110 protein-coding genes (2 of these 110 only partly in view) are annotated in these 111,748 nt (G+C 73.1%); 69 read left to right on the forward strand and 41 right to left on the reverse strand.

Features of this window, described 5'->3' with window-relative positions:
- The 10 genes in view from ACQEVB_RS13745 to ACQEVB_RS13790 are tightly spaced (at most 16 nt apart) and all read left to right on the forward strand, a layout consistent with a single transcriptional unit that may run on beyond the window.
- Nucleotides 1-213, forward strand: partial view of an amidohydrolase family protein gene (locus ACQEVB_RS13745; RefSeq protein WP_432970017.1) — the 3' end only. 555 nt of this gene lie to the left of the window's left edge; 213 of the gene's 768 nt are visible here — the last part of the coding sequence; the start codon falls outside the window, past its left edge; its stop codon occupies nt 211-213.
- Nucleotides 206-997, forward strand: coding sequence for a creatininase family protein (locus ACQEVB_RS13750; protein WP_432970020.1), 792 nt, complete (start codon nt 206-208; stop codon nt 995-997). Before ACQEVB_RS13745 ends, ACQEVB_RS13750 begins: the two co-directional genes overlap by 8 nt.
- Nucleotides 979-2,514 (forward strand): aldehyde dehydrogenase family protein, encoded by a 1,536-nt coding sequence (locus tag ACQEVB_RS13755; RefSeq protein WP_432970023.1) that lies wholly within the window; start codon nt 979-981, stop codon nt 2,512-2,514. Before ACQEVB_RS13750 ends, ACQEVB_RS13755 begins: the two co-directional genes overlap by 19 nt.
- A complete protein-coding gene (gene solA, locus ACQEVB_RS13760) occupies nt 2,511-4,874 on the forward strand; it encodes an N-methyl-L-tryptophan oxidase (RefSeq protein WP_432970026.1) in 2,364 nt (787 codons plus the stop codon). The genes ACQEVB_RS13755 and solA overlap by 4 nt, the downstream gene beginning before the upstream one ends.
- On the forward strand, nt 4,874-5,521 hold the full coding sequence (locus tag ACQEVB_RS13765) for a cyclase family protein (protein WP_432970029.1): 648 nt from the start codon (nt 4,874-4,876) through the stop codon (nt 5,519-5,521). The genes solA and ACQEVB_RS13765 overlap by 1 nt, the downstream gene beginning before the upstream one ends.
- Complete coding sequence (locus tag ACQEVB_RS13770) at nt 5,518-7,008, forward strand: gamma-glutamyltransferase (protein ID WP_432970032.1); 1,491 nt, start codon at nt 5,518-5,520, stop codon at nt 7,006-7,008. The genes ACQEVB_RS13765 and ACQEVB_RS13770 overlap by 4 nt, the downstream gene beginning before the upstream one ends.
- A complete protein-coding gene (locus tag ACQEVB_RS13775; RefSeq protein ID WP_432970035.1) occupies nt 7,005-8,924 on the forward strand; it encodes a primary-amine oxidase in 1,920 nt (639 codons plus the stop codon). Before ACQEVB_RS13770 ends, ACQEVB_RS13775 begins: the two co-directional genes overlap by 4 nt.
- Nucleotides 8,915-9,616, forward strand: coding sequence for a GntR family transcriptional regulator (locus tag ACQEVB_RS13780; protein ID WP_432970038.1), 702 nt, complete (start codon nt 8,915-8,917; stop codon nt 9,614-9,616). Before ACQEVB_RS13775 ends, ACQEVB_RS13780 begins: the two co-directional genes overlap by 10 nt.
- A gap of 16 nt (nt 9,617-9,632) precedes the next feature.
- Nucleotides 9,633-10,958: a Rieske 2Fe-2S domain-containing protein gene (locus ACQEVB_RS13785; protein ID WP_432970041.1), complete on the forward strand. Its 1,326-nt coding sequence runs from the start codon at nt 9,633-9,635 to the stop codon at nt 10,956-10,958.
- Entirely contained in the window at nt 10,955-12,409 is a 1,455-nt protein-coding gene (locus ACQEVB_RS13790; protein ID WP_432970044.1) for a glutamine synthetase family protein, read from the forward strand. Before ACQEVB_RS13785 ends, ACQEVB_RS13790 begins: the two co-directional genes overlap by 4 nt.
- Nucleotides 12,410-12,528: 119 nt before the next feature.
- On the opposite strand, the gene ACQEVB_RS13795 is transcribed toward ACQEVB_RS13790, so the two are convergent.
- Nucleotides 12,529-13,551 carry a zinc-dependent alcohol dehydrogenase family protein gene (locus ACQEVB_RS13795; protein ID WP_432970047.1) on the reverse strand — a complete coding sequence of 341 codons (1,023 nt, stop codon included), beginning with the start codon at nt 13,549-13,551 and terminating at the stop codon, nt 12,529-12,531.
- A gap of 116 nt (nt 13,552-13,667) precedes the next feature.
- Here ACQEVB_RS13795 and ACQEVB_RS13800 point away from each other — a divergent pair, with 116 nt between their 5' ends.
- From ACQEVB_RS13800 to ACQEVB_RS13835, 8 genes are all read left to right on the forward strand, one after another.
- On the forward strand, nt 13,668-14,486 hold the full coding sequence (locus ACQEVB_RS13800) for a helix-turn-helix transcriptional regulator (RefSeq protein ID WP_432970050.1): 819 nt from the start codon (nt 13,668-13,670) through the stop codon (nt 14,484-14,486).
- Between the two features lie 173 nt (nt 14,487-14,659).
- Complete coding sequence (locus tag ACQEVB_RS13805) at nt 14,660-16,144, forward strand: wax ester/triacylglycerol synthase family O-acyltransferase (protein ID WP_432970053.1); 1,485 nt, start codon at nt 14,660-14,662, stop codon at nt 16,142-16,144.
- A gap of 185 nt (nt 16,145-16,329) precedes the next feature.
- Complete coding sequence (locus ACQEVB_RS13810; RefSeq protein WP_432970056.1) at nt 16,330-17,871, forward strand: glycosyltransferase family 2 protein; 1,542 nt, start codon at nt 16,330-16,332, stop codon at nt 17,869-17,871.
- Nucleotides 17,868-18,980, forward strand: coding sequence for a glycoside hydrolase family 113 (locus tag ACQEVB_RS13815; protein ID WP_432970059.1), 1,113 nt, complete (start codon nt 17,868-17,870; stop codon nt 18,978-18,980). The genes ACQEVB_RS13810 and ACQEVB_RS13815 overlap by 4 nt, the downstream gene beginning before the upstream one ends.
- Complete coding sequence (locus ACQEVB_RS13820) at nt 18,977-20,938, forward strand: acyltransferase family protein (RefSeq protein ID WP_432970062.1); 1,962 nt, start codon at nt 18,977-18,979, stop codon at nt 20,936-20,938. Before ACQEVB_RS13815 ends, ACQEVB_RS13820 begins: the two co-directional genes overlap by 4 nt.
- Nucleotides 20,928-23,282, forward strand: a complete 2,355-nt coding sequence (locus ACQEVB_RS13825; RefSeq protein ID WP_432970065.1) for a protein kinase domain-containing protein — start codon at nt 20,928-20,930, stop codon at nt 23,280-23,282. Before ACQEVB_RS13820 ends, ACQEVB_RS13825 begins: the two co-directional genes overlap by 11 nt.
- Nucleotides 23,279-24,856, forward strand: a complete 1,578-nt coding sequence (locus ACQEVB_RS13830; protein ID WP_432970068.1) for a glycosyltransferase family 39 protein — start codon at nt 23,279-23,281, stop codon at nt 24,854-24,856. Before ACQEVB_RS13825 ends, ACQEVB_RS13830 begins: the two co-directional genes overlap by 4 nt.
- Complete coding sequence (locus ACQEVB_RS13835; protein ID WP_432970071.1) at nt 24,853-26,886, forward strand: PQQ-binding-like beta-propeller repeat protein; 2,034 nt, start codon at nt 24,853-24,855, stop codon at nt 26,884-26,886. The genes ACQEVB_RS13830 and ACQEVB_RS13835 overlap by 4 nt, the downstream gene beginning before the upstream one ends.
- 122 nt (nt 26,887-27,008) lie before the next feature.
- On the opposite strand, the gene ACQEVB_RS13840 is transcribed toward ACQEVB_RS13835, so the two are convergent.
- Nucleotides 27,009-27,512, reverse strand: coding sequence for a MarR family winged helix-turn-helix transcriptional regulator (locus ACQEVB_RS13840; protein WP_432970074.1), 504 nt, complete (start codon nt 27,510-27,512; stop codon nt 27,009-27,011).
- 98 nt (nt 27,513-27,610) lie between these two features.
- Between ACQEVB_RS13840 and ACQEVB_RS13845 the strand changes: the two genes are divergently transcribed.
- The 3 genes from ACQEVB_RS13845 to ACQEVB_RS13855 all read left to right on the forward strand — a co-directional run bounded on the left by ACQEVB_RS13845 (nt 27,611) and on the right by ACQEVB_RS13855 (nt 29,574).
- The gene (locus ACQEVB_RS13845) at nt 27,611-28,198 is read left to right on the forward strand and encodes an NADPH-dependent F420 reductase (RefSeq protein ID WP_432970077.1); all 588 of its coding nucleotides are present in this window, start codon (nt 27,611-27,613) and stop codon (nt 28,196-28,198) included.
- Nucleotides 28,199-28,205: 7 nt separating this feature from the next.
- The gene (locus ACQEVB_RS13850) at nt 28,206-29,027 is read left to right on the forward strand and encodes an SDR family NAD(P)-dependent oxidoreductase (protein WP_432970080.1); all 822 of its coding nucleotides are present in this window, start codon (nt 28,206-28,208) and stop codon (nt 29,025-29,027) included.
- Between the two features lie 355 nt (nt 29,028-29,382).
- Entirely contained in the window at nt 29,383-29,574 is a 192-nt protein-coding gene (locus tag ACQEVB_RS13855; protein WP_432970083.1) for a hypothetical protein, read from the forward strand.
- A gap of 119 nt (nt 29,575-29,693) precedes the next feature.
- On the opposite strand, the gene ACQEVB_RS13860 is transcribed toward ACQEVB_RS13855, so the two are convergent.
- Both ACQEVB_RS13860 and ACQEVB_RS13865 read right to left on the reverse strand, forming a co-directional pair.
- Entirely contained in the window at nt 29,694-29,951 is a 258-nt protein-coding gene (locus tag ACQEVB_RS13860) for a dsRBD fold-containing protein (protein WP_432970086.1), read from the reverse strand.
- A gap of 161 nt (nt 29,952-30,112) precedes the next feature.
- Nucleotides 30,113-30,982: an NmrA/HSCARG family protein gene (locus ACQEVB_RS13865; protein WP_432970089.1), complete on the reverse strand. Its 870-nt coding sequence runs from the start codon at nt 30,980-30,982 to the stop codon at nt 30,113-30,115.
- Between the two features lie 92 nt (nt 30,983-31,074).
- Here ACQEVB_RS13865 and ACQEVB_RS13870 point away from each other — a divergent pair, with 92 nt between their 5' ends.
- The 13 genes from ACQEVB_RS13870 to ACQEVB_RS13930 all read left to right on the forward strand — a co-directional run bounded on the left by ACQEVB_RS13870 (nt 31,075) and on the right by ACQEVB_RS13930 (nt 46,563).
- The gene (locus ACQEVB_RS13870) at nt 31,075-31,860 is read left to right on the forward strand and encodes an AraC family transcriptional regulator (protein ID WP_432970092.1); all 786 of its coding nucleotides are present in this window, start codon (nt 31,075-31,077) and stop codon (nt 31,858-31,860) included.
- A gap of 76 nt (nt 31,861-31,936) precedes the next feature.
- Entirely contained in the window at nt 31,937-33,523 is a 1,587-nt protein-coding gene (locus ACQEVB_RS13875; protein ID WP_432970095.1) for an AMP-binding protein, read from the forward strand.
- Between the two features lie 40 nt (nt 33,524-33,563).
- Nucleotides 33,564-34,451: an amidohydrolase family protein gene (locus ACQEVB_RS13880; RefSeq protein WP_432970098.1), complete on the forward strand. Its 888-nt coding sequence runs from the start codon at nt 33,564-33,566 to the stop codon at nt 34,449-34,451.
- On the forward strand, nt 34,451-35,287 hold the full coding sequence (locus tag ACQEVB_RS13885; RefSeq protein ID WP_432970101.1) for an SDR family oxidoreductase: 837 nt from the start codon (nt 34,451-34,453) through the stop codon (nt 35,285-35,287). Before ACQEVB_RS13880 ends, ACQEVB_RS13885 begins: the two co-directional genes overlap by 1 nt.
- Before the next feature lie 11 nt (nt 35,288-35,298).
- Nucleotides 35,299-37,134 carry an LLM class F420-dependent oxidoreductase gene (locus tag ACQEVB_RS13890; protein ID WP_432970108.1) on the forward strand — a complete coding sequence of 612 codons (1,836 nt, stop codon included), beginning with the start codon at nt 35,299-35,301 and terminating at the stop codon, nt 37,132-37,134.
- Nucleotides 37,135-37,377: 243 nt separating this feature from the next.
- Nucleotides 37,378-38,304: an SDR family oxidoreductase gene (locus ACQEVB_RS13895; protein WP_432970111.1), complete on the forward strand. Its 927-nt coding sequence runs from the start codon at nt 37,378-37,380 to the stop codon at nt 38,302-38,304.
- A gap of 47 nt (nt 38,305-38,351) precedes the next feature.
- Nucleotides 38,352-39,293 (forward strand): MBL fold metallo-hydrolase, encoded by a 942-nt coding sequence (locus ACQEVB_RS13900; protein ID WP_432970114.1) that lies wholly within the window; start codon nt 38,352-38,354, stop codon nt 39,291-39,293.
- Between the two features lie 8 nt (nt 39,294-39,301).
- Nucleotides 39,302-40,207 (forward strand): SMP-30/gluconolactonase/LRE family protein, encoded by a 906-nt coding sequence (locus ACQEVB_RS13905; RefSeq protein ID WP_432970117.1) that lies wholly within the window; start codon nt 39,302-39,304, stop codon nt 40,205-40,207.
- Complete coding sequence (locus ACQEVB_RS13910; protein ID WP_432970120.1) at nt 40,197-41,612, forward strand: amidohydrolase family protein; 1,416 nt, start codon at nt 40,197-40,199, stop codon at nt 41,610-41,612. Before ACQEVB_RS13905 ends, ACQEVB_RS13910 begins: the two co-directional genes overlap by 11 nt.
- Before the next feature lie 22 nt (nt 41,613-41,634).
- Nucleotides 41,635-43,017, forward strand: a complete 1,383-nt coding sequence (locus tag ACQEVB_RS13915) for an MFS transporter (protein ID WP_432970123.1) — start codon at nt 41,635-41,637, stop codon at nt 43,015-43,017.
- Nucleotides 43,014-43,973: a fumarylacetoacetate hydrolase family protein gene (locus tag ACQEVB_RS13920; RefSeq protein WP_432970126.1), complete on the forward strand. Its 960-nt coding sequence runs from the start codon at nt 43,014-43,016 to the stop codon at nt 43,971-43,973. The genes ACQEVB_RS13915 and ACQEVB_RS13920 overlap by 4 nt, the downstream gene beginning before the upstream one ends.
- Nucleotides 43,957-45,492, forward strand: a complete 1,536-nt coding sequence (locus ACQEVB_RS13925) for an AMP-binding protein (protein ID WP_432970129.1) — start codon at nt 43,957-43,959, stop codon at nt 45,490-45,492. The genes ACQEVB_RS13920 and ACQEVB_RS13925 overlap by 17 nt, the downstream gene beginning before the upstream one ends.
- A 102-nt stretch (nt 45,493-45,594) precedes the next feature.
- Nucleotides 45,595-46,563 carry a LysR family transcriptional regulator gene (locus ACQEVB_RS13930; protein WP_432970132.1) on the forward strand — a complete coding sequence of 323 codons (969 nt, stop codon included), beginning with the start codon at nt 45,595-45,597 and terminating at the stop codon, nt 46,561-46,563.
- Between the two features lie 68 nt (nt 46,564-46,631).
- On the opposite strand, the gene ACQEVB_RS13935 is transcribed toward ACQEVB_RS13930, so the two are convergent.
- On the reverse strand, nt 46,632-47,219 hold the full coding sequence (locus ACQEVB_RS13935; RefSeq protein WP_432970135.1) for a TetR/AcrR family transcriptional regulator: 588 nt from the start codon (nt 47,217-47,219) through the stop codon (nt 46,632-46,634).
- Between the two features lie 76 nt (nt 47,220-47,295).
- Here ACQEVB_RS13935 and ACQEVB_RS13940 point away from each other — a divergent pair, with 76 nt between their 5' ends.
- Nucleotides 47,296-47,916: a class I SAM-dependent methyltransferase gene (locus ACQEVB_RS13940; RefSeq protein WP_432970138.1), complete on the forward strand. Its 621-nt coding sequence runs from the start codon at nt 47,296-47,298 to the stop codon at nt 47,914-47,916.
- Nucleotides 47,913-48,536 (forward strand): DUF2218 domain-containing protein, encoded by a 624-nt coding sequence (locus tag ACQEVB_RS13945; RefSeq protein ID WP_432970141.1) that lies wholly within the window; start codon nt 47,913-47,915, stop codon nt 48,534-48,536. Before ACQEVB_RS13940 ends, ACQEVB_RS13945 begins: the two co-directional genes overlap by 4 nt.
- Nucleotides 48,537-48,705: 169 nt before the next feature.
- Here the strand turns inward: ACQEVB_RS13945 and ACQEVB_RS13950 are convergent, their stop codons facing one another.
- Nucleotides 48,706-49,188 (reverse strand): hypothetical protein, encoded by a 483-nt coding sequence (locus ACQEVB_RS13950; RefSeq protein WP_432970144.1) that lies wholly within the window; start codon nt 49,186-49,188, stop codon nt 48,706-48,708.
- An 88-nt stretch (nt 49,189-49,276) separates the two neighbouring features.
- Between ACQEVB_RS13950 and ACQEVB_RS13955 the strand changes: the two genes are divergently transcribed.
- The 12 genes from ACQEVB_RS13955 to ACQEVB_RS14010 all read left to right on the forward strand — a co-directional run bounded on the left by ACQEVB_RS13955 (nt 49,277) and on the right by ACQEVB_RS14010 (nt 60,567).
- Entirely contained in the window at nt 49,277-50,893 is a 1,617-nt protein-coding gene (locus ACQEVB_RS13955; RefSeq protein ID WP_432970147.1) for a glutamate synthase-related protein, read from the forward strand.
- Nucleotides 50,890-51,591 (forward strand): GNAT family N-acetyltransferase, encoded by a 702-nt coding sequence (locus ACQEVB_RS13960; protein ID WP_432970150.1) that lies wholly within the window; start codon nt 50,890-50,892, stop codon nt 51,589-51,591. The genes ACQEVB_RS13955 and ACQEVB_RS13960 overlap by 4 nt, the downstream gene beginning before the upstream one ends.
- On the forward strand, nt 51,588-53,510 hold the full coding sequence (locus tag ACQEVB_RS13965; protein WP_432970153.1) for a thiamine pyrophosphate-binding protein: 1,923 nt from the start codon (nt 51,588-51,590) through the stop codon (nt 53,508-53,510). The genes ACQEVB_RS13960 and ACQEVB_RS13965 overlap by 4 nt, the downstream gene beginning before the upstream one ends.
- Before the next feature lies 1 nt (nt 53,511).
- On the forward strand, nt 53,512-54,687 hold the full coding sequence (locus ACQEVB_RS13970; RefSeq protein WP_432970156.1) for a cation:proton antiporter: 1,176 nt from the start codon (nt 53,512-53,514) through the stop codon (nt 54,685-54,687).
- A 19-nt stretch (nt 54,688-54,706) separates the two neighbouring features.
- Nucleotides 54,707-55,306 carry an RNA polymerase sigma factor gene (locus ACQEVB_RS13975; RefSeq protein WP_432970159.1) on the forward strand — a complete coding sequence of 200 codons (600 nt, stop codon included), beginning with the start codon at nt 54,707-54,709 and terminating at the stop codon, nt 55,304-55,306.
- Entirely contained in the window at nt 55,303-55,557 is a 255-nt protein-coding gene (locus tag ACQEVB_RS13980) for an anti-sigma factor family protein (protein ID WP_432970162.1), read from the forward strand. The genes ACQEVB_RS13975 and ACQEVB_RS13980 overlap by 4 nt, the downstream gene beginning before the upstream one ends.
- A gap of 218 nt (nt 55,558-55,775) precedes the next feature.
- On the forward strand, nt 55,776-56,804 hold the full coding sequence (locus tag ACQEVB_RS13985) for an NAD-dependent epimerase/dehydratase family protein (RefSeq protein WP_432970165.1): 1,029 nt from the start codon (nt 55,776-55,778) through the stop codon (nt 56,802-56,804).
- Between the two features lie 80 nt (nt 56,805-56,884).
- Nucleotides 56,885-57,541 carry a glycosyltransferase family 2 protein gene (locus ACQEVB_RS13990; RefSeq protein WP_432970168.1) on the forward strand — a complete coding sequence of 219 codons (657 nt, stop codon included), beginning with the start codon at nt 56,885-56,887 and terminating at the stop codon, nt 57,539-57,541.
- Nucleotides 57,538-58,215 carry a TIGR04282 family arsenosugar biosynthesis glycosyltransferase gene (locus ACQEVB_RS13995; protein ID WP_432970171.1) on the forward strand — a complete coding sequence of 226 codons (678 nt, stop codon included), beginning with the start codon at nt 57,538-57,540 and terminating at the stop codon, nt 58,213-58,215. Before ACQEVB_RS13990 ends, ACQEVB_RS13995 begins: the two co-directional genes overlap by 4 nt.
- The gene (locus tag ACQEVB_RS14000) at nt 58,212-58,835 is read left to right on the forward strand and encodes a methyltransferase domain-containing protein (RefSeq protein WP_432970174.1); all 624 of its coding nucleotides are present in this window, start codon (nt 58,212-58,214) and stop codon (nt 58,833-58,835) included. Before ACQEVB_RS13995 ends, ACQEVB_RS14000 begins: the two co-directional genes overlap by 4 nt.
- Before the next feature lie 125 nt (nt 58,836-58,960).
- Nucleotides 58,961-60,145 carry a molybdopterin-dependent oxidoreductase gene (locus ACQEVB_RS14005; protein ID WP_432970177.1) on the forward strand — a complete coding sequence of 395 codons (1,185 nt, stop codon included), beginning with the start codon at nt 58,961-58,963 and terminating at the stop codon, nt 60,143-60,145.
- The gene (locus ACQEVB_RS14010) at nt 60,145-60,567 is read left to right on the forward strand and encodes a hypothetical protein (RefSeq protein ID WP_432970180.1); all 423 of its coding nucleotides are present in this window, start codon (nt 60,145-60,147) and stop codon (nt 60,565-60,567) included. Before ACQEVB_RS14005 ends, ACQEVB_RS14010 begins: the two co-directional genes overlap by 1 nt.
- Here the strand turns inward: ACQEVB_RS14010 and ACQEVB_RS14015 are convergent.
- Nucleotides 60,539-61,840, reverse strand: coding sequence for a hypothetical protein (locus ACQEVB_RS14015; protein ID WP_432970183.1), 1,302 nt, complete (start codon nt 61,838-61,840; stop codon nt 60,539-60,541). The genes ACQEVB_RS14010 and ACQEVB_RS14015 overlap by 29 nt on opposite strands.
- Nucleotides 61,841-62,052: 212 nt before the next feature.
- Here ACQEVB_RS14015 and ACQEVB_RS14020 point away from each other — a divergent pair, with 212 nt between their 5' ends.
- Nucleotides 62,053-62,235, forward strand: coding sequence for a DUF1737 domain-containing protein (locus tag ACQEVB_RS14020; protein WP_432970186.1), 183 nt, complete (start codon nt 62,053-62,055; stop codon nt 62,233-62,235).
- 36 nt (nt 62,236-62,271) lie between these two features.
- On the opposite strand, the gene ACQEVB_RS14025 is transcribed toward ACQEVB_RS14020, so the two are convergent.
- Complete coding sequence (locus ACQEVB_RS14025; RefSeq protein WP_432980349.1) at nt 62,272-62,688, reverse strand: tautomerase family protein; 417 nt, start codon at nt 62,686-62,688, stop codon at nt 62,272-62,274.
- A gap of 154 nt (nt 62,689-62,842) precedes the next feature.
- On the opposite strand from ACQEVB_RS14025, the gene ACQEVB_RS14030 reads away from it, so the two are divergent.
- Nucleotides 62,843-63,811: a LysR family transcriptional regulator gene (locus ACQEVB_RS14030; RefSeq protein WP_432970189.1), complete on the forward strand. Its 969-nt coding sequence runs from the start codon at nt 62,843-62,845 to the stop codon at nt 63,809-63,811.
- 38 nt (nt 63,812-63,849) lie between these two features.
- Here ACQEVB_RS14030 and ACQEVB_RS14035 read toward each other — a convergent pair whose 3' ends face one another.
- The gene (locus tag ACQEVB_RS14035; protein ID WP_432970192.1) at nt 63,850-64,308 is read right to left on the reverse strand and encodes a winged helix-turn-helix transcriptional regulator; all 459 of its coding nucleotides are present in this window, start codon (nt 64,306-64,308) and stop codon (nt 63,850-63,852) included.
- A 132-nt stretch (nt 64,309-64,440) separates the two neighbouring features.
- On the opposite strand from ACQEVB_RS14035, the gene ACQEVB_RS14040 reads away from it, so the two are divergent.
- Entirely contained in the window at nt 64,441-65,313 is an 873-nt protein-coding gene (locus tag ACQEVB_RS14040) for an aldo/keto reductase family oxidoreductase (RefSeq protein WP_432980352.1), read from the forward strand.
- A gap of 218 nt (nt 65,314-65,531) precedes the next feature.
- On the opposite strand, the gene ACQEVB_RS14045 is transcribed toward ACQEVB_RS14040, so the two are convergent.
- The 5 genes from ACQEVB_RS14045 to ACQEVB_RS14065 form a co-directional block, all read right to left on the reverse strand.
- Nucleotides 65,532-65,891: an alpha/beta fold hydrolase gene (locus ACQEVB_RS14045; RefSeq protein WP_432970195.1), complete on the reverse strand. Its 360-nt coding sequence runs from the start codon at nt 65,889-65,891 to the stop codon at nt 65,532-65,534.
- Nucleotides 65,892-66,013: 122 nt separating this feature from the next.
- Nucleotides 66,014-66,907 carry an RNA polymerase sigma-70 factor gene (locus tag ACQEVB_RS14050; protein ID WP_432970198.1) on the reverse strand — a complete coding sequence of 298 codons (894 nt, stop codon included), beginning with the start codon at nt 66,905-66,907 and terminating at the stop codon, nt 66,014-66,016.
- Nucleotides 66,908-66,916: 9 nt separating this feature from the next.
- Nucleotides 66,917-68,104 carry an NAD(P)/FAD-dependent oxidoreductase gene (locus tag ACQEVB_RS14055; RefSeq protein ID WP_432970201.1) on the reverse strand — a complete coding sequence of 396 codons (1,188 nt, stop codon included), beginning with the start codon at nt 68,102-68,104 and terminating at the stop codon, nt 66,917-66,919.
- Nucleotides 68,105-68,176: 72 nt separating this feature from the next.
- Nucleotides 68,177-68,731, reverse strand: coding sequence for an SRPBCC family protein (locus ACQEVB_RS14060; protein ID WP_432970204.1), 555 nt, complete (start codon nt 68,729-68,731; stop codon nt 68,177-68,179).
- Nucleotides 68,732-69,181: 450 nt separating this feature from the next.
- Nucleotides 69,182-69,352, reverse strand: coding sequence for a hypothetical protein (locus tag ACQEVB_RS14065; RefSeq protein ID WP_432970207.1), 171 nt, complete (start codon nt 69,350-69,352; stop codon nt 69,182-69,184).
- Between the two features lie 124 nt (nt 69,353-69,476).
- Here ACQEVB_RS14065 and ACQEVB_RS14070 point away from each other — a divergent pair, with 124 nt between their 5' ends.
- Nucleotides 69,477-69,926 (forward strand): SRPBCC family protein, encoded by a 450-nt coding sequence (locus ACQEVB_RS14070; RefSeq protein ID WP_432970210.1) that lies wholly within the window; start codon nt 69,477-69,479, stop codon nt 69,924-69,926.
- A 30-nt stretch (nt 69,927-69,956) separates the two neighbouring features.
- On the opposite strand, the gene ACQEVB_RS14075 is transcribed toward ACQEVB_RS14070, so the two are convergent.
- Nucleotides 69,957-70,601, reverse strand: a complete 645-nt coding sequence (locus tag ACQEVB_RS14075) for a TetR family transcriptional regulator (RefSeq protein ID WP_432970213.1) — start codon at nt 70,599-70,601, stop codon at nt 69,957-69,959.
- Nucleotides 70,602-70,751: 150 nt separating this feature from the next.
- Nucleotides 70,752-71,384 (reverse strand): TetR/AcrR family transcriptional regulator, encoded by a 633-nt coding sequence (locus tag ACQEVB_RS14080; RefSeq protein WP_432970216.1) that lies wholly within the window; start codon nt 71,382-71,384, stop codon nt 70,752-70,754.
- A 52-nt stretch (nt 71,385-71,436) separates the two neighbouring features.
- Between ACQEVB_RS14080 and ACQEVB_RS14085 the strand changes: the two genes are divergently transcribed.
- Entirely contained in the window at nt 71,437-72,969 is a 1,533-nt protein-coding gene (locus ACQEVB_RS14085; protein ID WP_432970219.1) for an FAD-dependent monooxygenase, read from the forward strand.
- Between the two features lie 127 nt (nt 72,970-73,096).
- Here the strand turns inward: ACQEVB_RS14085 and ACQEVB_RS14090 are convergent, their stop codons facing one another.
- Nucleotides 73,097-74,284 carry an aminotransferase class I/II-fold pyridoxal phosphate-dependent enzyme gene (locus ACQEVB_RS14090; RefSeq protein WP_432970222.1) on the reverse strand — a complete coding sequence of 396 codons (1,188 nt, stop codon included), beginning with the start codon at nt 74,282-74,284 and terminating at the stop codon, nt 73,097-73,099.
- The gene (locus tag ACQEVB_RS14095) at nt 74,281-75,492 is read right to left on the reverse strand and encodes a M20 family metallopeptidase (protein ID WP_432970225.1); all 1,212 of its coding nucleotides are present in this window, start codon (nt 75,490-75,492) and stop codon (nt 74,281-74,283) included. The genes ACQEVB_RS14090 and ACQEVB_RS14095 overlap by 4 nt, the downstream gene beginning before the upstream one ends.
- 177 nt (nt 75,493-75,669) lie before the next feature.
- Between ACQEVB_RS14095 and ACQEVB_RS14100 the strand changes: the two genes are divergently transcribed.
- A complete protein-coding gene (locus ACQEVB_RS14100) occupies nt 75,670-76,245 on the forward strand; it encodes a helix-turn-helix domain-containing protein (RefSeq protein WP_432970228.1) in 576 nt (191 codons plus the stop codon).
- Nucleotides 76,246-76,277: 32 nt separating this feature from the next.
- Here ACQEVB_RS14100 and ACQEVB_RS14105 read toward each other — a convergent pair whose 3' ends face one another.
- The 4 genes from ACQEVB_RS14105 to ACQEVB_RS14120 form a co-directional block, all read right to left on the reverse strand.
- The gene (locus ACQEVB_RS14105) at nt 76,278-76,907 is read right to left on the reverse strand and encodes a TIGR03086 family metal-binding protein (protein WP_432970231.1); all 630 of its coding nucleotides are present in this window, start codon (nt 76,905-76,907) and stop codon (nt 76,278-76,280) included.
- Nucleotides 76,908-77,046: 139 nt separating this feature from the next.
- Complete coding sequence (locus ACQEVB_RS14110) at nt 77,047-79,305, reverse strand: sensor histidine kinase (RefSeq protein WP_432970234.1); 2,259 nt, start codon at nt 79,303-79,305, stop codon at nt 77,047-77,049.
- 23 nt (nt 79,306-79,328) lie between these two features.
- Entirely contained in the window at nt 79,329-80,009 is a 681-nt protein-coding gene (locus ACQEVB_RS14115) for a polysaccharide deacetylase family protein (RefSeq protein ID WP_432970237.1), read from the reverse strand.
- Between the two features lie 299 nt (nt 80,010-80,308).
- A complete protein-coding gene (locus ACQEVB_RS14120; RefSeq protein ID WP_432970240.1) occupies nt 80,309-80,893 on the reverse strand; it encodes an isochorismatase family protein in 585 nt (194 codons plus the stop codon).
- A gap of 237 nt (nt 80,894-81,130) precedes the next feature.
- On the opposite strand from ACQEVB_RS14120, the gene ACQEVB_RS14125 reads away from it, so the two are divergent.
- A complete protein-coding gene (locus tag ACQEVB_RS14125; RefSeq protein ID WP_432970243.1) occupies nt 81,131-81,850 on the forward strand; it encodes an alpha/beta fold hydrolase in 720 nt (239 codons plus the stop codon).
- Between the two features lie 70 nt (nt 81,851-81,920).
- On the opposite strand, the gene ACQEVB_RS14130 is transcribed toward ACQEVB_RS14125, so the two are convergent.
- From ACQEVB_RS14130 to ACQEVB_RS14175, 10 genes are all read right to left on the reverse strand, one after another.
- A complete protein-coding gene (locus ACQEVB_RS14130) occupies nt 81,921-85,010 on the reverse strand; it encodes a BTAD domain-containing putative transcriptional regulator (RefSeq protein ID WP_432970246.1) in 3,090 nt (1,029 codons plus the stop codon).
- A gap of 86 nt (nt 85,011-85,096) precedes the next feature.
- Complete coding sequence (locus ACQEVB_RS14135) at nt 85,097-86,299, reverse strand: MFS transporter (RefSeq protein ID WP_432970249.1); 1,203 nt, start codon at nt 86,297-86,299, stop codon at nt 85,097-85,099.
- Between the two features lie 8 nt (nt 86,300-86,307).
- On the reverse strand, nt 86,308-87,063 hold the full coding sequence (locus ACQEVB_RS14140; RefSeq protein ID WP_432980355.1) for an SDR family NAD(P)-dependent oxidoreductase: 756 nt from the start codon (nt 87,061-87,063) through the stop codon (nt 86,308-86,310).
- A gap of 2 nt (nt 87,064-87,065) precedes the next feature.
- Entirely contained in the window at nt 87,066-87,989 is a 924-nt protein-coding gene (locus ACQEVB_RS14145; protein ID WP_432970252.1) for a fumarylacetoacetate hydrolase family protein, read from the reverse strand.
- Nucleotides 87,986-88,459, reverse strand: coding sequence for a nuclear transport factor 2 family protein (locus ACQEVB_RS14150; RefSeq protein WP_432970255.1), 474 nt, complete (start codon nt 88,457-88,459; stop codon nt 87,986-87,988). The genes ACQEVB_RS14145 and ACQEVB_RS14150 overlap by 4 nt, the downstream gene beginning before the upstream one ends.
- Nucleotides 88,459-89,397, reverse strand: a complete 939-nt coding sequence (locus ACQEVB_RS14155) for a VOC family protein (RefSeq protein WP_432970258.1) — start codon at nt 89,395-89,397, stop codon at nt 88,459-88,461. The genes ACQEVB_RS14150 and ACQEVB_RS14155 overlap by 1 nt, the downstream gene beginning before the upstream one ends.
- Nucleotides 89,382-90,398, reverse strand: coding sequence for an amidohydrolase family protein (locus tag ACQEVB_RS14160; protein ID WP_432970261.1), 1,017 nt, complete (start codon nt 90,396-90,398; stop codon nt 89,382-89,384). Before ACQEVB_RS14160 ends, ACQEVB_RS14155 begins: the two co-directional genes overlap by 16 nt.
- Nucleotides 90,395-91,519 carry an FAD-dependent monooxygenase gene (locus ACQEVB_RS14165; RefSeq protein WP_432970264.1) on the reverse strand — a complete coding sequence of 375 codons (1,125 nt, stop codon included), beginning with the start codon at nt 91,517-91,519 and terminating at the stop codon, nt 90,395-90,397. Before ACQEVB_RS14165 ends, ACQEVB_RS14160 begins: the two co-directional genes overlap by 4 nt.
- 9 nt (nt 91,520-91,528) lie before the next feature.
- Entirely contained in the window at nt 91,529-92,500 is a 972-nt protein-coding gene (locus ACQEVB_RS14170) for a cyclase family protein (protein ID WP_432970267.1), read from the reverse strand.
- Nucleotides 92,497-93,432, reverse strand: coding sequence for a fumarylacetoacetate hydrolase family protein (locus ACQEVB_RS14175; RefSeq protein ID WP_432970270.1), 936 nt, complete (start codon nt 93,430-93,432; stop codon nt 92,497-92,499). Before ACQEVB_RS14175 ends, ACQEVB_RS14170 begins: the two co-directional genes overlap by 4 nt.
- Before the next feature lie 78 nt (nt 93,433-93,510).
- Between ACQEVB_RS14175 and ACQEVB_RS14180 the strand changes: the two genes are divergently transcribed.
- On the forward strand, nt 93,511-94,431 hold the full coding sequence (locus ACQEVB_RS14180) for a LysR family transcriptional regulator (RefSeq protein ID WP_432970273.1): 921 nt from the start codon (nt 93,511-93,513) through the stop codon (nt 94,429-94,431).
- Nucleotides 94,432-94,474: 43 nt separating this feature from the next.
- Here ACQEVB_RS14180 and ACQEVB_RS14185 read toward each other — a convergent pair whose 3' ends face one another.
- Nucleotides 94,475-95,074 carry a TetR/AcrR family transcriptional regulator gene (locus ACQEVB_RS14185; protein ID WP_432970276.1) on the reverse strand — a complete coding sequence of 200 codons (600 nt, stop codon included), beginning with the start codon at nt 95,072-95,074 and terminating at the stop codon, nt 94,475-94,477.
- Nucleotides 95,075-95,175: 101 nt separating this feature from the next.
- On the opposite strand from ACQEVB_RS14185, the gene ACQEVB_RS14190 reads away from it, so the two are divergent.
- Together ACQEVB_RS14190 and ACQEVB_RS14195 are read left to right on the forward strand one after the other, a co-directional pair.
- On the forward strand, nt 95,176-96,339 hold the full coding sequence (locus tag ACQEVB_RS14190; protein WP_432970279.1) for an epoxide hydrolase family protein: 1,164 nt from the start codon (nt 95,176-95,178) through the stop codon (nt 96,337-96,339).
- A 93-nt stretch (nt 96,340-96,432) separates the two neighbouring features.
- On the forward strand, nt 96,433-97,320 hold the full coding sequence (locus ACQEVB_RS14195; RefSeq protein ID WP_432970282.1) for a hypothetical protein: 888 nt from the start codon (nt 96,433-96,435) through the stop codon (nt 97,318-97,320).
- Nucleotides 97,321-97,341: 21 nt separating this feature from the next.
- Here the strand turns inward: ACQEVB_RS14195 and ACQEVB_RS14200 are convergent, their stop codons facing one another.
- From ACQEVB_RS14200 to ACQEVB_RS14210, 3 genes are read right to left on the reverse strand one after another with little or no spacing between them, the layout of a single operon-like run.
- Entirely contained in the window at nt 97,342-97,773 is a 432-nt protein-coding gene (locus ACQEVB_RS14200) for an SRPBCC family protein (RefSeq protein ID WP_432970285.1), read from the reverse strand.
- Nucleotides 97,773-98,129, reverse strand: a complete 357-nt coding sequence (locus ACQEVB_RS14205; RefSeq protein ID WP_432970288.1) for a VOC family protein — start codon at nt 98,127-98,129, stop codon at nt 97,773-97,775. The genes ACQEVB_RS14200 and ACQEVB_RS14205 overlap by 1 nt, the downstream gene beginning before the upstream one ends.
- Nucleotides 98,126-98,956, reverse strand: a complete 831-nt coding sequence (locus tag ACQEVB_RS14210; protein ID WP_432970291.1) for a MerR family transcriptional regulator — start codon at nt 98,954-98,956, stop codon at nt 98,126-98,128. Before ACQEVB_RS14210 ends, ACQEVB_RS14205 begins: the two co-directional genes overlap by 4 nt.
- 129 nt (nt 98,957-99,085) lie before the next feature.
- Between ACQEVB_RS14210 and ACQEVB_RS14215 the strand changes: the two genes are divergently transcribed.
- Nucleotides 99,086-99,331 carry a hypothetical protein gene (locus tag ACQEVB_RS14215; protein ID WP_432970294.1) on the forward strand — a complete coding sequence of 82 codons (246 nt, stop codon included), beginning with the start codon at nt 99,086-99,088 and terminating at the stop codon, nt 99,329-99,331.
- Nucleotides 99,332-99,374: 43 nt separating this feature from the next.
- On the opposite strand, the gene ACQEVB_RS14220 is transcribed toward ACQEVB_RS14215, so the two are convergent.
- Nucleotides 99,375-100,361 carry a DUF5937 family protein gene (locus ACQEVB_RS14220; protein WP_432970297.1) on the reverse strand — a complete coding sequence of 329 codons (987 nt, stop codon included), beginning with the start codon at nt 100,359-100,361 and terminating at the stop codon, nt 99,375-99,377.
- 83 nt (nt 100,362-100,444) lie between these two features.
- Between ACQEVB_RS14220 and ACQEVB_RS14225 the strand changes: the two genes are divergently transcribed.
- From ACQEVB_RS14225 to ACQEVB_RS14240, 4 genes are all read left to right on the forward strand, one after another.
- A complete protein-coding gene (locus ACQEVB_RS14225; RefSeq protein WP_432970300.1) occupies nt 100,445-101,029 on the forward strand; it encodes a dihydrofolate reductase family protein in 585 nt (194 codons plus the stop codon).
- Between the two features lie 126 nt (nt 101,030-101,155).
- Nucleotides 101,156-101,500, forward strand: coding sequence for a hypothetical protein (locus ACQEVB_RS14230; RefSeq protein ID WP_432970303.1), 345 nt, complete (start codon nt 101,156-101,158; stop codon nt 101,498-101,500).
- A gap of 2 nt (nt 101,501-101,502) precedes the next feature.
- Nucleotides 101,503-102,549, forward strand: coding sequence for a tyrosinase family protein (locus ACQEVB_RS14235; RefSeq protein WP_432970305.1), 1,047 nt, complete (start codon nt 101,503-101,505; stop codon nt 102,547-102,549).
- A 162-nt stretch (nt 102,550-102,711) separates the two neighbouring features.
- Nucleotides 102,712-103,173 carry a hypothetical protein gene (locus ACQEVB_RS14240; protein WP_432970308.1) on the forward strand — a complete coding sequence of 154 codons (462 nt, stop codon included), beginning with the start codon at nt 102,712-102,714 and terminating at the stop codon, nt 103,171-103,173.
- Between the two features lie 32 nt (nt 103,174-103,205).
- Here ACQEVB_RS14240 and ACQEVB_RS14245 read toward each other — a convergent pair whose 3' ends face one another.
- Nucleotides 103,206-104,081 (reverse strand): LysR substrate-binding domain-containing protein, encoded by an 876-nt coding sequence (locus ACQEVB_RS14245; RefSeq protein WP_432970311.1) that lies wholly within the window; start codon nt 104,079-104,081, stop codon nt 103,206-103,208.
- Nucleotides 104,082-104,155: 74 nt separating this feature from the next.
- Here ACQEVB_RS14245 and ACQEVB_RS14250 point away from each other — a divergent pair, with 74 nt between their 5' ends.
- Nucleotides 104,156-104,614 carry a carboxymuconolactone decarboxylase family protein gene (locus tag ACQEVB_RS14250; RefSeq protein ID WP_432970314.1) on the forward strand — a complete coding sequence of 153 codons (459 nt, stop codon included), beginning with the start codon at nt 104,156-104,158 and terminating at the stop codon, nt 104,612-104,614.
- A 46-nt stretch (nt 104,615-104,660) separates the two neighbouring features.
- Here the strand turns inward: ACQEVB_RS14250 and ACQEVB_RS14255 are convergent, their stop codons facing one another.
- Complete coding sequence (locus tag ACQEVB_RS14255; protein WP_432970317.1) at nt 104,661-105,710, reverse strand: cation diffusion facilitator family transporter; 1,050 nt, start codon at nt 105,708-105,710, stop codon at nt 104,661-104,663.
- A 358-nt stretch (nt 105,711-106,068) separates the two neighbouring features.
- On the opposite strand from ACQEVB_RS14255, the gene ACQEVB_RS14260 reads away from it, so the two are divergent.
- From ACQEVB_RS14260 to ACQEVB_RS14280, 5 genes are all read left to right on the forward strand, one after another.
- Nucleotides 106,069-107,382, forward strand: a complete 1,314-nt coding sequence (locus ACQEVB_RS14260; RefSeq protein WP_432970320.1) for a diguanylate cyclase — start codon at nt 106,069-106,071, stop codon at nt 107,380-107,382.
- Between the two features lie 123 nt (nt 107,383-107,505).
- The gene (locus ACQEVB_RS14265) at nt 107,506-107,712 is read left to right on the forward strand and encodes a hypothetical protein (RefSeq protein ID WP_432970323.1); all 207 of its coding nucleotides are present in this window, start codon (nt 107,506-107,508) and stop codon (nt 107,710-107,712) included.
- Nucleotides 107,713-107,819: 107 nt separating this feature from the next.
- Nucleotides 107,820-108,176, forward strand: a complete 357-nt coding sequence (locus tag ACQEVB_RS14270; RefSeq protein ID WP_432970326.1) for a YciI family protein — start codon at nt 107,820-107,822, stop codon at nt 108,174-108,176.
- Between the two features lie 15 nt (nt 108,177-108,191).
- The gene (locus ACQEVB_RS14275; RefSeq protein WP_432970329.1) at nt 108,192-109,463 is read left to right on the forward strand and encodes an RNA polymerase sigma factor; all 1,272 of its coding nucleotides are present in this window, start codon (nt 108,192-108,194) and stop codon (nt 109,461-109,463) included.
- A gap of 56 nt (nt 109,464-109,519) precedes the next feature.
- Entirely contained in the window at nt 109,520-110,068 is a 549-nt protein-coding gene (locus ACQEVB_RS14280) for an FAD-binding protein (RefSeq protein ID WP_432970332.1), read from the forward strand.
- Nucleotides 110,069-110,119: 51 nt separating this feature from the next.
- Here the strand turns inward: ACQEVB_RS14280 and ACQEVB_RS14285 are convergent, their stop codons facing one another.
- Complete coding sequence (locus ACQEVB_RS14285; protein ID WP_432970335.1) at nt 110,120-111,661, reverse strand: FAD-dependent oxidoreductase; 1,542 nt, start codon at nt 111,659-111,661, stop codon at nt 110,120-110,122.
- Nucleotides 111,658-111,748, reverse strand: partial view of an alpha/beta fold hydrolase gene (locus ACQEVB_RS14290; protein WP_432970338.1) — the end only. Its footprint extends 806 nt past the window's final position; 91 of the gene's 897 nt are visible here — the last part of the coding sequence; the start codon falls outside the window, past its right edge; the stop codon is at nt 111,658-111,660. The genes ACQEVB_RS14285 and ACQEVB_RS14290 overlap by 4 nt, the downstream gene beginning before the upstream one ends.

Genomic DNA, 111,748 nt, shown 5'->3' on the forward strand with positions numbered 1-111,748 from the left:
CTCTACCTCGACACGTCGGCGACGCTGCTGGCCGACGTCCGGCGGGCCTACCGCAGGCTCGGCCCCGACAAGATCCTCATGGGCACGGAGTGGCCGGGCCACGACTTCGACCTGGAACGGATGAAGATCGGCAAGGCCATCCTCGACGACGCCGACCGGGCGCTCGTCGAGGGCGGGAACATGGCGCGGCTGCTGGGACTGGCCGATGCGTGATCCCGTGGTCGACCCGGCGCTGACCGCGGAGCTGGGCGGCAGCGGCACGCCGGTCCGCTGGGAGCAGCTGACCTCGCCGGAGTCCGTGGAGGTGGTCCGCCGGATGCCCGCGGCGATCGTCCCGGTGGGCGCGATCGAGCAGCACGGGCCGCACATGGCGATGAGCGTCGACGCCGACATCGCGACCTACGTCGCCCGCGGCGTCTCGGCGCTCACCGGGGTGCCGGTCGTGCCGACCCTGGCCTACGGCGTCTCGGGCTCGCACGGCGAGCTGCCGGGCACGATCACGGTGGCCCCGGAGACGATGATCGCGGTCCTCACCGACGTGCTGGAGTCGCTGTACCGGGCAGGGGTGCGCCAGTTCGTGCTGCTCAACAGCCACACCTGGAACGCCGGGCCGATGGAGGTCGCGGCCGACAAGCTGCGCATCGCCCACGACGACGTGCGGGTGCGGTGCCTGTTCTACGTGACGATGTACCCGGGCCCCGAGGTCGACGGCCGGGTCACCTACGGCCGCGGCCTGATGCACGCCAACTACTTCGAGACCTCGATGATGCTGCACATCCGGCCCGAGGCGGTGCACATGGAGCGGGCGGTGTCGGTGACCGACGTCGACACGTTCTGGGACTACCGCACCGACCAGGTCAGCGCCAGCGGGGTGTGGGGCCGCGACGTCGACCAGGCCGAGGCCGCGCACGGCGCCGCGGAGGCGGCCCGGTGCGTGGAGACCACCGCCCGGGCCGTCGCCGCCGCGGTGCGGGAGCCATGGCCGACACCGCGGTGATCACGTCGGTGATCACGGCTGCGAGCACGAACCAGTACGAGGGGGAGCCCATGACCACCGGCGTCGCACCCGGTGTGACCCGGCCGCGCATCGCGGCCGAGGAGCCGATGCTGATCGGCGACAGCTGGACCTGCGGCAGCGGGGGGCGCATCGCGGTGCTGGACCCGGCCACCGAGGAGCTGCTCACCACCGTCGGGCTGGCGGGCCCCGCCGAGGTCGACGCCGCCGTCGCCGCGGCGATGGCCGCGCACCGGGACGGCCGCTGGCGTGGACGCACTCCCGAGTGGCGCCGCGACGTGCTGGCCCGGCTCGCCGACCTCGCCGAGTCCCGCGCCGAAGAGCTCGCCGTGCTGGAGACCCTCGACAACGGCAAACCCATCGAGCGCGCCCGCGGCGACGTGGCTCTGGGGATCGCGGCGATCCGGCACTGCGCGGGCGCCCCCGCGCGGCTCACCGGCGCGGTGCAGCCCGCTGGCACCGACCGGCACGTCTACACCAGCCGGGAGCCCGTCGGGCCGGCCGCGCTGGTGCTGCCGTGGAACTTCCCGTTCATGATCGCGGCCTGGAAGGTGTCGGCGGCGCTCGCCGCCGGCTGCCCGGTCGTGGTGAAGCCCGCCGAGCAGACCCCGCTGACCGCGCTGCGGCTGGCCGCGCTGTGCCTGGACGCCGGCGTGCCGGCCGGCGTGGTCGACGTGCTCACCGGCGGCGGCAGCACCGGGGCCGCGCTCGTGGCGCACCCGGGAATCGCGAAGGTGTCGTTCACCGGGTCCACCGAGGTCGGCCGCTCGGTCATGGCCGCCGCGGCCGGTCGGGTCACCCCGGTCACCCTGGAGCTGGGCGGCAAGTCGCCGAACATCGTCTTCGCCGACGCGGACCTCGACCGGGTGCTCACCACGTTGCCGCGCACGGTGTTCGCCCACTCCGGGCAGATGTGCACGGCAGGCAGCCGGTTGCTGGTGCACCGCTCCGTCCGGGACGAGGTGCTGGAGCGGCTCGTCCCGCTCGTCGACGCGCTTCCGGTCGGCAACGGGCTGACCGGCGGGATCACCGTCGGTCCGCTCGTCTCGGCGGTGCAGCGCGACCGGGTGGCGTCCTACCTGGACCTCGGCAGGGCCGAGGGTGCCACCGTGCTCGCCGGAGGAGGGGTCCGTGGCGGGCCGGGCTTCTTCGTCGAGCCGACCGTGCTCACCGGTCTCGGCGCGGACGCCCGGTGCGTGCGCGAGGAGATCTTCGGCCCGGTCCTGACGGTCCTGGAGTTCGACACCGACGACGAGGCCGTCGCGCTCGCCAACGACTCCGAGTACGGGCTGGCCGCCGGCATCTGGACCAGCGACCTCGCCCGCGCGCACCGGACCGCCGCCGCACTGGAGGCCGGCACGGTGTGGGTCAACACCTACAACGAGTTCCACCCGGCGGTGCCGTTCGGCGGGGTCAAGCAGTCCGGCATCGGCCGGGACCTCGGTGACGCCGCCGTCGAGAGCTTCACCGAGCTCAAGAGCGTCACGGTCGCCCTGTGACCGGGAGATCCCAGCAGGGCCGGATCGACGTGGCGGCCGAGCGCGCCGCCACCCCCGGCTGTGCGACGGGCCACCACTTCAACGCCGCAGGCGCCGCACTGCCCACCGCTGCCTCGCGGGACGCGATCGTCGCGCACCTGCACGCCGAGGCGCAGCTGGGCGGGTACGAGGCGGCGCGGGACGCGCAGCCCCGGCTCGACGGCGTGTACCGGCTCGCGGCCGCGGCGATCGGCGCGGAACCCGGCGAGATCGCCCTGCTGGAGAGCGCCACCGCCGGCTGGCAGCGAGCGGTCGCGGCGCTGCGGCTCGGCCCCGGCGACCGGGTGCTCGCCGCCCGGTCCAGCTACGTCAGCAGCGCCCTGCAGCTGCTGAGCATGGAGCGCGCGGGCGGCCCCGCGGTCGAGGTGCTGCCCAGCACGGGCACCGGCGAGGTCGACCTCGACCACCTGGAGCGCGCCCTGCGCGCCGGCCCGGCCGGGCTGGTGACCGCCGCGCACGTGCCGACGTCGTCGGGCCTGGTGGAGCCCGTCGCGCAGATCGGCGCGCTGTGCCGGGCGCACGGGGTGCCGTTCCTGCTCGATGCCACCCAGTCGCTCGGTCAGCTCGACGTCGACGTGCGGCACATCGGCTGCGACCTCATGGTCGCCACCGGCCGCAAGTTCCTGCGCGGCCCGCGCGGCACCGGGCTGCTGTACGTGTCGACGCCGCTGGCCGGGCACCTGGAACCCGTCGCCCCCGACGTCAGGGGCGCGGTGTGGACCGGCGAGCGGGACTGGACGATCGCGCCGGGTGCGCGCCGGTTCGAGCTGTGGGAGGCCGCGCACGCGCTGCGGCTCGGGCTGGGCGTCGCCTTCGCCGAGCTCGACGCCCTGGGCGCGCCCTCGGTCGCAGCGCACCTCGCCGAGCAGGGGACACTGCTGCGGGAACGGCTCGCCGCGCTGCCGGGCGTCACGATCACGGACCCGAGCGCTTCGGGGGGTGCGATCGTGACGTTCGTCGTCGACGGGCTCGCCGCCGACGACGCGCGGGCCGAGCTCACCCGGCGCAACGTGCACCTGGTGTCGGTGCCGGCCGGGCACGGCCGCTGGGACCTCGCCGCGCGCGAGCTGCCATCGGTGCTGCGGGCGTCGGTGCACGTCTACAACGACGAGGCCGACATCGACGCGCTCGTCGCTGCCGTGGACGAGGTGACCCGCGGCGTCGCGCCACGTCGGTCCGTGAGCCGGGCGCCCGTCGAGCCCGTCGACGCCGTGGTGCTCGGCCTGGGTGTGCACGGCAGCGCGGCGGCGCACGAGCTGGCCCGCCGCGGCCTGCGGGTCGTGGCTTTCGACCGGTTCCGCGCCGGGCACGTCCGCGGCTCGTCGCACGGGGCGAGCCGGATGATCCGCCGCGCCTATCCCGACCCGGTGTGGGACGACCTCGTCGAGCAGGCCTACGCGGGCTGGGACCGGCTCGAACGCGACTCGGGGGTGCCGCTGGTGCGCACCGTCGGCGGCGTCTTCGCCCGTTACGGTGGCGGCCCGGTCGGCTTGCGCGGTCCTGGTTGCCGGGAGATCGACGCAGCAGAGGCGGCCCGGCTCGCCCCGGCGCTGCGACTGCCCGACGCGGCCACCGCGGTGTACGACCCGGCGGCCGGGGTCATCGACGCCGAGGCCGCCCTGCGGGTGCAGCGCGCGCTCGCCGAGGCCGCGGGCGCGGACCTGCGCGCCGGCGAGCCGGTGCTGGGCTGGACGGACGACGGCGGGTCGGTCACCGTGCGGACCCCGCGCGGCGACCTGCGCGCGCGCACCCTCGTGGTGTGCGCCGGGCCGTGGACCGCGGCACTGCTGCCCGAGCTGGCGCCGCGGCTGGACGTGCAGCGGATCGTCAACGCCTACTTCCCGGCCGCCGGCTTCGCCCCGCCGCGGCTGGGCGCGTTCTCCGTCGAGCTGCCGGCCGGGCTGCTCTACGGCATCCCGGCACTCGACGGGCGCGGGGTCAAGATCGGGCTCGACGCCGGGCCTCCGGAGGACCCGGACGCGCCGGCGGGACCGGCCACCGCCGCCGAGCTCGAACTGCTGCGCGAGCTCGCCGCGCAGGTGCTGCCCGGGGTGGGCGCGGTCGGCGAGCACCTGACCTGCCGTTACACGATGACCCCTGACCGGCGGTTCCTCGTCGGACCCGTCCCGGGCCGGCCGGGGGTCCTGGTCGCGAGCGCCTGCTCCGGACACGGGTTCAAGTTCGCGCCGGCGATCGGCGCCGCGCTGGCTGATCTCGCGTGCGGCACACGGCGCCCCGACCTGCGGTTCGTCGATCCGGCGCGGCTGTCGCCCCCACCCGTCACGACCGGCGCACGGCGCGCCGCCGAAGGAGCAGCCTGATGGACGTCTCGACCGCGCTCGACATCTCGGTGCCGATCCATCCCGGGATGCTGCACTGGGGTCGTCGCCCGGAGATCGAGGTCGTCGAGTCCCGCGCCGACGGGCTGGTCTCCAACGTCAGCCGCTGGCGGATCGGCGCGCACACCGGGACCCACATCGACGCGCCAGGGCACTTCGTCGACGGCGGGAAGACCGTCGACCAGGTGGACCTCGCGGCACTGATCGGGCCGGCCAGGGTGCTCGACCTGACCGGCGTGACGAGCGCGATCACCGCCGGCGACCTGGAACGGGCCGGGCTCTCCGACGAGGGCCGGGTGCTGCTGAAGACCCGGAATTCCGCGACCGTGCTGCGCTCGCCGTGGAAGTCGGCTGCGTGGGTCGGGCTCGCCCCCGACGGCGCGCAGCTGCTGATCGAGGCGGGCGTGCGGTGCGTCGGCATCGACTACCTGACCATCGAGGACACCGACCACACCACGAAGTGGGAGACCCACCAGCTGCTCTGCGGCGCCGACGTGCTGATCCTGGAGGTCGCCGACCTGCTGCACGCCGATCCCGGCGTCTACTCGATGGTCTCGCTGCCGATCCCGTTGCAGGGGGCGGAGGCTGCGCCGTCGCGGACGCTGCTGTTCCCGACGAGCGCCGGATGAGCGCGGCGATCGCCGTCGCTGCACCGCACCCTGCCGCGGTGGCAGCGGCGCGGCGCGCGGTGGTGGCCGGTGGCAACGCGGTGGACGCCGCGCTCGCGGCGGCCGCTGTGCTCACCGTCGTCTACCCGCACCAGTGCGCGCTCGGTGGCGACCTGGTGGCGCTCACCCGCCGGCCCGACGGCACGACGACCGCGGTCCTCGGCGTGGGTGCCGCGGCGATCCGCACCGACGTGGCCGCCGGGATCCACGCGCAGGGCGCGGGCAGCGTGACCGTGCCCGGTGTCGTGTCGGGCTGGGTCGCGCTGGCCGCGGAATCGCGGCTCGGTCTCGCGCCCGCCCTGCACGCCGCCGCCGAGGTCGCCGACGGCGGCGCGACCGTGTCGCCAGGTCTGGCCCGCGCGGTCGCCGAACGGTCCGCCGCCGTGGCGGCCGATCCCGGGCTGCGGGCCCTGCTCACCGACCGCGACGGACCACGGCGGGTGCGTGCTCCGCTGCGCCAGCCCGCGTTGGCGGCAACCCTGCGCACCCTCGCCGCCGACCCCGACGCGTTCTACCGCGGCCCGGTCGCCGACGCGCTGGTCGCCTTCCTCACCGGGCAGGGAAGCGCGCTCCGGGCCGACGACCTCGCCGGGCACACCGCGGAGGTCACTCAACCGCTCGACGCGCAGATCGGCGACACCCGCTGGCAGGTGGCACCACCGCCGAGCCAGGGCGTGGTGCTGCTCGCGGTGCTCCACGGCCTCGCCGGTGTCAGCGCCGAGCGCGGGGCCGACCCGTTCGTCCTGCTCGACGTCGTCCGCCGCGCCTGCGACGCCCGCGACGCGTTGCTGGCCGACCCGCGCGGCGGCCCCGTCGACGTCGAGGCCCTGCTCGCGGCGCAGGTCCGCGGGATACCCGCTCCGGCCAGCCGCGCGGCCGGGGACACCGTCGCCGTCACCGCGGTGGACGACACGGGTCGGGCGGTGTCGCTGGTGCAGAGCGTCTACCAGTCGTTCGGGGCCGGGCTGCTCGACCCGGCGACCGGCATCGTGCTGCACAACCGGGCCTCCGCGTTCGCGGCCGACCCCGCACATCCGGCCGCGCTCGCGCCTGGTCGGCGACCGCCGCACACGCTGTGTCCGGTGCTCGGCGAGCGGGCCGGGACGCTGCTCGCCGCCGGCTGCCAGGGCGGACGCGCCCAAGCCCAGATCCTCGCCCAGGTTCTGCCCGCGCTGCTCACCGCGACCGATCCGGCCCCGGTGCTCGACCGGCCGCGCTGGGTCGTCGGCGCGCGCGACGTGGGGCAGCCGGTGCCGACGCTCGTCGCCGAACCGGGGGCGTGGCCAGCAGACCGCGACCCCGGGCTGCCGGTGCACCGCACTCCCGACCGCACCGACCTCGCCGGGCACGTCCAGGTCGCGAGGACCACCCCGGCCGGCCTCGACGCCGCATCCGATCCCCGAGCCGACGGCGTCGCGGCGGTCCTTTCCCCGATGGAGCGCTCATGAGTGTCCTTGCCCCGCAGCCCACCGGGACCGCACCGGTGCACCCGACGGACCCGCTGACCGTCGCCGAGCTGGCCGCCGTGGTCGCGGTCGTCCGGGCCTCCGGCGTCGGGCCGAACACCCGGTTCTGGGGTGCCACGATCGACGAGGAGCACGCCCGCACGGCCGCGGCGGGCGACCCGCGGCGCGTCGAGGTGGTGTGGCTCGACCCGGACGCCGGGTCGGCAGGTCGGGACCTGATCGAGCTGTCCGCCACCGGAGGTGCGCTGATCGGGCGGACCCCGCTCGGCGTCCGCAACCCGGGGATGACCTCGGAGGAGGCGCGCACCGCCGCGGCCGCGTGCCGCGCCGACCCGGCCTTCCGCGCGGCGCTGGCCCGGCGCGGGATCACCGACCTGTCCCTCGTCATGATCGACCCGGAGTCCATCGGCGGGTTCGAGCCGCCGCAGTACGCCGGGCGGCGGCTCACCTGGGGCAGCGTGTGGCTCAAGACCTCGCCCGACGACAACGGCTACGCCCGCCCCGTCCAGGGCGTGGTGCCGATCATCGACATGGTCACGATGACGGTGCTGGAGGTCGAGGAGCACGGCGTCGTCGAGGTCGAGACGGAGTCGGGGGACTACACGGGAGCCGGGCTCACGCCCCGGGCGGACCTGCGCCCGCTCGACATCGTGCAGCCGGAAGGACCCAGCTTCACCGTGGCCGGGCACGAGATCCGGTGGCAGAACTGGACGGTACGGATCGGCTTCACCCACCGCGAGGGACTGGTGCTGCACGACCTCACCTACGCCGGCCGACCGGTCGTGCGGCGCGCGTCGCTCAACGAGATGTACGTGCCCTACTTCGACACCAGCGCCACCCAATACCGCAAGAACTTCTTCGACTGGGGCGAGTACGGCGGCGGACCGCTGACCAACTCGCTCGAGCTCGGCTGCGACTGCCTCGGCGTGATCCACTACTTCGACGTGGCCGTGCTCGGCGGCGACGGCGTTCCCCGGCTGCTGCCGAACGCGATCTGCCTGCACGAGGAGGACAACGGGATCGCCTGGAAGCACCACGACGGGCGCCGCGGCACCACCCAGGTGCGTCGCGCCCGGCGGCTGGTGATCTCCACGTTCGTGACCGTCGCGAACTACGACTACGGCTTCTACTGGTCGCTCCATCAGGACGGATCGCTCGACCTGGAGATCAAGATGACCGGGATCCTCTCCGCCACCGGCATCGCGGAGGGCACCGATCCGGCCTACGGTCGACGGGTGTCGCCGCGGGTGTCGGTGCCCAACCACCAGCACCACTTCGCGGTGCGCCTCGACATGGCCGTCGACGGGCCGCGCAACCGGCTCGTCGAGGTCTCGGCCGAGCCGGAGACCGACCCGGCACTCGACCCGTACGGCAACGCGGTGCGCACCGTGCTGACCCCGATCCGCAGCGAGGCCGATGCCGCACGCAGCGCAGACCCGTCCCGGGCGGTGCACTGGCGGGTGCAGAGCGCGGACCGGCGCAACCGCAACGGGGAGCCCACCGCGTACCGGCTGCTGATCGACGGCACCGCCCGGTTGCCCGTGCGCCCCGACAGCGTGTGTGCTCGCCGTGCGCCCTTCGTCGGCCGCCGGCTGTGGGCGACCGCCCACGATCCGGCGCGGCGGTTCGTCGCAGGGGAGTACCCCAACCAGGCCGAACCGGGCGCCGACGGCGTCCACGTGTGGCAACGCGAGGACCGCCCGCTCGACGGCGCCGAGCTGGTGCTCTGGGCGACGGTCGGGGCGCACCACTTCCCGCGCCCGGAGGACTGGCCCGTGATGCCGGTGGCGCGAACCGGGCTGCGCCTCGAGCCCGACGGGTTCTTCGACCGCAACCCCGCGCTGGACCTGCCGGCGCCCGGTCGCCCCAGTACCGAGGACGATGCACCGTGTCACTGATTCCCGACGGCGGGTCCCTCCCACCCGGCGACAACGCGCTCGTCGACGACATCGCGGCCCGGATCCGGGCGCGGATCATGAGCGGCGAGTTCGCCGTCGGCACGCCGCTGCGCCAGGCTGCGCTGGCCGCGGAGTTCGGGGTGAGTCGCACCCCGATCCGGGAGGCCCTGCGCCAGCTGCAGAACAGCGGGCTCATCGAGGTGGCGCCGAACCGGGGAGCGACGATCCGGGTGCCGTCGCCGTGGGAGGTCCGGGAGGCCTACGAGGTCCGGGCCGAGCTGGAGGGCATGGCCGCGCGGCGGGCGACCGCCCGGATCAGCCGTGCCCAGCTCGCGGTGCTGCGGACCCAGAACGACGTGCTGCGCGCGGCCCTGCGCGAAACGGGCGGGGTCACCACGCCGGCCAACGACGTGTTCCACACCACGATCTGCGAGGCGGCGGAGAACGGCTGGCTCACCTCGATGGTCGCGCGGATCAACGAGAGCTTCCCGCGCAGCTTCTCCGCGCAGGCCCTCGCCGGGCACGAGCGGCACCGGGAGGCCAACGTGCGCGAGCACGACGAGATCATCGCCGCGCTCGAGGCCGGCGACGCCGAACGGGCGCGCGCGGCGATGCAGGCCCACATCATCAGCTCGGGGGAGTACCTCGCGACCTGGTACGAACGCCGCTCCGCGACCGTGTACCGCGGCTGAAGAGGAGGATCTGCAGATGCTCTCCCGTGAGGACAACGAGCTGATCACCCGGACCGGGCGCGGCACCGGCTGCGGCGGGTTGCTGCGCGCCTACTGGCAGCCCGTCGCGCTGGTGTCGGAGATGCCGCAGCTGCGCCCGGTGAAGGCCGTGCGGCTGATGGGTGAGGACCTGGTGCTGTTCCGCCGCGACGACGGCGGCTGGGCGCTGGTCGGCCGCTTCTGCGCGCACCGGGGCGTCGACCTCAGCTTCGGCCGGCTGGAGGACGGCGGTCTGCGCTGCCTGTACCACGGCTGGCTCTACGGTCCCGACGGCCGCTGTCGCGAGCAGCCGGCGGAGCCGCCGTCGAGCCGGTTCCACGAGAAGGTCTCGATCCCCGGCTACCCGTGCATCGAGCGCAACGGGATCATCTTCGCCTACCTGGGCGGCGGGGAGCCGCCGCCGCTGCCCGGCTGGGACTGCTTCACCGCCCCGCAGGAGTACACGTTCGCGTTCAAGGGGCTGTGGGAGTGCAACTGGCTCCAGGGCGTCGAGGGCGGGATCGACCCGAGCCACGTGTCGTACCTGCACCGGTTCCTGGAGGCGGATCCCCGCGACACGTACGGGCAGCAGTTCCGCGAGGAGGTCGAGGGCACCGGCCGGAGCGTGTCGGACATCGTCGGCGCCGACGTCCGCCCCGACATCGACGTGGAGCCCGACGAGCACGGCCTTCGGGTCTTCGCGATCCGCAGGCTGAACGCGGAGCTGCGGCACGTGCGGGTCACCAACCTGCTGTTCCCCAACGCGTTCGTGGTGCCCTTCGGCAACGACCGCGCGTTCTGCCAGTGGCACGTGCCCGTCGACGACGAGAACCACTACTGGTACATGATCTTCTACGACTTCGCCGAGCCGACCGACACCGAGACGCTGCTGGCCCAGCGGCTCGCGGGGGTGTCGCTGCCGGACTACCGACCGCTGCGCAACCGCGACAACGACTGGGGCTTCGACCCCGCCGAGCAGATGTCGCAGACGTTCACGGGGATGGGCCTCGACATCAACGTCCACGACCAGTGGGCCGTGGAGAGCATGGGCCGGATCCAGGACCGCACGGTCGAGCGGTTGGGGGTCTCCGACCGCGCCGTCACCGCGAACCGGCGGCTGCTGCTGCGCTCCATCGCCGCGCACGCCGCCGGCCGTCCGCTGCCCGGCCGCCCCAGCGACCCTGCCGAGGCGGCCGCGCTGCGCGGTCCGTTGACCGTGGACACCACCGCGCCCGACGTCGGCTGGGAACAGCACTGGCGCGACCGCGAGGCGGCGCGCCGGGCGCGATCGCCATGGGCGAGCGTCGTGGCCGGCCAGCCGTGACCCCCGGTCGGCTCGACGGGTTCGTCCAGCGAGAAGGCTGCTGGGGCGAGCCCGAGCACGCGGCGGCCGCGCAGCTGCGCAGGGTGGTCGACGAGGCCGGGATCGAGCTGTTCCGGGTGTGCTTCGCCGACCAGCACGGCGTCCTGCGCGGCAAGACCCTCACGCGCGACGCGTTCGCCGCCGCGCTGCGGGACGGCGTGACCGTTCCGTCGTCGTTGCTGCTCAAGGACACGTCAGGGCGGTCGGCGTACCCGGTGTTCAGCGCGGGCGGGGGGATCGACGTGCCCGGCCTGGAGGGCGCGGGGGACGTGGTGCTGGTGCCGGACCCGCACACGTTCCGGCCGCTGCCGTGGGCGCCGCGCACCGCCTGGATCCTCTGCGATCTGTCCTTCCCCGCCGGCGGCCGGGTGCCGCTCTCGACCCGCGAGATCTGCCGGCAGGCGTTGGGCAGGCTCGCGGAACGGGGGTACGACCTGGTGGTCGGCGTCGAGCTGGAGTTCCACCTGTTCCGAACGGGCGACGACCCGGAGCCCGGCCAGTCGGCGCCGGGCCGCCCGGGCCGCCAGCCGGACCTGTCGCCGACGACCCGGGGAGCGCAGCTGCTCCACGTCGAGAGCCTCGACGTGCTCGACGACGTCGTGCAGCTCCTGCACGACGGGCTCACCGCGCTGGACCTGCCGTTGCGGTCGATCGAGCTGGAGTTCGGCCCGAACCAGCTGGAGGTGACCCTCGCGCCGCGGCCGGCGCTCACCGCTGCCGACGACGTGGTGCTGTGCCGCAGCGCGATCCGCCAGCTGTGCGCCCGCCACGGCTACCTCGCGACCTTCATGAGCCGGCCGCTCGGGGCGCTGAGCGCGTCGGCGGGCTGGCACCTGCACCAGTCGCTGGCCGACCGCGGCGGCGGCAACGCGATGACGCCCGACACACCTGGGGCCGCGTTGTCCGAGGTCGGCATGGCCTACCTCGGCGGGCTGCTGCAGCACGCCGGTGCCGCGACCGTGCTGACCACCCCGACCGTCAACGGGTACAAGCGCTACCAGCCGCAGTCCCTCGCGCCGGACCGGATCGTGTGGGGGATCGACAACAAGGGGGCGATGGTCCGCGCGGTGGGTGGTCCCGGCGACCCCGCCACCCGGCTGGAGAACCGCTGCGGCGAACCAGCGGCCAACCCGTACCTGTACGTGGCCTCGCAGGCCGTCGCCGGGCTGGCCGGCATCGACGGCGCGCTCGACCCCGGCCCGCCGACCGCCACCCCGTACACCGCCGACGCTCCACGGCTGCCGACCGACCTCGGCGAGGCGATCGAGGCGCTGCGCACCGATCGGGTCTTCGCCGAGGCGCTGGGGCCGAGGGTGATCGACTGGCTGGTACGGCTCAAGACCGCAGAGCTCGAGCGCTTCCGCGCCGAGGTGTCGGAGTGGGAACAGCGGGAGTACCTGACTCTCATCTGACGGCGTCTTGCCTGCGTCGGGTCTGCCCGGATGATCGGTTCTCCATCGGCGCGTGGCTCTTCATCGGGGCGTTCGTCGCGCACGGGGCGCTGAAGCTGCGCTACCGCGGTCATCCACGATCAGGCGGGTGTGATGACGATCTTTCCGAAGGCGCCGCGTTCCAGGTGGGCAAGCGCGGACGGGAGGTCGGAAAGGGTGTACTCGGCTGCGATCACGGGGCGAAGGACGAGGTGATCGGCCGCGCGGACCAGGTCCTCCAGGGATCGCCGGTGCCCGACCTGGAGTCCGTCGATGCGCAGCTTCTTGCGGGCCAGGTGGGCGACATGGCCGGAGATCTCGTAGCCCTGGAGGATGCCGATGAGGGAGATGTGGCCGCCGACTGCCGCCGCCTCGATCGAGCGGGAGAGGTGGTGGCCGCCGACGGTCTCCAGGATGTGGTCGGCGCCGCGGTCACGGGTGAGTGCGTAGACGCGCTCGACCCAGTCCTCGGTGAGCCGATTGATCCTGTGGGCGGCGCCCAGGTCCTTGGCGCGGGCGAGCTTGGCGTCGTCGCCGGAGACGACGATGACCTCGGCGCCGTGGGCCGCAGCGATCTGCAGGCCGAAGAGCGCTACCCCGCCGGTCCCGTGCACGAGCACGGTCTCACCGGCATGCACCCTGCCTTGCTCGACCAGGGCGGTCCAGGCCGACAGACCGGCCATGGGGAGCGTGCTCGCCTCGATGTCGCTGAGGCTCTCCGGCGCCCGTACCGCCCACTCCTGGTCGAGTGCCACGTACTCGGTCAGGACACCGGGGTAGTGTCCGCTGCCGAGGGCTTCCGGACCGCCCATCCGGGCATTGCCCGGGCCCGGGCCCTCGATCCAGCCAGGCAGGCAGGTGGAGATCACGCGGTCACCCGGCGCGAAGCGGTCCACCTGCGTTCCCACGCCGACGACCTCGCCGGCCATGTCGGATCCCGGCACGAACGGGCCGTCCTCGGGGAAGACCATGGTGAGCCCCTCGTCGATGGCGAGCCGGTCGCGGTAGTTGAGTGAGACGGCCGAGACCTTGACCAGGATCTCGCCGACGGCCGGCTCGGGGATCGGGGCGTCGCTGAGTTCGAGGTTGGCGCGGCCGGCCGTGGACATCGTCCATCGCTTCATGGTGTGACCCTCGCCCGTGCAGGCAGCGGCTTCCAGACCGTGGTGTGGGTGGTCGGCGGCTGTCTGGCACAGCCAGGGCCAGGCAGCGCGGCGACGGCGTGGGCACGATGGGACGCATGCAGACCAGCACCACGCTCGGCGAGTTCCTGCGGGTTCGGCGCGGCCGGCTCAAGCCGGAGGACCTGGGGATCGCCTCGTACGGAGCGCGTCGCGTCCCCGGGCTCCGCCGTGAGGAACTGGCTCAGCTCGCGGGAGTGAGCGTCACCTACTACACCCGGCTGGAACAAGGCCAGAGCCACCAGGCATCGGAGTCGGTCATCGAGGCGCTCGCCCGCGCGCTCGAGCTGAGCGACGACGAACGCGGCTACCTGCACAACATCGCCAGGCCCGCACCGCCGCATCCGCGGACGGCAGCGCCCGCGACGGTGCGCCACGGCACCCGGCAGCTCATCGGCTCCCTGAACGTTCCCGCCGTCCTCGTCGGGGTGCGCACCGAGGTGTTGGCGTGGAATCCGCTCGGGCACTGGCTCCTGGCCGGTCACCTCGACCGGGACGCGCCGGATCGGGCTGGCCAGCGCCCCAACCTCACCAGGATGCTGTTCCTCGATCCGCACCACCGCGATCTGTACCCGCGCTGGGAGAACTCGGCGTCCTGCGCTGTCGCGTCGCTGAGGCTGGCGGTCAGCCGGCACCGGGACGACACCGAACTGGCCGCTCTCGTCGGCGATCTGGCCGTGAACAGCGAAGAGTTCGCCACGCTGTGGGCCGCCCATCCGGTCGCCGAGCACGCCTCCGGGCTGCGTCACCTACGGCATCCCGAGATCGGCGAACTCACCGTCGAGCTGGAAACCCTGGTTCTGGCCGACGAGCCCGACCAGCGACTGCTCATCTACAGCGCTGCGGACGGAAGCCTGTCGCAGACCACGCTGACGTAGGCGGCGTCGGCATGGCGCGTCAGCCATCGGCCTTGCGCGAAGTGGGTCGTCACCGACGCCCGCCGGCGGCATCGAGGACCGCCGAGTCCCACCGCGCGTCACGTGGTTGGTAGGAACGGGTGAGGCGTCGCCGTTCTCGATCGTGATCATGTTCGCTGCCTAGCCTGTCGAAGGTGATTCCACCCCTGCCCGCACTCGGGGCGCTCGATGCGATGTTCCTGCACCTGGACACGCCCTCGACCCCGATGAACGTCGTGGCCGTGATGACCCTCGACGCCGCGCCGGGACCAGTGGACGTGCCGGAGCTGAACACCCGCCTCGCGGCCCACCTGCGCCGCGACCCCCGACTCCGGCGGCGGCTCCGGCAGCTGCCCGGTGGTGTCCTGGCGCCGTGGTGGGCCGACGACTACCGGTTCGAGCTCGGTCATCACCTGCGTCACGTCGCACTGCCCACCCCCGGATCCGTCGAGCAGCTCCACCGGCTGGTTGCCGACGTGCTCGCCGAGCCCCTCGATCGTTCCCGGCCGCTCTGGGAGCTCCATGTCGTCGAGGGCCTCGCCACGGGGCGGGCGGCGTTGATCGTCAAGGCCCACCACGCGATGGGTGACGGGCTCGGGCTGATGGCGATGGCCGCCGGCCTGTTCGATCCGGCATCGGCGGGGCCGGCATGGCGGCCCACGACACCGCCGACGACGGCGCAGACCGCGCTCGCTGCCGCCGGCTGGTACGCCGGCGCCTCGCGGAAGGCGGCCGAGCAGGTGCGGGGGCTGGCCGGCGCGGTGTGCGCCGCATGGCCGGAGAGCATCGGACGATCACCGGCCGCCTGGACCACGGCCGGGCTCAGGTTGCTGGAGGGCAGTTCGGTGCCGGCGTTGCACGCGACCACCGGTCCGCGACGGCGGTTCACCACCGTCGGCGCATCGCTGGCCGACCACCGGGCCGTCCGTCGCGCACTCGGTGGCACCGTCAACGACGTGGTCCTCGCCGCCGTCGCGGGGGCGCTGCGGCGCTGGCTCGCCGACCGTGGCGAGCACCCGGCCACCGTGCGGGCGCTGGTCCCGACCAGTGTCCGCGCCCGCAACCGCGACGCCCGGGAAGCGACACCCGACGCCGTGGCGGCCAACGCCATCTCCGCCCACCTCATCGACCTCCCGACCGGCACGACCGACCCGCTGCACCGGCTGACCCGGGTTCGGACCGCGACCAGCGCGGCCAAACGACGCGGCCCCGCTCCGGTACCACTGCTCGCCGCGCTCGCCGACCTCATGCCCGCAGCCGTGCAGGGTGCGGCGTCGCGGCTGGTGGGCCGCCACAGCGCGCGCTTGTACGACGTCCTGATCACCAACGTCCCCGGTCCGCCCCGCCCGCTGCGCTGCGGCGACGTCCGGGTGCGCGACCTCGTGCCCGCGGTGCCGCTCGGCCCGGGCCAGGTACTGGCCATCGGGGTGATGTCCTGCGACGGCACCCTGACCTACGGACTCACTGCCGACCACGACGCGGTCCCCGATCTCGACCGGCTCGCCGCCGCCCTCCGCGCGTCGATCACCGAACTGGTCGACCACAGCCCGCCCCCGCTGGCGTCCCTGCGCCCGGTCTCCGGTCCGTTCTCGGCCGAGCCCTCCGACGCTTCGCGGCCCACGGCGACCGCGGCACCCTGAACGAACGCTTCCGCCGGGCGCCCACAATTGATCGCTGAACACCCCCTGCGACCAGGGAGAACTGCGTCCTTGACGGGTAGCTGTCGAGGCAGTTGCCATCGGGCAAGAGAAACCTTACCTCGACGTAACGCGGCCCTCCCGCGCAGGAGGTAACGCCGGTCCGGCCCGTCGACGATCCTGGGATCATGTCGATCGGGAGCGGCGAGAGCCGGACGGTTCTGGTCGCCGTCCCGGCTCACGCTGCAGGCCCACGGTCGACCGGGGGCTTCGACCTGACCGTGCCGACGGCCCTGCCCGCCGACTCCACCGTCACCCTCGCGGTCCCGGCGCCCACCTTCCCGCCCAGCCCGGTCCGGCCCGGCACGACGTCGTTCGTCGTGACCTTCCTGGTCGCACTGGGGATCTCCGGCTGGGCCTTCCTGCAGCAGGGCGGCAACCCGGGCACGCTCGCCTGGATCACCACCGTCCTGTGGACGCTCCCGTGCAGTGCCTCGCTGCTGGGCGTCGCGGGGGCGCTGCGCACGGTCCGTCGGCTGCGCCGGGCTCGCCGCGAGCCACCCCCGCCGCCGGTCCGGGACGCGTTCCTGCTGGTCGTGGTCCCGACGATCGGCCGGTTCGCCACCCTGCCGGCGCTGGAGCGCGCGGTGCTGTCCTACCGGCGGTGCCTGCCGGTGCACTTCCCGCGGATGCGGGTCGACATCGTCGTCGAGCAGGGCTGCGAGGCGCTCGCCCGGATCGCGGCGCTCGCCGGGCCGCAGGTGCGCGTCGTGGTCGTGCCGCGGGCCTACCGCACCCCGGCCGGCACCCGGTTCAAGGCCAGGGCCAACCACTACGCGCACGAGCTGCGCATCCGTGAGGGCGAGGCCCGCGACGACGTCTGGGTCCTGCACATGGACGACGACACCGGGGTCGACGTGGACACGGGCGCGGCCATGGCGCGCTTCGTCCACGCCCAGCGCCACCGCGGCGCCGCGGCAGCGCACCTCGCGCAGGGCGTGCTGACCTACCCGCGCGAGCACGGCGCGCGCCGGCTGCTGTGGCTCGCCGACGCCGTCCGCCCCGCCTGCGACCTGTCGGTCTTCGCGCTCACCACCGGCACCGGCACGCCCCGCGCCGGCGTGCACGGCGAGCTGCTGCTGGTGCGGGCCTCGGTGGAGGCCGGGATCGGCTGGGACTTCGGGCCCCGCGCCATCGTCGAGGACGCCCAGTTCGCGCTGCTGTTCGCCGACCGCCACCCGGGCCGCAGCGACTGGTTCGCCGGCCGGTCGCTCGGCGCGGCGCCGGCGAGCGTCACGGACCTGGTCCGCCAGCGCGAGCGCTGGGCGTGGGGGCTGCTGGAGCTGTCGGTGAACCGCGCGGTGCCGCTGCGGCACCGGCTGCTGCTCCTGCACAACATGCTGATCTGGGCCTGCGGACCGCTGCAGCACGTGGCGGTCGTCCTCGCCGCGGGCGCCCTGCTGGGCGACCTCGACACGCTCCCGGTGACCGCGGTACTGCTGCCCGTCTGGGCGATGAACATCGCCTACCAGGTCTGGACGTACTGGGAGGGGCTCAAGCTCAACACCCGCGCCTCCGCCGACGGGCGCCGGCGCTGGTGGGAACGGATCGCCGTCGTCGCGCTGATGCCGCTGTTCTCGCTGTGGGAGGCAGCGGGCGTCCTCTGCGGCGTCATCCGGTTCGTGCGGCACGGCGAGACCACCTTCACCGTGATCGCGAAGCCGCTGTGAACGGGTCGAGCCTCGCCCGGTGGGCCACCGGGGTCGGCGCGGCGCTGGCCGTTGCCCTCGGCAGCTGGACGGCGCCGGCGATCGCCGCTCCCGCTGCCGGCCCGGTCCCGACCAGCGCCGGACCGTCCGTCGCCGATCCGTGGCGCCCCGGCCGGCCGGAGCTGGGCGTGCAGGTCTACTGGGTGAACAACCCCGCCGACAGCGACGAGGTCGTGCTCGCGAAGGCGCGCCGGCTATTCGCGCAGGTGATCGGCATGGAGGCCAACGCCGTCGGCGTCACGTTCCCGTTCTTCACCGAGTCGCTGACCGCCAGCGCCGTGCACGTCGACGGACGGACCCCGACGCCGGAGCGGGTCGGGCTGGTGCTCGCGCAGGCCAGGGCCATGGGGCTGCGCACGAGCCTGCGCCCGCTGCTGGACGAGGCGAACCTGCAGCAGCAGGACCCGCACTCGTGGCGCGGCAAGCTGCTGCCCCGCCACCGCGACGCCTGGTACGCCTCGTACGAGGAGCTGGTGACGCCGTACCTGCACGTCGCGGAGCGCGTCGGGGTCGACACGGTCGTGCTGGGCGCGGAGCTGAACTCGCTGCAGGACGACCCGCACTGGCCCGCGCTCGTCGGTCGCGCCCGGGACGTCTACCGGGGCGAGCTGGCCTACACGGCGAACTGGGACGCCTACGCGACCGCGCGCACCGGCGTCCCGGTCGACGTCATCGGGATCGACGCGTACCCCCAGCTGGACGTGACCGCCGGCGACGGCGAGGACCGGCTGACGGCGGCGTGGACGACGTGGCTCGACAGCGCCCGCATCGGGCGCGGCGCCGTCCTCACGGAGGTCGGGGCCGCCGCCGAGGCGCAGACCCTCGAGAACCCGGCCGTTCCGCACCGTGCGGGCGCGCCGCTCGACGAGGGCATCCAGCGTCGCTGGTTCACCGCAGCGTGCCGCGCCGCGCACGACCGCGGGCTCGGTGGGCTCTACTGGTGGAAGATCGGATTCGACGTCGACCCCGCCGCCGTCGACCCGGCCGCCGACCTGCACGACTCCTGGCTCGGCCGCGCGGCGCAGCCCGCGATGCGGGCGTGCTTCGCCGCGTGGGGACGGTCGACGTGACCGCCACCGCGCCCGGTCGTGCCGTGCCTGCGGCGATCACGGGGTTCGCCGGGCTGTCCGTGCTCCTCGTGGCGCTGCAGAGCAGCGGAGGCTTCGCCGTCGAGCTGCTCGGCCCCGACCTCGTGCTCGCCGTCGGTGGGTTCGTGGTGACCTACACCGTGCTCACCGCCGCCGGCAGCTCCGGCGCGCCGGTGACCGCGCGGGCCTGGTACCTCGACCAGATCGGCCGCCACGCACCGCTGCTGCTCCTCACGCTGCTGGGCGGGCTCCTCGCGATCGCGCTGCTGGGCCGCGCCCACCAGGTGGGGCAGGCCGCGATCGACGGGCTGGGCGGCGCCCTCGGCGTGCAGAACTGGGTCGAGATCGCGCGCGCGGGGGTGCTCCCGGCGCCGCGCGCCGGGTTGCTCGCGCCGCACGGGGACTTCTACACGAACCGGCTGGACCTCGTGGATCCGTTCGGGACGCTGTGGCTCATCTCCCTGCTGGTGCAGTTCACGCTGGCCTGGCCGCTGGTGCTGTGCGGGCTGCGGTGGCTGGTCGACGCGCGCGCCGGCCGCACGGCGCGCCTGGTCCCGTTCGTCCTCGCGCTGGCCCTGCTGGCCGCCGCGGCGGGCGTGCTCCGCGCACGGTCGGGCGCCGACCCCACCGAGCTCGCGTTCGGCAGCCACGTCCGTGCCGCCGAGTGGCTGTCGGGTGCCACCGCGGGGGTCGTCGCCGCGGGCCTGCCGCGCCGGGCCCCGGCCCGGACGGGCGCATGGCTGCTCGCCGCCCTCGGCGTCGCCGGGCTGGTCGCGTCCGCGGTGGCGGCCACGCTGTGGCGCGCGACGTGGCTTACCTCGGGCGGGCCCGCCGCCGCTGCGGCGGCCGCGGCGATCCTGCTGGTAGCGCTGCACCTGACCAGCACCATCGGCGGTACCGCGGGTGGCGTCGGCCGCGGGTTCCCGCTGGAGCTGGGCCGCTCGGCGTACCCGATCCTGCTGCTGCACGCCCCGCTGTTCTGGCTGGTCCAGCGAGCGGTCCCGGGTGCTCGGCCGTTCGCGCTGATCGCGGTCGGGGTCGCGCTGGCGTGGGTCCTCGGCCTGCTCGTGCAGGACGGCCTGCTGCGCCGCGTGCGTGACCGCGCCGCCCGGCGCGGGCCGGGCTTCGGCGCGGGCACGGCCCTGCTGGCGGCGACCGTGCTCGCCGGCGCCCCCGTCCTCTACACCCTCGACGAGCGCCCTCTCGGCTCCGGAACCGGGTTGGCCATCCTCGTGCTGGGCGGGTCCAGCGGCTCCGACACGGCCGCCGCGCTCGCGGGCTCCCGGTTCACGGTGGTCGACGCGACCCGACCGGGGTGCGGGCTGCTGCCGGAACCGCCGGCCCCCGACTCGCCGGCCCGGCCGACCGCACTGGCCCAGGCCCCGCAGCCCGCCCCGGCCTGCGCCGACCAGATCGATCTCTGGCGCACCGCGGTGCTGACCACGCGGCCCGCCGCGGTCGTGCTCGACCTGTCCGCCGACGCAGCGCCCCGCCGTGGCCCCGGCGTCCCGTCGAGCCCGTGCGACCCGCAGTTCCGCACCACGTACCGGTCCCTGGTGGCCGACGCGGTCGGCGTGCTGACGACGAGGGCGCCCCACCGCCCGATCCTCGTCACCACGCAGGACGGCACGGGTGTCGACGCACGGGGCGGATGCCTCGACGCGCTCCTGGTCGAAGCGGCGATGACGCACCCCGCGGTCGTCGCCTTCGACACCGACGGGCCCTTGTGCCCGGCCGGCTACTGCCGCACCGTGGGCGAGCCCGGCGCGCCACGGCTCGGCGACGGGGTGCACCTGAGCGCCGCGGGCATCGCTGCGCTCGGCCGGCCGCTCGAGGAGCGGCTGGCGGTCGAGCTGGCCAGGGCACGGACACCGGCGTCGACACCGGCGTCGGGAACGGGCTGCTCGCCCGGCGGGGAGGAGGTCCAGGATGGGTGCTGACCTGGAGGTGGGCCCGGCTGCGGGCCCGCCGGCTGACCCCGACACCGCGACCGGCACCTTGGGCGTGTTCGGGCACTACCGCCTCGACGAGGTGATCGGCCGCGGCGGGATGGGCGTGGTCTACCGGGCCTACGACACGCGCCGCAACCGCATCGTCGCGATCAAGCGGATGCCCCGGCACCTGGCGACGGACGAGGAGTTCCGCACCCGCTTCAAGCGCGAGTCCGCCCTGGCGGCGAAGCTGCGGGAGCCGCACGTCGTCCCGATCCACGACTACGGCGAGATCGACGGCCAGCTCTACATCGACATGCGGCTCGTCGAGGGGATCGACCTCGGCACGGTGCTCAAGCGGGCGCCGCTGGCGCTGCCCCGCGCCGTCGACATCGTCTCCCAGATCGCCGACGCCCTCGACGCAGCCCACGAGGACGGCCTCGTCCACCGCGACGTGAAGCCACCCAACGTGCTGCTCGTCGGCAAGCCCGCGCAGGTCGTCGACCGCGGGTTCGCCTACCTCGCCGACTTCGGCATCGCGGCCAACCTCGGCGGCTCCACCCTCAGCCGCCCCGGGCTCGCGCTCGGTACCGCCTCGTACATGGCCCCTGAGCGCATGGTCGGCGACCCGTGGGACCACCGCGTCGATGTCTACTCGCTGGCCTGCCTGCTGTTCGAGGCCGTCGTCGGGCACCGCCCGTACCTGGCGGAGGACCTGCTCGGCGTGCTGCGGGCGCACCTGAGCCGCCCGATCCCTCGTCCGACGGAGCTGGTCGAGGGCCTGCCTGCGGGACTCGACGACGTCATCGCGAGGGGTATGGCGAAGAGCTCCGACGACCGCTTCGCCAGCTGCGGCGAGCTCGCGGCCGCCGCACGCGAGCTGCTGGAGGGCTGGTCACCTCGCCCGGCTGGGCCGGACGTCCGCGTGGCGCTGCCCGCCGAGACGGCCGAGGCGCCGCTCGCGCCGATCAGCGCGACGGTCGACGCGTCGCCCGTGCAGACCGCGACCGCCGACACGCCACCGCCCACCCCCGATGCGCCGTCGCAAGGCCCGGCCACCTCGGGTGACGTCCTCGCCCAGGCGAGCGCCCCGGCGCACGACCCCGTCCGGGAGGACGGGCACGCCGGGCCGCGCAGGACACCGGCGCCCGGACCCCGCCCCAGCCCGGAACCTCGTCCCGTGGAGCGGGAGGATCCGCAGACCGGACCCACCCGCGCGTTCTCCGGCCCCACGCCGGCTCTTCCGGACCCCGGACCGGAGACCGACCGCACGGTCCTGGGCGACACCCACCGGTACGCCTCGGAGCCGCAGTTCGACCTCCCGGCAGCACCGGAGCGGCGGCCCACGCCGAGGCGACGGACGAGCCCGCTGCTGATCGTGTCCGGCGCGATCCTGTCCGGAGTGGCGCTGGCCGGCGTGACGCTCCTGGCCGTGTTCCTCGCGCAGCCGCCGGCGGCGCCGCTGCTCGCCACCGTGGCCACGTACGCGACCGGCGCCGCCCCGGCCGAGGTCGCGCTGAGCCCCGACGGCAGCCGCGCCTACGTCACCAACCAGGACTCGGGCACCGTGTCCGTGATCGACACCCGCACCGGGCGGCCGGTCGTCGCGCCGATCCGCGTCGGCGAGCGCCCCAACAGCGTCCGCGTGACGGCCGACGGGACGCGCGTGCTGGTCACCAGCACGTCGGGCTCGGTGGCGATCATCGAGGCGGCGACCCACACGGTCGCCGCGACCGTGCCCGTGGCCGGGTTCGTCGACGGGCTCGCGCTGTCCCCCGACGGCGCCCGGCTCTACGCGTGCATCGCCGACACCGGCACCGTCGTCACGATCGACGTCGCGACCGCGCGGCAGGTGGGCCGCCCGATCAAGGTCGGCGACCAGCCGTACGGCATGGCTGCGAGCACCGACGGCCGGCGGCTCTACGTCCCCAACTTCGGGTCCGACGACCTCTCGGTCGTCGACACGACGACGGGAGCGGTCGTCGGGACCGTCAAGGTCGGGGACGCGCCGGTCGGCGCCGTCGTCAGCCCGGACGGCACCCGGCTCTACGTGGCGAACCTCGACGGCGGCACCGTCTCGATCATCGACACCGCGACCGTCGCGGTGATCGGCACCGTCGCGGTCGGGCCCACCCCGGTGGGTCTCGCGGTCAGCAGCGACGGTCGCCGGCTCTTCATCTCCCAGCGCGACACCGACAGCGTGCGCGTGCTCACCACCGCCGATCGGGCGCTGTCCGGCCCGATCGCGGTCCCGGCCGGGCCGGTGTCGATCGCGGTCGCCCCGGACGGGCGACTCGTCGTCGTCGGGGAGCGCGCCGACGCGCTCTCCGTGCTGCGTCCGGGTCAGGCGTGATCGAGGTTGCGCGGCACCGCCCGGCACGGCACCGCCGGGCGCGGCCGCGCGGCTGGACCGGTGCCGTCGTCGCGATCACCGCCGGTGCGCTCGTGCTGCGCCTGATCGAGATCGCCGACAAGAGCCTGTGGATCGACGAGGCGTTCAGCTGGTGGCTCGCGCAGCAGCCGACGGCAGCCATGTGGCGGTACGTGCTCGCCGTCGACCAGCACCCGCCGCTGTACTACTCCCTGCTGCAGGGTTGGCTCGGACCAGGCGACCGGGAGACGGGCCTGCGCGCCTTGTCCGTGCTGTGGAGCGTGCCCACCGTGCCGCTGGTGTTCCTGATCGGGCGCCGCGCGGCCGGGCCGGTCGCCGGGCTGCTCGCCGCCGTGCTGCAGGCGGTCTCGCCGCTGCACGTCTGGTACGCCCAGCAGGGCCGCATGTACACGATGCTCACGTTCTTCGCCGCCGCGGCGACGCTGGCCGCCCTGCACCTGCTCGATACCCGGGGCATGACGCGGCGCACGGTCCACCTCACGACCGCCGCCCTCGCCGCGTCGGTCACGCTCACGATGCTCAGCCACAACACCGGTGTGCTCCTGCCGGTGGTGCTCGCCGTGGTCGCCGCCGTCGTGGCGCTGCGGCAGCGGGCACGCCCCCGACCACCGCCCGCCGTCGACCCGGACGAGACGGTCGACCTCGGCGCGACCGTCCTGCTCAGCGCTCCGGGCCGCCCGCGGCCGGGCGCACTCGCGCTCGGCGTGGCGCTCGGCGTCGTGGCCTGGCTGGGGTGGCTGCCGGGCTTCCTCAAGCAGGCCCGGCAGGTCGACGCCGAGTTCTGGCTGCCCGCCCCGACCGGCACCGCGGTCGTCGAGCACCTGCGCAACCTGCTCAGCGCGCACGCCCCCGCCGGGTGGACGCTGGTGCTCGCGATCGCCGCCGTCGCGCTCGCCGCCGGCGGGGTGTGGCGGCTGCGCGGTCGCCCGGCCGCGCTGCTGCTGGTGGCGCTGGTGGCGGGGCCGCTGGTGCTGGAGCTGCTGGTCAGCTTCCGGCGCCCCATCTTCTACTCGCAGACGCTGATCTGGACGTCGGTGCCGTTGGCGGTGCTCGCCGCGGTGGCGCTGACCGGGATCCGCCGGCGCGGCGTCGCGGCGCTCGCGACGGCCGCGCTGCTCGCCGTGAACACGGTGTCGCTGGTCGCCTACTACCGGGCCGGCAGCGTCGAGGACTGGGAGGGCGCGGCCCTCTACCTGGCAGGGGCTGCACAGCCCGGCGACCTGGTGCTGTTCAATGCGGGCTGGACGCGGATCCCGTTCGACTTCTACTACGCCGGGGTGGGTCCACCTGTCGAGGAGCGCGGAGTGCCGGTGGACCTGTTCGAGCGCGGGGTGCTCGAACCGCGGATGACCCCGGCCGACCTGCCGCAGCTGGACGGCCTGCTGGCCGGGCGCCCGCGGGTCTGGCTGGTCTACAGCCACGACTGGTACACCGATCCCGACGGCGTCGTCGGCCGCCACCTCGACAGCGTGCTCGTCCCGGTGGGCGAGCACCGGTTCACGGCGATCGACATCCGCGAGTACCGCGCGGCGTGAGCGAGGGCGAACGGGTGGAAGGCGAACGGTTCGGGCCCTACCGGCTCGAGGCGGTGATCGGGCGCGGCGGAATGGGCGAGGTCTTCCGCGCCTACGACACGAGCCGCGACCGCGTCGTGGCGATCAAGCGGCTGCCGCGCGAGCTCGCCGCCGACCCCGTGTACCGCACACGGTTCCAGCGGGAGTCCGCGCTGGTCGCGAACCTGCACGAGCCCCACGTGATCCCCATCCACGACTACGGCGAGATCGACGGGCAGCTGTTCATCGACATGCGCCTCGTCGAAGGGCCGGACCTCGCGGCGGCGCTGCGGAGCACGCCCATGAGCGTGCAGCGGGCCGTCGACGTGATCTCCCAGATCGCGGACGCGCTCGACGCCGCACACGCGGCCGGGCTCGTCCACCGCGACGTGAAGCCGTCGAACATCCTGCTCGTCGGCGGGGCGGCGACCACCGGAGCGGGCGAGCGCGGGGTGGCCTACCTCGTCGACTTCGGCATCGCCCGCGCCGTCGACGGGCCCACGCTGAGTCACGCGGGCCTGGTCGCGGGCAGCATCGGCTACATGGCGCCGGAGCGCTTCACCGGCGAGGACTGGGATCTGCGGGTCGACGTGTACTCGCTGGCCTGCGTGCTGCACGAGTGCCTGGTCGGGCACCGGCCGTTCCCCACCGTGAGCCTGCCATCGGCGATGCACGCCCACATCACCACGCCGCCCCCGCGACCGTCGCGGGAGCGGGAGGGGCTCGACCCGCGGTTCGACGACGTCATCGCCACCGGGATGGCCAAGGATCCCGACCAGCGCTACCCGTCGGCGGGTGCGCTGGCCGCCGCCGCGCGCGACCTGCTCACCAGCCCGTCGGTGACCGAGCGGATCCCGCCCGATGCCGTCGCCTCGTGGCCGACCACCCCGATCCGGCCGCCGGACGCGGCTCCCTCCCCGCCGCCTCCGCCGCCGAGCCGCCGGCGGATGCTGCAGGTGGCGAGCGGGGTCGCGGCGCTGGCCGCGCTCGGTGCGGGCACGTGGGGCGGGCTGCGCGTGTCCGGCGTGCTGCCCGGCCGGGGGCCGTGGGCGTTCCGCACCGGCGACAAGGTCTACTCCTCGCCGCTGGTCGCCGCCGGCGTCGTCTACGTCGGCAGCAACGACGGCCTGCTCTACGCCCTCGACGCCGGCGACGGCGGGCAGCTGTGGAGCTACGCGGCCGCCGGAGCCATCACGTCCTCGCCGGCGCTCGACGGCGGAGTCGTCTACGTCGGGAGCGACGACCGCCGGCTGCACGCCGTCGACGCGGCCACGGGCGCCGGCCGGTGGACGGTCCCGACCGGGGTCATCCACTCCTCGCCGGCGGTGGCCGACGGCATCGTCGTGGTCGGCACCCGGAACGACGCGGTCATCGCGGTGGACGCGGCGACCGGCCGGTCCCGGTGGCGCTTCGCCGGCGACGACTGGTTCAACTCGTCGCCGCGCATCGCCGGCGGCATCGTGTACATCGGGTGCCGCGACCGCAACGTCTACGCCGTCGACCTGGCGACCGGCCGCGAGCGCTGGCGCAGCCCGACCGGCAGCAGCGTCGACTCGTCGGCAGCGGTCTCCGGCGACACCGTCCACATCGGTGGCGACGACGGGCGGGTCCGCGCCCTGTCAGCCGTGAGCGGCGCGCCGGTGTGGGAGTTCGCTGCCGGCGCGGGCGTGGTGTCGAGCCCGCGCATCGACCGCGGCGTGCTGTTCGTCGGCTGCGACGACGCCGTCCTGTACGCACTCGAGCAGGACACCGGGCGCGAGCGGTGGCGCTACCGGACGGGTGGCGGGATCCGCTCCTCGCCTGCGGTCGTCGACGGCGTCGTGTACGTCGGCAGCCAGGACCGCTTCCTGCACGCCGTCGACGCGCTCACCGGCGCGGTCCGCTGGCGGTTCCCGATGCCGGCACCGGTCGACGACTCGTCGCCGGCCGTCGCGGACGGGCTGGTCTTCGTCGGCTGCCTGGACGGCACCGTCTACGCGGTCGACGCGGCAACGGGAGCCGGACCGCACTGATCAGCGACCGCTGGTGAGCATCCAGCGGACGAACTCCTTTCGGCTGGTGGCGCCGGCGTCCACGAGGATGTTGCGGACGTGGCTCTCCACGGTGCGCTCGGCGGCCGCGGTGTCGCCGCAGGTCAGCGTGTCGTGCCTGTGACGCGTCTGCGTGGTGGGGGGAGCTGCACGAGGCCGCGGAGGTGGCGGCGGGTGATGTCCATGATCGTGGCGAGTTGGGTGATCTGGTCGTCTGTGAGCAGGTCGATCAGGCCCTCTCGCACCGTGTTCACGTGTCCGGGCGCGGCTCGGTGGAGGATTCGGCGTCCTTCGTCGGTGATGACGGCGAGGACGCCGCGCTCGTCGGCGGGGTTGGCCTCGCGCCGGAGCAGGCCGGCCTTCTCCAGTTGGGTGGCCTGGTAGGTCAGGCCGTTGCGGGAGCAGATCATCCGCTCGGCCAGGTCGGACATGCACAGGTGCCCGGTCGGGCTCTCGTCGAGGTGGTGCAGGACCTCGTACTGAACCTTGGTGAGCCCACCTTCCTGGCGTAGCTGCCGGTCCACGTGCCGGTCCAGGAGCTCGTAGGTCTCCAGGAAGCCGGACCAGGCACGCATCTCGGTCTCGTTCAGCCACCGGGTCTCGCTCACGACGTACACCATACGGCTTGATTCCAATTGGAACCATCTGTAGGTTCGGCGCCGGTAGTTCCAATTGGAACCACATGTTCGTCCTGGAGGAGAACCAGATGAGGATCAGCGTCATCGGCGCCGGCAACGTCGGCTCGGTGCTGGCTCGGCGCCTCACCGAAACCGGCCATGACGTGACCACCGCCAACACCGCCACCCCGGTGGCCGAGGTCGCTGCGCAGGTCAGCGCCGCCGAGCTCGTCGTGCTGGCCGTGCCCTTCGCCGCGGTGGCCGGCCTCGACGAAGCGGTCAAGGCGGCGCTGACCGGAAAGATCGTGGTCGACGCGACGAACCCGCTGGCCGCGGACTTCATGTCGCTGACCGTCGGCCACACCACCTCGGGCGGGGAGCAGGTCGCCGCCGCGCTGCCCGGTGCGACCGTGGTGAAGGCGTTCAACAGCGTGTTCGCCGGCCGGCTCGGCGCGCCCGACACCGACGGCGGCACGCTGTTCCTGCCGGTGGCCGGCGACGACGACGCTGCCAGGAAGACCGTCGTCGAACTGGGTGCGCAGCTCGGTTTCGACGCCGTGGACGTCGGCCCGTTGGCCAACGCCCGATACCTGGAGCCGGTCATCGAACTGCTCATCCAGCTCGCCTTCGGCAAGGGCATGGGTGCCGACATCGGTCTCGTGCTGACCCGGAAGTAGGGACGGGATGAACGGCGAGACAGTCCTGATCACCGGGTCGACCGACGGTCTCGGCCGGCACCTCGCCGTGCGGTTGGGCGGGGCGGGCGCACGTGTCCTCGTGCATGGACGCGACGGCCGGCGCGCCGGGCTCGTGCGGTCACAGATCCTGGCCGCCGGCGGCCCCGATCCCGTCGTCCTGCTCGCCGACCTGGCCGAGCTGGGTCAGGTCGACCGGCTCGCCGACGACGTCGCCCGGCACGTCGACCGGCTGGACGTGCTGGTCAACAACGCCGGTGTCGGGTTCGGCCGACCGGGCGCGGCGAGACGACTCAGCGCCGACGGTGTCGAACTGCGGTTCGCGGTCAACCACCTGGCCGGGTACCGGCTCACCCGGTTGCTGCTGCCGCTGCTGCGATCCTCGACCGCCGCCAGGATCGTGAACGTGGCCTCGGCCGGCCAGCACCCCATCGACTTCGCCGACCCGATGCTCGAACGCCACTACGACGGGGTCACGGCCTACCGGCGCAGCAAGCTCGCACAGATCATGTCCGGCTTCGACCTGGCCGACGAACTACGCGGCGAGGTCACGGTCAACTCCCTGCACCCGGCCTCGTTCATGGACACGACGATGGTGCACGAGGCCGGCACCGCTCCGCGCAGCACCGTCACGCAGGGCAGCGACGCGACACTGCGGCTGATCACCGGCGCGGCATCGCGGCTGACGGGACGCTACTTCAACGGAGAACGCGAGGACCGGGCCAACGACCAGGCCTACGACCCGCACGCGCGCCGCCGTCTCCAGCAGCTGTCGGACGAGCTGATCGCCGCCGCCCACACCCGCCGCTGACACAAGACAAGCCCGGCACCTGCGTCGCACGCAAGCGGATGCTGCTCGCGGGCCGCATCGTCGCCCCCGGCCGCAAGGTCGCAGCCTCGCTCGCCCACGGCGCGTTCTTCGGATCGGCTCGATCGTCGCAGCCGGGCTGCGGACAGCTCCGAGCACCCCGGCCTGATGGACTTCGATACCTGGCTGGCCGAGCACGGCGTCCGGCAGTTCGCGGCCCGGTCGAGCACCTACACTCGTCGGCGTGATGCCGGGCAGTGCCGGCGGCGCGCCCACTCGCACGAGACCCTAGGAGGAACGCGAGCCGCGCAGCCGCTCTCCCCCCGGCTCACCTGATGATCGAGAGGGGGTGAGGTTCGTGACCACCCCGATCCATGAAGGCGATGTCATCGCCGTGCGCGTCACCAAGGTGCTGCCGTTCGGCGTGCTCGTCGAGACCTCGACCGGCGTGCCAGGGCTGATGCGTCCTGGTCGGGTCGAGCTCGGCGCCGTCGTCGACGTCCGGGTCGACGAGTTCGACGGCGAACGGTTCTCCGCCGGCCCGGTCTGACCCGGGCACTGCCCGGGGCAGGACATGGTCCTGTCCCGGGTCACGGCCGGCCATAACGGTCGCGGGCGCCGATCCGGCGTCGAGTGCGAGCACGATCGTCCCGGGCCGCTGCAGGAGTGTCACCGCAGCGGCCGGACCGGTCCGGCCGCGTGCTCGGTGGCGGTCCGTCGCAGGTGCTCGGCCAGGTCGGTCAGCGCACGGGCGGTCGCCAAGGCCTCGCCGATGCGCGGTGCCCGTTCGTCGGTCATCTCCCCGATGACGGTGCCCTGACCCGTGAGGTGGTCGGCGTCGCGCTGGTGCAGGTGCGCCTCGGCGTGGGTGATGCTCTCGACGCGGCGGATGTCGATCACGACCGTCCATCGCTGCACTCCGTCCACGGGTCCGTCCTCTCCTGCGTAGGTCAGGGGAGTCTGCTCCGCAGGGCGTGTGCGGACCAGGGCCGAACGTCCACGGTGACGAGACCGGTCGGTGTGTGAGCACAAGGGCATCCCGGTGACGGCCGTGCCCAGAGCGCCGAGACGGTGGGCACGACCGAGGCTCAGGAACCAGCCACGTCCGTGGGCGGGGTCCAGCCGGTGGATCGGATCCACTCGGCCAGGTCGAGGGTGGCCGGCTCGATCGCCCGCACCGCCGCGAGATCCGACGGGTGTTCCGCCGCCTTCGCGAACTGGCGGAACATCGCCCTGTCGAGGTCGCTGGGAAGCGCGCTCAACGGGAGGGCCTCGTAGCGTGCCGGGAGCCCGGCGCGCGCGCCGAACGCCGCGGCGATCTGCGGGCCCGTCAACTCGTCGCCGACGAGCTCGACGGCTCCGCCGGGTGCCTCCGCGGTGTCGAGCAGGAGCGCGGCGGCGACCCGGCCGACGTCCCTGACCGAGATCATCTTGACGGCGACGTCCTCCGGAAGCGGCAGCCTCAGCACGAGCTCTCCGTGCTCCAGGCTCGGGGCCATCACCTCCATGAAGGGGGCCGGGCGCACCATCGTGGCCCTGGGGCCGGACTTCCTCAGGTGCTCCTCGATCGAGTGCTTCGAGTCGTGGTGCGGCACACCCGACTCCCGGTCCGCGCCGAAGACCGAGTGGAACACGACGTGCGGGACGCGTGCCGCGACCGCTGCGTCGACGAGCGCGGTGCCGATGCGGATCTCCGTCTGGACCTCGTCGAGGGTGTTCGCCTCCGGGGTCATGAAGGAGAACGCCTCGACGGCCGTCAGCGCGGTGGCCAGCGACGCCGGGTCGTCGGTACGGATGGTCGCCAACTCGACGCCGCGGGCGGCCAGCGCCCGAGCCCGGACGGACTGCGGGTTGCGGACCAGGGCCCGGACCGGCGCCTGGTGGTCCAGCAGCGCGTCGACCACCGCCCCGCCCTGTTGCCCCGTCGCGCCGAAGACTGCGATCGTGCCGGTCGTCATGGCTCCACGATGCGGTCTGCGGCGCCGGGCGCGCCACCGGTATCGCGCCAGGTTCTTCCGAAAACCCGCCAGCGGCGGGTAGCCTCGACCGCGTGCCCGACCTCAGCGGCGAGCCGAGCTTCTGCACCGACGACGCGCCGTTGTCGGCGCAGCTGGCCCATGGCGCCGACGTGGCCCCGCACTTCCACGACTACGGCCAGCTCCGCTACGCCGCGCGTGGGGCCCTGGTCACTGCGACCCAGGTGGGCACCTGGGTGGCGCCGGCCAGTCGGATCATGTGGGTGCCGCCCTTCGCGGTGCACAGCAGCAAGGCGTACGGCGAGACGGACATCCGGGTGCTGTCGCTGCCCGTGACGCTGACCGGAGCGCTGCCCGCCGAGCCGTCGGTCTTCGTGGCGAGCGCGTTGCTGCGCGAGGCCTATCTGGCGCTGATGAACGACGGCGAGCCGCTGGAGAGCCCCCGTGCGCGGCTGCTGATCGACGTCGTGCTCGCCGAGCTCGCCCGCGCCGCACCGGAGCCGCTGCGCCTGCCGGAGCCGAGCGACCGGCGTCTCAAGGCGGTCACCGACCTGCTCCACCTGGACCCGGCGAGCCCGGCGACCCTGGCAGAGCTGGGCCACCGCACCGGCGCCAGCGAACGCACCCTGAGCCGACTGTTCGGCAGCGAGCTGTCGATGAGCTTCCACCAGTGGCGCACCCTGCTGCGCACCCAACGGGCGCTGATCGAGCTCAGCGACGGTGCCTCGGTCACCGACACGGCGATCCGGCTGGGCTGGTCGAACCCCAGCAGCTTCATCGACGCCTTCACCGAGCTGGTCGGTCAGACACCCGGCCGCTATCGCTCGTCGGCCCGGTCCTCCCGCAGCTCCCCCGGGTGAGAGGTTGGCGGGGTAGCCGTAGTTCCTGGCGGAACATCGGAGGCAGCCCGATGGTGGGTGAACCCACGCTGGACGGGTGACTCCCTCCACCACCACCCAGAGCTCCTCGCCGGCGTCGGCGGCCGCGGCCGGTGCGACGCTGAGCGACCTCATCGTCCATTCGCTGACGCGGCACAGCTCGTCGGAGGCGTTCGTCGCGGGCGACCGGCGACTGACCTACGCCCAGGTGCGGGACCTGGTGTCGCAGTACATGGGGGCGCTCGGTCGGCGCGGCGTCGGCCTGGGGGTGGGCGTCACCATGCTCAGCCCGAACATGCCCGAGTCCTGGATCGTGCAGGCTGCGACGTACCTCCTCGGCGGGCGCTTCACGGGACTCCAGGCCCTCGCCTCGGTGCAGGACCACATCGCGGTCTGCGAGGACGCCGAGGCAGCCGTGCTCGTGGTGTCGGCGTCTCTCGAGGAGCACGGCCGGCAGGTCCTCGACCAGGTCGACTCGTTGCGCCATCTGCTGGTGGTGCCGACCGGCGGGGGCCTGCCCGAGGGCGAGTCCTACGCCGCACGAGCGCTCGATGCCGGGCCCGCCACCGAGTCCGACGTCGCGTGGCTGCAGTACACCGGCGGCACGACCGGTCGGCCCAAGGGCGTGATGCTGCCGCACCGGGCGATGGTGCAGGTGGCGCTCTCGCACCTGGTGGACTTCGAGATGCCGCTCCTGCCGCGCTACCTGGCTGCGGCGCCGCTCACCCACGCCACCGTGCTCAGCGTCGTCCCGACCCTGCTGCGGGGTGGGACGGTCGTCGTCGAGCAGGGCTTCGACCCCGGCCGCTTCTTCGACGTCATCGAAGCGGAGCGCATCAACTGCCTCATCGGGATGCCGACGATGATCTACGCGCTGCTCGACCACGCCCGGCCGGAGACCAGGGACCTGTCGAGCCTCGAGGTGTTCTGGTACGCCACCGGGCCGATGTCGCCGGTGCGACTGGCCGAGGCGCGCGAGCGCATCGGGCCGGTCTTCTGCCAGATCTACGGCCAGACCGAGTCGACCGGCGTCGGGACCGTGCTGCCCAAGGCCGCGCACGAGACGGCTGACCTCGCGCGGCTCGGGTCCTGCGGCCGGCCGGTCCTCGGTAACCGCATCCGGCTGGTCGACGACGGCGGCCGCGACGTGCCCGTGGGCGAGGTCGGCGAGATCGTCATGCGCAACCGCGGCGTCATGCTCGGCTACCGGAACCTGCCCGAGCAGACCGACGAGGCACTCGAGGACGGCTGGCTCCACACCGGCGACCTCGCCCGCCAGGACGACGAGGGCCTGCTCCACATCGTGGACCGCAAGAAGGACATGATCATCTCCGGCGGCTTCAACATCTACGCCAGCGAGGTCGAGGCGGCCCTGACCGGTCATCCGTCGGTGAGCTCGGCCGCGGTCATCGGCGTACCCGACGAGCGGTGGGGCGAGATCGTCGCCGCGTTCGTGGTGGCCCGCTCGGGGCATGAGATCGACGGGCCCGCGCTCCAGGCCTTCGTCAAGCAGGTGAAAGGGGCGATGTACGCGCCCAAGCAGGTCGTGGTCGTCGACTCGCTGCCCCAGACCGCTGTCGGAAAGGTCGACAAGAAGGCACTGCGGGCTCCCTACTGGCGCGACTCGACGCGCAACGTCCACTGACCCATCAGATCCATCAGACCCGCAGCATCGAGGAACAGCGTTGAGCACAGACCCGACCCCCCGCCTGATCGACTTCCACTCCCACTGGGGCACCGAACGAGGCTGGCGAGGCAGTCCGTACGAGACCGCGGCCGACCGCGAAGCACTGCGGGGCTACTTCAAGTGGGGCATGAGCTTCGTCAGCGACGAGGAGCAGGCCGAGCAGTTCCGCACGGCGAACGCCCGGGTGATGCTGGACTTCGCCTTCACCTACAGGTTGGAGGTCGGCGCCGTCCGGGAGCAGCACGACTACGCCTTCGACTTCGCGCGCCGGCACCCCGACGTCGTCCTCGGTCACTGGATCGGCATCGATCCCACGCAGCCGGCCCACGTCAAGGAGCTGGAGCGCTGCCTCAGCGACGGGCCCGGGCTGATCGGACTGGCGGTGCACGCGTTCACACCGGCCGGCACGCCGGACGAGCCGGGCTGGGAGGCCTGCCTGAACCTGTGTCGCGAGGCCGGCCGTCCCGTCCTGGTGCACGTCGGGATGTCGGCGACCGGCGCCGGCACGCGCGGCGGCATGGGCATCACCCTGGAGGGCAGCCACCCGCGCTACGTCGATCGGGTGGCCGCGCGCCACCCCGACCTCAACGTGATCGCGGGCCGGGTGGCCTGGCCCTGGCAGTCGGAGATGATCGCGACGGCCCTGCACAAGGGGAACGTCTGGATGGAGCTGCACGGCTGGTCCCCGCGCTACTTCCCCGACGAGCTCAAGCGCGAGATCGGGAAGCGGCTGCGCAAGCGGGTCTTCTTCGGCGCCGACTACCCGATGCTCAGCCACGAGCGGCTGGTCGCCGAGTGGCGCGAGCAGGGCTATCCCGCCGACGTCCTCGACGACGTCTTCACGGGCAATGCCGAGGCCTTCCTCGCCGAGATCGGGGTGGCGTGATGGACCTGGGACTGACCGGCAAGGTCGCCATCGTCGGTGGCGGTAGCGACGGGCTCGGCTTCGCGATCGCCGAGCGCCTCCTGGCCGAGGGCGCCCACGTCGCCTTCTTCGCGCGGCGCGCGGAGAAGGTCGCCGCAGCGGAGCGGCAGCTCGCCGAGTCCTACGGCGAGGAGCGGGTCCTCGGCCTGGCCGCCGACTGCTCGAGCGCCGCGGACCTGGAGCGGGTGACCGCCTCGACGCTGGAGCGGTTCGGGGACGCCGTCCACGTGCTGGTGACCAACGACGGCGGACCGCCGATCCGGCGGATCTCCGAGCTCACCGACGAGGTCTGGCTGCAGGCCTTCGAACGGCACTTCTTCTACGTCGTCAGGTCCGTGCGCGCCACGCTGCCGCACATGACGGCCGAGGGCGGCAGCATCCTCAACGTCGTGTCGGCGGTCGCCCGGCGTCCCGCGGTCGGCATGGCCGCGCCGACGACGGTGTGGTCGGCGGTGATCGGCTACGCGCAGACCCTCGCGCTCGAGGTCGGTGCGCAGAACATCAGCGTCAACACGCTGCTGGCCGGCTACTTCGACACTCCGCTGCTCGCCAAGACCATCGAGCGTCAGCCCGAGCTGTCCAGGGAGCGGCTGGGGAGCACGGTGCCGATGGGACGCATCGGCGCACCGCGGGAGTTCGCGGACATCGTCGCGACGCTGGTCTCACCGGGCGCGAGGTTCGTGACCGGCACGGTGACCCCGGTCGACGGAGGCGCCGGCGTCGGGCTGGGCGCCAGCTTCGACTCCGCGGCTCCCGCGGCTCCCGCGGCTCCCGCGCCGACGGGCGCCCGGTCGTGAGGCTGTCGACCATGCTCACCCACGGCGGCGATCCGCGGGCGCTCGCCGAGCAGGTCGCTGCCTTCGAGGCCGCCGGGCTCGACATGGTGTGGGTCGGGGAGGGCTACGGCTTCGACGCCCCGACGCTGATGGGCTACCTCGCGGCGCGCACCTCGACCGTCGAGATCGGATCGGCGATCCTCAACGTCTACTCCCGCACGCCGACCCTGCTCGCTCAGACCGCAGCGGGCCTCGACAGCGTCTCCGGCGGCCGCGCCGTCATCGGCCTGGGTGCCTCCGGACCGCAGGTCGTCGAGAGCTGGCACGGCGTGCCCTTCGCCCGGCCCGTCGGTCGGACCGAGGAGGTCGTGGAGATCATGCGCGCCGCCCTGCGCCGTGAGCCGGTCGAGCACGACGGCCCGTCCTTCCAGGTGCCGCTCCCCGGGCACCTCGGCAGGCCGCTCAAGCTGGTGAGCAGGCCGCCGCGTCCCGCGGTCCCGATCTACCTCGCCGCACTGGGCCCGAAGTCGGTCGAGGGCGCCGCGGCGTACGCCGACGGCTGGCTGTCCTTCCTCTACTCGCCCGAGGACGCCGCTCGGGTGTGGGGCGACGCGCTCGCCGCCGGCGCGGCCGCGCGCTCCGCGGATCTCGCCCCGCTGGAGATCGTGGCCGGTGGCGTGGTGGCCATCGGGGAAGACGTGAAGGGTGCCCTCGACCTCGTCCGTCCGATGTTCGCCCTCTACATCGGCGGCATGGGCGGTCGCGGCACGAACTTCTACAACGACCTCGTTCGTCGGTACGGCTTCGAGGACGAGGCCCGGCGGATCCAGGAGCTCTACCTCGACGGCAAGAAGCAGGAGGCCGCGGCCGCCGTACCGCTCGAGCTGCTGGAACGGGTCAACCTCGTCGGCCCGGCGTCGTACGTCAAGGAACGGATCGAGGCCTTCCGTGAATCGGGCGTGACCAACCTCCAGGTGACCCCGGTCGGTGACGACCCCTCCGAGCTGGTGCGTCGCCTCAAGGAGTGGGTGGCGCAGGATGAGCCGATCGAATCGCCGCTCGGCGCCCCCGTACAGCGAGGCGGGGAGTTCCCGAGCATCGAGGCCCTTGCCGCGCAACTTCGCCATGCGGAGCTGACCCGCTGCACCATCCCGCCGCTGTCGGAGCAGGTCCCGGGGTTGAGCGTCGCGGACGCCTACCGGATCCAGCAGCTGAACGTCTCCCGCCGCCTCCGGGACGGCGGTGTCATCGTCGGTCAGAAGGTCGGCCTGACCTCCGTGGCCATGCAGGAACAACTCGGCGTCGACGAGCCCGACTACGGGGTCCTCTTCGCCGACATGCTCGTGGACGACGGCCGATCGATCCCCGTATCGGGTCTGATCCAGCCGCGGGTCGAGGCGGAAGTGGCCTTCGTCATGGAACGCGAACTGCGCGGACCAGGCGTTACGGAAGCCGACGCGCTCGAAGCGATCGCGGGCGCGCTTCCTGTCATCGAGGTGATCGACAGCCGCATCACTGCGTGGAAGATCGGCTTGACCGACACGATCGCCGACAACGCGTCGTGCGCGAAGGTCGTTCGCGGTGGAGTCGTGACGCCGATCGCGGACGTCGATCTCCGCACCATCGGGATGGTCCTCACCATCGACGGCGAGGTCGTGTCGACGGCAGCCGGAGCCGCCGTGCTGGGGAACCCGATTCGCGGGCTCGTCTGGCTCGCCGACAAGTTGGGCGAGTTCGGAGTCTCACTGCGGCCCGGTGATCTCGTGCTCGCCGGCGCGCTCCACGCGTCCGTTCCGGTGGCCGGAGGAATGTCGGTGCGCGCCGAGTTCGCGAACCTCGGCGGGGTCACGGCCGATTTCACTTCCTGACGGTGACCGCAAAGCCTGCGTTGGGACGGTGAGAATTCGTATTCTTGCCGGGAATACCGACTATGCCGAATCGGCATTTGGGTCGCGCGCGCGGCTGTAGTTACGGTGGCTGCAGCGGTCCTCACCTGGTGGCTTGGCGGAATCGGGGACGTCGATCGAATACGGCGAAATGCGTCCCGCAGCGCCGGTCGGCGGCTTTCCACTCGTCTCAGGGCCGTTCGACAGCGAAGCTGGAGGTGTTGTATGCGCGTGCTCGTCACCGGTGCGTCGGGATGGATCGGCTCGGCGGTCGTGCCCGAGCTCGTCGGAGCGGGGCACACGGTCACCGGGCTGGCCCGGTCGGACGCATCGGCGGTCGCCGTCGAGGCGCTCGGCGCGGAGGTCGTCCGCGGGTCGGTCGAGGACCTCGACCTGCTGCGCGCGGCGGCCGCGTCGGCCGACGCCGTCGTGCACCTCGCCTTCCGGCACGACATCGCCTTCGCCGGCCGCTTCGCCGAGGCCGTCGCGTCGGACGTCGCCGCGATCGAGGCACTGGGGGCGGGGCTGCCGTCCGGTGGTGCCATCGCGGTGGCCGCGGGCATGCTCGGGCACGGGCAGAAGGGGATCCCGGCCACGGAGCGCGACTCGGCCACCCCGGGCGGAGTGGGCGAGGCTCGGCTGCCGCCGACCGCCGCCGCCCTCGCCCTCACCGAGCGCGGGCTGCGGTCGTCGGTGGTGCGCCTGTCGCCGACCGTCCACGGCGAGGGCGACCGCGGGTTCGTGGCCACCCTCGTCGAGCTGGCCCGCAAGCACGGGTTCTCCGGATACGCGGGCGACGGGTCGGCGCGCTGGACGGCGGTGCACGTCCGCGACGCCGCGCGGCTGCTCCGGCTGGCCATCGAGGTGGCGCCGGCGGGATCCGTGCTGCACGCCGTCGCCGACGAGGCCATCTCGGTGCGTGAGATCGCCGAGGCCGTCGGACGCCACCTCGACGTCCCGACGCGTTCGGTCCCGGCCGAGCACGTCGACGAGCACTTCGGCTTCCTGGGGATGTTCCTCGGCATCGACGGCCCGGCCTCCAGCGCGATCACCCGCGAGCTGACGGGCTGGGCGCCGCGCGAGCCGGGCCTGCTCGACGACCTGGCCCAGGGCCACTACTTCGAGCCCGGCACAGGCGGCAAGTGGGGGTGACCCCCGGTTCCACCCCTCACCGCAGAGGATCACGGACAGGAGACCCCATGGCATCCGCGCCCTTCTCACGTGGGCTGCACGAGGTGGCGCCGAACTGCTGGGCGTGGTTCGAACCGCCCGGCAGCTGGGGCCTGAGCAACTCGGGCATCGTGCGGATCGGTGACGAGCTGCTCGTCATCGACACCCAGAACGACGTCCCGCGGGCCCGTGCCGTCCGTGCCGCGGCAGTCGACCTCGGCGGCCCCGACTCGGTCACGACCGTCGTCAACACCCACGAGGACGGCGACCACTGGTTCGGGAACATGGTCTTCGAGGACGCCCGGATCGTCGCGACCACCGCTGCCGCGGACGGCATGCGGACGCTGCGGGTCGATCCCCGCCGGCTCGCCGACGTCGGCGCCGAGGGCAGCGCGCTGCGCCGCTGGTCGCGGTGGCGCGCGTCGATCTACGACTACGCGGGCTGGCGGCCGGTGTACCCGACCGAGACCTTCGACGGCGCGCACACGCTCAAGGTCGGGGACGGCGAGGTGGAGCTGCGCGCGGTGGGTCCGGCCCACACCGGGGGCGACGCGATCGTGCACGTCCCGGAAGCCGGCGTCGTCTACGCAGGCGACATCCTCTTCCACCGCTCCACGCCCATCGTGTGGGCGGGTCCGGTCTCCCGCTACATCGCGGCCTGCGACGTCATCCTGGCGCTCGACCCCGCCGTCGTCGTGCCCGGCCACGGCCCGGTCGCCGGCCCCTCGGGCGTCCGCGAGGCGCGCAACTACCTCTCCCGGCTGCTCGACCACGCGGGCCGGTGCGTCGAGGCCGGTACGTCCCTGGAGCAGGCCTACCGCAGCTTCGACCCCGGCGAGTACCGCCTGTGGCCGCACGCGTCGCGGGCGTTCCAGTCGATCCGCGCGGTGTACGCCGAGCTCCGGCCCGACCTCGCCGACCTCTCGTGGCTGGACGCGATGGAGATCGTGCTCACCGACGACGCGAGCTGAGGACGACCATGAACCAGTTCGACGTCGTTCTGGACGGGCGGTCCTTCCTCGAGGGGTCGCGGTGGCGAGCAGGCCGCGTGTGGGTGTCCGACTGCTACGCGGGCGAGGTGCTGAGCGTCCGTGCCGACGGGACCGACGCGCGGGTCGAGGCCACCGTCGAGGGGCAGCCGTCGGGCCTGGGCTTCCTGCCCGACGGGCGGCTGCTGGTCGCGTCGATGCTCGACAACCGCATCGTGCGCCGGGAGCCCGACGGCACCCTGGTCACCCACGCCGATCTGCGTGCACTGGCGGTGGGCGAGATCAACGACATGGCGGTCGACCCGTCGGGGACGTGCTGGGTCGGCTGCTTCGGCTTCGACCTGACCCACGGCGCGCCGTACGAGCCCGCGCCGCTGGTCCGGGTCGCCCCCGACGGCAGCGCCTCGGTGGTGGCGACGGGGCTGGCGTGCCCGAACGGCACGGTCTGCGACGGGCACCTCCTCGTCGTCGCGGAGACCTTCGCGGGCCGGATGGCGGCCTTCGACGTTGCGGGCGACGGCACCCTCACCGGTCGGCGGGTGTGGGCGGAGTTCGGCGACGAGCCGCCGGGAGTCGATGCCCTCGCGAAGCTGAACGGGGTGGACGTCGCGCCGGACGGCCTCGCGGAACCGGACGCGGAGGGCGCGATCTGGGTAGCCGACGCCACCCACCACCGGGCGTTGCGGGTCGGCGAGGGCGGCAAGGTGCTCGACGAGGTGGCCGTCGACGGCCAGGTGTACGACGTCACCCTCGGCGGGCCCGACGGTCGCACGCTGTTCCTGGCAGTCTCGCCGAGCTACCTGAAGAGCGAGCGCGCGCACACCCGCGACTCGGTCCTGCTGTCCCTGCGGGTCGACGTGCCGCTCCGGATCGTGGGAGGGACCGATGAGTGCTGACGGGGACGTGCGCGAGCGGCGTCTGGAGGCGCTCCTCGAACGGCACACCGCGCGTGAGCCGGTGGAGGAGACCCAGCAGATCCTCCTGCGCGGCGGGTCGGTGCTGTCGATGGACGATGCCGTGGGCGACTTCGCGGTCGGCGACGTGCTGATCGTGGGGGACCGGATCGCCGAGGTCGGCGCCTCGATCTCCGCGCCTGAGGCGGTCGTCGTCGACGCGCGTGACCACATCGTCATGCCGGGCTTCTGCGATCCGCACATCCACTGCTGGGAGGGCTCGCTCGGTCGGATCATCCCGGAGAACATCCCGCAGACCACGGAGGACGCGATCGGCGGTGCCCCGGTGTCGGGCCGCAGCTACATGTACGCCGCCCACCGCGCGTTCGCGCCGGCGTGCCGGCCGGAGGACATCTACGCCGGGACCCTGAACACCCTGCTGGCCGCGCTCAACGGTGGGATCACCACCGTCGTCGACAACATGCACAACGCCCGCTCGCCGGAGCACTCCGACGCCGGGGTCGAGGCGCTGCTCGCGTCCGGCGTGCGGGGTGTGCACGCCGTCGGCGCGCCGCGCGCGGGCAGCTGGGCGAACACGTTCCCGGCCGATGCGCGGCGGCTGCGGGCCCGGTACTTCGGTGGCGACGGCCTGTGCTCGATGCGCCTCTTCGCTGCCGGCTTCGACGACCTCACCGACCTCCTGCCCGTCCGCAAGGAACTCGATCTGTGGTTCTCCTTCGACAGCGGGATCGAGCAGCAGGACCTCGCCCGGCTGTACGCGGACGGATGGCTCGACGGGCGGGAGGCGATCAACCACGCGAACTTCCTCTCCCGCGAGCAGCGCCAGATCGTGATCGAGAACGGGGCGCACGTGAATGTGTGCCCCCGCATCGAGTCGCAGTTCCGGTACGGCCGGATCCCGTACGGCGAATGGGTCGAGCAGGGGCTGCGGCCGGGTCTGAGCAACGACAACCCGATGACGTTCGCGATCGACATGTTCGCCGAGATGCGTGCGCTCCACCTGGTGCAGCGGGTCGACCAGCACCGCTCCGGCAGCACCTCGGCGACCCTGCGGGAGATCGTGCAGTCCGCCACCCAGCAGGGTGCGAACAACTGCGGCGTGGGAGACGTCGCCGGCTCCCTCACCCCGGGCAAGAAGGCCGACGTCATCCTCGTCGACACGGCGGCGCCCCACCTCTTCCCCCGGAACAACGTGCTGGCCACGGTCGTGCAGGGCGCCGGGGTGGAGTCCGTCACCACCGTGGTGGTGAACGGCCGGATCGTCAAGTGGGACGGGCGCCTCGTCGGCGTCGACCTCGACGCGGTCCGGCGCCGGGTGCAGGAGTCCCACGACCACCTGCTGACGGCAGTGAACTGGACCTACGCCTCCGTCGACTTCGACGACTGAACCTCCACGAAGGATGCCTGCAATGACGCAATCATCATCGGTCGAGGCCGAGAGGGCGGCGAGGCGGAACATCCGCCTGGGCTCCTTGGGCGCCGCGCTCGAGTACTACGACTTCGTCGTCTACCTCTACGTGGCGACCTCGATCGGGCAGGCCTTCTTCCCGGCGGACATGTCGCCGACGATGCGGCTGGTCCAGACCTTCGCCATCTACTCCACCGGGCTCCTGATCAGGCCGGTCGCCGGGATCCTCATCGCCAGGGTGGCCGACCGGGTCGGGCGGAAGCGGCTGTTCATCATGACCGTGGTCGTCATGTCGGTGGCCACGCTGGGCATCGGGCTGCTGCCGACCTACGACCAGGTCGGTTTGCTCGCGCCGGTGCTGCTGTTGCTGCTGCGGGTCGCGCAGGGCTGCGCGGTCGGCGGGGAGATCCCCGCGGCCGCGGTCTTCGTCACCGAGCACGCCCGGGCGGACCGCGTCGCGCGGGCGGGCGCGTTCCAGCAGATGACGGCGTACAGCGGGTTCCTGCTCGGTGCCGGGGCGGCGTTCGGGGCCGGGCTCGTGGCGACGCACCTGACCCCGGACGCGCCCTCGCTCGCGTGGCGGCTCCCGTTCCTCGCCGGCGGGTTGCTCGGGGTCGTGGCCATCTACCTGCGCCGCACGATCGACGAGACGCCGGCGTTCGTCCGCGAGACGATCGAGCAGGGCAGGCGGCCGGCCGCTCCGATCCGCGAGGTGCTCGGCACGCATCGCCGTGCCGTCGCGTACGCGGTGCTCCTCGCCGTCGCACTGACGCTCGTGAACATCACCTACTTCAACTTCTGGCCGACCTACCTGCAGACCGTCCTCCGCCACTCCTCGACGACGTCGCTGGTCGCGAGCCTGGTCTCGATCGCGGGCGCGATGGCGTTCATGCCGGCCTGGGGCTACGTCGCCGACCGGTACGGCTGGAGCCGGATGCTGCTCGGCGCGGGTCTCTCGACCGCGGCCACCACGGTGCTGCTGCTGGTGGTCATCCCCACCCTGCCTCCGGGTTCCGGGCTCGCCGTGTGGATCCAGCTGCCCGCTGCGGTGACGGCCGGCGGGATCGCGGCCGCCACGCCCGGCATGGTCTCGGCCATCTTCCCGACCGAGGTGCGCCAGACCGGGTTCTCGCTGCCCTACAACATCGTCATCGCGGTGCTCGGCGGCTTCCTCAACCTGATCCTGGTGTGGCTGGTCGCGGGCGTCGGCGTCGCGGCGCCGATGTACGTGGTGCTGGTCGCGTGCGGCCTGACGGTCGTCGCCTCCGTCGTCGTACTGCGCATCCCCACCTACCTCGGCCGCGGGGCCCGCCCGACCCACGGGTTCTCGACGGCCGGCGACCCCGCGGCCGGCCGGCCCGGGCTCGAAGGAGCCATGTCGTGAAGTGGGTGACCTACGAGACGGGAGACGGTGTCCGCACCGGCGTGCTCGACGGCGAGTCCGTCCGCGGGCTCGCCGCGGGCACGACGCTGGAGGGGCTGCTGGCGAGCGGCGGTCTCGCCGAGGCGGGGGAGGACGCCAGGCGCGCCCCCGCGGAGGTCCGCAGCGTGGCGGAGGTCCGGCTGCTCGCCCCGCTGCGCAGGCCGCCGTCGGTGCGGGACGGGCTGTGCTTCCTCGACCACCTGCGCGGGTGCTACCGAGCGCTCGGCCGGGACGTCCAGCTGGCCGAGGTGTGGTCGCAGAACCCGGCCTTCTACTTCGCCAACGCGGACGCGATCGTCGGCCCGTACGACGACGTCCCGATCTCGCCGGGTTCCGCGATGTTCGACCTCGAGCTGGAGCTCGGCGCCGTGATCGGCCGCGGTGGCCGCGACCTGCACCCCGACCGTGCCGAGGAGCACATCGCCGGCTTCACGCTCTACAACGACTGGACCGCGCGCGACCACCAGCTCGTCGACATGGCCCAGGGCATCGGGATGGCCAAGAGCAAGGACGGCGCCATCACGCTCGGACCGGCGCTGGTCACCGTCGACGAGCTGGAGCCGTACCGCCAGGACGGGCGCCTGGTGCTGGAGCTGTCCGCGACGGTCAACGGTGCGGAGCTGACCAGCGGAACGCTCGACCGGATGGACTGGACCTTCGGTGAGCTGCTCGCGTACGTCTCGCGCGGGACGGACCTCCCACCCGGATCCGTGATCGGGTCCGGCACCGTTCCTGGCGGTTGCCTGCTCGAACACGTCGACACCCCCGAGCTGGGGGAGTTCACGTGCTGGCTGCAGCCGGGGGACGTGGTGAGCCTCAGCGGGACGGGACTGGGGGAGACCCGCCAGACTGTTACGCAGGGGGTCGATGTCGTTCCTCTGCGACGTGGGGAGGAGTCCCGTGCCGGACGTCGATGACACCGTCGAGCGCTGGCTGAGCGAGTACGGCGCACCCGACGCGAACCTCGCCACCCTGCTGTGCGACCGCCACGAGCCGGACGCCGTCGCGTTCCGGTTCGTGGACGCGGACCTGGCCGGGTCGACGATGACCTACGGCGAGCTCGCCGACCGGTCCCGACGCCTCGCCACCGCGCTCGCCGACCGGGGAGTGCAGCGTTCCGACCGGGTGGCGGTCCTGCTGTCCAAGCGCCCCGAGCTCGTCGTCACGCTGCTCGCGCTGTGGCGGCTGGGTGCGGTGCACGTGCCGCTGTTCACGGCCTTCGCCGAGGGCGCGATCCGGTTGCGGGTCGAGAGCGCCGGTGTGCGGCTGGTCGTGACCGAGCCGGAGCAGCGGGCGAAGCTCGCCGCGCTGGACGGTGTCGACGTGCTCGAGACCGGCGCGGGCTTCGACCGGCTCGTCAGTGACAGCGCGCCGTTGACCGCGTCCGAGACCGTCGGCGGCGACGGCGCCTTCCTGCAGCTCTACACCAGCGGCACGACCGGGAAGCCGAAGGGCGTCGTCGTCCCCGTACGGGCGCTCGCCGCCTTCCACAGCTACCTGCACCACGGGCTCGACGTGCGGGCCGAGGACGTCTACTGGAACGCGGCGGACCCGGGCTGGGCCTACGGGCTCTACTACGGCATCGTCGCGCCGATGGTCGGCGGGCGGGCCAACCTGCTGTTCCGCGGGGCGTTCACCCCGGAGTCGACGGCCGCGGTGATGCAGCGGTTCGGCGTGACCAACTTCGCCGGTGCCCCCACGATGTACCGGGCGATGAGCAAGGCGGCGGCCGGACCGATCCCGCTGCGCCGCGCCTCGTCCGCCGGCGAGCCGCTCACCCCGGACGTCGTGGCGTGGGGTGAGTCGACGTTCGGGGTCCCGATCGGGGACCACTACGGCCAGACCGAGCTGGGCATGGTCATCGGCAACCACTGGCACGACGACGTCGTGCGGCCGATCCGGGCGGGCTCGATGGGGCATCCGCTGCCCGGCTTCGTCGCCGGGGTGGTGGACGGCCAGATCGCGGTCGACGCGTCCGCGAGCCCGCTGTTCTGGTTCGGCGGCTACCAGGACGCACCGGAGAAAACGGCCGAGCGCTTCACCGAGGCCGGGCGGTGGTACCTGACCGGCGACACCGGCCGCGTCGACGAGGACGGGTACTTCTTCTTCACCGCCCGCGACGACGACGTCATCCTCGCCTCCGGCTACCGCATCGGTCCGTTCGACGTCGAGAGCGTGCTGATCACGCACCCCGCGGTCACCGATGTCGCCGTGGTCGGCAGACCGGACCCCGAGGGCATCCGCGGGGAGATCGTCGAGGCGTTCGTCGTCACCGGTGCCCCGCCGGAGGCGCGCGACGGGCTGGCGCGCGAGCTGCAGGACCTCGTGCGGGACACGTACTCGCGCCACGCCTACCCGCGTGCCGTCCACTTCGTCGACGCGCTGCCGAAGACGCCGAGCGGCAAGATCCAGCGGTTCCTGCTGCGGCGTGGCTGACCAGGCCTATTCCTCTCAGGAATAGATCTGTTACGGTGGTGGACGCACCGCCGTGACTGCGCCGCTGACCGCCGTCCCGGCCGGCCGGGACGAGGTGATCCGGTGGACATCCGGCAGATCCAGTACTTCACGACCATCGTCCGTGAGGGCAGCTTCAGCCGCGCGGCCCGCAAGCTGTACGTCGGCCAGCCTGCGCTCACCAAGCAGGTCCAGGCGCTCGAGCGCGAGCTGGGCGTCGAGCTGCTGGTACGTCGCCCCGACGGGGTCCGCCCGACGCTGGCCGGCGCCCGCCTCGACGATATGGCCCAGACCCTGCTCGGCTACGTGGACGACATCACGTCGGCGGTGCGGGAGGCAGCGGCGTCGCTGGTGGGCACCGTGCGACTCGGCCTGTCACCGTCGCTCGTCTCCGCGCTGGCCGGCCACCTGGAGGGACGCTTCGCCGAGGAACATCCGCAGGCGCGGATCGAGATCGTCGAGGCCCTGCCGATGTTCCTGGCGGAATGGGTCGAGGAGGGGCGGCTGGACCTCGGCATCTTCACCCACCAGCCCGGCCAGTCGAGCCCGCAGCTCTCGGTCACCGCGGTCGGTTCGGACGAGATGCTGCTCGTCGGGCGGCAGGACCTGCTCTCCGACGTCGGCGAGGAGGCCACCCCCGACGTTCTGCGGTCCCTTCGGCTGGTCCTGACCCCGGGCTTCCGCGGGCTGCTGCGCGCGAGCGTGGGGCTGGGGGAGGTGTGCGAGGACATCGTCTCCCGCACCGACTCGATCCACATGGTCCGGGACCTCGTGGTGCGGGGGGAGTACTGCTCGGTCCTGCCGTACACGTTCGTCCGGGACGACGTGGATGCCGGCGTCCTCGGCGCGAGGCCGTTCGCACCCGTGCTGGAGCGGCAGCTCGTGGCGGTGACCCGCGTGGGACGGCACTCCTCGCCCGCCGCGCGGGCCGTCGTCGAGCTGGCCAAGGCGCGCCTCCGCGAGCTAGCCGAACTCCGTGATCGGGCCCGTTCGGCGAGCTCGCCACCGCGAAAGCCGGGTTCCGGGGACTGCTCGACGGTCGCGACGGCGTGAACGAGGCCGCGCCGAACGCGACGCTCGTGGTGCGCGCGTGGGCGATCGCCCCGGCGTCGAGGTGACCGTCAGTCCTCGACGGCGTTCGGCAGCAGGCCTGCGAGGGTGACGGTGATGAGCCGGTCGACCGCGGCTTCCGTCGGGAGGCTGCGGGCCGCGGCGAGGGCGTGCAGGCAGTAGGTGGCCAGCTCGTCGGGAACGACGTCCGCGCGCAGGTCGCCGTCGCGGGCGCCGTCGGCGATCAGGTCGCTGACCAGGGCGTGGAGGAGTCGCTGGGCGTGGGCCACGTGCTCGTCGCGGTGCAGGAGGGTCGCCATCTCGGTGTCGTGGTGAGCCTGGGTCCGGTGGGAGATCCGCGCGTACTCCTGCAGGACCGCCTCCAGCTGCTGCCGCCCGCCCGCGGTGCTGTCGCGCACGTCGGTGAGCTGCCGCAGGTGATCGGTGACCTCACGGTGGTGCCAGGCGTGCAGGATCGCGTCGATCGTGGAGAAGTACTTGTAGAGCGTGGCGCGGCCGATGCCGGCCCGTTCGGCGATCTGCGCCATCGTCACCGACCGCAGCCCGTGCTCGGCCACGAGCGCCGCGGTCGCGTCCAGAACGGCGTCGCGCACTTCCTTGCGGTGCGTCTCGATCGTCGCGTTCCACAGCTTCGGCACCCACCAACAATACGCAACGGCCATCATGAAGACATCTCATCTTGACCGTAGACACGGTGTCTCGATAAATTCTCCCATGGTTGAGACACCGCTCCACCCGTATCCCGGTTCGACCAGGCCGACACGGCCGGACGACCTCTACGTCACCCGGCCCGTGTGGGACATCGGCCGGCCGCAACCGGCGCTGCGGGCTCTTGCCGACGCCGGCATGGTCCGGGGGCGGGTGCTGGACGTGGGATGCGGGACCGGGGAGCACGCGCTGATGGCAGCGGATCTCGGTCTGGACGTCACCGGCGTCGACCTGGCGAGCAACGCGCTGGCGCAGGCGCGGGAGAAGGCCCGCGACCGCGTGCTGGCGGCACGGTTCCTGCACCACGATGCGCGGGCGCTGGCCGAGCTCGGCGAGTCGTTCGACACCGTGCTGGACAGCGGGCTGTTCCACATCTTCGCCGGCGAGGACCGGGCCGCGCTCGTGCAGAGCGTGGCATCGGTGCTGAACCCGGGGGGCCGCTACTTCGTACTCGGGTTCAGCGACGAACAGCCCGGCGAGTGGGGACCGCACCGCCTGACCCGCGCGGACATCACCGCCGCGTTCGACCACGGATGGCGGCTGGACGCGATCGAGCCCAGCACCATCGAGGTCACCTCCGAACCCGACGGCATCCGGGCCTGGCTGGTCCGCCTCACCCGCACATGACCGCCATCGCGGAAGCGCGCGTCGAGACCGACCGGGCAGGCCGGTACCTGACGCAGCTGTGCCGGCACGCCAGCCAGATGGGCCGGCACGAGGGTGCCCGAGCCCACATGCGGCAGCGCGACCACGCCGACGGGCCCAAGGAGCGACCCGAGCAGGTCGACGCGGAATGGACGCCGACGTCCGGCACGATCACGTTGGCCCCATGGGGCCGATGCGCCCTCGACGCCACGAGCGAGGCCCTGATCCTGCACGCCGAAGCGTCCACCACGGAGGACCTGCGCCGCATCCAGGACCTGCTGGGCTGGAACCTCGCCCGGTTCGGCCGCCGCGACGAGCTGACCGTGACCTGGCAGTCCGCCGAGGCCGTCCCCGAGCGAACGGGACCAGCGCCAGGGCGGAGACACGTCCGCACGGTCGTCCTCACCGCGTCCGGCGTCCTCGGCGTGGCGCTGATGCTGGCCGTGCACCTCGGGGTGGGCGGCGGCGTGCTGGCCGCATCGCAGTGGCTCGGCTGGACGGCCGCCGGGCTGGTGATCGCCCCGATCCTGCTGGTCGTCGGCCACGCCGCGATCCCCTTCACGGTTCTGCACCTGCGTCGCCGCCGCGGCCACGACCGGTGATGGTCGCCGCCGGCGAGGTCGACGCGAACCGTCGGGGTCATCATGCGAGCCGGCGGCCCTCGGCGAAGAACGCGCCGACCGCGCCGGCGTCGGGAAGCTCGGCCGCGTCGCGGCGGGCGCCGAAGGGCGCGTTCCAGAACGGACCTTCGCGTGGAGTCCACGGCCCGACCTAGGCGTAGGGCTGCGGGTGGGTCGCGTCTCCGGGGGAGACGCCGTAGTTGACCTCGTCGAGGGTGATCGCGAGGTCGAAGTGCTCGGGCCAGATGACCGGTTTTGCGTCGGGGGCGAGCTCGCGCAGCGCCGCGTCGCCGGCGGCGAACCACGCGGCGAGCACGTCTGCTGCGGTCGGGTCGATCCGCACGGCGTCGTCGGGCTCGGTCCCCGACGTCTCGGAGTAGACCCCGACCGGCGGGCCGGCCTCGACACCCGCGGCCGTGGCCAGGTCGCGGTAGGTGCCGGTGAGCGGGGTGCGGCCGCCGTCCCACACCAGGTCGGTGCCCTCGACCCGCAGTGGCGTCGCGACCCCGCCGAACCCGCCGGGTGTGACCTGCAGCCGGATCGTGCCGGCCGCCCGGTGCTGCGGCCCGGCGATCACCAGTTCGGCCACCGCGTGCAGCGACCGGCGGGTGGCGACCAGCGCCTGCTCGTCCATGTGGTCCTCCGTGTGTAACGCCCGCCGCATGCGGCGGCACTGTGTCCTCGCGCCCGCCCTTCGTGTCGCACCGACCCTGGAGCGTTACATGGACACCACCACCCTCCTGCCGATCGCCCGCCTCGACGAGCTGCGGCAGGACACGCCGTCGCACGCCGCGGTCGACGGCATCGACCTCGTGCTCGTACGCCGCGGCGAGGCGGTGCACGTGTTCGAGGGGCGCTGCCCGCACCGCGGCGCCCTGCTCGCCGACGGGCGGGTGGAGGGCGCCAACCTGATCTGCGGCGTGCACGGCTGGGACTACCGGCTCGACACCGGGGTGTCGGCCTACAACCCGGCCGAGCGGATCTACAAGTTCCGCTGCCACGTGCTGGACGGCGAGGTGCTCGTCGACAAGGACGACCTCGTCGCCTACCGGAGCATGCGCCCCGAGCGCGCCGTGACCTCCACCTACGACCGGCTCTTCGACGACCCGCACCAGGACACGCCCGAGGAGCCGTTCGTCTCCGAGATCCACCAGCTGGCGCGCAGCGGGCTCGCCGGCGCGCACGGCAAGGTCGCGGCGATGGGTGTGCCGCGCGACCAGCTCCCGAGCTGGGACGACCTGCAGGTGCTGACCGCGCAGCTGCACCGCTTCCCGATGCTCGACGACCAGCCCGTCGACACCTCGGTGACGATCGGGCCGGCCGCGGCGCGGCCGCTGCGACTCGACATCCCGGTGTTCGTCTCGGACATGAGCTTCGGCGCGCTGTCCGCCGAGGCCAAGACGGCACTGGCCCGCGGGGCCGAGGGCGCCGGCACCGCGATCTGCTCGGGGGAGGGCGGCATGCTGCCCGAGGAGCAGGCCGAGAACTCCCGCTACCTCTACGAGCTGGCCTCGGGCCGCTTCGGCTGGGACGAGATGCACCTCGACGTCGTGCAGGCGCTGCACCTCAAGCTCGGCCAGGGCGCCAAGACCGGCACCGGCGGGCACCTGCCCGGCAGCAAGGTCACCGGCCGGATCGCGCAGGTCCGGGGACTGCCCGAGGGCACGTCGGCCGTCTCGCCGGCCCGGTTCGTCGACTGGACCACGCTGCTGGACGCCAAGGCGCTGGTCGACCGGGTCCGCGAGCGGTCCGGCGGCATCCCGGTGGGGGTGAAGATGTCGGCGCAGCACGTCGAGGCGGACCTGGACGCAGCACTGGACATCGGCATCGACTACGTGATCCTCGACGGCCGCGGCGGCGGCACCGGCGCCGCTCCCACGATCTTCCGCGACACGATCAGCGTGCCCACGATGGCGGCGCTGGCGCGGGCCCGCCGGCACCTCGACCTGGCCGGCGCCCGTGACGTCACGCTGATCGCGACGGGTGGGTTCCGCCGCGCCCAGGACATGGTCAAGGCACTGGCGCTGGGCGCCGACGCGATCGCCGTCTCGAACGTGGCACTGCAGGCCATCGGCTGCGTCGGGATGCGGGCCTGCCACACCGACAACTGCCCGATGGGCATCGCGACGCAGAAGCCGCACCTGCGCGCTCGGCTGCCCGTCCAGCGGGCTGCCGAGCAGCTCACCCGCTACCTCGGCGCGATCACCGAGCTGATGGTGGTGCTCGCCAGGGCGTGCGGGCACGACTCGCTCTCGCACTTCACGCCCAGGGACCTGACCAGTTGGAAGCGCGAGGTCGCCGAGCTGGTTGGGGTCAGCTACGCGGGGGTGGGCCGGTGACCCCGGCCGGTCAGGGGACCCTGTTCGCGTCCTGGGAAGCGCTCGCGCAGCTGTCCCCGGGCGCTCGGCTCGTCCGCGGCGAGACAGCCGTCGCCTCCGTGTTCCCGCACTGGGCGCCGCTGAACAACGCCGTGGCCATCGGTGCGCCGGACCCGGCGGAGGCCGCCACCGTGTTCACCGCCGCCGGCGTGGCGGAGTGGGCGTTCTGGGTGTCAAGCCCGGCGACCGCCTTCGCCGCGCCGGACACCGTCTCCCGCGTCGCAGGCTGTAAGCGCGACACGACGACGTTGATCATGACTGCCGAGCTTCGCCCTTGCCTGCGCGTCCACGACGGGATCGTGCGCACTTCGATCGCATCGGCGACCCGCGCCGGCGACGAACCCGTGCCGGTCGACGAACTGGGCGAGCCGGACGGCGTCCCCGGTCTCGCGGGTTGGGTGCACGTGGTGGACGGGAGGGCCGTCGCGGGCGCCTGGAGTCACCGGCACGGCAGCGACTGCGGGGTCTACGCGGTCGGGACGCACCCGGCCTGGCGGCGCCGCGGGATCGGCAGCGCGCTGGTCGAGCACGTCCTGGCCGAGGCGCGCCGCGCGGGCGCCCGCACCGCGAGCCTGCAGTCGACCCCGATGGGTCTTTCGCTCTACACCGCGCTGGGCTTCACCGCGGTCGGCCGCTACGAGGAGTGGATCGCGTCATGACCAGCACCTGGCACCGCATCGCCGAGGTCCCCGACGAGGGTCGCGTGCACACCGCGATCGTCGACGGACGCAGCATCGCCGTGACCCGCTGCGGCGGACGCGTCGGAGCGCTGGACAACCACTGCCCGCACCAGGGCGGCCCGCTCGGGGAAGGCTCGATCGAGAACGGGCTGCTGCGGTGTCCGTGGCACGGCTACGACTACGACCCCACCACCGGTCGGCCGCCGGAGGGGTTCTCCGACGCGCCGCTCGCGTTCCCCGTCGACGAGCGCCCGGACGGCACCTGGGTGGAGCTGCCCGACGTCGAGGCCGCACCGCGCAGCGTCTCCGACGTCCTGGTCGAGACGCTCGTGGCGTGGGGCGTCGACACGGTGTTCGGCATGGTCGGGCACTCCAACCTCGGTTTCGCCGACGCCCTGCGCCGCGCGGAGGAGCGCGGTCAGCTGCGCTACATCGGGATCCGCCACGAGGGCGCGGCCGCGTTCGCGGCCTCGGCGTTCGGGAAGCTGACCGGCCGCCCCGCCGCGTGCTTCGCCATCGCCGGGCCGGGCTCGACCAACCTGCTCACCGGTCTCTACGACGCCCGCCTCGACGGCTCGCCGGTGCTGGCGATCTCCGGCCAGGTGCCGTCGAAGGTGCTGGGTCGCGGCGCTTTCCAGGACGTCGACCTGTCGGCCGTGTTCCGCGACGTCGCCCTCTCGACGGTGACCGTGCACGCGGGCTCCGACCACGCCGAGCTGGCCGCCACGGCCGTCAAGCACGCGGTGGACGGGCGCGGGGTGGCGCACCTCGTGCTCCCCGACGAGGTGCAGGACCTGCCGTCGGACGCCCCCGCGGCTACCCCGGTGGGCCGGCGGGCCGATCTGGCCGTCGCCCCGTCCTCCGCGACGCGGGACGCGGCGGTGGTGCGGCTGCGCGCGGCCCGGCGACCGGTGATCATCGTCGGGCAGGGGGCACGCGGGGCCACCGCGGAGGTGCGCGAGCTCGCCGAGCGCCTCTCCGCGCCGGTGCTAACCACCTTCCGCGCCAAGGGGCTGCTGCCCGACACCCATCCGCTCGGTGCCGGCGTCCTCGGCCGGTCGGGCACGCCGGTGGCGTCGTGGCTGATGAACGAGGCGGACCTGCTGCTCGTCGTCGGCGCCTCGTTCGCCAACCACACCGGGATCGCGCAGTACAAGCGGATCGTGCAGGTCGACGACGCACCGGCGGCGATCGGCCGCTTCCACCCCGTCGACGTCGGCGTGCTGGGCGACGCGGCGGTCACCCTGCGCTTGATGATCGAGGGTCTCGGTGACGCCGCGGCGACCGACCAGCGTCCGGACGTCGCTGCGCGCTGGGCGATCTGGCGGGCGGAGAAGGCCCGCCGCGCAGCAGACGACCGCGGCCGCGGCGTCAACAGCGCCGCCGTGTTCGCGGCGCTCTCCCAGCACTGCCCGGCCGACGCGACCATCGCCGTGGACGTCGGCAACCACGCGTACTCGTTCGGCCGTTACTTCGAGAGCGCCGGTCAACCGGTGCTGATGTCGGGCTACCTGGGCTCGATCGGGTTCGGCTACCCGGCCGCGATGGGCGCCTGGGCCGCCGACCCGTCCCGCCCGGTCGTCGCCGTGACGGGCGACGGCGGGTTCGGGCAGTACCTCGCCGAGGTCACCACCGCGGTCAAGTACGGGATCCCGATCAAGCACGTCCTGCTCGACAACGGCGTTCTCGGCAAGATCAGCAAGGAGCAGCTGGCCGGGCAGTACCCGGTGTGGCAGACCTCGCTGGTCAACCCCGACTTCGCCGAGTACGCGCGGCTGTGCGGCGCGGTCGGCATCCCGGTGCACAGCGCCGACGAGCTCGACGAGGGCATGAAGGCGCTCTTCGCCGCCGAGGGTCCGGCCCTGCTGCACGTGCACACCGACGCCGAGCTGGTGTGACGTGTCGCCGGGCCTGGTGATCGTGCTCGCCGTGGCGGCCGGCGTGCCGCTGCTGCTCGGGCTGGTGCCCGCGCTGCGCCTGCCTGGTGCGCTGCTGGAGATCGTGGTCGGCGTGCTGATCGGGCCGTCCGTGCTGGGCTGGGTCACGCCGGACGCGACGGTGCGGGCGCTGGCGCTGCTCGGCCTGTCGTTCCTGCTGTTCCTGGCCGGGTCCGAGGTCGACCTGCGGCGCTTCCGCGGCACCCTGGGTCGGCGGGTCGCGATCTCGCTGGTGGTCTCGGTCGGCGCCGCGGCGGTCGTCGTCGGCGTGCTGCTGGCCCTGGGCGTCGACGGCGCAGCGCTGATCGGGGTGGCGCTGCTGGCCACCTCGCTGGGCCTGGTCGTGCCGGTCCTGTCGGACGCGGGCGCGCTCGCGCAGCCCGTCGGGCGGCTGGCGCTGGCCGGTGCGGCCTCGGGCGAGGTGGCGGCCGTGGTCCTGCTGTCGGTCGGCCTGGCCGCCGACGACACACCGCTGGCCGGTCGGCTGCTGCTGCTCGCACTGCTGGTCGGCGCGCTCGGCATGATCGCGCTCGCCGTCCTCGGCGTCGAGCACTCGACGCGCCTCACCGCCGTCATCGAGCGGCTCGCCGACACCAGCGCGCAGATCCGGGTCCGGCTGACCGTGCTGCTGGTCGCCGGGCTGGCACTGGCAGCCCAGGCGCTCGGCTTCGAGGCGATCCTCGGCGCGTTCCTTGCCGGGCTGCTCGTGCGCGCGCTCGACCCGGACCCGGCGGCCACCCACCCGCTCTACCCCGTGAAGCTGGAGGCCGTCGGGTACGGCTTGCTCGTGCCGGTCTTCTTCGTCACCAGCGGGCTGACGCTCGACCTGTCCGGTCTCGTCGAGCACCCTGCGGCGCTGGCGGCCGTGCCGGCCTTCCTGCTCGCGCTGCTGCTCGTCCGCGGCCTGCCGGCGCTGGCGTTCCGCCACGAGCTGGGCCGCCGGGAGCTGCTCGCCGTCGGCCTGCTGCAGGCGACGTCGTTGCCGTTCCTGCTCGCCGCCGTGGCGATCGGGCACGAGATGGACCTGCTCGATCCCGCCGTCGGCGCCGGGCTAGTGGCGGCCGGCCTGGTGTCGGTGCTCGTCTTCCCTGCGGTGGCGCTGAGATTGCTCCCGCGGGTCGTCGAGGTCGTCGTGTGACCGGCGCTACAGTCCCTCGGTGCTCGTCGAGGACCCGGAACTGGTCGCCGCCCTGCGGTCGGGCGACGAGACGGCGTTCGCGACCGTCGTCCGGGAGTGGTCGCCCGCGATGCTGCGCGTCGCGCGCGCCCACGTCCGCACCCACTCGTCGGCCGAGGAGGTCGTCCAGGAGGCGTGGCTGGGCGTGCTGCGCTCGCTGCCCGGGTTCGAGGGCCGCGCACAGCTGCGCACCTGGGTGTTCCGCATCCTCGTCAACGTCGCCCGACGACGCGGCCGGATCGAGGAACGCGTGAACGCCGAGCTCGACGGCCCGACGGTCGACCCGGACCGGTTCCGCGACGACGACGACCCGTACCCGGGCCACTGGCGCGATGCCGCCGCGCCGCACGACTGGGGACCGGAGCCGGTCGTGCTGGCCGCGGAGTTCCAGGCCGCGCTGGGCCGCGCGCTCTCCGCCCTGCCCGGTCGCCAGCGCGCCGTCGTCGAGCTGCGTGATGTGCACGGTCTCGACGGGGAGACGGTCTGCGAGCTGCTCGACCTCACCCCCGCCAACCAGCGGGTGCTGCTGCACCGCGGCCGTGCGAAGCTGCGCAGCGTGCTGGAAGAGGCGATCGCGTGACGGCGAGCGACAGCCCGCGCGACATCGCCTGCATCGAGTTGGTGGAGCTGCTGACCGAGTACCTGGAGGGCACACTCCCGGACGACGAGGTGGCCGCGATCGAAGCCCACCTCGCGATCTGCGCGCCGTGCCGGATCTACCTCGCCCAGATGCGGGCGACGATCGCCGCTCTGGGTTCCGTGCCCGTCGACACGCTGTCGGCCAGCGCGCAGGACTCCCTGCTGGCAGCGTTCCGCGACCTGCGGCGCTGACCGTCCGACGTCACGCACGCCAGCCTCCGCTGGGCGCGACGCGGCGCCGGCGGGCGAGCGCCACCGATCTTTCGGTTCGCTTACGCGTCGTCGGCTGTCCCTGACAGCGAGGAGGGCGCCTGGTCTGCTCGTCGAAACCCCCGGTCCGCTCGACGAGGGTACGGACGACGAGAGGCAGGCATGATCGCCGAGGATCCCATCCGCGACCGAGGTGTGCTGTGCGCGTCCTGCTGACCGGCGCGGCCGGCTTCATCGGTTCCCACATCGCCGAGCAGCTGCGCACGGCCGGGCACGAGGTCGTCGGGGTGGATCTGCTGCTGCCCCAGGCGCACGGCCGCGACGCGGCCGCACCCGACGGGGTCGTGGTCGGCGACGTCCGCGACAGCGCGCTGATCGACCGCCTGCTCGACGGCGTCGACGCCGTGTGCCACCAGGCCGCGATGGTCGGCCACGGCGTCTCGCCCGCCGACGCGCCGGACTACGCCCAGCACAACGTCGTCGCCACGGCGGTGCTGCTGGCCGCCATGCACGCCGCCGGCGTGCGCCGCCTGGTGCTGGCCGGGTCGATGGTCGTCTACGGCGAAGGCCGCTACACCTGCGCCGAGCACGGGGTGGTGCGACCCGGACCGCGCACGCCCACGGATCTCGACGCCGGGCGCTACGAGCCGCGCTGCCCCGCCTGCGGACGCGACCTGGTGCCGGGTCTGGTCGGGGAGGACGCGCCAATGGATCCGCGCAGCACCTACGCGGTCACGAAGCTGACCCAGGAACAGCTCGCCGCCACCTGGGCCCGGCAGACCGGTGGCGGCGTGTGGTCGCTGCGCTACCACAACGTGTACGGCCCACGGATGCCGCGCGACACCCCGTACGCCGGGGTCGCGTCGATCTTCCGGTCCGCGCTGGAGCACGGACGGGCGCCGCGGGTCCTGGAGGACGGCGCGCAGCGACGCGACTTCGTGCACGTCACCGACGTGGCGGCGGCGAACGTGCTGGCGTTGACCGCGGCGGCCTCCGGCTTCACCGCGGTCAACGTCTGCTCGGGCGACCCGCGCACCGTCGGCGACCTGGCGACGACCCTCGCCGCGGCGATGGGCGGACCGGCGCCGGAGATCGTCGGCGGCGCCCGGGCCGGGGACGTCCGGCACGTCGTCGCCGACCCGGCGCTCGCGGGGAGGCTGCTGGGGTTCAGCGCCGCCACCGGGTTCGCCGAGGGCGTCGCCCGGTTCGCGACGGACCCGCTGCGGTAGCCGCGAAGCCACGCATGTGCCGACGTCATGGAACGGTAAGGCCGTTCGGGCGTACGAGCTGCCCGATCTGCACCACGATCATGGACGTGAACGGCGTGCCCGAGATCGTCCTGCCCTGCCTCGACGAGGCCGAGGCGCTGCCCACGGTGCTGGCCGAGCTACCCGCCGGCTGGCCGGTGCTCGTCGTCGACAACGGATCACGCGATGCCACCGCTGCGGTCGCTGCGGCGCACGGCGCCCGCGTCGTGCACGAGCCGCGGCGCGGCTACGGCGCGGCCGTGCACGCGGGGTTGCTGGCCGCGCGGGCGGAGCTCGTCGCGGTCCTCGACGGCGACGGCTCGCTCGATCCCGCGGTGCTGGCGCCGCTCGTCGCGGCCGTGGAGGGGGGCGCGGACCTCGCTGTCGGCCGCCGGGTGCCGGTCGGTCGGGGCGTGTGGCCGTGGCACGCGCGGGTGGGGAACGCGGTGATCGCGGCCCTGCTGCGCCGGCGCGGCGTCGCGGTGCACGACATCGCGCCCGTCCGCGTCGCGCGCCGCCGCGCGCTGCTGGACCTCGGGGTGGCCGACCGCGGGTTCGGCTACCCCCTCGAACTGCTGCTGCGCGCCGGCGCCGCGGGGTGGCGGCTGCACGAGATCGACGTCGCCTACCGGCCTCGGGCCGGCGGCCGGTCGAAGGTGTCGGGATCGGTGCGCGGCACCGTCCGTGCCGCGACGGCGATGGCCGAGCTGCTGCGGTGACCGCTCCGTTCGCGCTCATCGTGCTGGCCAAGGCGCCGGTGCCGGGCCGGGTGAAGACCCGGCTCTGCCCGCCCGCGACCCGGGACGAGGCCGCTGAGCTGGCCGCCGCCGCCCTGCTGGACACGCTCGCCGCCGCGTCCGCCGTGCCGGGCGCGCTACCCGTGGTCGCGCTCGCCGGGAACGTCGGCGAGGGCGCCCGGGCGGCCGCCGTGGCGGGCGCGCTCGGCGACTGCACCGTGATCGGCCAGCGCGGTGCCGGGCTGGGCGCCCGGATCGCTGCCGCGCACGCCGACGCGGCCGCCCTGCTGCCCGGCCGGTCGAGCCTGCAGATCGGGATGGACACCCCGCAGGTCGACCCGGCACTGCTCGGCGACTGCGCGGCCCGGCTCGCGCGCGCCGACGCCGTCCTCGGGCCCGCCGACGACGGCGGCTGGTGGCTGCTCGGTCTGCGCGACCCGCGCGCGGCCACGCTGATCGCCGACGTGCCCACCTCCCGGGACGACACCGGCGCAGCCACCCTGGCCGCGCTGCGCGCAGGCGGGCTGCGGGTGGCGATCGCACCGCAGCTGCGCGACGTCGACACCGCCGCCGACGCGGCCGCGGTGGCAGCGCTGGCCCCGCGCACCCGGTTCGCGGCAGCGGCCGCCCGGGTACTGGCGGTACCCGCTCGATGATCGACACGATCGTCGCGCCCACCCCGTTCGACGCACCGCTGTCCGGAGTGCCGACCCGGCTGGTCCGCAGCGACGGGCGGGAGCTGGTGCTGCCCGTCGCGCGCTGGCTCGCCGACGCCGACGACGAGGACGCGTGGATGCTCGACCGCTGCGCCGGACCCGTCCTGGACCTCGGGTGCGGGCCCGGCCGGCTCGTCGCCGCGCTCGCCGAGCGCGGCGTGCTCGCCATCGGCGTCGACGACTCGCCGGCGGCCGCGCGGCTGTGCCCCACCGACGTGCTGCGCCGGGACCTGTTCGACCCGCTGCCGGGGGAGGGGCGGTGGGCGCACGTGCTGCTCGCCGACGGCAACATCGGCATCGGCGGCGACCCGCAACGGCTGCTCGCCCGCGTCGCCGCGCTGCTGCGACCGGGCGGATCCGCGCTGGTCGAGACCGATCCGGCGGTCGAAGCCGACTGGTGCGGCACCGTCCGGCTGCACACCCCGCTGGGGCCGGGCCCACAGATCCCTTGGGCGGTCGTGGGTCTGCCGGCACTGATCCGCAGCGCCGCGGCCGCCGGGCTGCAGGTGGTGTCCACGCGCGCCGGCGTGCGCGCCTTCGCCGAGCTGGCCCGCGCATGAGGCGGCGAAGCCTTACGAAGTCCTCACCGAACGGGCGCGCGACTGCCACCCGGCCCGCGTCCGGCCTAGCGTCGCCGGTCGTGTCCCGGTTCCTCCCCCGATTACGCCCACGATTCCGCAGCCCGTTGCGCGGGCCGTGGCTGACCTCGGTGTTCGCGGCCGTCCTGCTGGCCGGGCTGCCGATCGTGATCGTCACCGGCCTCCTGGACCACCTCGCCTACGGGCCCGGCCAGTCCATCCCCGGCGAGGTCGGGCTGCTGTCGCTGCCCGGGATCGAGTGGCCGACGCGGCCGACGTGGCTGTTCCGGCTTTCGCAGGGCCTGCACGTGTTCCTCGGGATCGTGCTGGTGCCGGTGGTGCTGGCGAAGCTGTGGTCGGTCCTGCCGAAGCTGTTCGCCTGGCCGCCGGCGGCGTCCGTGCGGCACGCGCTCGAGCGCGGCACGCTCCTGCTGCTGGTCGGCAGCGTCCTGTTCGAGATCGCCACCGGGCTGCTGAACATCCAGTACGACTACGCGTTCGGCTTCGACTTCTACCTCGGCCACTACGTCGGCGCGTGGGTGTTCGTCGGGGCGTTCGTCGCGCACGTCGCGCTGAAGCTGCCGATCATGGTGCGCAGCCTGCGGTCGCGCTCGCTGCGCGCCGAGCTGGCCACCTCGATCGCGGACACGCGTCCCGAGAAGCCCGACGAGACCGGCCTGGTCGCGCCCGACCCTGACCCGCCGACCATGAGCCGGCGCGGCGCGTTCGCGCTCGTCGGCGGCGGGATCGGCCTGCTGGGGCTGATCGCCGCGGGGCAGGTGCTCGACGGGCCCGGCCGCGCGCTGGCGTTCCTGCTGCCCCGCGGCCGTGTCGCCGGCGAGGGCCCGAACGCGTTCCCGGTCAACCGCACGGCGGCGACGGCCGGCATCGCCGTCGACGGCTCCTGGCACCTGGTCCTGAACGGGGGCCGCGCGTTCACCCGCGCGGAGCTGGCCGCGCTGCCCCAGCACACCGCCGACCTCCCGATCGCGTGCGTGGAGGGCTGGTCCACCCAGCAGACGTGGACCGGGGTGCGCCTGCGCGACCTCGCCGCGCTGGCCGGCGTGCCCGATCCGGCGTCGGCGTTCGTCGACTCGGCCGATCCCGGCCCGTTCGGGCGGGCCACGCTCTACGGCGCGCAGGTCACCGATCCCGACGCGCTGCTCGCGCTGCAGGTCAACGGCGTCGACCTGAGCCTCGACCACGGGTTCCCCGCGCGGGTCGTGGTGCCGGCGCTGCCGGGGGTGCACTGCACGAAGTGGGTGCGTTCGATCGAGTTCCGGGAGTCGTGATGGCCGGCCGCTGGCAGTACCTGCCGCTCGTGTTCTGCGTCGCGCTCGGGCTCTACGCGGTGTCGTTCTGGCTCGACAGCCCGGCGCTGCTGCGGCTGCTCGTGTGGTTCGTCGGGGCCGCGGTCGTCCACGACCTCGTGCTGTTCCCGCTGTACACGGCCGCCGACCGGGCGCTGGCCCGGCTGCCCGTCCCCGCGCGCAACCACGTCCGGGTGCCGGCGCTGGCCGCGGGACTGACCCTGCTGGTGTTCCTGCCGGGGATCGTGCGGCAGGGCACCGCGTCGAACGTCGCCGCCACCGGCCTGGACCAGGAGCCGTTCCTGGGGCGCTGGGTGGTGTTCACGCTCGCCGTGTTCGCGGTGTCCGGCGCGGTCTACGCCGCCCGGCTGCTGCTCACCAGACGGTCAGCAGCAGGTGGTTGACCGCCAGGGCCAGCACGACCTGCCCGGCCAGCCACCAGCGGGCCCGGGGCAGCAGCGCGCACGGCACCACCAGCCACACCACGAACGGCAGCCAGATCCGCTCCACCTCGGCCTTGCTCATGCCCGACAGGTCGGCCAGCGCGATGCAGGCGAGCGCCGCCCCGGTGAGCAGCAGCGCCGGGCGCGGCAGCAGAGGTAGCCGGCGCAGCGCGACCACGACGGCCGGGCCCGCCGCGATCGCGACGGCCGCCAGGTTCGCCCACACGAAGTAGGAGTACGGGCGCGTGGCAGCGATGCTCGCCGCGTAGATCACCCGCACGTGCGCGAACCCGGTGAACCACCAGAACCCCGCCGCGGTGAACGCCGCCACGACAGCGGCAGCGCCGAGGCTCGCGAGAAGCAGCGCCCGCACGTTCCGCGTCGCGAGCAGCACCGCGAGCGGGAACAGGACCGCCAGCGCCAAGCCGTAGGACAGGTACAGGCACCACCCGAGCAGCACCCCACCGGCCAACGCCGCCGGCAGGCGGCGGCTCGCCCCGACCGCCAGCAGCGCCACCCCCCACGCCAGCACCCCGGCGAACAGCCCGTCCGCCGAGACACCCATCCACACCGCGCCGGGCAGCAGCACCCCGAACGGCAGGGCCCGCCGTGCGAGGTCCTCGTGGCCGAGCGCGCGCAGCGCCACAGCGACCGCGACGCACGCCGAGCCGGCCACCACCATCACGACGACGCCGGACGCGCCCCCGTCGCCGAGGCCGATCCGGTCGAGCCACACGAACAGCAGCAGTGCGCCCGGCGGGTGGGCGCCGACGTGCGTGGACCAGAAGACCGGCTGGTCGGTGAGGATGTGGTCGGCGAAGGTGCCCAGCGCGGCCGTGATGTCGGGCACCCGCGGCACGTCGTTCAGGTACTCCTGGTCGCTGGTCAGGCGCTCGACCACGCCGCGCTGCCACCCGTCGACGAGCGCGAGCGACACCGTCCACGCGGTCGCCGCCGCCCACGCCGTCCCCAGCAACGGGCGCCAGGCCAACCGCTGCGCGAGGTCCGGGCCGGTCGTCACCGTCGCCAGCCCGATCGCGACCGCGGCCGGCGTGCCCGGACCGACGTGCGGCAACCACTCCGCCAGCAGCGGTGGGAACGCCAGGAAGATGTCCACGCCCGCGGCCAGCAGCGCGCGGCCCTGCGCCGCAGCCGCGCCGACGAGTGCGACGAGACCGAGCACGACCAGCGCGTCCGGCCCGATCGTGCGCACCTTCAGACCGGGTCTCGCCACCCGGTGGACGCTAGCGACCGCCGCAGGCCTCGACCCTTACGAGTCGGTGACGCCGATCATGCGGCCGGAGCTGCCATCGCACGATTCGACCGTCAGCTGAGCGCGCTGAACGTGGTCGAACTCGGCACGGCGCAGCCGTCGCGGGAGGACCGGCGCGGCGACGATTGACGGAGGTGGCGGAGGCGTCGGCGGACACGTGGCACACTGCCGTGGTGGGTGCGCCGCCTGACGGGCTGCCGATCTATCGCGTGCTGACCGGGCCCGACGACGAGAAGTTCTGCCGCCGCGTGAGCGAAGCGCTCGCTCTCGGCTACCGGTTGCACGAAGGGCCCGCCGCCACCTTCGACGGCGAGCACGTGATCCTCGCCCAGGCGTTGCTCTGGCCCGGGCAGTAGCAGCCGTCGGGTGGCAGAGAAGGGCGGTCGGCCCGTTCAGTCGACCTGCCCGGCCGCCATGGCCTCCCGGCTCATGCGGACGTCGAAGCCGGTGTCGGGATCGATGGTCCGACCGTGTACCCACCAGTTCTCCGCGGCCGTCTCCAGGACCGTCATCAGGACGTCCTCGCGGCGCATCCCCAGGTCGGCCACGAGGCGGTCAGCGACCGCGTCGAACAACGCCGCCTTCTGCGCCGGGGGCCGCCGGTTGAACGTCATGCGGATGATCACCGTGTCCGCACTGCGCTCGAGACCGAAGAACGTGGGTGGGTGCAGCATGTCGCCGGGCGCCAAGTCGTGGACGACGTGGAAGAAGTCGTCCTCCGGGATCTGGAACACCTCCCGCATCGACTCGTGCACCGCCTCGGAGACGGCTTTGCGGTACTCCGGCGTCTTGCCCTTGCGGAGGTAGATCTCGACGAAGGTAGATCTCGACGAACGGCATGAGGGGCTCCTGGTGCATCGGGGTGGGCGCGCTCATCGGTGCGCGCCCGGCGCCGTTCACGCTAGGTTCGGCCAACCCCATGCGGCTAGCGAAAGTCCGGCATACGGGGTATGCAACAACGTCATGGAGCCGTCGATCACCGGTCTGCGGGTGCTGCGCGAGGTCGCCGAGCGCGGCAGCTTCACGGCCGCCGCCGCGGAGCTGGGCTACACCCAGTCCGCGGTCTCGCGGCAGGTCGCTGCGCTGGAGCGCGCCGCCGGACTGAAGCTCTTCGAACGACGGACCGGAGGTGTCGCCCTGACCGCGGCCGGGCAGACACTGCTTCGGCACGCGGTGGTGGCGCTGGACGCCGTCGCTGCGGCCGAGCGGGAGCTGAGCGGGCTACCACCCGATCGCGGCGTCCTGCGCCTGGGCACGTTCCCCAGCGCCAGCGCACTGATCCTGCCCAGGGCCCTCGCTGCACTCCGCCGCACACACCCCGGTATCCGGGTCACGACCCGCGAGGCGTCCACGCCCGCACTCGTGCGCGCGCTGCGGGCGCGCGCGATCGATCTGGCGATCCTCTCGTCGCGGCCACCGCATCATCCGCTGGACGACCAGATCCCGCCTCTGGAGCGCGTGACTCTGATCGACACGGTGCTCCTGCTCGCCGTGCCGGCCGCGACCGCATTGGGGGCCGGCGGGGTCGTGGACATCCAGTCCCTGGTCGACCAGGACTGGATCGCGAGCCCGTCGAGCGCCGGTGAGCCCGGGATGGGAGTGTGGCCGGGCTTGCCGGGGCGGCCGCGCATCGCTCACACCGTCCGCGACTGGCTGACCAAGCTCCAGCTGGTGGCGGCCGGGTGCGGCGTCACCACCGTGCCCGTGGGCATGGCCGGGGCGGTTCCGGCGGGCGTGCGGCTGGTCGAGGTGGAGGGTCCCGTCGAACACCGACGGGTCGTCCTGGCCAGTCTCCCCGGACCGCACCCGCCCGCCGTCGCGCAGATCGTCCGCATCCTGCGCCGGGAAGCGGCGCGCCAGGCTGAAGAGGCGGACCTCGCGGGTCCGGCCTCGTCTCGCCAGGGGGCGCTCAGAACCCCGCCACGGACTTGATGGTGGGGCGCTGACGTGGGGTGGTTGGAGGTGAGGCGTCAGGAGGTGCGAGCGTCGGACTTCTCGCGGTTCGCGATGACCTCGGCCATGTGTGTCTGCGCCCAGTTCCTGAGCCCGCGCGTCATGTGATGAAGCGAGCGGCCGAGGTCGGTCAGCTCGTAGGAGACGGTGACAGGGACCGTTGGCGTCACCGTGCGGGTGAGCAGGCCATCGTGCTCCAGCGACCGCAGCGTCTGGGTCAGCATCTTCTGGCTGACCCCGGCCAGGAGGCGAGAGATCTCGGAGTAACGCATCGCCTTCGGGGCGTCTGCGTGTGCTGCAGCGGGCTGGCCAGGCTTGTTGTCGCCGCCCAGCGCACACAGGATCAGGACGACCCACTTGTCCGAGATCCGGTCGAGCAGCTGCCGGCTGGGGCAGCCTTCCAGGAACGCGTTGTACTCCACCTTGGCCTGAGCCCTCTTCTGGGCCCTCTTCTGGGCCGCCTTCGTCGTCGTCACAGATCGCACCTCTCACCGATGGGCGGGTTGCGCACTCCAAGGTGCCTACTTCCCGGCAGGGAGTTTCTCTCCAATGCTGATGCAGGGGAGGCGCCAGTCGCCACCCCCACGTGCACGACGAAAGGCAACAGCATGAGCACGCCCTCCCTCTCCCTTCCCGGCGGCACCTGGACTCTGGGTGGCCTGACCGTCACCCGGTTCGGCTACGGCGCCATGCAACTGGCCGGCCCGTGGGTCATGGGCCCGCCCGCCGATCGCGAGGGTGCCCTGGCCGTTCTGCGTGAAGCGGTCGATCTCGGGATCACCCACATCGACACCAGCGACGCCTACGGGCCCCGGGTCACCAACGAGCTGATCCGCGAGGCGCTGCACCCCTATCCCGAGTCGCTGCACATCGTGACCAAGGTGGGCGCGACCCGCGACGAACAGGGTGGCTGGCCCACGGCACGGCGACCCGAAGATCTGCGCCGCCAGGTCCACGACAACCTCGAGTCCCTCCGGCTCGACGTACTGGACCTGGTCAACCTCCGACTCGGCAACGCCGAAGGTCCCCAGCCCGGCTCGCTCGCCGAGGCGTTCGAGACGCTCGTGGAACTCCAGCAGCAGGGCCTGATCCGCCACCTCGGGGTCAGCAACGCCACCGAGGAGCAGGTCGCCGAGGCACAGAGCATCGCGCCGATCGTGTGCGTGCAGAACATGTACAACCTCGCCCACCGCCACGACGACAAGCTCATCGACCGGCTCGCCACCGAAGGCGTGGCGTACGTGCCCTTCTTCCCCCTCGGCGGCTTCACCCCGCTCCAGTTCTCGGTGCTCTCGGCGGTCGCCGCCCGATCGAAGCAGACACAGACGTCCGTCGCGCTGGCCTGGCTGCTGCAGCGATCACCGAACATCCTGCTCATCCCCGGCACGTCATCGACAGCGCACCTGCGCGAGAACATCGCCGGCGCGGGACTCTCCCTCTCTCACGAGGACGTGACCGAGCTGGACGACATCGGCCGCTGAAATCCCTCGAGGAAGGGCCTGCTGCGGCACCGCCACCACGGGTCCGGCACTGCTTCGGCGGCGTGCTCGCACCGCCTCGACGAGATCGCGGCGCTGTGCCGCCATCCGACGACGGGACGGGGGCTCTCGGCCCGCCCGCCCAGTCGCCGGGACACTGCATGATCAGGTCCGCTCGTGCCCGTCCGGACCGGGGAGGTCCGACGTGCCAGCCCGCACGCTCAGCTGGTGTGGTCCGACAACGACGTCGGGATCAGCGGTCCCACGGGCTCGGTCTTCGTCGCGTCGACCAGCAGTGCGGCGAACTCGGCCGGCCTGCTCAGCCACGGGGAGTGGCCGGTGTCGATCTCGAGCGGGACGACTCCAAGCCGCTTCGCCTGCGAGCGCGCCAGTGCCGGGAAGCACGTCGTGTCGCGGGATCCCATGATGAAGCTGCGGGAGTGGCCGGTGTTCTCCCAGAACCTCGGCACGAACACCGGCTCGGCCATGGGCGCCGGTGGCTCCGGGACGAGCCTCGAGTACGCCCAGTCGACGAGCTCGTCGGAGCAGTCGTTGTAGAACGCCATGACCGCGCCGACCACGGGATGACCGGTCTGACGCTCCACCTGCAGAGCAACGACCTCGACGAGACGCTGGAGCAGATGCAGCGCTACGCCGAGGACGTCCTCCCGCACTTTCGGATGTGACGGGCCAGCGCGGAGGTTCAGCGCAGCGTCAGCGCGGTCGCGGAGTCGAGCCGGGAGAGCTTGTCCGGGTTGCGGACGTAGTAGAGGCCGGTGATGCGTGCGTGCTCGACGCGGGCGGCCAGGATGCCGTCCAGCTGGTCGTTCAGGTGCACGACGAGCGCGGGGTTGCCGTTGACCACCGTCGGTCCGATCGTGAGCCGGAGTCCGGCGCCCCCGGCTCGGCCCAGACCGCCGAGCATGAGGCGTGCCACGCGGTCGGCGCCGACGACCGGTCGCAGGACCGCCTGCCGGACGCCGCCACCGTCGGCGACCAGCACGACCTCGGGGGCGAGGACGTCGAGGAGGGCCTGCGGGTCACCGGTCTCGACGGCCTGCCGGAACGCGTCCAGCGCCGCGCGGGTCTCACGCGGGGAGGCCGCCTCGCGGGGACGGCGGGCCGCGACGTGCCGGCGGGCGCGGTGGGCGATCTGGCGGACGGCCGCGGGACTCTTGTCGACGACGGCAGCGATCTCGTCGTAGCTCACGTCGAAGACCTCCCGGAGCACGAAGACCGCCCGTTCGGTCGGTGCCAGGGTCTCGAGAACGAGCATCATCGCCATCGACAGGCTCTCGACGAGCTCGGCGTGCTCGGCCACGTCCGGCGCTGTCAGCAGCGGTTCGGGCAACCACGACCCGACGTACACCTCCTTGCGACCCTGCATGCTGCGGATGCGGTTCAGTGCCTGCCGCGTGGTGATCCGTAGCAGGAAGGCGCGCGGCTCGCGCACGTGGTCGAGACCGACCTCGCTCCACCGCAACCACGTCTCCTGGAGGACGTCTTCGGCGTCCGCGGCCGATCCGACCATCTCGTACGCGACGGTGAAGAGCAGGTTGCGGTGGGCGACGAACAGCTCGGTCGACAGGTCGGTCATCCGGCGTCCTCAGCCGGCCGCCGGGGTCTCGCGCCCGGCCAGCACCTGCCGTCGCCTGTGGTCCCGCGTCCAGCTCGGGTACCTGAGCAGACCCGGCCGTCGCGCTTCGAGGCCCAGCTGCTTCACCGTGCCCGTGCAGATGAGCTCCTTGAGCCACGCGGCGAGCTGGCCGGTGATGTGGAACCCCCGCGCGGTGTCGTCCAGGCGGGTGGACTGGAAGACGGCGTCGCGCCGGCCGAGGCTGATGCACTCGCTGACGAAGCCCAGCGCGACCGGCGCCGGTTGCTTCCCCTCGATGCGGCTGAGCACGGTGTCGGCGGCGTACGGGCCGAGCTGGACCGCGCCCTGGCAGCTCATCCGGTACGGCAGGTCCGACGGTGCCGCGGCATCGCCTGCGGCGACGATGCGTTCGTCGTCCACGCTGGTCAGCGTCTCATCGGTGAGGAGTCGGCCCAAGGAGTCCGTGGTCAGTCCGCTGCGCGCGGCCAGGTCCGGTACGCCGAAACCGGCTGCCCAGACGGTCACGGTGCTCGGCAGGTCCCGGCCGTCACGCAAGCGCACGCTGTCACGGGTCACTGCGGTCACCGCTGCACCGGCGCCGTCGAGGACGACGACCCCCAACCCGCTCAGGCGCCTGGCCACCGACTGCCGGCCGCGGGGATGCAGGTCCGGGCCGAGCTCGTCGCCGCACACGAGGGTCACGGTGCGGCCCAGCTCGGCGAGCTCGGCGGCGGCCTCGATGCCGAGCGGACCGCCTCCCACGACCGTCACCGGAGCTGCGGCCGGCTCGGCGGCGAGGGCGGCCCGGAGGCGCTCCGCCTCCTCGAGGGTCGCGAGCGGGAGGGCGTACTCGGCCGCGCCCGGCACGCCCCGGACGTCGCTGCCGCTCCCCACCGCGTAGACGAGGTGGTCGTAGGGGAGCGCACCGCCGGTCGTCAGCACGACCCGGCGTTCGGCGGCGTCGATCCAGGCCACGCTGTCGACGACCAGCCGGGCCCGCTCCGTCAAGACCGTCGCGTAGTCGACCACCGCGTCGTCGGACCCGCCGACGAGCTGATGCAGGCGGATCCGTGCGACGAAGTGCGGGCGCGGGTTGACCACCGTCACGCGCACGTCGTCACGGCGACTCAGCCGGTTCGCGGCCATCACTCCGGCGTACCCGCCGCCGATCACGATCACCTCGATGTTCTCGGTCACGGTGTCTCCTCGCATCAGGGCTTCGGCCACGAGACACGGCGCGAGCGGTGGTTGTGACAGGTCCGCGGCGCACTAACGCCCGTAGGCTGCCAGTGCCTCGTTCAGGTAGCGCATGTCCGTGATCCCCATGTTGTCGCGGCTGAAGTACAGCAGCGGCGTCAGGAAGAAGTACTGGAGCTTCGGTCGGAACTCCACGTCGATCAGGACGCCTGTGCCGCCGCCGCTCGGCTCCACCCGGGTCACCCACGTGGCCCGTTGAAACTCCTCCGGGTCGACCACGTCGATCGTGGCCCGCTTCCCCGGGACGAGCTCGGCCACCCGGTACGACGTGCGCGTGACGCGTCCGCCCTGCTCGGGACTGATCGTCTCGAAGGTCGACCCGACCCCGTAGGGCGGCGACGAGGTGATCTCGATCGAGGCGACGCTGCGATCCCACTTCGGCAGGTTGTGCGGGTCCGCGAAGAACGCCCACACGCGCTCAGGAGGAACCTCGACGAACGTCTCGGCGGACAGCCGCAGCCCGATCGCCGACCACACCATCGTCGCTCCGACGAGACCGGCGAGGACGGCGACGACCGTCCCGACCCACCATCCCACGCGCTTCCTCCCGCAGACCCGCTTCGGCATGACTCGCTCCTCCTGGCTTCCCCGCTGTTCCGGTGCTCCGCCAGAGGACACGCCACGACCGGCCGCTTGTGACACGAGCGGCTCCGCAGGCGCCACGTCCTTCGCTCGCTCTAAATTTTCTGTAGCAGAATTTTTTTAGTGACAGTACGGTGATGGTATGCCGCAGGAACCGGTCGTCCTCGAGTCGTTGCAAGGTTGGTGACCGTGCCCTCGCACGACCGGGTCGACCTCATCCGGCCCGACGGCCAGGTCGAGGTGTTCGCCGACCTGCCGCGGCACGGCGTCGGGATCGTGGGTGCCGGAGCCGGGGCCTACGTCCTGGTGGGCACGCCGCACGAAACCGACTGGCGGCTGATGCGCGTCGAGCACGGCACTGCCCGCACCGTGTGTCGCCTACCCGATCTCGCCTTCGGCAACGGCATGGCCGCCGCCGAGATGGAGACGGTCACGTCACAGCTGGTGGCGGATGACTTCGACGTCGACGCCGACGGACGGATCTTCCTGGCCACCCACTTCCACAACAGCGTGGTGCAGCTCAACCCCGACGGCGTCCGGGTCGCGATCGCCGGCCCCGCCCAGCACGTCGTCGGCAGCACCTCGGTCGCGGTCGATCCACACCACCGCGGCGCACTCGTCGTCGCCACCACCGGCGGCAAGCGCGGCGTGAACCGGCCCGACTCGTCCGCCTGTGGCTCGGGCGGGACCCGGACACGACCACCAGCGAAACCAAGGAGAGGCGAATCCGATGAGCGCCATCCACATCGAGTGCGACTACCCGTACCGCCCCGCTCTGGTCTGGCGGGCCGTCACCGACCCGGAACTCATTCCCCGCTGGACCGCGACCGGCGCCGGCGCGCGCCCGGAAGGTTTCCACCTCGAGATCGGCAACCGATTTCGGTTCGTCGCCAAACCGATGCCCGGCTGGAACGGCATCGTCAACTGCACCGTGCTGGACATCGAGCCCGAACACCGGCTGCGCTATTCCTGGCAGGACGACGCCGGCGGCGACATCACCGACGTGACCTACCTCCTCGAACCGCACGAAAGGGGCACCCGATTCGTCTACGACCACACCGGTTTCACCGGCGTCGGTGGGATGATCATGGCGCGGCTGCTCGGGCGGGTACGCCGCACCATGCTCACCACCGGACTGCCGCCGGTCCTGGCCGCGCTGGCCGCCGCGCCGAACCCGTGAGCACTACGACGACCGCGTCGGCAGGTCCGTTCAGGATGGGCTCGACGTCGCCGGTTCGGCATCCGGCAGGTTCGGCCACCAATCCCCGAGCCCGCGTTCCAGGAGTTGCGCGGCACGCTCGACGTCGGCGGTCACCGCGCGGACCAACCCGTCGACGTCATCCGCGCCGGCGAGATGTCTGCGCAGGCTGTTGAACTGCACGCGCCACAGGCCGACCAGGGCCGCGGCCGCGATGAGCAGCTCCGGATCGTCGGGAGGAACCCCGGCGCGCCGGGCGAGCGCATCCGCGGCCACGAGGACGAACCGCTCCAGCATGGCGCTGGTGTGGATGCGCAGGGCCGGGGTGCTCGCGATCATCTCACCGAAGCGGCGGTAGTCGGCGATCGCCGCTTCCACGTCCTCCCCGGAGAACCCGGCCGCCGTCGAGGCCAGCTCGTCGGCGAGGATGCCGACCGTCGCCTCCAGCGGCGTACGGTCCGGCGAGGCGAGATGCTCCGCGAGCGCCTCCGACGTGGTCTCCAACCGATCCAGCAGCAACGCTTCCTTCGTCGGGAAGTAGTTGAACACGGTCTTGTCGGAAACACCGCATTCCTCGGCGACATCGACAACGCGGACGGCGTCGAAACCGCGTTCGAGGAACATCCTGGCCGCCGTATCGGAGAGTCGGCGGCGCATCAGCCGCTTCTTCCGTTCGCGCAGACCCTCACCGATCTCAGACGAGGCCGCCACCGCACAAGGCTACTGCAGCCACGGAAAAGGCTGTGCTGCTGAACGCGGCGAGATCCACTCGGCAATGCCGCCAGGAAGCTGCTGTGGCCGGTGGGATCACCCCGCGGTGTCGTCGAGGCCCAGCAGCCGGGCCAGCAGCCCCACCTGCCCGGCGTAGTGCTCGACGAACTCCGGCGCGCGTGGATCGGTCTCGCACAGGCCGGCGATGACGTGCGGCAACGAGGTGGTCGCCAGCGCAGCGGCCATCAAGGCCACGGCGAGGCAGGCCGGATCGATCCGCGCATCCACCCGCCCGGCGGCCTGCCCCGCGCGGATCGCGTCGAGGAACGGGCGGAGGCGTTGGGCTCGGGGCCCCGAGTCCGGGTCGTCGCCGGTGTACTCCAGGCCGCCCCACGCGAAGAGCCGCACCCCGTCGGGATCGGTCAGCACCTCGCGGCTGAACCGCCGGACCTGCTCGTCCAGCGGCGTGCCGGCCGGGGCCAGCTCGTCCTGGCGGCGCGCCCAGCGCTCCGCCAGCGCGCGGTAGAGGCCTTCCTTGCCGTCGAAGTAGTACGAGATCAGTTGCTGGTTGACCCCGGCCCGGGCCGCGATGGCGGCGATCCGGGCACCGGCGAACCCGTGCGCGGCGAACTCGGCCGTCGCGGCGTCGAGGATCAGCCGGCGGGTGCGTTCGGGATCGCGCTTGCGCGCGTCGGGGGCGGGTGCGCGGCGCGGACGGGGCGAGGTCACGCGCCGGATCCTACGGTCGCATGGACAAGTCATGTGAATGCATGATTTTATCATGCGTATGTTTGAAACAGGGGTGCTCGTCGTCGGTGGCGGACCCACCGGGTTGTCCGCCGCGCTCTTCCTCGCTCACCAGCAGGTGCGGGTGACGCTCGTCGAACGTCGCCCGTCCACGACGCCGTTGCCGCAGGCCAGGGCGTTCAACCCACGCACGATGGAGATCTACCGCGCGCACGGGCTGGAGCCGGCGATCCGCGCGCACACCTCCGTGCTGGCCGACCGGCCGGAGATGATCGGCGCGGAGACCCTCGCCGGACCCACCCGCTTCCGCGTCGACGTCCTCTCCCAGGAACGACCGCCCGCCGGCGTGAGCCCCACCGACTGGGCGCTCGTCGACCAGGACGACCTGGAGGCCGAGGTGCGCACCGCTGCGGAGAAGGCGGGCGCGGACGTACGGTTCGGCGTCGAAGCCGGCGAGGTCACCGTGGACGGGGAGGGCGTGAGCGCGCGGCTGCGCGAGCTCGCCACCGGCGCCGAGACGCTCGTGCGGGCCCATTACGTCATCGCCGCCGACGGCAACCGCGCCGGGTTGCGGGCGCGGTTCGGCGTCGGTGCCGAGGAGCTCGCACCCGTCGCGCACGCCGCCCACTTCCTCGTCGAGGGCGACATCGCGGCCGTGGCCGGTGACCGGCGGTTCCTGCTCGCCTACCTCGACCGGCCCGTCACGGGCACCGTGCTCGTGCCCATGCGGCAGCCGGGGCGCTGGATGGTCGGCGTCCCGCACGAACCTGTCGGCGGCGACCCGAGCCCCGAGGAGTGCCTCGCGTTCGCCCGCGCCGCCGTCGGTGTGCCCGACCTCCCGCTCACGCTGGTGCCGGCCCTGCCCGGCGGGCGAGTGGTGTCGACGACGACGATCGGGGCTTGGCTCGCCCGGTCCTACCGCGCCGGCCGCCTGCTCTTCGCGGGCGACGCCGCGCACGTCATGCCACCGGCCGGCTCGTACGGCGCCAGCACGGGCATCGCCGACGCCCACAACCTGGCCTGGAAGCTCGCCGCCGTCCTGCGCGGCGACGCCGGTGACGCCCTGCTCGACACCTACGAGGCCGAGCGGCGCCCGGTCGCTGCGACCACGATCGACACGTCGCTGCAACTGCTGGGGAACCGGCACCACGCCGAGGGCGCCGATGCGACCCGCGTCGACGACATCTCCATGATCTTCGGATACCGCTACCGGTCCACCGCGGTGTGCACCGAACCCGGCACGCCAGCCGGGCCTGTGGCCGACCCGCGCATCCCGTCCGGGTGCCCCGGGCTGCGGGTCCCGCACCTGCCCCTGCCTGGCGGAGCGTCCACGACCGACCTGTGCACCGGCGGGTTCACGCTCCTGGCCTGCGCCGACGGCTGGGAGGGCGCCGGTGTCGAGGTGCAGCGCTTCGACCCGAAGTACCGCGACCTGCTCGGGGTGGGCGACACGGGAGCGAGCCTCGTGCGCCCCGACGGCTTCGTCGCCTGGCGGTGCACCGACCGGCCCGATCGCCCCGCCCGCGAGCTGCGCAGAGTGCTCGACGTCGTGCTGGCGCGCCCCTGACCACGGTGTACTGGCCGCTCCGTGAGCGCATCCTCGCCTGCTCGAGGCCGACGTCATCGCCCGAGCATGCGGCCCGAGCGCGTCCGCGAGGTTCGCTACTCGGGTGGAGCAGCGCTCGTCGACACGCTCACGCCCGTGCAGACGGAGGTGCGGAATCGGCGATGGCGGTGAGCGCGGTGTCGATGTCGGCGTCGTCGTGCGCTGCGGAGACCTGCAGCCGCAGCCGCGCCTCGCCCCGCGGAACGATCGGGTAGGTCAGTGCGGGGGCGAAGATCCCGGCGTCGATCAGGGTGGTGCTCACGGTGGCTGCGGCGGTCTCGTCGCCTACGACGATCGGGACGATCGGGTGCTCGCCCGGAAACGTCGGCAGCCCCAGCTCGGCGATGCCGGCGCGCAGGCGTCGCGTGCGGTCGCGCAGTACGGGTAGTGGGGAGTCCGGCCCGGCGAGCACGTCGAGGGCGGCGAGCGCACCGGCGACGACGGACGGTGGCGGGTTGTTGGAGAACGTGTACGGCCGGGAGAGGGCGCGTACGGCGTTGGTCAGGTGGTGGGGTCCGGCCACGAAGCCGCCGATCGCCCCGCCCAGCGCCTTGCCGAGGGTGCCGGTGACCACGTCGACGTCGCCGAGCACGCCCTGGGCCTCCGCGGTGCCGCGGCCCTGCGGCCCGACCACCCCGGTGCCGTGGGAGTCGTCGACGATCAGCAGGGCCTCGTGCTCGTCGGCGAGGTCCGTCAACAGGGGAAGTGCCGCCTGGTCGCCCTCCATGCTGAAGACCCCGTCAGTGATGATCACCCGGGTGCTGTCGGCGGGGGCGGCGGCCAGGCCGCGGCGCAGGACGGCGTGATCATCGTCGTGGTCGTAGAGGGTGAGGTCGACAGCAGCGCGCTGAGCGCGGATGCCGTCGATGATGCTGGCGTGGTTGAGCCGGTCGGAGAAGAGCGCGAGCGGTCTGCCGTCACGCCGGGCGAGGCCGGACACGACGCCGAGCACGCCGGCGTTGGCGGTCCAGCAGGACGGGTGCAGCACCGCGTCCTGCGCGCCCACCCACTGCGCGAGCCGTTGCTCGAGTTCGCGGTGCATGGCCGTGGTGCCGGACAGGACGCGCCCGGCGCCAGCGCCCAGGCCCCACTCGTCGAGTGCGGCGTGGGCCGCGCGCAGCACGTCCGGATGGCGGGCCAGACCCAGGTAGTCGCAGGAGGCCATGTTGACCAGTTCTCGCCCGCCGCGGGCGACGCGCCCCGGCCGGCCGGCGCCGACGACCTCCTCCCGGCGGGCGTGCGCGGCCAGGGCCTCGTCGAGCGCGGCCCGGATCACGACGTGAACGCGCGGGCGGCGAACAGCGCGTAGACGGCGGCGCAGCGACGCATGGCGGCCTCGTCGATGTACTCGCCCGGGCCGTGGGAGACGTCGAGGCGGCCGGGTCCGTAGCCGAACGCGGGCACGCCGAGCTGGCTGTACCACCGGGTCTCCAGGATGCCCGGGCACAGCTCGAAGGTCGGTGCGCTGCCCTCGACCTCGGCGGCGCTGGCCGCGAGTGCCTGCGCCAGCGGGTGCTGCTCCGGCGTGCCGCCCGACGGCTGCCGCTGCAGGACCTCGATCGACGTGCTGGCCCCGGCCGCCGCGGCCGCCGCGTCGATGACCTCGGTCAGCCGTGCGATCTCCTCGTCGACGTCCTCCTCGGGATTGAAGCGGCGGTCGATGGAGAACCAGGCGGAGCCGGGCACGGCGTTGAAGTTCGCGCCGCTGCCGCTGGCCCCGCCCACGACCATCATCGATCCCTTCGCGACCTCGTCCGCCATCGGGAACGCGGTGCGCTTGTGCAGGAGCTCGCGGGCCAGGTCGTTCAGCGGGGCGGCGATGGCGACCATGTGCGCGAAGGCGTTGTCGCCCAGGTGTGCCTGGCCGACGTGCGCCTCCCGCCCCTTGATCTCCACGCGCAGGGTGAGCGCGCCACGGCTGGCGTGCCAGATCGCGCCGGCCGTCGGTTCGGCGGTGACCATCGCCACTGCCGCCGGATCGATCAGACCTTCGCGGCGGAGGTACCCCGAGCTGGCGTCGCTGCCGGTCTCCTCGTCGCAGACGAGGTGGAACACGATCTTCCCGTCGTCGAGCAGCCCGAGGTCGCGGGCCGCCGCGGCGCCGTACAGCATGGAGACGAGGCCGCCCTTCATGTCCGCGGTGCCGCGGCCGTACATGCGGCCGTTCCGGCGTTCGGGGAGGAACTGGGCACGGCTCTGCGCCGGCACGACGTCGAAGTGGCCGTGGAAGTACAGCAGCTTCGAGCCGTTGCCGACGTGCCCGCGCACCACGCACGGCTCCTCGAGCTGCTCGTGCGGGGGCACCGGGATGATCTCGGGTTCGAGCCCGAGCTCCTCCATGACCGAGCGCAGGCGCGTTCCGCAGCGGCCGAGGCCGCGCCCGGGCGGGTTCTCGGTGTCCATGGCGACGAGCTCGGCCAGCAGCTCGGCCATCTCCTCCGCCCAAGGCTCGATCCACGCCTGGACCGTCGTCGCCAGATCCATCCGGTCTCCAACGTCTCGGGAACGGGTGGCAAGCCGTCCCATATGAGTGACTATTCGTCAATCATATGGAACGACCGATCTGGCCTGCAACCGTCTCCGCGGGCATGACCTCCTGGGATCGACCAAGCCTGTAGGATCCGGCACATCGATGCGACGGATCGGCAGGCCAAGGCAACGATGCAGGAGCAGGTGAGCTCGCCGGCGCAGCCGATGGCCGACCGGATGGCCGCGGCCCTGCGTCGCCACCGCGAGGTCCACAACCTGTCCCTGGGCGAGCTGAGCCGCGCCACCGGCCTCTCGAAGACCAGCCTCGCGCGGCTGGAGGCCGGCGAGGGCAACCCGTCACTGGAGACGCTGTGGCGGTTGGGGCGCGCGCTCGGGATGAGCGTCGGGCAGATGCTGGAAGAGGAAGCGCCGGGGACGGCGACCGTGCTGCGGCGCGGGGACGGACCGGTCGTCGAATCGACCTTCGGGATGCGCGGCCGGCTGCTGCAGACCGACCACAGCCGGCACCGCACGGAGCTGTTCGAGCTGGACCTGCCCCCGGATGCACAGTTCCGCGGAAGCGCCCACGAGGCGGGTACCCGCGAGGCGATCTACTGCATCGAGGGGCAGATCCGGTGTGGTCCGCCCGGGCAGCCGCTGGTGCTCGCTCCCGGCGACACCGCGTTCTTCGATGGCAGCATGGTGCACCTCTACGCCGCGGGTCCGCAGGGTGGGCGGGCACTGCTGGTGATGAGCTATCCGACCTGATCCGGGCCGCGCAAGAGCCGGCCGGTCTCGGCTTACGCGGTCCACTCCGGGTCTCGACCCAGGTAGCGCAGCAGGGCCGCGACGGCGTCGTCGCCGGGTTCGGGGGCCAGCGCGGGGGCGTAGGCGCCGTACTGCCGCAGCGGCTCGACGATCAGCAGCGCCACCTCGTGCAGCTGCGCGGCGTGGTCGGGGGTGAGCGGGGACGCGGCGCCGACCGCGACCGCGATGTCCCACGCGTGCACGGCAGCGTCGAGCGCGCAGGCGCCGGCACCGACGGCCGGCGGCAGCGCGTGCGGAGGCAGCGGCACGGGCGCGGTCTCCGCGGCCGGGTCGACCGTGGCCCAGGCGCGGGCGGCCGCGACCATCGAGGTCTCGGCGAGGTCGGCGGGGGAGCCGTCGATGTGGCCGGACGGGGCGAACGGGTTCTCGGTCGGCCCCGGCTCGCCCGTGATCGCGGACGCGAACCCGAGCTGGTCGCCGGCGGCGTGCTGCAGGACCTGCGTGACCGTCCACTCGGTGCACGGGGTGGGGCGCTGCCAGTCGCCGTCGCCGACAGCGGCGAGGGCGACGCGCAGGGCCTGGTGGGCGCGGTCGATGACGGGCCAGGAGGTGCGGGACTCGAGTCGGGGGTCGGTCAGCTGAGCCGGGTCGACTGCGGTCATGGTGGATCCTCTCGGGTCGGGGTTGCTGATCCAGCCTGGGTCTCCGACCCGTTCTCCGGGAGGTGCGGCTGTGGGTGGCCGCACGTGACATCCGCACCTGGTGCCGGGCAACGGCCGCGGCGAGATCGCGCTGGAACGATCAGCGTGACGGGATCTCGGCGCGCAGGCGGAACGTGTGCTCGGGTGTGGGTCCGGCCTGCAGCTCGCCGCCGTGCTCCTGGACGCGGGCGGTGAGGTCGGCGAGCCCGCTGCCGTCTCGGAACTCCGCCGCGGTGCTGGGGCACCCGTCGTTGACGATGTCGATCGTGACGAGGTCGGGTGATCGGGAGAGGACGATCTCGCAGCGCTCGGCCGTGCTGTGCTGCAGCAGGTTCGTCACGCCCTCGCGCAGCACGGTCGCGAGCGTTGCCTCGATGCCGGTGGGCAGGTCGTCGCACCCGTCGATGCGGACGGCCGCGTCGATGCCGGCCGCGGCCAGCAACGCCTGCGCCGACCGGATCTCCTCGCGCAAGGACAGCTCGCGGTAGCTGTGCGCCACCGACCGCACATCGACCAGTGCCCGCCGGGCGGTGTCCACCACCTCGGTGAGCTCCTGGCGCGCCCGTTGCGGGTCGGTCGTCGCCAGCCGGTGGGCGAGCTCGCTCTTCAGCGAGATCGCCGAGAGGCTGTAGCCGAGCATGTCGTGCAGGTCGCGGGCGAACCGCAGCCGCTCCCGCGTCACCGCCGCCGTCGCCAGCTCCGCGCGGGCCTCGTGCAGCTCGGTCACCATCGAGCGCAACCGGGTCAGCGCGTAGAGCACGAGACCGTGGTTGGTGGTGGAGATGAACCCGTACCCGACCTGCACCCAGTCCTCGCCGAGGACGTCGAAGATCACGCCCTGCGCTGCGACGACCGCGACGAACACCGCCCAGTTGAGCCGGCGCGGGAGCAGCAGGGCGGCCGAGCCGGCGAGGAAGCCGGGAACCCCGCTGAAATAGGGGTTGTCGAACACGAACGGCGGCACGTACACGCAGACGGCCAGCCCGGCCAGCGCCGCGTACCCGAGTGCCTGGTTCGGCGGGCCCTGCGGGCGGCTCACGACGCCCAGCACGAGCACCGCGATCACCGCGCTGCTCGTCACGGCGGTCGTGATCCCGGCGACGCCGACCTGGTCGTAGTCGTCGGCCGCCAGAAGCGTCAACATCACGCCGTAACCGATCACCACCGCGGTGAGCAGCACCTGGGCGAACCGGGTCGCGATCTGCGGTCCCGGCGGGTGCGGCTCGTCGGCCGGCGCCTCCCGCGGTGTGGGTGCAGCGGGTACCTGCGAGTGCAGCCGGAACGTGCCGTCGGTGGCCGGCTGCGCGTGCAGGGCACCGCCGAGGGCTGCGGTGCGGGCAGCGAGGTTGGCCAGGCCGCTGCCCCGGTCGGTGCGGGCCTGCGCGGGTGCGCCGTCGTTGACGATCTCGATGGACACCATCCGGCCCGCTCGGCTGATGGTGATCGAGCAACGGGTGGCGTCGCTGTGCCGCAGCAGGTTGGTGACGCCTTCGCGCAGCACGGTCGCGAGCACTGTCCGGGCGCTGGGCACGAGCTCGGCAGGAGGGCCCTCGATCGTCGCGGCGACGCCGGCGGCGGCCAGCACGGACCGTGCCGAGTCGAGCTCGTCGGTCAGCGACAGCTCGCGGTAGCTCGACGCGACCGCGCGGGCGTCGGTGAGCGCCTCGCGGGCGATGTCGAGGATCTGCGCCAGCTCCCGCAGCGCGCGGTCGGTGTGGTTCCCGACCAGTGTGCGGGCCAGCTCCGCTTTCAGGCTGATCGCCGACAGGCTGAAGCCGAGCAGGTCGTGCAGATCGCGGGCGAAGCGCAACCGCTCCCGGGCGACCGCGAGGTCGGCCACCTCGGATCTCGCGGTCTCCAGCTGCTCCACCAGCGACGGCAGCCGGGACAGACCGAACACGACCAGCCCGACCACCGTCGAGGACGCCGCGTAGTAGCCCCCGATGGGGAGTGACTCGTACGCGATCTTGGTCATGCCGTTGGCCAGCGCCACCGCGGCGAACACGAACCACCGCACCCGGGCGGGCAGCACCAGCAGCACGCTGCCGGCGAGGAACCCGGGCATGCCACCCCAGGCGTTGGGGAAGAACGGCACCGGCACGAACGCCAGCAGTGCCTCCACGCCGAGCGCGAGGTAGGCCCTGGCGGACCGCAGATCGACGTTCGGCCGCGAGAACACCCCCAGCTGCAGGTACCCGATCGTGAGCAGGCAGGCCAGGGAGGTCACGATCCGCACCGGCGTCGGGCCGCCCTGCACCACGTACATGAAGGCGTTGGCGAGGTAGCCGGTGAACACCACGCTGATCACGACGTACGCCAAGCGGCGCGACACCGATGAGCGTTCCTGCCGCAACGTCACGGCAGCTCCCCCCGCGTGGCCGGTCACCGGTCGGCGAGTGCCAGGAGCTGGGAGACCGTGACGAACCGGTAGCCGTCGTTCCGCAACCGCTCGATCAGCGGGATCACCGCGCGCCGGGTCTGTTCACGCCCGGCGTACATCCCGTGCAGCAGCACGATAGACCCGGGCCGCACGTGCGTTGCGACGTGGTCGACGATCCGTTCGGCGCGGGCGTCGACCTCGGGATAGCTGTTGGGCTCGACGTCCCACATGATCGTCCGGCGGTGGTGCTGGCTCAGGTACAGGGGCAGGGTGAGGAGCTTCTTGCCGTTCGGCGGGCGGAAGGTGATCTCGCCGCGGTAGCCGGCCTGGCGGATGCGTTCGTCGGTGCGTTCCACCTCGTCGGCGACGAACCCGGGCGAGACGAAGACCATGCGCTCGTGGGAGTAGGTGTGGTTGCCGAGCTCGTGCCCGGCGGCCGCGATGGCCGCGGTGAGGTCCGGGTGCGCCGCCATGTCCTGGCCGATCAGGTAGAACGTCGCCGGCGTGCCGGTGCGGGCCAACGCGTCCAGCAGCGGGCCGGTGCCGGCCGGGTCCGGGCCGTCGTCGAAGGTCAGCGCGACGACCTTCTCGGAGGTCGACACCCGGTCGACGAGGTCACCGAACAGCTGGAACGAGCGGGCGTTGACCAACGCGTCGAACCCGACCGCGGCTGCGCCCAGCACGACGACGGCGAGTCCTGCCGCGGTCCATCGGCGAGCCCGGCGCGAACGGGGAAGTAGACGCACAGGGCTACTGCTCTCTCTCGTTCCTACCCACCGGTCCGTCCGGGGCCTCGACCGTCGTGGCCAGATCCGCCCGGGCCTCCAAAATCCAGGGACGGGCGACATGCCGTCCCATGCGAGGAACAATTCGTCAATCCTATGGAACGGTTGGGCGGGCCTGCAACCATTTCCGTGGTGTCGAGCCGGCGCCGTCCGGTCTGCGCGATCCGTACGGACGGGCCTCGGGCCCGACGTGATCGTCAGGCTCGCGTCTTGGTCAGCAGTTCGAGGATCTCGGCCGTGGTGCCGGTCTCGCCGAGGTGGGGGAAGATGTTGACGATGCTGTTGACGTGCGCCTCGTGGTTCACGTCCGTCATCGCGTCGGTCGCGAGCGTCACGTGGTAGCCGCGTTCGTGCGCGGCGCGCGCGGTGGTGTCCACGGCCACGCTCGTCGCCAGCCCGGCGAGCACGATCTGGGTGATGCCGCGCCGGCGCAGCTGCAGGTCGAGATCGGTGCCGTAGAAGGCCGACCAGTTGCGCTTCGTCACGATGACGTCCTCCGGGTGCCCGCTCAGCTCGTCCGCCAGGTCGTCCCACCCGGCGGGTAGTCCCGCGCCCGTCCAGCGCGGGACGTCGGTGCGTCCGGGCACCGCGTCGGCACCGTCAGGGGCGCCGGCCTTCACCAGCACCACGAGTGCGTGGTGCTCCCGGAAGGCGGCGGCCAAGGCGGCCGCGCGCTCGATCACGTCCTCGGCCGGGTACGGCGTCGCCGGCGCGAAGCGGACACCGTTCTGCAGGTCGACGACGACGAGCGCGACACGCTCGTCCAGCGCGGTGAGAGGCATGGCCGTTCCTTCGTCCTCGAGTCGGGTGCTGACCAGGACCTCCTGGTTGATGATCATCCCACCAGAAGGACCATGGCCCGCCCACCCCGGAACGCCGAGGGGTCCGTGGGAGCTCGGCCGTCCACTCGTCGTCAACTGTTCGTCCCCCACGCACTCCTACCGTCCACGCAGACAGCCGAAGCAGTGAGCGGCCGGTGCCGACCGCGCTGCCGGATGGTTTCCATCAGAGGAGAGATCGTGGTGACTGCTCCCACCGTCGTGCTCGTCCACGGTGCGTTCGCCGACGCATCCGGGTTCCGGGGCCTGTACGACAACCTGAAGTGGGAGGGTCTGAGCGTCATCGCGCCGCCGAACCCGCTTCGCGGCCTGACCGGCGGCGACGGTGAGTACCTGAAGAGTGTGATCGCGGGGATCGACGGCCCCGTCCTGCTCGTCGGCCACTCCTACGGGGGCGCGGTGATCACGGCTGCCGGGGGCGCGGAGAACGTGACGGGGCTGGTGTACCTGGCCGGGTATGCCCCCGACGAGGGCGAGAACCTGACGGACCTGCAGTCGAGCTTCCCCGAGCCCAAGATCCTGCCCTTCATCGTGCAGCAGGCGCTTCCCGACGGCGGAACCGAGTTCTCCCTGTCCCCCGCGGCCTTCCCCTCGTTGTTCTGCCCTGATCTGCCGGCCGACGACGCCGCCTTCTACGCCGTCACCCAGCGCCCGCTGGCGGGCGTCGCGCTGAGCGAGGCCGCACCACGGCCCGCCTGGCGGAGCAAGCCGGCCTGGGCGGTGCTGCCGACGGCGGACCTGGTCATCGACCCGGGCGTGCACCGCTTCAGCTACGACCGCGCGGGGGCGACGGTCACCGAGCTCGAGGGCGCTTCCCACGCCGTGATGACCTCCCGCCCGGACGAGGTCGCCCAGGTCGTGCTCGCGGCGGCCCGGGCCGGCGCGACGCAGCCGGCCTGACCGGCCGTCACCCCTCGGCCGACGAGTTTCGAGCACGCGATCCGGCCCGCTGGGCCGGCCGCCGATGGGCTCACCCGCCGTCGAGGGTCGCCAGGAACTCGGCTGTGCGGCGGGCGAACAGCCGGGTCCCCCGGTCGACGGCCACCGCCCGGCCGCGTTCGGCGACGGCCCGGACTACGCCGTCGGACGCCCCACAGGCCTTCAGCACGCGCGCCCGCAGCAGCAGGAGCAGGGCCTCGGGGTAGCGCTGGTCGTAGCGGTCGAGACACGCGTCGGCGCGGTCGAGGGCGGCCGCGGCCGCGTCCGACGAGCCGGCCGCCAGCCACGCTTCCGCGAGGTGGCCGTAGCACGTGGCCAGGCTGCCCCGCGGCGGGTCGACCATGTGCGTCGCGATGAACCGCTCGGCCTCGGCGGCGGCGCCGGCGGGGTCCGTACCGGTCAGGGCGAGCGCCCAGAGGCGGATCAACCGCTGGTAGGTGCCGAGGAAGGCGAACGAGAAGTCGGGGTCCGCGGCGATCCCCCGCTCGGCCGCGCGCAGGGCCCGGTCCGGGTCGCCGACCACCGACTCCATGCGCACCGTGTGCGTGGCCCACACCGTGACGGTGAAAGGGTCGTCACCGGCGGCCTCCAGCCGGTCGAGCAGCGCTCGCGCGCCGTCGAGGTCGTCGGCGTGCATCGCGGTCGACTCCGCGAGCATCCCCGTGGTGAGGAGCTGCAGGTCGAACCCGACGGGGTCGTCAGCGCGCCGGGCACTTTCGGTGAGCCGGATCCGGTGCGCTGCGCTCAGGTGGGTGAACGCCTCGTCCATGTGCCCGTCGCTGAACCGCTGGACACCCCACGCCTGCAGGCCGTAGGCGAGCAGGTGCGGGTCGGTCGACGCCTCGCCCTGGCGCAGCAGCCGGCGCGCGACCGCCCGGCTGCGGTCGGTCTCCAACGCCTGGGCGTAAGCCGTCCAGAGGGAGTACAGGAACACCGTGGCCTCCCGCTCGCGGCCGAGTCGGCGGGCCAGGTCCTCCGCCCGTTCCAGGAGATCCACGGCCGAGGTGCCGTACATCACCCGCATCCCGACGACGGCGATCAGCTGCGCCAGCGCCGCCAGCTCCTGTTCCACGAGGTCCGCCGCGCGTGCCAACCCGACGGCGTCACGCAGCCGCCGCTCCGCCACGTCGAGCGCTGACTTCACCGCCGCGAGGCGGCCCGAGCCCACCAGGGCGGACACCGTGCGGGCCGGGTCGACCAGCGGGCCGGCGGCCCACAGGTGCTGGGCGAGGCGTTCGACGTCGGTCGGGGCGAGAGCATCGGCGACGCGCAGGTGCAGCACCGGCACCCGGGTCGGGGCCGTCACCTCGGCGACGGCCTGGCGGACCAGGTCGTGCGCGAAGCGGTAGGAGAACGGGTCGCCCGGCACGGGGTCCAGCACGCCGAGTGCCATCGCCGGTTCGAGCCGGGCAAGACATGTGGGAACGTCCAGGTCGGCGGCCCGGGCGAGCAATGCCAACTCGACGTCGCGGCCGACGCACGCGGCCATCTCCAGCAGTGCCCGGCTCTCGGGGTCGAGACCGCCCATCCGGTCGCGGACGACGTCGCGCACCGAGCCCGGGACGCCGGCCCACGCAGCGGCCCCGGCCGTCGCCGGCCCGCCGTCGACGAGGTGCCGCGCCAGCTCACGCACGAAGAACGCGTTTCCTCCGGTGTGGGCGAGGATGCCGCGGAGAACGTCGGCGCCGGGCTCGCGGCCGGTCTCGCGCCGGACGAGCCCGGCCACCTCCGCCGCCTCGAGCGGTCCGAGCGGGATGCGGCGGTGCCCGGGCACCCGACCGACCGCGACGAGCGTGCGGGTGAGCTCCACGCCGGGTGTCGGGCCGCGGTTGCGGAGCGCCCCGATGACGGCGGTCCGGGCGGGGAGCTGCCTCACCAGGTGCGCGAGCAGGTCCAGCGCACCGGCGTCCGCCCAGTGCAGGTCGTCGAGGACGATGACGAGCGGTCGCCGCGCCGCGGCCGCGCCGACGAGGGCGACGGCTCGGTCGGCGAGACGAAACCGGGCGCCGCGCTCGGGCAGCCCGCGATCGACGCGGTGCGGCTCCAGCAGGGGGCCGAGCTCCCCGGCCGCCCACTCCTCCCGCGCCGCGACGGGCAGCGTGGTCAGGACGGCCCCGAGCGCCTGCACCCACGGCCACATCGACGGCGTCGCGTCGCCTTCCAGGCCGTGGCCCCACACCACGAGCGCCCCGGCACCGGCCGCGTCGGCCGACGCCTGCTCCAGCAGGCACGTCTTGCCCGCCCCCGGCTCGCCCTCGATCAGCACGGTGCCGGTGCCGCCGGCGATCGCGGCCCCGACCGCCCGACGCAACTCGGCGAGCTCCCGAGCCCGGCCGATCACCCCGCCACCTCGCGGTGGCGTCGGCGCGGGGGCGAGCACCCGCGCATGCGCGGCCGCCAGCACCGGGCCGGGGTCGACTCCGAGGTCGTCGGCAAGTCGGCTGCGGACGGCGCGGAACACCGCCAGCGCCTCCGCCTGCTGCCCCGCGGCGCCCAGCGCCGAGACCAGCCCGGCCTGCACGCGCTCGTGCAGCGGTGCCATCTCGGCGGCCAGGCGCAGCGGTCCCAGTACCCGCTCCGGGCGGGCCTGGTCGACCGCCAGATCGGCCGCCGCCGCGCACGCGTCGAAGAACTCCTCGTTCAGCCGCGCGAAGACCGACTGCGCCGCCGTCCCGTGCGCCAGCCCGGCGCCGGCAGGCCCGGTCCACAACCCGAGAGCCTGCACGTAGCAGTCGAGGGCCACGGCGTGCTGCTGCTCGGCCAGCGCCGCGGCGGCAGCCCGGGTGTGCTCCCGGAAGGTGGCGAGGTCCGACGTGCCGGGTTCGGCCGCGCACAGGTAACCGTTGCCACGGCGCAGCAGGTACGACCCGGCCTCCCGGACGGGCAGGTCCGGCTCCAACCGTCGCCGCAGCCCGCCGACGTACTTGCGGAGGACGTTGCGGGCGCTGGCCGGCGGATGGTCGTCCCAGATCAGGTCGATCAGCTCATCCGTGCTGATCGGCTGCCCGGCCCTCGCGAGGAGCAGGGCCAGCACGGCAGCCTGCTGAGGGGGCCCGACGTCCACCTCGACGCCGTCGCGCCACACCCGCAGTGCGCCGAGGATCTGCAGACGCACCGCCATCGCCCCTCCCGCACCCGGCGGTGGAACGCCCGCGCCGTGGACACATTCAAGCGGACCGGGAGGAGCCGCGGAAACAATCTCCGTCGCTACGAGTGGGGGACCGGGGTCGGTTCCGCACCGGGCGCGGCCGGCTGCCGGGCGAGCGCCCACCACAGCACCGCGGCGAAGACGATCGAGAGCACGCCCAGCACCGCGAGCGCCGGCTGCAGGCCACCGGCCGGTCCGGCGATCGCGACGACGACCAGGGGCGAGACGAACTCGCCGATGAACAAGGTCCCCGTCCAGATGCCGGTGCCGCGGCCGCGCTGGGCGTACTCGAGGTCGCGCACCGCCCACGTGAGCAGCGTCGGCAGCATCAGGCCGGTGGCGAACCCGGTGATCACGGCACCGGCCACCACGACCGGCACCGACGAGGTGAGGAACACGACGATCAGGCCCGCGCCGGAGAGCGCGAACTCGGCGACGAGGAGGCGCCGCAGCCCTGCGCGGGACAGCCGCCCGAACACGGCCCCGCCGACCGCGGTCGCCACCGACATCACCGCCACCGCCGCGCCGATCACGCCGGTCGAGGTGACGCCGATGCCGTCGAGCACGTAGGACAGCTGCACGATCAGCGCATAGAAGACGGCGCCGCCGACGAGCGTGACGGCGCACGGTCCCGCGATCGCCGCCCACGGCACCGGCGTCCGCTCGGCACGGGCGCCGCCGGCCGGCGCCGGGTTCCACAGCACCCGCGCCATGGGCAGCACCAGCACGATCGAGAGCAGGTACATCCAGAACGGGGCGCGCCATCCGCCCGCGCCGAGCAGCCCGCCGAGCGCCACGAACACGACGGCCGACAGGGCGGAGACGGTGGCCTGCAGGCCGAGGTAGCGGTTGCGCTGCTCGCCCGTCCAGTAGTCCCCGATGAGGGTGGTGGCCGCGGTCATGATCGCGGCCTCGCACAGCCCGACCACCACGCGGGTGGCGATGATCGCGCCGAGGTCGTCGAGGTAGAGGGGTGCGGTGCCGGCGATGGCGTAGAGGACCAGCGCCACCTGCAGCACCCGCAGGCGCCCGAGCCGGTCGACGATCGCGCCGGCGAACCCGGCGGTCAGGCCGATGACCAGCGCGGGCACGGTCAGCACGACCGGCACCAGCACCGCTACGCCGGGCACGGCCGCGAAGTGCTGCGCCATCAGCGGCAGCACCGGCGCGATGAGCACCGCACCGAGCACGGACATCGAGCTGGCACCGAGCAGGAGCAGCAGCTGCGGCACGCCGGCACGTCTGTCGGACAGGTCAGTCATCGTCGACCTCACAGGGGTTGAGCGGGGGAGGGTGAGCGCAGTGCGTCCGAGATCGACTTGACGCCCCCGTGGGCGGTCAGCCCACCGTCGACGGCGATCTCGGCTCCCGTGACGAACGACGCTCCGTCACCGAGGAGGAACAGCACCACCGACGCGATCTCGGCGGCCGTGCCCGTGCGCCCCAGTGGCGTCTCGGCGAGGCTGGCCGCGCGGAACGCGGCCGGCGCCGAGGCGGTCATGGGGGTGTCGACGAAGCCGGGGTGCACCGCGTTGACGCGGATGCCGCGCGGCCCCAGCTCGGTGGCCGCGGCGCGGGTCAGCCCGCGCAGCGCCCACTTGCTCGTCGTGTAGGCGACCGGGTAATGCCCGGTCAGCGCGGCGACTGAGCCGACCGTGACGATGGAGGCGCCGCGGCCCATGAGCGGTGCCAGGTGCTGGATGCCCAGCAGCGGCCCGACGAGGTTCACGTCCAGCACGGCGTGCAGGTCGGCCGGGTCCAGCTCGGCCAGCCGTGCCCGCCACGTGACGCCCGCGTTGGCGACGAGCCCGTGCACGGATCCGTGGTCGCGTTCGAGCTGCCGGGCGAGGGTCGCCCACGCGGTGGCGTCGGCGACGTCCATGGTGTGGCGGACGGTGCCAGGCGCGGCCGGCCCGGGCTCCCGGTCGACCGCGTGCACGATCGCCCCGGCGGTGACGGCGGCCGCTGCCTCGGCGGCTCCCTGGCCGCCGGCCGCTCCGGTGACGACCACGACGCGGCCGGCCATGCTCACGATGTGCTCCCGGTGCGGGCGCGGGCCCTGGGCAGCAGCACCGGGTCGCGGCCGGCGACCACGGTGTTGCGGATGGTGCCGATCCCCTCGACGGTCATCGTGACGACGTCGCCGGGGCGCAGGGCCGGCGGCGGTTGCTCGGCCGTCGCCCACAGCTCGGCGAGGCAGCCCCCGTTCCCGCAGGTGCCCGAGCCGAGCACGTCGCCGGGGCGGACCTCGGTGCCGCGGCTGGCGTGGGCCACGAGCTCCTCGAACGGCCAGCCCATGTGGGAGAGCCGGTCGCGGCCGACCTCGGTGCCGTTGACGGCCACGGTCAGCTGCAGGTCGAGGAAGCCGTCGGCGTCGCGGTAGGGCTCCAGCTCGTCCGCCGTGACGAGCACGGGCCCGAGCGTGGTGGCGAAGTCCTTGCCCTTGCAGGGCCCCAGGTTCACCTGCATCTCGCGGCGCTGCAGGTCGCGCGCCGACCAGTCGTTGAGGATCGTGTAGCCGGCGATGTGGTCGCGCGCCGCGTCCGGGGTGAGGTCGGCGCCGGCCCGGCCGATCACGGCGGCCACCTCCAGCTCGAAGTCCAGCTTCGCGCAGCCCGGTGGCACCGCGACGTCGTCGTGCGCGCCGATCAGGGCGTACGGGTTGGTGAAGTAGAAGGTGGGCGCGTCGTACCACGCGTCGGGCACGGTGCCGGCCATCGCGGCGACGTGCTGCTCGAACGTCACGAAGTCCCGCACCGTCGGCGCCTGCACGGGCGGCAGCAGGCGCAGCCCGGCCAGCGGCTCGGGGGCGCCGGCCGGGGTGGTGTGCAGGGTCCCGGCCTGCAGCAGGCCGAGCACGGTGGTGCCGTCGGGGAAGGGCCGGAAGGTCTCCCCGTCGACGACCCCGGCCCGGGTGGCGCCGTCCGCCCCGGCCACGGTCGCGACCCTCACGACGCGTCCACCGGCCGAGCCACGTGGGGGAGTGGCTCGCCGGCGTGCCACACCTCGGTGATCTGCACGGTGACGAAGCGCCAGCCGCCGGCCAGCTCGATGCCGTCGGTGCGGCGGAGGGTGCAGTCGTACCAGCCGGACCCGTCGGCGTGGTGGAACGTGCTGCCGCCGAGCAGGTGCACCCCGTGCAGGTACGAGCGGGACGTGGCCGTGTCGCCGTCGACGCGGATCGCGTGGTTCGACGACCCGTGCCACGTGCCCGTGTACTGCGCGAGCCCGCGCTCGCTCGCCGTCGCGTCGCGGATCCGGTCGCGGCCGCGGAGGACGACCTCCGGCCCGATGCGCAGCTCGGCGTCCTCGACGTAGGTGGCGGCGTAGCCGGCCCAGTCCCGCTCGTCCAGCGCGCGGGCGAACTCGACGAGGAGGTCGGCGATGTGGGCTCGGTCCACGAGCCACTGCAGCTGGTCCATCAGACGGGCGGGGCCACGAAGAGGCCCTTGTCGGGGTCGTTGAACGACTTCCGCGCGACGAACTCGTCCATCGCGTTGGCCGTGCCCCACTGGTCCGACACCATCGGGTCGGAGAAGTCGTGCAGGCCCGGGTGCCACGTGTCCTCGTCGAGGCGTTCCAGCTCGGTCGTGTACTCGACGGTGTTGCCGTGCGGGTCGAGGAAGTAGGAGAAGGTGTTGTTGCCGGCCTTGTGCCGGCCGGGGCCCCAGATCTTCTCGACGCCGACGCGCAGCAGCCGTCCGGTGCCCCGCATGTACTCGTCGATGCCGCGCAGCTCGAAGCTGGCGTGGTGCAGCGCCGGGTGCGGGCCGCGGGCGACGGCGAAGCTGTGGTGCCAGTCGTTGCAGCGCAGGAACCACATCATGTTGCCCATGCGGGGGTGCATGAGGACGTCCGAGAGCGCGAACGCCAGGTGCTCCTCGTAGAAGGCGACCGTGCCCTCGGGATCGGCGGAGTTGACCACCACGTGCGACAGGCGCACCGGCACCGACTCCGTCTCCTCGACCTTCCGGTGGGCGCGCAGCTCCACCTCGGTGGAGACCTCGACGGTGCGGCCCTCGTTGTCGAAGAACCGGAACCCGTAGCCGCCGCCGGGCGTGGCGACGGCACCCGGTTCGGTGGCGATCCGCACACCGGCGCGGCCGAGCCGCTCCGCCAGCGTGTCGACGTCGGCGCGGGACGCGGCACCGAACGCGATGAGGTCCATGCGCTTGTCGGCGGCCTCGCGCAGCCGCACCACGTACTGCTCGGGTGAGCCCTCGGCGGCCAGGAACGACAGGCCGGTGTCGGTGGCGACCTCGGTGAGCCCCCAGTGGCCGGTGTAGAACGCCCGCTGCGCGGCGAGATCGGGTACGGCGAGGTCGACGTGGCGCAGGTGCGTGATCAGACGAGAGTCCATCGGGACTCCTTCCCGGGCACGAGGCCCAACTTCTCGGCGTTCCCGCCGGCGATCGCGTCGCGGTCCGCGGCGGGCAGCCCGGCGGCGTCGAGGCGCGCCACGGGGTCGGGCACGCCCATGTCGAACGGGTAGTCGGAGCCGAGGAGGACGCGGTCGGCGCCGACGGCGGCGACGAGTGCGCGCAGCGCCTCGGCGGTGTGCACGAGCGAGTCGAACCAGAGCCGGCGCAGGTAGCTCGACGGCTGCTCGGCGCAGCCGCGCGCGTCGGGCCGCACCTGCCAGGCGTGGTCGGAGCGGCCGAGGTAGGTGGGCAGGTAGCCGCCGCCGTGCGCGGCGACGATGCGCAGCCCCGGATGCCGGTCGAGCACGCCGGCGAAGATCAGGTGGGACAGCGCCACGGCGTTCTCGACGGGCTGGCCGACGGTGTTGGACAGGTAGAACCGGTTCAGGCGCTCGTCGAGCGTGCAGCCGAAGGGGTGCAGGAACACCACGGCGCCGGTGTCGGCGGCGCGGTTCCAGAACGGGTCCAGCCGCGGGTCCGACAGCTCGACGCCCGGCGCGTGCGAGCTGATCTCCACGCCGGCCAGGCCCTGGGCGAGCGCGTCGTCCAACGCGGCAACGAGGACGTCGGGGTGCTGCAGCGGGACGAGCCCCAGCCCGGTGAGCCGGGTCGGCTCCTCCGCCACCAGCGCGGCGACCCCCCGGTTGGCAGCGTGCGTGATGGTGCGCGCGAGCTCGGGATCGGCCCAGTAGTGGTACTGCGACGGGGACGGCGAGACCACCTGCACGTCCACGCCGGCGGCGTCCATCTCGGCGAGTCGGGTCTCGACGCGGGTCAGCAGCGGGATCCGCGAGCGGACCATCTCCCCGGAGACGGCGAGCGACTCCCGCCCGCTGCGGCGGGCCTCCAGCTCCTGGTGGGCGGCGAGCCGCGGGTCCCCGGCGACCACCGCCTCGACCTCGCCGACGATGCAGTGCGCGTGCACATCGGTGACCGTCACGGGGCCTCCGTCACGAGCGCGGCGATGCGCCGCATCAGCCCGGGCACGTCCGCCTGCTCGTGCGCGAGCAGCCAGTCGCACAGCTGCACCGACGCGTCGACGACCGCCCGCACCCGCTCCAGCCGGCGCGCGGTGAACGCCGCCCACAGCTGCTCGTCGAGGGTGTCGGCGGCGCTGAGCAGCTCGGCGAGCACCACGGCGTCCTCCATCGCCATCGCGGCGCCCTGGGCGAGCGTCGGCGGGCAGCAGTGCGTGGCGTCGCCGATCAGCACCACCCGGCCGCGGTGCCACGGGCCGTCGAGCAGGTGGGTCTCGAACCAGGTGTAGTTCACCCGCCGCGGGTCGGTCAGGCTGTCGCGGATCTCGTCCCACGGGCCGTGGTATGCCGTGGCCAGCTCGCGCATCGTGCTCAGCCGCTGCTCGGGCGTGAGCCCGCTGCGGTCCTGGGCGGCCTCGACGAGGTAGGCGTAGAGGGTGTCCGGGCCGGTGGGGCAGTACCCGGCGATGAACGCGGGCCCGTCGTAGACGAGGTCGGTGCGGGTCACCGACGCCGGGCGGGAGCCGAACGCCCGCCAGATGCCCATGCCGAGCGGGCGGGTGGTCAGCTGCACACCCAGCGCGGTCCGCGTCCACGAGCGCACGCCGTCGGCCCCGATCAGCAGGTCGTGGCGGGCGCGGCTGCCGTCGGAGCAGGTCAGCTCGACGCCGTCGGTGTGCTGGACGAGCGCTGTCGGGACCGTCCCCGTGCGGATCTTCACGCCGAGCACCGCGGCCCGGTCGGCCAGGAGCCGGGCCAGGTCGGGTCGGCCCATGCCCACCGTCGCGGGCAGGTCGGACCCGCCGGTGCGCGCGTCGGGGATCTCGGCGAGCACCGTGCCGTCCGCGGTGCGCAGCCCGAGCACGTCGAAGGCGCACCCGAGCTCGGCGACCCGGTCCCACACGCCGAGCCGGCGCAGCACGCGCAGGGCGTTGCCCTGCAACGTGATCCCCGACCCGACGGCGCCGATCTCCGGGCTGATCTCGACGAGGTCGACGGCGACACCGGCCTCGGCGAGCAGGATCGCCGCGGCGAGGCCCGCGACTCCGCCGCCGACGACGGCCACCGATGCGACAGCAGGCATGTCAGCTCCTCACTTCACGGCGATCGGGTTGACCGGCGCCCCGACGGCGCCGGTGAACGGGATGGGCGCCGCGGTCAGGAAGAACGCGTAGCCGCCCTCGGTCGCGCAGTCCGTGGCCAGCGCGTCGAGGTCCCACATCTCGCCGATGTAGAGCCCGATGTGCGGGATCACCACCTGGTGCAGGGGCTGGAACGCGTCGGCGAACTCGTTGGGCCGCACCTCGAAGCCCCAGGTGTCGGTGGCGATCGCGGCGATCTCGCGGCCGTGCAGCCACCCCGCGCAGGTGAACGACAGCCCGGGCGCGGGGCCTCCCGCGTAGTCGCCCCACCCGTCGCGGCGGGCGCGGGCGAGCTGCCCGGTCCGCACGCACACGATGTCGCCGCGCTCGACGGTCACGCCGTGCGCGGCCGCGGTGGCGTCGAGGTGGTCCGGGGTGATCGCGAAGCCGTCCGGCAGCTCACCGCCGCCGACCACGCGGCCGACGTCGAGCAGCACCCCGCGCCCCGCGATCAGGGCAGCGGCGGTCTCGATGCCGGTCACGGCGTCGCCCGCGCTCGTCACGACGTCGCCCGCGCGGCGGCCGTTGTAGGCCATCCCGTGGTCGAAGATGTGGCCGAGGCCGTCCCACTGCGTGGAGCACTGCAGCGGCATGGAGACCACGTCGTCGGCGCCGCCGATCCCGTGCGGGAAGCCCTGCACGCCGCGCTCGGCGTCGGTGCCGGTGTCGGTCATCGTGTGGACGGGGTTGGTGCGGCGCCGCCAGCCCTTCTGCGGGCCGTTCTCGTCGAAGGACTGCGCGAGGGAGAACGTGACGCCGCGCCGCACCAGCGCTGCCGCGCGGACCCGGGCGTCCGGGGTGAGGAAGTTGAGGGTGCCGTGCACGTCGTCGGCGCCCCACCGGCCGGCGTTGGAGCAGCGGCCGGCGGCCTCGGCGATCGCGGACTCCGCGTCGGTCAGCGTGCCCGTCGCTGAGTCGATCACGGGGACACCACCCGCGTGCGCTGGGTGCCGAGGCCGGTGATCGTGCCTTCCATGACGTCGCCGGCGCGCAACAGCCGGCCGTGCGCCATGCCGTTGCCGGCGGGGCTGCCGGTGAGCACGAGATCGCCGGGACGCAACGGGGTGATCTCCGCGGCCGCCGCGACGATCGCGGCGACGTCGAAGATCATGTCCTTGGTGGACTCGTCCTGCATGACCTGCCCGTTGAGCCGCAGCGTGACGTGCGGGTGCTCCTCGACGAACTCGGCGGGCACCACCCACGGGCCCAGCGGGGTGAAGCCCGGGGCGTTCTTGGCGCGGAACCAGTCGGCGCCGAGCTCCGGGATGTCCTTGCGGAAGACCAGGTCGCGGGTGGTGAGGTCGTTGGCGATCGTGTACCCCGCGACGTGGTCGAGCGCGTGCGCGCGATCGACGCGGAACGCCTCGCGGCCGATCACCGCGGCCAACTCCAGCTCCCAGTCGTGCTGCTCGGAGTAGGGCGGCAGCACCACGTCGTCGTACGGGCCGGTGACGGCCGACGGCAGCCCGATGAACACGAACGGCTGCCCGTCGGCGGCGCGGCGGTCCATCACCGCCGCGGCATCGGCGCGGGCCTGCGCTTCCGGCAGCTGCGGGTTGTGCTTGACGTGCAGGTCGATGACGTGGGTGCGGTAGTTGGCCCCGGCCTGGAAGATCTGGCCCGGCGTCAGCGGGGCGCGCACCGCGAATCCGTCCAACGGCCGCGCGCCGCTGCCGTCCGCTGCGCGCTGCCGCAGCGCCGGCAGGACGTCGTCCCAGTCCTGCAGCAGGGCGAGCACCGACGGGGCGAGGTCGGAGACCTCCTGCACCCGGTCGCCGACCACAAGGGCAGGGAACTCCCGACCTGCGGGTTCGGCGAGCGTGCCGAGGGAGAACGGCCGAAACGACTCTGTCACGGCATCGATGGTCGACGCCGCAGCAGCATCAGGGAAGCCGAGATTGCTGATGGGTGGAATCAGCGCTATCTATGACCGATGTCGCTGGCGCAGCTCGATCTGAACCTGCTCGTCCCGCTCGACATGCTGCTGCAGGAGCGCTCGGTCACCCGGGCGGCGACCCGGCTGGGACTCTCCCAGCCCGCGCTGTCGGCGGCGCTGGCACGCCTGCGCCGCCACTTCGACGACCCGCTGCTGGTGCGGGTGGGCAACGCCTACGAGCTCAGCCCGCTGGCCGTCGCGCTGCGCCGGCGCGTCGCCGACGCGCTGGACTCCGCGGAGCGGGTGTTCACCAGCGAGGCCGGGTTCGATCCGTCGGTCTCGCAGCGCACGTTCACGCTGCTGATGTCGGACTACCCGATGGCAGTGCTCGGACCGCTCGTGCTGGCGATGCTGCGCAAGCGGGCGCCGCGGACGACGCTGCGGCTGGAGCGGCACTCGACGGCCAACGTCGAGGGCGGCGTCGAGGGCCTGCGCACCGTGGACGGGCTGGTCCTGCCGCACGGGTTCGTCTTCGACGCGCCGTCGGTGGACCTCTACAGCGACAGCTGGGTGTGCCTGGTCGACGCGCACGACTCGCCGGTGGGCAGCGCGATGACCTTGGCCGATGCGGCTCGCCTGCCGTGGGTCTTCACCTACAACGGGCCAACGGCCTTCACCGCCGCCGGGCGGCAGCTGCAGCTGATCGGGGTGGCGCCGCGGGTCGAGGTGGTCGTGGAGAGCTTCCTCGCGCTGCCGTTCTACATCGCGGGCAGCGACCGCGTGGGGCTGGTGCAGCAGCTGCTGGCCGAGCCGCTCACCCGCGACGGCCGGCTGCGCGCGGTGCCGTGCGCGTGGGACGTGGTGCCGGTGCTGGAGGCGCTGTGGTGGCACCCCATGCACACGCCCGATCCCGAGCACGTCTGGCTGCGTGGCGTGCTGACCGAGGCCGCGGCCGGCATCACCGGCTCGCCGTTGTGACCGCCCCGGCGTCGCCTCCCGCCGCGACGGCGGTCCTCGCAGGTCAGGTCCGGTCGCCCACGAGAGCGAGTGCGCGCGGCTCGGGGACGCCCAGCATGAGCAGGCTCGTGATCGTCGCTGCTCGGGCGTCGAGGGGTCCGTTCGACCGGTTGCTGTCCGCGACGGCGAACAGGACGCCGTAGGCGAGCTGGCTCAGCACGCCCGCTGGCAGGTGCCGTGCGAAGACGTCGCTGTCCTGCCCCCGTTCCACCAGGTCGGCGAGGAGCTCGTCGACCGGCCCGAGCAGGCCGTGGATCGCCTCGCCGTACTCGCCACGGCGCAGCGCCAGGAGCACGCGGTACCGGTGCGCCACTGGCCAGACGCGGGCGACGAACTCGACCCACACCGCATCCGCCGCCGCACCGGCCGTGTCGAGCTCGGTGAGCACGGCCGTCATCTCGGTGACAGCCCGCTCCGTGAGCGTCCGAACCAGGTCCAGACGTGAGGGGAAGTGGCCGTAGACCGTGCGACGGACGACGCCGGCGGCGGCGGCGATCTCGCCCATTCCGGCGTCGGCGTCCTCTCCCAAGACGTCGAGGGCGACGTCGAGGATGCGCTCCCGTGTCTCCCTCGTCGAGCGCGCACGGGCGGACTCGGTGGGCACGGGACGAGTGTTGCACACCGGTGTGCAATGACGTAGGTTGCACACCGGTGTGCAACGAGAAGCAGTGCAAGTGCTTCGAGGCCAGGAGAAGAGAGCACGCAATGACCGCGCCCATGCCGCCGCGCCCCGCCCTCGTCCGCCCGTTCACCGTCTCGATCCCGGATTCGGAGATCGACGACCTGAAGCTGCGACTGGCCCGAACTCGGTGGCCGGATGCGGAAACAGTGGGCGACTGGTCGCAGGGGGTTCGCGTGGAGAACGCCAGAGCACTGGTCGAGCACTGGGCGCGCCGCTACGACTGGCGGCGCCTGGAGTCCGAGCTCGATCGCTTCCCCCAGTTCCTGACCGAGATCGACGGGCTGGACATCCACTTCATCCACGTCAGGTCCAAGAATCCCCTCGCAATGCCGCTGATCCTCACGCACGGATGGCCGGGCTCGATCCTCGAGTTCCTGAAGCTGATCGGCCCGCTGACCGATCCGGTTTCGTTCGGAGGGGACGCCGCCGATTCGTTCGACGTCGTCGTCCCGTCGCTGCCCGGGTTCGGGTTCTCCCAGAAGCCCACGGAGACGGGGTGGACCGTGTCGCGCATCGCCGGCGCATGGGTGGAGCTGATGAAGCGCCTCGGCTACTCGAGATGGGCCGCGCAAGGCGGCGATTGGGGTGCGGTCGTCACCACCGCCCTGGGGGCCATGCAGCCTGAAGGGCTTCTCGGAATACACCTGAACACGCAGTACGCCTTTCCTGCGCAGATCCCCGACACGTTGTCGCCCGACCAGCGCCACGCCGTCGAGACCCTCGTCCGCTACACCGGTGATCTCGGCGGTTCGAACCACCTCCAGGGCACGAGACCGGAGACCGTCGGGTTCGCGCTGGCGGACTCCCCGGCTGGTCAGGCGGCGTGGATCTACGAGAAGTTCCAGTCGAAGACCGACAACCACGGGCTCGCCGAGGACGCCCTCGGCGTCGACGACATGCTCGACGTCATATCCCTCTACTGGTTCACCAACAGTGCGGCGTCCTCCGCCCGCATCTACTGGGAGAACAGGTCGCTCACCTTCGCCGGCCCGAAGCTGACGCTGCCGGTCGCGGTGACCGTCTTCCCGAAGGACATCCCGCACCTGCCGCGGAGCTGGATCGAGGACACCTACAGCGATCTGATCCACTACGGCGAGGCCGACGAGGGCGGGCACTTCGCGGCCCTGGAACAGCCCGAGGTCCTGGTCAGCGAGATCCGCGCCGGCCTGCGCTCCCTTCGTTCCTGACGCTCGAGCCCAGGAGCTACTCCCGCGGGAGCAGTCCACTCGTCTCCCGGGGAACGACGCGGAAGCGGGCGCCCGTGCGGCACCATGCCGTCCATGACCACGCTGGTGAACGCGCTGCGGCGCATCTGGTCGGAGGGGCGCCCGGTGGAGCGGGCCTGCTACGTCCTGTCCGCGGTGCTGCTCGCCGATGGGCTGTTCCACGTCGCCGTGCTGCTGCTCACCGGCGCGTCCTGGTCGGGGCCGCTGTCGCTGCGCAAGGCGGCGACGTTCGGACTGTCGTTCGGGTTGACCGTGGCGTCGGTCGCGTGGGCCGCCTCCTACCTGCGGATGCCCGCGGGGGTTCGGGCGGGTCTGCTCGGCGCGTTCGCCGTGACGAGCGTCGTGGAGGTCACGCTGGTGAGCATGCAGGCCTGGCGCGGTGTCCCTTCGCACTTCAACTTCGAGACACCGTTCGACACCGCGGTCTCCATGACCCTCGCTGCCGGTGGCGGCGTCATCGTGCTCGTCGGCGTCTCCCTGATGGCCATCGCGATCCGCGGTGCGCGGTCGCTGCCGGACAGCATGCGGCTGGCCGTCCGAACGGGCCTGGCGGTCTTCCTCGTAGCGCTCGCCACCGGTGCGGTGATGATCGCCCGCGGGGTCGTCGAGGTGCGCGCCGGGCTGCCCCAGCTCGCCTACGACACGGCCGGCTCCCTCAAGCCGCTGCACGCGGTCGCCATGCACGCGGTCCTGGCGCTGCCCGGCCTCGCCTGGTTGTTCTCGCTGACGTCGTGGGACGACCGCCGCCGGCTGGCGCTCGTGCGCGTTGCGGTCCTCGCCGACCTGACGCTGACCGCGATCGTCGGCGTCGAGGCCTTCACCGACATCCCGCCGTTGCAACCGCCGCTGGTGCTGGGCCTGCTGTCGGGTACGGCGGTCCTCGTCCTGGTGGGGGCGGCGTTCACCGGGCTCCTGGCCGTGGTGGCGCAGCGGCCCGCATAGGCAGCCAGGTCGGTTCCACGGTCACTGAGCCTCGCTGCGCATCTCCCTGGCGCGCGGAGTGCCGAACTGCTGCAGCATCGTCCGTGCGCCCAGCGCCATCATCTCGTCGAGGCGGGCCGCGGCGGTGTCGGGCAGTGCATCCACCGTCCACACCATGCGCGACCCGCCGTCCTGCGCGGAGTCGACCTGCATGGTCGCGTGGTGGTGGGTCAGGCCCATCGGGGAGTCCACGACGGCGTAGGCCAGCCGTCGGGCGGAGTCGTCGACATCGACGATGAGTTCCCGGGCGATCGAGCCGTTGACGAACGTGACGAGGCGGGAGTCGCCCTCCCGTCGGGCGTCGATCACGAATCCGGGAACGAGGTCGACGTGCGGGGTCGCGACGGCGCGCACGGCCGCCCAGACGGTGTCGGCGTCGGCGCCGAACTCGAGGTGGCGGGTCAGGGAGGCCATCAGACGCCCTGCGCCATGCAGAACTCGTTGCCCTCGGGATCGTGCAGCACGGTCCAGCGAGCCCCCGACTCCTCGACATCGGCGATCCGCACCGCACCGAGCCCGACGAGCCGCTCGATCTCGGTTTCCGGGTCCGGCGCGGAGAGGTCGACGTGCGTCCGGTTCTTCACCGACTTGCGCTCCGGAACGTGCACGAACAGCCAGGCCGGTGCGGGTGCCGCGCCACCGAGCCCGATGCTGGCGAAGTGCCTGCTCCCGTCGGGATCGAGGTCGCGGTCGAGCGTCGCGGACCAGAACGTCGCGACGGCCAGCGCGTCGTCGCAGTCGAAGGTGATGTGCTGGAGCGTGGCGGTCATGGTGTCTCCCGTGCGGTGATGGGCCAGTGGATCTCGGTGCGGTAGCGGCTGGGGTCCGGTGTCTGGTCGTCGCGCACGACGTAGACCTCGCGAACGTGGATCGGCCGCGGCTCGGCGTGGTTGGCGACCCACGAGCCGAGCCGGCGGTAGGTGTCGGAGAGGGAGTCGTAGGAGCCCGCGTGCACGAGGACGGCGACGTCGGCCGCCGGTACCTCACTGATCACGACCCCCGAGGCCGGGCGCACCGCGACCGGACGGGCGATCGGCAGGTAGGCCTCGACATCGTCAGCGCCGTCGTCGGCGATCTCGGCCGGGTAGAGCGCGGCGGCCGGGCCGATCGGCTCGATCCCGAGTGCTCGCGCCGCAGCGGTCAGGCGCGTGAACGCCTCGTCGAGGAACGGGGCGAACGTGGCCTCGTCGACCTGGCCGCGAACGGCCAGCGTGTGCTGGTGCGGCTCGGCCCGCACGTGCACCGGGGTGTGTGCGGCGGGCTGGTCCAGACCGTCGTGCAACTCGTCGACGATCCGCGCGACCTCCTCGAGACGGGCGCGCATCCGCGCCTGGTGCTCGGCCAGCACCCGCGCCGTGACCTGCGGATCCCGCGCGTGCACGACCTCGGCGACCTGCTCGAGCGGAAGGTCGAGCGAGCGCAGCCGGGCGATGACGGCCGCGTCGATCAGCTGCGACGAGTGGTAGGTGCGGAACCCGTTGCCCGGATCGACGCGGGCCGGCACGAGCAGCCCGGCCTCGTGGTAGGCGCGCAACGCCTTGATCGAGAGGGAGCTGGCTCGCGAGAAGGCGCCGATCGGGAGCAGTCCGTCGCTCATGGGACTGATCCTGATGTCTCCCCCAGGGGGAGAAGCAAGCCGCGGGAGGACGCGCTGGTCGACGGGCGGATGAATCGAGGCCCTGCAGAACGGGTATCCCCGGTCATGCAGCTCCCCATTGCATCGTCCTTGGCCGCTGTAGCGCTGCTCGCCCCCTCGTCCGTGGCCGTGGCACCGGCCGCCGTCGAGCACGAGGCCGCCGATCTGAGCACCGACGTGGCGGACGTCCATGCCGACCTGCCGGTCGACGCACTGCCGCCCACGAGTCCCTGCCCGGCCTACGAGGGCCCGCAGTGCGACTCACGGGAGCACGAGCGGTACGCCACCGGCCAGGACCTCGTCGACCTGGCCGGCTTGCCGCGGCTGGCCGCCTGACCCGGATCGACGGCAGGGCCAGTACCCCGCGCTTCCCCGGCGGCTACGGGCGGGTGAGGGCGTTGCCGGTGGGAGTGCGGGTGTAGAGCACTTCTCGCCCGCAGCGGCGGCGGACGACCAGACCGTTGCGGCGCAGCACGCTCAGGTGGGTGTTGATGCCTCCAGGGCTCCATCCGGTGCGGCGGGCCAGCGTGGCGGTGGAGGCGGGCTGGTCGAGGTGGCGGAGCAGGGCGGCGCGGCGTCGGCCGAGCAGGTGGTCCAGGTCGTCGGTGGTGCCGGTGTCGTGCAGCCAGAGGTCCGCGGTGCCGGGTGGTTGGTAGGTCAGCGCCGGATCGCTCGGCCCTGCGATGCACGGCCAGGCTCCGAAGGCGAGCACCGAGGGGATGAGCAGCAGACCGCGTCCGTTCAGCGGCACGACCTGTGATGCGGTCCTGACCCGCGACACGGTGAGGGTCCGACCGTCCCAGCCGACGGTGTCGGCAAGACCGTCGAACGCCGCCGTGCCGCCGTCGGCGACCAGGCGATGTGCCCTGGCGACGATCTCGCTCTCGAGGAAGCCGGTGATGCGGTTCCACGACGGTTGCAGCGCGGCGTCCCAGAACGCGCTCATCTGGTCGACCAACTCGGGCAGGGCGGTTCGCGGATCGTCGAGCAGCGGTCGGAGTTCAGCGGGTGGGCCGTCGGGGAATGCGCGGTGGACGTCAGCTCGCACCACGGCGGCATCGTTGGCGGCCACGCGCGCGAGTTCGTCCTCGATCGCGGGACGCGGTCGGGTCGGTGCGGGCGTGGTGAAGTGCGGCCAGTGGGCCCGACCCAGCGGGTACACCGCGAACAGGAGGTCCACCCTCAGATCGGTGATCTGCGCAGCTGCCGTCTCGACCCACGGTCGGTGCTCGGGGAACCGCTGCGGCTGTCGCAGCACGTAGGTCGCTGCCACCAGCTCGGTCAACGGTGAGATGGCGAACCGGGTGCGCAGCAGATCCTCGTGGCCGAACTCGAACCGCACGGTCTGCGATCCGTGAGGCGGCACGCATTGAGGATAGTCGGAATCCGTTGGGCCTCCGCCGCCTCGCCGATAGGACTGTCGGCGACACACGCGGAAGGAGATCATCCATGCACGGAACAGGCGAGGGATCGGGCGGAACGGTCCGGTGGCACGTGACGATGTCGCTGGACGGCTTCGTGGCAGGGACCGATCACGACATGAGCTGGATGTCGCTGAACTGGCTGCCACGGCAGGAGGGTTGGCCCGAGCCGGCCGAGCGGGTCCTCGGCTCGCTCGGCGCGATCCTCGGCGGCCGCGGCTGGTACGAGGCCTCCCGCAGCCTCAACGGCGTCGAGGGCATCTACGGTGGCCGCTACGACGGCCCGGTCCTCGTGCTCACCCACCACCCGGAGCCGGCTCCGTACGACCCGAGGATCAGCTTCGTCACCGGCGGGATCGAACCCGCCGTGGCCGCCGCACAGGCCGCCGCGCACGGCCGCGACGTGGTGCTGTTCGGTGCCGACATCGCAGCACAGGCCCTGGCCGCCGACCTGGTCGACGAGATCGTCGTGCACACCGCACCGGTGCTGCTCGGGGCCGGCGTCCGGCTCACCGTCCACGAACGCGTCGAGCTCGAACCGCTGCACCTGGGCCACACCGGCCCGCTCGCCGACCTGCACTACCGGGTGCGCACCGCCGCCTCGCGTCAGTAGCGACACCCACTCTCCCGATCGAAGGTCCTGGATCGACCGCGTCCTGTGTATCCGGAGCTGGTCGTGGCGGCTCCTCACGAGGCGGAGGCGGCACTGGCAGCCGCCCCGCACGACACGGGAGGAACAGTGACGGAGCTCGATTTCACCTACGCCGTCGATCCCGGCCGCCTCGGTGCGGCCGTGCAGGATTCGCTGGTCGAGAACCCATTGCACGTCCATCCGCCGGGACCGGTCGAGACCGTGCGCACCGACCGGTACGGCGAGCACGACATCAGTGTGCGCACGACCTACCTCATCGAGATCGACGGTCGTCCGATCGGCGGGCACCTGTTCGTCACCAACAGCGGCGACGTGCAGGTCCACGCGCTGCCCAACTACTCGTTCGCGTCTGCGATCGACATGGCCCGGCAGTTGATCGACGCGTTCCCGGACGGCTTCGGGCCGGAGCACGATCACGGAGAGGACCACTAGCGATGGGTGCTGTCGTCCGCAAAGACGTCGTCAAGGACCCCGCGGCCCGGGCCGCGTTCATCGACGGCGTGAACGGCCTCAAGGCCGAGATCGTGCTGTCGGCGCAGGGCCAGCCGGTCACCACGGCCACGCTCGGCATCGCGGGCGCGAGCCCGGCGGTCGGGCCGCGACCGTTGTCGACCTACGACGTGTTCGTCCTCTGGCACTACCGCACGATGATGACGGCCACACCGAGCGGCGCGGCCAGGAACGCTGCGCATCAGGGGCCGGTGTTCCTGCCGTGGCACCGGTTGATGCTGATGCTCCTGGAGGCCAACATCGCCCGGGTGCTCGGACGTCCCGAGTTCGGCCTGCCGTACTGGGACTGGGCGCACGACGGCGAGCTGCCGCCCGACGCGCAGCCGGAGGCAGACCTGTGGACCGACCCCGACGGCATCGGCGGTGACGGCGACGGCAACGGCGAGGTGCAGGACGGGAAGTTCGGGGCCGGGACGGCGTTCCGGGTCGCGGTCGTGTCGGACAGGGCGGGGAACCTCTTCGCCGTCGACCGGCCGCTTCGCCGCCGGTTGCGCTCGGTCCGGCCGCAGTCCACGCAGCGGTGGCGGCTGCCCACCAAGGCCGCTGTCGGCGCAACGCTGAACGCGACGCGCTACGACGGCGATCCGTGGGACAGCGATTCCCGGACGTCCGGTTTCCGCAACGGGGTGGAGGGGTGGCAGCAGTCGCTGGCCGGCCCGCCGAACCTGCACAACCTCGTCCACGTGTGGATCGGCGGGGACATGGGACCGGCGACGTCGCCGAATGACCCGGTCTTCTACCTGAACCACTGCAACGTCGACCGCATCTGGGCGGCGTGGCAGGCGATGCCCGGCAACCGGGACTACCTGCCGGGCGACACGGCCTCGGCGACACTGTTCCGTCACCGGCCGTCCGACCCGTTGCTCTCACCGTTCTTCCAGCGCGACGCCCAGGGCACCCCGTGGCTGGTGAAGGACATGTTCGACGTCTCGGCGCGCTACACCTACGACTCGCTCGCCGTCGCCGGCTGAGCCCGTCCCCGGGTCCTGCGTGCGGTGCAGCCGGCGCGGGCGAACGGCGCAGGTCACCGGGCCGCGGGCCCTGCTCCATGGCAGGGGTGTGCGGGCGCGCTGCGGGGTTCATGCTCCTTGGCCACGGACGCCGTCCGGGACCACGGACCGAGGAGGCAGACGATGGATCACCACGACGCCGAGCAGCACTGGCCGTTGCGGGGGTTCTGGCGTGCGTGGCTCTGGATCTCCGTCGCGATCGCCGGCGCACTCGGGCTCCTCGGACTCACCGCGCTGACGTTCGTCTGGTGGCTGCCGTTCCCGGCGGGACTCATCCTCCTGGTCCCGGGGGCGGTACTGGTCGCGGTCGGCGTCGTCATCGGCTGGCAGGTCAGCAACACGGTGCTCGACGCGACCCTCGCCGCTGACGGGACGCTGACCCTGCGGCGAGTCGGGCGCGTGCTGCGCACGCACGCGGCGCGGGTGCAGCTGGTCCGGTTCTCCGTGCTCGTCTCCCGGCCGCACACGCCGATCGTGATCGAGACCGCCGACGGTTCCGTCACGGTGCTGCACGCACGGCGGGAGGCCGACGAGTTGATCGCCGCGCTGCGCCGGTACAACCCGCGGCTCCCGGTCCACCTCTGAAGCGGGCGGTGCCCGGCGTTCATCGCCGGGAGTCACCCATCGGTCGCGAGCTCGACGAAGGTCGACACCAGCGGGTTGAGCGTGTCTCGGCGCCACACCAGCGACATCCGTGTCGTCGTGCCCCGGATCGTGCGGGCCGCAACGCCGCGCCGGCCCAGCGACCGGAAGGAGTCGGCGAGGATCACCGCGCCGAAGCCGGCCGCGGCCAGTGCCAGGAGGGTCTGCACGGTGCGCGCCTCCGCTGCGATCGTCGGTGTCACGCCGCCTGCCCGGTAGATCTCCATGATCTCGTCGAAGGACTGCTGCGACTCCGCGCGCGGCCACACCACCAGCGGTATCCGCGCGAGGTCGGCCGGCGCGATCGGCGCGTCGGTGGCGGCGAGCTCGTGGTCGGCGGGCAGGAACGCCGTCATCGGCTCCTCCCACCAGCGTCTGGTCACGAGCCGGTGGTCGGGGGCGGGGAGCCGCTGGACGGCGACGTCGTAGCCACCCTCCGCCACGCCGGCGGACATCTCGGCGTCGTCGAAGCTCTCCACGAGGCTGAGCGTGACGTCGGGCAGCCGGGCGCGGAACGCGGCCAGAGCCGTGGCGAGCGGACCGTTGATCCCGGACCCGGCGAACGTCACGGCGAGGCGGCCGCGCCGGCCCGCCGCCACCTCGCGCACCTCGTGCTCGGCCGCGGCAGCGTCGGCGAGGAGTGCCCGGGACCGTGCCACGAGGGCCGCGCCCGCCGGGGTCACCACCGTGCGTCGGTGCTCGCGCGTGAAGAGCCGGGTGCCGAGGCGACGCTCCAGGTCACGCAGCTGCCGGCTCAGCGTGGGTTGGGTGATGTGCAGGACCTCGGCGGCGCCGGCGACCGAGCCGGCGTCGGCCACGGCGACGACGTAGCTCAGCAGGCGCAGTTCCATCTATGCCTCCAAGGCAAGCCTGAGAAGCCTAGCACTGCCTTGCAGGCTGCTCGATCGAGTCCGAGACTCGTGGCATGACTTCCTCGACGATCGCTCCCACCACTCGCGACGACCGCTTCGAACGCGGCATGGCGGTCCTCGAGGCCGTCGACGGACGCAGCGGGCAGCGCGTCCTCGACGCCCTCGCCGACGTCTCCCCTGAGCTGGGCAACCAGGTCGTGTCCTGGGCGTTCGGCGAGATGTACGCGCGCCCGCAGCTGGCCCCGCGCGACCGCCAGCTCGTCACCCTCGGGATCCTCACCGCGCTCGGCGGCTGCGAGGCGCAGCTCGACGTCCACGTCAACGCGTCGCTCAACGTGGGGCTCACCCGCGAGGAGATCGTCGAGGCGCTGCTGCACGCCGCCGTCTACGCCGGGATGCCCCGCGCGCTCAACGCCACCTTCGCGGCCAAGAAAGTGTTCGCCGAACGTGGGCTGCTCACGTCGACGTCGCCCGGGTCCGAGATCGACCACGAGGGGGCCGGTACCCGCTGATCGGGACACTCCGGGCCGGGCTCGGTAGCGCCGTCCGGCCCGGCGGTCACGTCACCCAGGTGCGGTCGGCGGTGAAGCTGACCGACATCGACGGCGGCGTGTCGAGGAAGCTCAGCCGCTCGCGCAGCTGCGCCCGGACCTCGTCGAGGTCGTGGACCGTGCGGGCGGTGGAGCGGTCGTCGACGACGAAGTCGATCTCGAGGTCGAGCCGGCCGCCGACCTTGGCGGCGCGGACGAACGACTCGCTGAAGCCGTGGTCGCGCTCCACCTCGCTGACGACGTCGCGGATCTGTTCGAGCAGCGGCGCGGGCGGTGCCATGGTGAGCACCTCCCGGAAGCCGGTCGCCACGAGCCGGGCCGGGACCGGCAGGAAGGCCGCAGAGACCAGGACCACCATCGCCGGGTCGACGTAGCGGGCCAGGTCGGCGCGGCCGATGGCGTCCAGCACCCGTGCGATGCCGAACCCGACGATCACCCCGACGCTCAGCGCGGTGTCGCCGGCCCATTCCGCTGCCTCGGCGCGGACGAGGTCCGAGCCGCCGCGGGAGCGGGCGCGCAGCACGAGCGTGACCACGACGCCGGCGAGCGTCGCGACCACGCCGTAGAGCAGCGCAGCGTCCACGGCGACAGGCTCGGGCCCGGCGATGATGTCGGCCACGGCCCCGACGAGGGCGTAGAGGCACAGGCCGGCGAGCGCGACCGCCTTCAGCACGACCGTGAGCGGTTCCCAGATCTCCCGGCCCCACGGGTAGCGCTCGTCGGCGCCGCGCCGGGCAGTCCGCAGCGCCAGCACCGCGAGGAGCGAGAGCCCGACGCTCGCGAAGGAGTACAGCCCGTCGAAGACGATCAGCCGGGAGCCGGCGAGCAGCCCCCACACCAGCGCGAGCACCGCGAACGCCGCCGACGCCGCCACCGAGATCAACAGCGTTGTGCTGTCGGACGAGCGCTTCGTCGACGCCATCGCCCCATCCTGGTGCACCGCGTGGGCGGCACGGGGGCATGCTGGAAGGCGGCCACGCGTGCCGACCGCGGAGTGGCCGGTGCCGGTGCCGGTGCCGGTGCCGATGTCGACGTCGGCGGCGGCGGCGGCGAGCATCGTCGCGGAGGTGGCCTGGCCGAGGCCGTCCCGGTCGATGGGTGCGCTCGTCGCTCCCGGGGACGACGAGCGCGGTGGCGGCCGACGCGCCCGTCTCGTGGGACAGCGGGCGCGCCCTCGCGGCGCGCCCGCCCGACATCGCCCTACGCCGTCAGCTCCATCCCCAGCTGCGCATGCTGCTCACCCCCTGTCATCGGCGTGGTCAACCATTTGGATCTCTCCGCAGGGCCGGGAACTCGATAGCGTCAGCACGGCACAGTCCGTCACCAGGTTGTGACGGAAAGTAAAAGGGGGGTGGGCTGATGGGCGGTGGAGCGGACGGATCCGCGCACCTAGGATGACTGATCAATCACGGTCCGTGATAGATCTCCGCGGGTGGAAGCTGTGGCAGCTCACCACCCGATCGCTGGTCTACGTGCTGGTCGTCGACGCCATTGCGGTGACGCTCGTCGTGACGGGACTCGATCGGCCCATCGTGGCGAGCCATTGGGCGTGGTTCGCAGCCTTGCTGGCGGGTCTGGTGGCCCACGGCGAGCTGGTGCGGGGCGACGAACGTCGCCGCAGGGTCGGCGCCCCCGAGACGGTGCACATCACGACCGACACGGTGTGGGTGGTCGCGGGGATGCTGCTGGTCCCGTGGCCGCTGGTCGCCGGTCTGATCGTGGCCGCCGCGGTGCACCTGCGGCTGCGGGTGGACCGCCGTACCCCGCACTTCCGGTTCGTGCTCTCCGCCGCCGCCCACCTGATCGCCACCTACGTCGCGATCGAGATCCTCGCCCTCGGCGACGCCGGCTCGGCCGGGCTCCCCACGACGACGTCGGCGATCCTCGCGGTGCTGGCCGCGCTCGTCGCCCGCGATCTGATCAACTGCGGGCTCGTCGCGGTCGCTGTCCTGCTCACCAGCACCACGCCGCCCGATCTGCGGGTGGTGTGCGGGACGGTGTCCGGGCACGCGTTGGAGATCTCCGCCTCCGCCGTCGGCGCGCAGCTCGCCGTCTTGGCCACTCTGCAGCCGCCGCTGGTGCCCCTGGTGCTGCTGCAGCTGATCGTCCTCGACCACGCTGCTCAACTGCCGAGCGCGCGCCACCAGGCCCGGGTCGACGGCAAGACGGGGTTGCTCACCCCCGCGTACTGGGACGAGCTCGCGCACCGCGAGCTCGCTCGCGCGCTGCGCCACCAGCAGCCCGTCGGCCTGCTGATGCTCGACATCGACCACTTCACGCGAGTCAACAACCAGCACGGCCACCTCGCCGGTGACATCGCCCTGCGCGCGGTCGCCACGACCATCGCCCGCCACCTCGACACCGGCAGCATCGCGGGCCGGTTCGGCGGTGAGGAGTTCGCGATCCTGTTGTGCGACACCACCGTCGACGCCCTTGCCGCCGCCGCCGAAACGCTACGGGTCCGGATCGCGGAACTCGCCCTGCCGACCGCCCGCACCGATCCCGAGATCGACACGGCTACCGCGGCCCCCTTGACGGTCACGGTCTCCATCGGTGGCAGCCACACCGACCACCTCGCGCTCTCGGACCCGCAAGGCGTGCTCGCCGATCTCCTGCTCACCGCCGACTCCGCGCTGCTGCACGCCAAGGCGGGCGGACGCAACCGCTACGACCTCGCCGAACACACACGCGGCCGGTCCGACCGTCCGGCCGACCGCGACGGTCGCTGACCTGCGGGTCAGGGAAGGCGGAGGCGCGCCGCCGGGGGTGGTGGCATCGGCTCGTCGGGACCTGCCAGAGTGCTGCCGTGCCGAGCAGGCGGTCACGGTGGCCGCCGGGACGGAGGAAGCACCATGGGTGACGTGGCGAGCAAGGTGGACAAGGCGTACCGGGAGAAGACCGTGGCCGAGCTGGCCGACGCGCCGGTGGACGCCCTGTTGGGTGTCTCCGAGGGCGACGCCGAGCACCTCAAGGCGGCCTTCAACATCACGACGATCCGCGATCTGGGGACGAACAAGTTCTTCCTGTGGGCGCAGGCGATCGCCAAGCTCGCCGAGTAGCTCCCGGGTCCGCACCAGAATTCTGCTCGGGTGCATCGATCTGCGGTCGCCTCGCTCGTCGTAGAGGTAGGCGGGCCGGACAGGGCCCGAACAGCGGGAGGCGCGCGATGGCGAAGTACCTGTTCCTCATCTACGGCGACGAGCAGATCTGGGAAGCAGGGACGGAGCAGGACCGGAAGGACGTCGAGGCCGGCCACGCGGCGTTCGCCGCCGCGGCCGGCGGGGCGATCCTGAGCGGCCACGAGCTGCTGCCGACCACGACCGCGACGACCCTGCGCGGCAGCGCGAGCGGTGGGCCGACCCCGACGGACGGCCCGTTCCTCGAGACGAAGGAGGCGCTCGGCGGCTTCTACGTCGTCGAAGCACCCGACCTGGACGCGGCGATCGCGCTGGCCCGGCAACTGCCCGAGGTCGCGGCCGCCCACAGCGGCGTCGAGATCCGCCCGATCAACGAGCACGGCTGACCGGTACCCGGCGTCATGACCGAGCGCGGCGGCAGGACCGACGTCGAGGAGGCGCTGACGCAGGCCCACCGCCGCGATTGGGCCGGCGTCCTCGCCGCGACGGTGCGCGTCACGCGCGACCTCGACCTCGCCGAGGAGGCCACCCAGGACGCGTACGCCCGGGCGATGCGCAACTGGGCCGAGCACGGCGTACCGGATCGTCCCGGAGCGTGGCTGACCACGGTCGCCCGCAACCGCGCGACCGACCTCCTCCGCCGGGAGCAGGCGTTCAGGTCGGCGATGCCGGCGCTCGTCACCGCCGACCTGGTGCCCGGGCCGGGCGACCTGCCGGACCCGCCGGTGTTCCCCGACGACCGGTTGCGCCTCATCTTCACCTGCTGCCACCCGGCCCTGTCGCGGGACGCGCAGGTGGCGCTGACCCTGCGACTGGTGTGCGGGCTGTCGACTGCCGAGGTGGCCCGGGCGTTCCTGGTCCAGGAATCGGCCATGGCGGCGCGGATCACGCGAGCGAAGAAGAAGATCAGCGGTGCACGGATCCCCTACCGCGTGCCGGCCCGTGGTGACCTGCCCGAACGCGTCGGCGCCGTCCTCGACGTCGTGCACCTGGTCTTCACCACCGGCCACGCCGCGCCCGGCAAGGACCTCCTGCGCAGGCACCTCGTCGACAGCGCCATCCACCTCGCCCGCACGCTCCACCAGCTGCTGCCCGAGGACAGCGCGGTCACGGCCTTGCTGGCGCTGCTGCTGCTCACCGATGCCCGGCGCGACACCCGCCTGTCCGATGGCGGGAAGCTGGTGCTGCTCGCCGAGCAGGACCGGGCGCACTGGGACTCCCGGCAGATCGACGAGGGCGCCGCACTGCTGACGGAGGCGCTGCAGCGCGGGGCGCCGACGCGGTACGCCGTGCAGGCTGCCATCGCTGCGGTGCACGCGGAGGCGGCGACGTGGGAAGACACCGACTGGAGCGAGGTCGTCGGGCTCTACGACGTCCTGGGCCGGTTGTGGCCGTCGCCGGTCGTCGAGCTGAACCGGGCCGTCGCGGTCGGGTTCCGGGACGGCCCGGCGGCCGGCCTCGCCGCGCTCACACCGCTGCTGGACGAGCCGGCGCTGGGCACGTACGCCTACCTGAGCGCGGCCCGCGCCGACCTCCTGCGCCGGCTCGGGCGGTGGGCCGAGGCTGCGACGGCCTACGAGGAGGCAGCGGCGATGACCGACAACGACGTGGAGCGCGACTTCCTGACCGGACGGCTCGAGGAGGTCGTCAGCCGCCTCGAACCGCCCGCGTAGGGCGAGCTCGTGCCGTCCTGGTGTCGATCCGCGGCGCTCCCGATCGTCATGGCGGCATGCACGCAACGCGGGAGCACACTCCGCAGGACCTGTCCTACCTCGTCTCCATCACGACCGGCGACGTGACCGCCGACGCGACCGGCCAGGCGGTGACCGTCGCCGCTGCGAACGCCGCCGACGTCGTCGGGGCTGTCGCGTTCGCCGCCGAGTTCGGCCTGCCGCTCGCGATCGACGTGCCGGGCGCACCCGCCGCGAAGGGCGGACTGCTGATCAGCACCGAGCGGCTGCGCGGGGTGCACGTCGATCGGGTCGCGCGCACCGCGATCGCGCAGGTGGGCGCGCTGTGGTCGGACGTCGTGGACCGGGCGCGCGAGCACGGTCTCGCGCCGCTGGTACCCCGCCACGACGGGACGGGCATCCTCGGTTCCGGCTACGGGTGGTCGGCCGGGCACGTGCTCGGCATCGACGCGGTCACCCGCGACGGCCGGTACCGGCACGTCGCGCCGGCCGCCGATCCGCGGCTGTTCCGCCGGCTGTGCGCCGTCGAGCCGGGCGACGTCGAGCCCGGCGTGGTCGTAGCCATGACGTTCACGCTGTTCCGGTGAGCGGAGCCCGCTGATGGCGGACGGCCCTCGATGCGGCCGCCGATCCCGAGCTCATCCGTCCACCTCCGGGATCATGGCTCGGGCGGCGGTGCGGGTCGAGGCGAGGAAGTCCCGGGTGGCGATGTGCCCGATGTAGCCGTCGGGCCGGATGAGCAGCAGCGTGTCACCCTCGAGTCCGTGGACGCGGCGGAAGTCGTGCCGGGGATCGGTGAGGACGTGGTCGGCCTTGGCCTCGGCGTCGACGACGACGCGCTGCAGCGGTGCCCCGGCAGCCGGCCAGTCGAGCTCTTCGGCCGCCGTGGCGGCGTCCGGGCCGTAGGCGAGGACGGTGAAGTGCGGGCCGCGGTAGGTGTCGAACAGGCGCACCGTGGCGCCGTCGGTGTTGCGCAGTTCGGTGTCCGGGGCGCGGTCGCCGACCTGCAGCGTCGTGGTGCGGTCACTGCCGGCGGGTGCGAGCGGGCCGCCGCGGTAGGTCAGGGACAGCTGCTGTTCGTCCTTGCCGCGGCGGAGGCTGGCCGGGTCGAGTTTCGCGATGCCCTCGTACTTCTTCGTGGACAGGCCGAGCACCCCGGCGGCGATCGGCAGGCGTTCGGCTTCGTAGCTGGTCAGCAGGTGCGGGTCGGCGCCGGCGATGACCTGGGCGAGTTTCCAGCCGAGGTTGTAGGCGTCCTGGATGCCGGTGTTGAGGCCCTGGGCGCCTGCGGGGGTGTGCACGTGGGCGGCGTCGCCGGCGAGGAAGACCCGCCCGCGGCCGTAGGACTCCGCGAGGCGGATGTTGGGGCGGAACACCGATCGCCACGCGATGTCGTGCAGTGCGATGTTCCGGTTGCGGGTGTGCGCCTGGATGAGCTGGGTGATCGCCGTTTCGCCGTCGGGCGGCTGCTCGTCGGGGGACAGGCGGATCATCCACTGGAACAGGTCGGTGTGCGGGAGCGGGCATGCGCCGGTGAACCGGCCCTTCGTCCCCGGCCAGATGTGCCAGCGGTTGCGGGACAGGCCGACCGTGACCGCGTCGACGATGAGCATCCGGTCCGCCTCGTCGGTCTCCCCGAGGAACCCCACGCCGAGGTGGCTCCGGACGGTGCTCGCACCGCCTTCGGCGCCCACGAGGTAGCGGGCCGTGATCCGCTCGGTGCCCTCTGCCCCGCTGACCAGGGCGGTGACGGACGTGTCGTCCTGGTCGAGATCGACGAGCTCCCGCCCGTACTCGACCTGGCCGCCCAGCTGGGCGAGCCGGTCGTGCAGCGCGCCGTCGGTGCGGTGCTGGGGCATCAGCCGGGTGTTCGGGTAGGGGAGGTCGGTGCGGGGTTCGCGGTTGCGGAACATGCGCCACGGCGCGGTGACCGGGCCGAGGTGGATGCCCAGGAGGGGGTAGTCGCTGCTGCCGGCGAGGACGTCGTCGACCAGGCCGAGGTCGTCGAAGACTTCCAGGGTTCGCGGTTGGATGCCCTTGGCGCGTGAGCCGTCGAACGAGTGCGCGGCCTTGTCGATGATGCGGACGACCAGGCCGCGGCGGACCAGGTCGATGGCGAGCGTGGTGCCGGTCGGGCCGGCCCCGGCGATCAGGACATCGATCGTGTCCGAGCCGTTCATGGTCGCTTCCGATCCGGGTGCGGAACGGCGAAGGACGCGAGGAGGTCGGCGACCTCGTCCGGCCGTTCGAAGGGGGCCATGTGGCCG

It is taken from the genome of Pseudonocardia sp. CA-107938 (assembly GCF_050936315.1).
Lineage (GTDB): Bacteria > Actinomycetota > Actinomycetes > Mycobacteriales > Pseudonocardiaceae > Pseudonocardia.

What these genes read in the sequence shown, in the direction of transcription:
- ACQEVB_RS13750 (WP_432970020.1), top strand. Translation starts at nt 206, where the DNA reads ATGCGTGATCCCGTGGTCGACCCGGCGCTGACCGCGGAGCTGGGCGGC.
- ACQEVB_RS13755 (WP_432970023.1), top strand. Translation starts at nt 979, where the DNA reads ATGGCCGACACCGCGGTGATCACGTCGGTGATCACGGCTGCGAGCACG.
- ACQEVB_RS13765 (WP_432970029.1), top strand. Translation starts at nt 4,874, where the DNA reads ATGGACGTCTCGACCGCGCTCGACATCTCGGTGCCGATCCATCCCGGG.
- ACQEVB_RS13770 (WP_432970032.1), top strand. Translation starts at nt 5,518, where the DNA reads ATGAGCGCGGCGATCGCCGTCGCTGCACCGCACCCTGCCGCGGTGGCA.
- ACQEVB_RS13775 (WP_432970035.1), top strand. Translation starts at nt 7,005, where the DNA reads ATGAGTGTCCTTGCCCCGCAGCCCACCGGGACCGCACCGGTGCACCCG.
- ACQEVB_RS13785 (WP_432970041.1), top strand. Translation starts at nt 9,633, where the DNA reads ATGCTCTCCCGTGAGGACAACGAGCTGATCACCCGGACCGGGCGCGGC.
- ACQEVB_RS13795 (WP_432970047.1), bottom strand. Translation starts at nt 13,551, where the DNA reads ATGAAGCGATGGACGATGTCCACGGCCGGCCGCGCCAACCTCGAACTC.
- ACQEVB_RS13800 (WP_432970050.1), top strand. Translation starts at nt 13,668, where the DNA reads ATGCAGACCAGCACCACGCTCGGCGAGTTCCTGCGGGTTCGGCGCGGC.
- ACQEVB_RS13810 (WP_432970056.1), top strand. Translation starts at nt 16,330, where the DNA reads ATGTCGATCGGGAGCGGCGAGAGCCGGACGGTTCTGGTCGCCGTCCCG.
- ACQEVB_RS13825 (WP_432970065.1), top strand. Translation starts at nt 20,928, where the DNA reads ATGGGTGCTGACCTGGAGGTGGGCCCGGCTGCGGGCCCGCCGGCTGAC.
- ACQEVB_RS13845 (WP_432970077.1), top strand. Translation starts at nt 27,611, where the DNA reads ATGAGGATCAGCGTCATCGGCGCCGGCAACGTCGGCTCGGTGCTGGCT.
- ACQEVB_RS13850 (WP_432970080.1), top strand. Translation starts at nt 28,206, where the DNA reads ATGAACGGCGAGACAGTCCTGATCACCGGGTCGACCGACGGTCTCGGC.
- ACQEVB_RS13865 (WP_432970089.1), bottom strand. Translation starts at nt 30,982, where the DNA reads ATGACGACCGGCACGATCGCAGTCTTCGGCGCGACGGGGCAACAGGGC.
- ACQEVB_RS13885 (WP_432970101.1), top strand. Translation starts at nt 34,451, where the DNA reads ATGGACCTGGGACTGACCGGCAAGGTCGCCATCGTCGGTGGCGGTAGC.
- ACQEVB_RS13890 (WP_432970108.1), top strand. Translation starts at nt 35,299, where the DNA reads ATGCTCACCCACGGCGGCGATCCGCGGGCGCTCGCCGAGCAGGTCGCT.
- ACQEVB_RS13895 (WP_432970111.1), top strand. Translation starts at nt 37,378, where the DNA reads ATGCGCGTGCTCGTCACCGGTGCGTCGGGATGGATCGGCTCGGCGGTC.
- ACQEVB_RS13900 (WP_432970114.1), top strand. Translation starts at nt 38,352, where the DNA reads ATGGCATCCGCGCCCTTCTCACGTGGGCTGCACGAGGTGGCGCCGAAC.
- ACQEVB_RS13905 (WP_432970117.1), top strand. Translation starts at nt 39,302, where the DNA reads ATGAACCAGTTCGACGTCGTTCTGGACGGGCGGTCCTTCCTCGAGGGG.
- ACQEVB_RS13910 (WP_432970120.1), top strand. Translation starts at nt 40,197, where the DNA reads ATGAGTGCTGACGGGGACGTGCGCGAGCGGCGTCTGGAGGCGCTCCTC.
- ACQEVB_RS13915 (WP_432970123.1), top strand. Translation starts at nt 41,635, where the DNA reads ATGACGCAATCATCATCGGTCGAGGCCGAGAGGGCGGCGAGGCGGAAC.
- ACQEVB_RS13940 (WP_432970138.1), top strand. Translation starts at nt 47,296, where the DNA reads ATGGTTGAGACACCGCTCCACCCGTATCCCGGTTCGACCAGGCCGACA.
- ACQEVB_RS13945 (WP_432970141.1), top strand. Translation starts at nt 47,913, where the DNA reads ATGACCGCCATCGCGGAAGCGCGCGTCGAGACCGACCGGGCAGGCCGG.
- ACQEVB_RS13950 (WP_432970144.1), bottom strand. Translation starts at nt 49,188, where the DNA reads ATGGACGAGCAGGCGCTGGTCGCCACCCGCCGGTCGCTGCACGCGGTG.
- ACQEVB_RS13955 (WP_432970147.1), top strand. Translation starts at nt 49,277, where the DNA reads ATGGACACCACCACCCTCCTGCCGATCGCCCGCCTCGACGAGCTGCGG.
- ACQEVB_RS13965 (WP_432970153.1), top strand. Translation starts at nt 51,588, where the DNA reads ATGACCAGCACCTGGCACCGCATCGCCGAGGTCCCCGACGAGGGTCGC.
- ACQEVB_RS13990 (WP_432970168.1), top strand. Translation starts at nt 56,885, where the DNA reads ATGGACGTGAACGGCGTGCCCGAGATCGTCCTGCCCTGCCTCGACGAG.
- ACQEVB_RS14000 (WP_432970174.1), top strand. Translation starts at nt 58,212, where the DNA reads ATGATCGACACGATCGTCGCGCCCACCCCGTTCGACGCACCGCTGTCC.
- ACQEVB_RS14010 (WP_432970180.1), top strand. Translation starts at nt 60,145, where the DNA reads ATGGCCGGCCGCTGGCAGTACCTGCCGCTCGTGTTCTGCGTCGCGCTC.
- ACQEVB_RS14030 (WP_432970189.1), top strand. Translation starts at nt 62,843, where the DNA reads ATGGAGCCGTCGATCACCGGTCTGCGGGTGCTGCGCGAGGTCGCCGAG.
- ACQEVB_RS14040 (WP_432980352.1), top strand. Translation starts at nt 64,441, where the DNA reads ATGAGCACGCCCTCCCTCTCCCTTCCCGGCGGCACCTGGACTCTGGGT.
- ACQEVB_RS14050 (WP_432970198.1), bottom strand. Translation starts at nt 66,907, where the DNA reads ATGACCGACCTGTCGACCGAGCTGTTCGTCGCCCACCGCAACCTGCTC.
- ACQEVB_RS14060 (WP_432970204.1), bottom strand. Translation starts at nt 68,731, where the DNA reads ATGCCGAAGCGGGTCTGCGGGAGGAAGCGCGTGGGATGGTGGGTCGGG.
- ACQEVB_RS14070 (WP_432970210.1), top strand. Translation starts at nt 69,477, where the DNA reads ATGAGCGCCATCCACATCGAGTGCGACTACCCGTACCGCCCCGCTCTG.
- ACQEVB_RS14075 (WP_432970213.1), bottom strand. Translation starts at nt 70,601, where the DNA reads ATGCGCCGCCGACTCTCCGATACGGCGGCCAGGATGTTCCTCGAACGC.
- ACQEVB_RS14085 (WP_432970219.1), top strand. Translation starts at nt 71,437, where the DNA reads ATGCGTATGTTTGAAACAGGGGTGCTCGTCGTCGGTGGCGGACCCACC.
- ACQEVB_RS14095 (WP_432970225.1), bottom strand. Translation starts at nt 75,492, where the DNA reads ATGGATCTGGCGACGACGGTCCAGGCGTGGATCGAGCCTTGGGCGGAG.
- ACQEVB_RS14100 (WP_432970228.1), top strand. Translation starts at nt 75,670, where the DNA reads ATGCAGGAGCAGGTGAGCTCGCCGGCGCAGCCGATGGCCGACCGGATG.
- ACQEVB_RS14105 (WP_432970231.1), bottom strand. Translation starts at nt 76,907, where the DNA reads ATGACCGCAGTCGACCCGGCTCAGCTGACCGACCCCCGACTCGAGTCC.
- ACQEVB_RS14120 (WP_432970240.1), bottom strand. Translation starts at nt 80,893, where the DNA reads ATGCCTCTCACCGCGCTGGACGAGCGTGTCGCGCTCGTCGTCGTCGAC.
- ACQEVB_RS14130 (WP_432970246.1), bottom strand. Translation starts at nt 85,010, where the DNA reads ATGGCGGTGCGTCTGCAGATCCTCGGCGCACTGCGGGTGTGGCGCGAC.
- ACQEVB_RS14135 (WP_432970249.1), bottom strand. Translation starts at nt 86,299, where the DNA reads ATGACTGACCTGTCCGACAGACGTGCCGGCGTGCCGCAGCTGCTGCTC.
- ACQEVB_RS14140 (WP_432980355.1), bottom strand. Translation starts at nt 87,063, where the DNA reads ATGGCCGGCCGCGTCGTGGTCGTCACCGGAGCGGCCGGCGGCCAGGGA.
- ACQEVB_RS14150 (WP_432970255.1), bottom strand. Translation starts at nt 88,459, where the DNA reads ATGGACCAGCTGCAGTGGCTCGTGGACCGAGCCCACATCGCCGACCTC.
- ACQEVB_RS14155 (WP_432970258.1), bottom strand. Translation starts at nt 89,397, where the DNA reads ATGGACTCTCGTCTGATCACGCACCTGCGCCACGTCGACCTCGCCGTA.
- ACQEVB_RS14165 (WP_432970264.1), bottom strand. Translation starts at nt 91,519, where the DNA reads ATGCCTGCTGTCGCATCGGTGGCCGTCGTCGGCGGCGGAGTCGCGGGC.
- ACQEVB_RS14180 (WP_432970273.1), top strand. Translation starts at nt 93,511, where the DNA reads ATGTCGCTGGCGCAGCTCGATCTGAACCTGCTCGTCCCGCTCGACATG.
- ACQEVB_RS14190 (WP_432970279.1), top strand. Translation starts at nt 95,176, where the DNA reads ATGACCGCGCCCATGCCGCCGCGCCCCGCCCTCGTCCGCCCGTTCACC.
- ACQEVB_RS14195 (WP_432970282.1), top strand. Translation starts at nt 96,433, where the DNA reads ATGACCACGCTGGTGAACGCGCTGCGGCGCATCTGGTCGGAGGGGCGC.
- ACQEVB_RS14200 (WP_432970285.1), bottom strand. Translation starts at nt 97,773, where the DNA reads ATGGCCTCCCTGACCCGCCACCTCGAGTTCGGCGCCGACGCCGACACC.
- ACQEVB_RS14205 (WP_432970288.1), bottom strand. Translation starts at nt 98,129, where the DNA reads ATGACCGCCACGCTCCAGCACATCACCTTCGACTGCGACGACGCGCTG.
- ACQEVB_RS14210 (WP_432970291.1), bottom strand. Translation starts at nt 98,956, where the DNA reads ATGAGCGACGGACTGCTCCCGATCGGCGCCTTCTCGCGAGCCAGCTCC.
- ACQEVB_RS14225 (WP_432970300.1), top strand. Translation starts at nt 100,445, where the DNA reads ATGCACGGAACAGGCGAGGGATCGGGCGGAACGGTCCGGTGGCACGTG.
- ACQEVB_RS14235 (WP_432970305.1), top strand. Translation starts at nt 101,503, where the DNA reads ATGGGTGCTGTCGTCCGCAAAGACGTCGTCAAGGACCCCGCGGCCCGG.
- ACQEVB_RS14240 (WP_432970308.1), top strand. Translation starts at nt 102,712, where the DNA reads ATGGATCACCACGACGCCGAGCAGCACTGGCCGTTGCGGGGGTTCTGG.
- ACQEVB_RS14245 (WP_432970311.1), bottom strand. Translation starts at nt 104,081, where the DNA reads ATGGAACTGCGCCTGCTGAGCTACGTCGTCGCCGTGGCCGACGCCGGC.
- ACQEVB_RS14250 (WP_432970314.1), top strand. Translation starts at nt 104,156, where the DNA reads ATGACTTCCTCGACGATCGCTCCCACCACTCGCGACGACCGCTTCGAA.
- ACQEVB_RS14255 (WP_432970317.1), bottom strand. Translation starts at nt 105,710, where the DNA reads ATGCTCGCCGCCGCCGCCGCCGACGTCGACATCGGCACCGGCACCGGC.
- ACQEVB_RS14265 (WP_432970323.1), top strand. Translation starts at nt 107,506, where the DNA reads ATGGGTGACGTGGCGAGCAAGGTGGACAAGGCGTACCGGGAGAAGACC.
- ACQEVB_RS14270 (WP_432970326.1), top strand. Translation starts at nt 107,820, where the DNA reads ATGGCGAAGTACCTGTTCCTCATCTACGGCGACGAGCAGATCTGGGAA.
- ACQEVB_RS14275 (WP_432970329.1), top strand. Translation starts at nt 108,192, where the DNA reads ATGACCGAGCGCGGCGGCAGGACCGACGTCGAGGAGGCGCTGACGCAG.
- ACQEVB_RS14280 (WP_432970332.1), top strand. Translation starts at nt 109,520, where the DNA reads ATGCACGCAACGCGGGAGCACACTCCGCAGGACCTGTCCTACCTCGTC.
- ACQEVB_RS14285 (WP_432970335.1), bottom strand. Translation starts at nt 111,661, where the DNA reads ATGAACGGCTCGGACACGATCGATGTCCTGATCGCCGGGGCCGGCCCG.